The sequence below is a fragment of the Paenibacillus violae genome, from assembly GCF_032461945.1.
In the GTDB taxonomy this organism is placed as follows: Bacteria; Bacillota; Bacilli; order Paenibacillales; family NBRC-103111; genus Paenibacillus_E; species Paenibacillus_E violae.
The window spans coordinates 1,153,432-1,268,774 of record NZ_JAWCUD010000001.1; the positions used below are offsets into that span (position 1 = coordinate 1,153,432).

The 115,343-nt window shown below is 45.3% G+C and carries 104 protein-coding genes and 1 pseudogene (1 of these 105 running past the window's edge); 84 read left to right on the forward strand and 21 right to left on the reverse strand.

Annotation, left to right across the window (positions count from 1 at the left end; all coding sequences use genetic code 11):
* Nucleotides 1-119: 119 nt before the first annotated feature.
* Nucleotides 120-1,100, reverse strand: a complete 981-nt coding sequence (locus RQP52_RS05205; protein WP_315949882.1) for an aldo/keto reductase — start codon at nucleotides 1,098-1,100, stop codon at nucleotides 120-122.
* Between the two features lie 218 nt (nucleotides 1,101-1,318).
* Between RQP52_RS05205 and RQP52_RS05210 the strand changes: the two genes are divergently transcribed.
* The 12 genes from RQP52_RS05210 to RQP52_RS05265 all read left to right on the forward strand — a co-directional run bounded on the left by RQP52_RS05210 (nucleotide 1,319) and on the right by RQP52_RS05265 (nucleotide 15,627).
* Nucleotides 1,319-1,738, forward strand: a complete 420-nt coding sequence (locus RQP52_RS05210; RefSeq protein ID WP_315949883.1) for a GTP pyrophosphokinase — start codon at nucleotides 1,319-1,321, stop codon at nucleotides 1,736-1,738.
* Nucleotides 1,739-1,952: 214 nt separating this feature from the next.
* On the forward strand, nucleotides 1,953-4,130 hold the full coding sequence (locus RQP52_RS05215; RefSeq protein WP_315949884.1) for a helix-turn-helix domain-containing protein: 2,178 nt from the start codon (nucleotides 1,953-1,955) through the stop codon (nucleotides 4,128-4,130).
* 186 nt (nucleotides 4,131-4,316) lie between these two features.
* On the forward strand, nucleotides 4,317-5,237 hold the full coding sequence (locus RQP52_RS05220; RefSeq protein WP_315949886.1) for an ABC transporter permease: 921 nt from the start codon (nucleotides 4,317-4,319) through the stop codon (nucleotides 5,235-5,237).
* 13 nt (nucleotides 5,238-5,250) lie between these two features.
* Nucleotides 5,251-6,111, forward strand: coding sequence for a carbohydrate ABC transporter permease (locus RQP52_RS05225; protein WP_315949888.1), 861 nt, complete (start codon nucleotides 5,251-5,253; stop codon nucleotides 6,109-6,111).
* Nucleotides 6,112-6,189: 78 nt separating this feature from the next.
* Nucleotides 6,190-7,755: an extracellular solute-binding protein gene (locus RQP52_RS05230; protein WP_315949889.1), complete on the forward strand. Its 1,566-nt coding sequence runs from the start codon at nucleotides 6,190-6,192 to the stop codon at nucleotides 7,753-7,755.
* A gap of 64 nt (nucleotides 7,756-7,819) precedes the next feature.
* Nucleotides 7,820-8,875, forward strand: a complete 1,056-nt coding sequence (locus RQP52_RS05235) for an amidohydrolase family protein (protein WP_315949891.1) — start codon at nucleotides 7,820-7,822, stop codon at nucleotides 8,873-8,875.
* A gap of 15 nt (nucleotides 8,876-8,890) precedes the next feature.
* A complete protein-coding gene (locus RQP52_RS05240) occupies nucleotides 8,891-9,250 on the forward strand; it encodes a Rieske (2Fe-2S) protein (RefSeq protein WP_315949892.1) in 360 nt (119 codons plus the stop codon).
* A 140-nt stretch (nucleotides 9,251-9,390) separates the two neighbouring features.
* A complete protein-coding gene (locus RQP52_RS05245) occupies nucleotides 9,391-10,989 on the forward strand; it encodes a response regulator transcription factor (protein ID WP_315949893.1) in 1,599 nt (532 codons plus the stop codon).
* Between the two features lie 218 nt (nucleotides 10,990-11,207).
* Nucleotides 11,208-12,146, forward strand: coding sequence for an ABC transporter permease (locus RQP52_RS05250; protein WP_315950389.1), 939 nt, complete (start codon nucleotides 11,208-11,210; stop codon nucleotides 12,144-12,146).
* Between the two features lie 27 nt (nucleotides 12,147-12,173).
* Entirely contained in the window at nucleotides 12,174-13,088 is a 915-nt protein-coding gene (locus tag RQP52_RS05255; RefSeq protein ID WP_315950390.1) for a carbohydrate ABC transporter permease, read from the forward strand.
* A 116-nt stretch (nucleotides 13,089-13,204) separates the two neighbouring features.
* Complete coding sequence (locus RQP52_RS05260) at nucleotides 13,205-14,731, forward strand: type 2 periplasmic-binding domain-containing protein (RefSeq protein WP_315949895.1); 1,527 nt, start codon at nucleotides 13,205-13,207, stop codon at nucleotides 14,729-14,731.
* A gap of 59 nt (nucleotides 14,732-14,790) precedes the next feature.
* Nucleotides 14,791-15,627 carry a Gfo/Idh/MocA family oxidoreductase gene (locus tag RQP52_RS05265; RefSeq protein ID WP_315949897.1) on the forward strand — a complete coding sequence of 279 codons (837 nt, stop codon included), beginning with the start codon at nucleotides 14,791-14,793 and terminating at the stop codon, nucleotides 15,625-15,627.
* 118 nt (nucleotides 15,628-15,745) lie between these two features.
* On the opposite strand, the gene RQP52_RS05270 is transcribed toward RQP52_RS05265, so the two are convergent.
* The 3 genes from RQP52_RS05270 to RQP52_RS05280 form a co-directional block, all read right to left on the reverse strand.
* Nucleotides 15,746-15,907, reverse strand: a complete 162-nt coding sequence (locus RQP52_RS05270; protein ID WP_315949899.1) for a hypothetical protein — start codon at nucleotides 15,905-15,907, stop codon at nucleotides 15,746-15,748.
* Nucleotides 15,908-16,001: 94 nt separating this feature from the next.
* Entirely contained in the window at nucleotides 16,002-17,060 is a 1,059-nt protein-coding gene (locus RQP52_RS05275; RefSeq protein ID WP_315949900.1) for a Gfo/Idh/MocA family protein, read from the reverse strand.
* Nucleotides 17,061-17,098: 38 nt separating this feature from the next.
* Nucleotides 17,099-18,673: an FAD-dependent oxidoreductase gene (locus RQP52_RS05280; RefSeq protein ID WP_379172252.1), complete on the reverse strand. Its 1,575-nt coding sequence runs from the start codon at nucleotides 18,671-18,673 to the stop codon at nucleotides 17,099-17,101.
* A gap of 163 nt (nucleotides 18,674-18,836) precedes the next feature.
* Between RQP52_RS05280 and RQP52_RS05285 the strand changes: the two genes are divergently transcribed.
* The 11 genes from RQP52_RS05285 to RQP52_RS05335 all read left to right on the forward strand — a co-directional run bounded on the left by RQP52_RS05285 (nucleotide 18,837) and on the right by RQP52_RS05335 (nucleotide 31,909).
* Nucleotides 18,837-19,988, forward strand: coding sequence for an SGNH/GDSL hydrolase family protein (locus tag RQP52_RS05285; RefSeq protein ID WP_315949904.1), 1,152 nt, complete (start codon nucleotides 18,837-18,839; stop codon nucleotides 19,986-19,988).
* Nucleotides 19,989-20,011: 23 nt separating this feature from the next.
* Nucleotides 20,012-21,541, forward strand: a complete 1,530-nt coding sequence (locus RQP52_RS05290) for an extracellular solute-binding protein (protein ID WP_315949905.1) — start codon at nucleotides 20,012-20,014, stop codon at nucleotides 21,539-21,541.
* 27 nt (nucleotides 21,542-21,568) lie between these two features.
* Nucleotides 21,569-23,398, forward strand: coding sequence for a cache domain-containing sensor histidine kinase (locus RQP52_RS05295; RefSeq protein WP_315949907.1), 1,830 nt, complete (start codon nucleotides 21,569-21,571; stop codon nucleotides 23,396-23,398).
* Nucleotides 23,399-23,431: 33 nt separating this feature from the next.
* A complete protein-coding gene (locus RQP52_RS05300; protein ID WP_315949909.1) occupies nucleotides 23,432-23,716 on the forward strand; it encodes a hypothetical protein in 285 nt (94 codons plus the stop codon).
* A gap of 198 nt (nucleotides 23,717-23,914) precedes the next feature.
* A complete protein-coding gene (locus RQP52_RS05305) occupies nucleotides 23,915-25,750 on the forward strand; it encodes an assimilatory sulfite reductase (NADPH) flavoprotein subunit (RefSeq protein ID WP_315949911.1) in 1,836 nt (611 codons plus the stop codon).
* 35 nt (nucleotides 25,751-25,785) lie between these two features.
* The gene (gene cysI / locus RQP52_RS05310; RefSeq protein WP_315949912.1) at nucleotides 25,786-27,504 is read left to right on the forward strand and encodes an assimilatory sulfite reductase (NADPH) hemoprotein subunit; all 1,719 of its coding nucleotides are present in this window, start codon (nucleotides 25,786-25,788) and stop codon (nucleotides 27,502-27,504) included.
* Between the two features lie 123 nt (nucleotides 27,505-27,627).
* Nucleotides 27,628-28,311: a DUF7002 family protein gene (locus tag RQP52_RS05315; protein WP_315949913.1), complete on the forward strand. Its 684-nt coding sequence runs from the start codon at nucleotides 27,628-27,630 to the stop codon at nucleotides 28,309-28,311.
* A gap of 98 nt (nucleotides 28,312-28,409) precedes the next feature.
* Complete coding sequence (locus tag RQP52_RS05320) at nucleotides 28,410-28,913, forward strand: hypothetical protein (protein WP_315949915.1); 504 nt, start codon at nucleotides 28,410-28,412, stop codon at nucleotides 28,911-28,913.
* Nucleotides 28,914-29,039: 126 nt separating this feature from the next.
* The gene (locus RQP52_RS05325) at nucleotides 29,040-29,858 is read left to right on the forward strand and encodes a class I SAM-dependent methyltransferase (protein WP_315949916.1); all 819 of its coding nucleotides are present in this window, start codon (nucleotides 29,040-29,042) and stop codon (nucleotides 29,856-29,858) included.
* A gap of 185 nt (nucleotides 29,859-30,043) precedes the next feature.
* Nucleotides 30,044-31,234, forward strand: a complete 1,191-nt coding sequence (locus RQP52_RS05330; protein WP_315949918.1) for an oxalate decarboxylase family bicupin — start codon at nucleotides 30,044-30,046, stop codon at nucleotides 31,232-31,234.
* Between the two features lie 102 nt (nucleotides 31,235-31,336).
* Nucleotides 31,337-31,909 carry a dihydrofolate reductase family protein gene (locus tag RQP52_RS05335; protein WP_315949920.1) on the forward strand — a complete coding sequence of 191 codons (573 nt, stop codon included), beginning with the start codon at nucleotides 31,337-31,339 and terminating at the stop codon, nucleotides 31,907-31,909.
* A gap of 62 nt (nucleotides 31,910-31,971) precedes the next feature.
* Here RQP52_RS05335 and RQP52_RS05340 read toward each other — a convergent pair whose 3' ends face one another.
* Nucleotides 31,972-32,409 (reverse strand): DUF6376 family protein, encoded by a 438-nt coding sequence (locus RQP52_RS05340; RefSeq protein WP_315949922.1) that lies wholly within the window; start codon nucleotides 32,407-32,409, stop codon nucleotides 31,972-31,974.
* Nucleotides 32,410-32,515: 106 nt separating this feature from the next.
* Here RQP52_RS05340 and RQP52_RS05345 point away from each other — a divergent pair, with 106 nt between their 5' ends.
* From RQP52_RS05345 to RQP52_RS05355, 3 genes are all read left to right on the forward strand, one after another.
* On the forward strand, nucleotides 32,516-32,917 hold the full coding sequence (locus RQP52_RS05345; protein WP_315949924.1) for an NUDIX hydrolase: 402 nt from the start codon (nucleotides 32,516-32,518) through the stop codon (nucleotides 32,915-32,917).
* Between the two features lie 76 nt (nucleotides 32,918-32,993).
* A complete protein-coding gene (locus RQP52_RS05350; protein WP_315950391.1) occupies nucleotides 32,994-34,610 on the forward strand; it encodes a glycosyl hydrolase family 18 protein in 1,617 nt (538 codons plus the stop codon).
* A 281-nt stretch (nucleotides 34,611-34,891) separates the two neighbouring features.
* A complete protein-coding gene (locus RQP52_RS05355; RefSeq protein ID WP_315949925.1) occupies nucleotides 34,892-36,472 on the forward strand; it encodes an extracellular solute-binding protein in 1,581 nt (526 codons plus the stop codon).
* A 63-nt stretch (nucleotides 36,473-36,535) separates the two neighbouring features.
* Here RQP52_RS05355 and RQP52_RS05360 read toward each other — a convergent pair whose 3' ends face one another.
* Complete coding sequence (locus RQP52_RS05360) at nucleotides 36,536-37,402, reverse strand: pentapeptide repeat-containing protein (protein ID WP_315949927.1); 867 nt, start codon at nucleotides 37,400-37,402, stop codon at nucleotides 36,536-36,538.
* Between the two features lie 193 nt (nucleotides 37,403-37,595).
* Here RQP52_RS05360 and RQP52_RS05365 point away from each other — a divergent pair, with 193 nt between their 5' ends.
* Nucleotides 37,596-38,216, forward strand: coding sequence for a hypothetical protein (locus tag RQP52_RS05365; RefSeq protein WP_315949929.1), 621 nt, complete (start codon nucleotides 37,596-37,598; stop codon nucleotides 38,214-38,216).
* Nucleotides 38,217-38,246: 30 nt separating this feature from the next.
* Nucleotides 38,247-38,807, forward strand: a complete 561-nt coding sequence (locus RQP52_RS05370; RefSeq protein WP_315949931.1) for a dihydrofolate reductase family protein — start codon at nucleotides 38,247-38,249, stop codon at nucleotides 38,805-38,807.
* 29 nt (nucleotides 38,808-38,836) lie between these two features.
* On the opposite strand, the gene RQP52_RS05375 is transcribed toward RQP52_RS05370, so the two are convergent.
* Nucleotides 38,837-39,478 carry a GNAT family N-acetyltransferase gene (locus RQP52_RS05375; protein ID WP_315949933.1) on the reverse strand — a complete coding sequence of 214 codons (642 nt, stop codon included), beginning with the start codon at nucleotides 39,476-39,478 and terminating at the stop codon, nucleotides 38,837-38,839.
* Nucleotides 39,479-39,554: 76 nt separating this feature from the next.
* Between RQP52_RS05375 and RQP52_RS05380 the strand changes: the two genes are divergently transcribed.
* The 7 genes from RQP52_RS05380 to RQP52_RS05410 all read left to right on the forward strand — a co-directional run bounded on the left by RQP52_RS05380 (nucleotide 39,555) and on the right by RQP52_RS05410 (nucleotide 46,240).
* Entirely contained in the window at nucleotides 39,555-40,361 is an 807-nt protein-coding gene (locus tag RQP52_RS05380; protein WP_315949934.1) for a methyltransferase domain-containing protein, read from the forward strand.
* 143 nt (nucleotides 40,362-40,504) lie between these two features.
* On the forward strand, nucleotides 40,505-42,019 hold the full coding sequence (locus tag RQP52_RS05385; RefSeq protein ID WP_315949936.1) for a spore germination protein: 1,515 nt from the start codon (nucleotides 40,505-40,507) through the stop codon (nucleotides 42,017-42,019).
* A gap of 2 nt (nucleotides 42,020-42,021) precedes the next feature.
* Nucleotides 42,022-43,221 carry a Ger(x)C family spore germination protein gene (locus RQP52_RS05390; protein WP_315950392.1) on the forward strand — a complete coding sequence of 400 codons (1,200 nt, stop codon included), beginning with the start codon at nucleotides 42,022-42,024 and terminating at the stop codon, nucleotides 43,219-43,221.
* Entirely contained in the window at nucleotides 43,214-44,323 is a 1,110-nt protein-coding gene (locus RQP52_RS05395) for a GerAB/ArcD/ProY family transporter (RefSeq protein ID WP_315949938.1), read from the forward strand. Before RQP52_RS05390 ends, RQP52_RS05395 begins: the two co-directional genes overlap by 8 nt.
* Before the next feature lie 169 nt (nucleotides 44,324-44,492).
* Nucleotides 44,493-44,831, forward strand: coding sequence for a PadR family transcriptional regulator (locus tag RQP52_RS05400; RefSeq protein ID WP_315949940.1), 339 nt, complete (start codon nucleotides 44,493-44,495; stop codon nucleotides 44,829-44,831).
* A gap of 19 nt (nucleotides 44,832-44,850) precedes the next feature.
* Nucleotides 44,851-45,414: a DUF2812 domain-containing protein gene (locus tag RQP52_RS05405; RefSeq protein ID WP_315950394.1), complete on the forward strand. Its 564-nt coding sequence runs from the start codon at nucleotides 44,851-44,853 to the stop codon at nucleotides 45,412-45,414.
* A gap of 19 nt (nucleotides 45,415-45,433) precedes the next feature.
* Nucleotides 45,434-46,240 carry a serine/threonine protein kinase gene (locus tag RQP52_RS05410; RefSeq protein WP_315949941.1) on the forward strand — a complete coding sequence of 269 codons (807 nt, stop codon included), beginning with the start codon at nucleotides 45,434-45,436 and terminating at the stop codon, nucleotides 46,238-46,240.
* 310 nt (nucleotides 46,241-46,550) lie between these two features.
* On the opposite strand, the gene RQP52_RS05415 is transcribed toward RQP52_RS05410, so the two are convergent.
* Nucleotides 46,551-47,393: an EcsC family protein gene (locus RQP52_RS05415; RefSeq protein ID WP_315950396.1), complete on the reverse strand. Its 843-nt coding sequence runs from the start codon at nucleotides 47,391-47,393 to the stop codon at nucleotides 46,551-46,553.
* A gap of 6 nt (nucleotides 47,394-47,399) precedes the next feature.
* On the reverse strand, nucleotides 47,400-48,407 hold the full coding sequence (locus RQP52_RS05420; protein WP_315949942.1) for an AraC family transcriptional regulator: 1,008 nt from the start codon (nucleotides 48,405-48,407) through the stop codon (nucleotides 47,400-47,402).
* Between the two features lie 139 nt (nucleotides 48,408-48,546).
* On the opposite strand from RQP52_RS05420, the gene kdgD reads away from it, so the two are divergent.
* From kdgD to RQP52_RS05505, 17 genes are all read left to right on the forward strand, one after another.
* Entirely contained in the window at nucleotides 48,547-49,473 is a 927-nt protein-coding gene (gene kdgD, locus RQP52_RS05425) for a 5-dehydro-4-deoxyglucarate dehydratase (protein ID WP_315949943.1), read from the forward strand.
* Between the two features lie 13 nt (nucleotides 49,474-49,486).
* Nucleotides 49,487-50,488 (forward strand): mannonate dehydratase, encoded by a 1,002-nt coding sequence (locus RQP52_RS05430; RefSeq protein ID WP_315949944.1) that lies wholly within the window; start codon nucleotides 49,487-49,489, stop codon nucleotides 50,486-50,488.
* 3 nt (nucleotides 50,489-50,491) lie between these two features.
* Nucleotides 50,492-51,949 carry an alpha-ketoglutaric semialdehyde dehydrogenase GucD gene (gene gucD, locus RQP52_RS05435; protein WP_315949945.1) on the forward strand — a complete coding sequence of 486 codons (1,458 nt, stop codon included), beginning with the start codon at nucleotides 50,492-50,494 and terminating at the stop codon, nucleotides 51,947-51,949.
* A 197-nt stretch (nucleotides 51,950-52,146) separates the two neighbouring features.
* Nucleotides 52,147-52,821, forward strand: a complete 675-nt coding sequence (locus RQP52_RS05440) for a hypothetical protein (RefSeq protein ID WP_315949946.1) — start codon at nucleotides 52,147-52,149, stop codon at nucleotides 52,819-52,821.
* Between the two features lie 14 nt (nucleotides 52,822-52,835).
* A complete protein-coding gene (locus tag RQP52_RS05445) occupies nucleotides 52,836-53,924 on the forward strand; it encodes a toxic anion resistance protein (protein ID WP_315949947.1) in 1,089 nt (362 codons plus the stop codon).
* Between the two features lie 116 nt (nucleotides 53,925-54,040).
* Nucleotides 54,041-54,235 (forward strand): hypothetical protein, encoded by a 195-nt coding sequence (locus tag RQP52_RS05450; protein ID WP_315949948.1) that lies wholly within the window; start codon nucleotides 54,041-54,043, stop codon nucleotides 54,233-54,235.
* A gap of 176 nt (nucleotides 54,236-54,411) precedes the next feature.
* Nucleotides 54,412-56,013: a response regulator gene (locus RQP52_RS05455; protein ID WP_315949949.1), complete on the forward strand. Its 1,602-nt coding sequence runs from the start codon at nucleotides 54,412-54,414 to the stop codon at nucleotides 56,011-56,013.
* Nucleotides 56,014-56,038: 25 nt separating this feature from the next.
* Entirely contained in the window at nucleotides 56,039-57,820 is a 1,782-nt protein-coding gene (locus tag RQP52_RS05460; RefSeq protein WP_315949950.1) for a cache domain-containing sensor histidine kinase, read from the forward strand.
* A 126-nt stretch (nucleotides 57,821-57,946) separates the two neighbouring features.
* A complete protein-coding gene (locus RQP52_RS05465) occupies nucleotides 57,947-59,353 on the forward strand; it encodes an ABC transporter substrate-binding protein (RefSeq protein WP_315949951.1) in 1,407 nt (468 codons plus the stop codon).
* 70 nt (nucleotides 59,354-59,423) lie between these two features.
* Entirely contained in the window at nucleotides 59,424-60,383 is a 960-nt protein-coding gene (locus RQP52_RS05470; RefSeq protein WP_315949952.1) for a carbohydrate ABC transporter permease, read from the forward strand.
* Between the two features lie 15 nt (nucleotides 60,384-60,398).
* Nucleotides 60,399-61,232, forward strand: coding sequence for a carbohydrate ABC transporter permease (locus tag RQP52_RS05475; protein ID WP_315949953.1), 834 nt, complete (start codon nucleotides 60,399-60,401; stop codon nucleotides 61,230-61,232).
* A 14-nt stretch (nucleotides 61,233-61,246) separates the two neighbouring features.
* The gene (locus tag RQP52_RS05480; RefSeq protein WP_315949954.1) at nucleotides 61,247-62,209 is read left to right on the forward strand and encodes a Gfo/Idh/MocA family protein; all 963 of its coding nucleotides are present in this window, start codon (nucleotides 61,247-61,249) and stop codon (nucleotides 62,207-62,209) included.
* Nucleotides 62,210-62,238: 29 nt separating this feature from the next.
* Nucleotides 62,239-63,108 (forward strand): sugar phosphate isomerase/epimerase family protein, encoded by an 870-nt coding sequence (locus RQP52_RS05485; protein ID WP_315949955.1) that lies wholly within the window; start codon nucleotides 62,239-62,241, stop codon nucleotides 63,106-63,108.
* A 145-nt stretch (nucleotides 63,109-63,253) separates the two neighbouring features.
* The gene (locus RQP52_RS05490) at nucleotides 63,254-64,420 is read left to right on the forward strand and encodes a hypothetical protein (protein ID WP_315949956.1); all 1,167 of its coding nucleotides are present in this window, start codon (nucleotides 63,254-63,256) and stop codon (nucleotides 64,418-64,420) included.
* Nucleotides 64,421-64,572: 152 nt separating this feature from the next.
* Complete coding sequence (locus tag RQP52_RS05495) at nucleotides 64,573-65,901, forward strand: MFS transporter (protein WP_315949957.1); 1,329 nt, start codon at nucleotides 64,573-64,575, stop codon at nucleotides 65,899-65,901.
* 111 nt (nucleotides 65,902-66,012) lie between these two features.
* Complete coding sequence (locus RQP52_RS05500) at nucleotides 66,013-66,492, forward strand: RrF2 family transcriptional regulator (protein WP_315949958.1); 480 nt, start codon at nucleotides 66,013-66,015, stop codon at nucleotides 66,490-66,492.
* A 69-nt stretch (nucleotides 66,493-66,561) separates the two neighbouring features.
* Nucleotides 66,562-67,476 (forward strand): NAD(P)/FAD-dependent oxidoreductase, encoded by a 915-nt coding sequence (locus RQP52_RS05505; protein ID WP_315949959.1) that lies wholly within the window; start codon nucleotides 66,562-66,564, stop codon nucleotides 67,474-67,476.
* Nucleotides 67,477-67,612: 136 nt separating this feature from the next.
* Here the strand turns inward: RQP52_RS05505 and RQP52_RS05510 are convergent, their stop codons facing one another.
* Nucleotides 67,613-68,254 (reverse strand): FMN-dependent NADH-azoreductase, encoded by a 642-nt coding sequence (locus tag RQP52_RS05510; RefSeq protein WP_315949960.1) that lies wholly within the window; start codon nucleotides 68,252-68,254, stop codon nucleotides 67,613-67,615.
* Between the two features lie 195 nt (nucleotides 68,255-68,449).
* Nucleotides 68,450-68,881, reverse strand: a complete 432-nt coding sequence (locus tag RQP52_RS05515; RefSeq protein ID WP_315949961.1) for a MarR family winged helix-turn-helix transcriptional regulator — start codon at nucleotides 68,879-68,881, stop codon at nucleotides 68,450-68,452.
* A gap of 191 nt (nucleotides 68,882-69,072) precedes the next feature.
* On the opposite strand from RQP52_RS05515, the gene RQP52_RS05520 reads away from it, so the two are divergent.
* Nucleotides 69,073-69,528, forward strand: a complete 456-nt coding sequence (locus RQP52_RS05520) for a CBS domain-containing protein (protein WP_315949962.1) — start codon at nucleotides 69,073-69,075, stop codon at nucleotides 69,526-69,528.
* A gap of 80 nt (nucleotides 69,529-69,608) precedes the next feature.
* Here RQP52_RS05520 and RQP52_RS05525 read toward each other — a convergent pair whose 3' ends face one another.
* Entirely contained in the window at nucleotides 69,609-70,790 is a 1,182-nt protein-coding gene (locus RQP52_RS05525) for an NAD(P)/FAD-dependent oxidoreductase (RefSeq protein ID WP_315949963.1), read from the reverse strand.
* A gap of 21 nt (nucleotides 70,791-70,811) precedes the next feature.
* Entirely contained in the window at nucleotides 70,812-71,243 is a 432-nt protein-coding gene (locus RQP52_RS05530) for a DUF1641 domain-containing protein (protein WP_127454156.1), read from the reverse strand.
* 440 nt (nucleotides 71,244-71,683) lie between these two features.
* Here RQP52_RS05530 and RQP52_RS05535 point away from each other — a divergent pair, with 440 nt between their 5' ends.
* The 3 genes from RQP52_RS05535 to RQP52_RS05545 all read left to right on the forward strand — a co-directional run bounded on the left by RQP52_RS05535 (nucleotide 71,684) and on the right by RQP52_RS05545 (nucleotide 76,645).
* Nucleotides 71,684-73,717, forward strand: a complete 2,034-nt coding sequence (locus RQP52_RS05535; RefSeq protein ID WP_315950398.1) for a Na+/H+ antiporter — start codon at nucleotides 71,684-71,686, stop codon at nucleotides 73,715-73,717.
* An 81-nt stretch (nucleotides 73,718-73,798) separates the two neighbouring features.
* Complete coding sequence (locus RQP52_RS05540) at nucleotides 73,799-74,509, forward strand: YebC/PmpR family DNA-binding transcriptional regulator (RefSeq protein WP_315949964.1); 711 nt, start codon at nucleotides 73,799-73,801, stop codon at nucleotides 74,507-74,509.
* A 213-nt stretch (nucleotides 74,510-74,722) separates the two neighbouring features.
* Nucleotides 74,723-76,645: a glucosidase family protein gene (locus RQP52_RS05545; protein WP_315949965.1), complete on the forward strand. Its 1,923-nt coding sequence runs from the start codon at nucleotides 74,723-74,725 to the stop codon at nucleotides 76,643-76,645.
* A gap of 274 nt (nucleotides 76,646-76,919) precedes the next feature.
* On the opposite strand, the gene RQP52_RS05550 is transcribed toward RQP52_RS05545, so the two are convergent.
* Nucleotides 76,920-77,345 (reverse strand): hypothetical protein, encoded by a 426-nt coding sequence (locus RQP52_RS05550; RefSeq protein WP_315949966.1) that lies wholly within the window; start codon nucleotides 77,343-77,345, stop codon nucleotides 76,920-76,922.
* A 229-nt stretch (nucleotides 77,346-77,574) separates the two neighbouring features.
* Between RQP52_RS05550 and RQP52_RS05555 the strand changes: the two genes are divergently transcribed.
* Nucleotides 77,575-79,443 carry an alpha-L-fucosidase gene (locus RQP52_RS05555; protein WP_315949967.1) on the forward strand — a complete coding sequence of 623 codons (1,869 nt, stop codon included), beginning with the start codon at nucleotides 77,575-77,577 and terminating at the stop codon, nucleotides 79,441-79,443.
* Between the two features lie 17 nt (nucleotides 79,444-79,460).
* On the opposite strand, the gene RQP52_RS05560 is transcribed toward RQP52_RS05555, so the two are convergent.
* Nucleotides 79,461-80,351, reverse strand: coding sequence for an AraC family transcriptional regulator (locus tag RQP52_RS05560; RefSeq protein WP_315949968.1), 891 nt, complete (start codon nucleotides 80,349-80,351; stop codon nucleotides 79,461-79,463).
* 125 nt (nucleotides 80,352-80,476) lie between these two features.
* Here RQP52_RS05560 and RQP52_RS05565 point away from each other — a divergent pair, with 125 nt between their 5' ends.
* The 12 genes from RQP52_RS05565 (at nucleotide 80,477) to RQP52_RS05620 (ending at nucleotide 90,859) form a co-directional block, all read left to right on the forward strand.
* On the forward strand, nucleotides 80,477-81,514 hold the full coding sequence (locus RQP52_RS05565) for a glycoside hydrolase family protein (RefSeq protein ID WP_315949969.1): 1,038 nt from the start codon (nucleotides 80,477-80,479) through the stop codon (nucleotides 81,512-81,514).
* Nucleotides 81,515-81,652: 138 nt separating this feature from the next.
* On the forward strand, nucleotides 81,653-83,023 hold the full coding sequence (locus RQP52_RS05570; RefSeq protein ID WP_315949970.1) for an ABC transporter substrate-binding protein: 1,371 nt from the start codon (nucleotides 81,653-81,655) through the stop codon (nucleotides 83,021-83,023).
* 67 nt (nucleotides 83,024-83,090) lie between these two features.
* On the forward strand, nucleotides 83,091-83,972 hold the full coding sequence (locus tag RQP52_RS05575; protein WP_315949971.1) for a carbohydrate ABC transporter permease: 882 nt from the start codon (nucleotides 83,091-83,093) through the stop codon (nucleotides 83,970-83,972).
* A complete protein-coding gene (locus RQP52_RS05580) occupies nucleotides 83,972-84,802 on the forward strand; it encodes a carbohydrate ABC transporter permease (RefSeq protein ID WP_315949972.1) in 831 nt (276 codons plus the stop codon). Before RQP52_RS05575 ends, RQP52_RS05580 begins: the two co-directional genes overlap by 1 nt.
* On the forward strand, nucleotides 84,802-86,019 hold the full coding sequence (locus RQP52_RS05585) for a trans-sulfuration enzyme family protein (protein ID WP_315949973.1): 1,218 nt from the start codon (nucleotides 84,802-84,804) through the stop codon (nucleotides 86,017-86,019). Before RQP52_RS05580 ends, RQP52_RS05585 begins: the two co-directional genes overlap by 1 nt.
* Nucleotides 85,985-87,187 (forward strand): GntR family transcriptional regulator, encoded by a 1,203-nt coding sequence (locus RQP52_RS05590; protein ID WP_315949974.1) that lies wholly within the window; start codon nucleotides 85,985-85,987, stop codon nucleotides 87,185-87,187. The genes RQP52_RS05585 and RQP52_RS05590 overlap by 35 nt, the downstream gene beginning before the upstream one ends.
* A 30-nt stretch (nucleotides 87,188-87,217) precedes the next feature.
* Nucleotides 87,218-88,000, forward strand: coding sequence for a phytanoyl-CoA dioxygenase family protein (locus tag RQP52_RS05595; protein WP_315949975.1), 783 nt, complete (start codon nucleotides 87,218-87,220; stop codon nucleotides 87,998-88,000).
* A gap of 279 nt (nucleotides 88,001-88,279) precedes the next feature.
* Nucleotides 88,280-88,513: a hypothetical protein gene (locus RQP52_RS05600; protein ID WP_315949976.1), complete on the forward strand. Its 234-nt coding sequence runs from the start codon at nucleotides 88,280-88,282 to the stop codon at nucleotides 88,511-88,513.
* A 234-nt stretch (nucleotides 88,514-88,747) separates the two neighbouring features.
* Nucleotides 88,748-89,668: a hypothetical protein gene (locus tag RQP52_RS05605; protein ID WP_315949977.1), complete on the forward strand. Its 921-nt coding sequence runs from the start codon at nucleotides 88,748-88,750 to the stop codon at nucleotides 89,666-89,668.
* A 185-nt stretch (nucleotides 89,669-89,853) separates the two neighbouring features.
* Complete coding sequence (locus RQP52_RS05610) at nucleotides 89,854-90,114, forward strand: cyclic-phosphate processing receiver domain-containing protein (RefSeq protein ID WP_315949978.1); 261 nt, start codon at nucleotides 89,854-89,856, stop codon at nucleotides 90,112-90,114.
* Nucleotides 90,115-90,329: 215 nt separating this feature from the next.
* Nucleotides 90,330-90,668 carry a NucA/NucB deoxyribonuclease domain-containing protein gene (locus RQP52_RS05615; protein ID WP_315950400.1) on the forward strand — a complete coding sequence of 113 codons (339 nt, stop codon included), beginning with the start codon at nucleotides 90,330-90,332 and terminating at the stop codon, nucleotides 90,666-90,668.
* Nucleotides 90,669-90,700: 32 nt separating this feature from the next.
* A complete protein-coding gene (locus RQP52_RS05620; RefSeq protein WP_315949979.1) occupies nucleotides 90,701-90,859 on the forward strand; it encodes a YggL 50S ribosome-binding family protein in 159 nt (52 codons plus the stop codon).
* A 593-nt stretch (nucleotides 90,860-91,452) separates the two neighbouring features.
* Here RQP52_RS05620 and RQP52_RS05625 read toward each other — a convergent pair.
* Nucleotides 91,453-91,647: a hypothetical protein gene (locus RQP52_RS05625; RefSeq protein WP_315949980.1), complete on the reverse strand. Its 195-nt coding sequence runs from the start codon at nucleotides 91,645-91,647 to the stop codon at nucleotides 91,453-91,455.
* A gap of 197 nt (nucleotides 91,648-91,844) precedes the next feature.
* Between RQP52_RS05625 and RQP52_RS05630 the strand changes: the two genes are divergently transcribed.
* From RQP52_RS05630 to RQP52_RS05650, 5 genes and pseudogenes are all read left to right on the forward strand, one after another.
* Nucleotides 91,845-93,017: an FAD-dependent oxidoreductase gene (locus RQP52_RS05630; RefSeq protein WP_315949981.1), complete on the forward strand. Its 1,173-nt coding sequence runs from the start codon at nucleotides 91,845-91,847 to the stop codon at nucleotides 93,015-93,017.
* A gap of 48 nt (nucleotides 93,018-93,065) precedes the next feature.
* Entirely contained in the window at nucleotides 93,066-93,761 is a 696-nt protein-coding gene (locus RQP52_RS05635) for a response regulator transcription factor (protein WP_315949982.1), read from the forward strand.
* A complete protein-coding gene (locus RQP52_RS05640) occupies nucleotides 93,754-94,839 on the forward strand; it encodes a sensor histidine kinase (protein WP_315949983.1) in 1,086 nt (361 codons plus the stop codon). Before RQP52_RS05635 ends, RQP52_RS05640 begins: the two co-directional genes overlap by 8 nt.
* A 97-nt stretch (nucleotides 94,840-94,936) precedes the next feature.
* Nucleotides 94,937-95,800, forward strand: coding sequence for a M15 family metallopeptidase (locus tag RQP52_RS05645; RefSeq protein WP_315949984.1), 864 nt, complete (start codon nucleotides 94,937-94,939; stop codon nucleotides 95,798-95,800).
* 69 nt (nucleotides 95,801-95,869) lie between these two features.
* Nucleotides 95,870-96,244: pseudogene (locus RQP52_RS05650) on the forward strand (VanZ family protein); the annotation flags it as partial.
* A gap of 60 nt (nucleotides 96,245-96,304) precedes the next feature.
* On the opposite strand, the gene RQP52_RS05655 reads toward RQP52_RS05650, so the two are convergent.
* Nucleotides 96,305-97,531 carry an MFS transporter gene (locus RQP52_RS05655; protein WP_315949985.1) on the reverse strand — a complete coding sequence of 409 codons (1,227 nt, stop codon included), beginning with the start codon at nucleotides 97,529-97,531 and terminating at the stop codon, nucleotides 96,305-96,307.
* 225 nt (nucleotides 97,532-97,756) lie between these two features.
* On the opposite strand from RQP52_RS05655, the gene RQP52_RS05660 reads away from it, so the two are divergent.
* The 3 genes from RQP52_RS05660 to RQP52_RS05670 all read left to right on the forward strand — a co-directional run bounded on the left by RQP52_RS05660 (nucleotide 97,757) and on the right by RQP52_RS05670 (nucleotide 102,711).
* Nucleotides 97,757-100,213 carry a S9 family peptidase gene (locus RQP52_RS05660; RefSeq protein WP_315949986.1) on the forward strand — a complete coding sequence of 819 codons (2,457 nt, stop codon included), beginning with the start codon at nucleotides 97,757-97,759 and terminating at the stop codon, nucleotides 100,211-100,213.
* Nucleotides 100,214-100,366: 153 nt separating this feature from the next.
* The gene (locus tag RQP52_RS05665) at nucleotides 100,367-102,160 is read left to right on the forward strand and encodes a protein adenylyltransferase SelO family protein (RefSeq protein WP_315949987.1); all 1,794 of its coding nucleotides are present in this window, start codon (nucleotides 100,367-100,369) and stop codon (nucleotides 102,158-102,160) included.
* 41 nt (nucleotides 102,161-102,201) lie between these two features.
* Complete coding sequence (locus tag RQP52_RS05670; protein ID WP_315949988.1) at nucleotides 102,202-102,711, forward strand: DUF402 domain-containing protein; 510 nt, start codon at nucleotides 102,202-102,204, stop codon at nucleotides 102,709-102,711.
* A 95-nt stretch (nucleotides 102,712-102,806) separates the two neighbouring features.
* Here RQP52_RS05670 and RQP52_RS05675 read toward each other — a convergent pair whose 3' ends face one another.
* A complete protein-coding gene (locus RQP52_RS05675; RefSeq protein ID WP_315949989.1) occupies nucleotides 102,807-104,294 on the reverse strand; it encodes an MFS transporter in 1,488 nt (495 codons plus the stop codon).
* Nucleotides 104,295-104,530: 236 nt separating this feature from the next.
* Here RQP52_RS05675 and RQP52_RS05680 point away from each other — a divergent pair, with 236 nt between their 5' ends.
* The 3 genes from RQP52_RS05680 (at nucleotide 104,531) to RQP52_RS05690 (ending at nucleotide 107,224) form a co-directional block, all read left to right on the forward strand.
* On the forward strand, nucleotides 104,531-105,094 hold the full coding sequence (locus RQP52_RS05680) for a TetR/AcrR family transcriptional regulator (protein WP_127454207.1): 564 nt from the start codon (nucleotides 104,531-104,533) through the stop codon (nucleotides 105,092-105,094).
* Between the two features lie 109 nt (nucleotides 105,095-105,203).
* Complete coding sequence (locus RQP52_RS05685; RefSeq protein ID WP_315949990.1) at nucleotides 105,204-106,121, forward strand: phosphotransferase; 918 nt, start codon at nucleotides 105,204-105,206, stop codon at nucleotides 106,119-106,121.
* 26 nt (nucleotides 106,122-106,147) lie between these two features.
* Complete coding sequence (locus RQP52_RS05690) at nucleotides 106,148-107,224, forward strand: NAD(P)H-dependent flavin oxidoreductase (protein ID WP_315949991.1); 1,077 nt, start codon at nucleotides 106,148-106,150, stop codon at nucleotides 107,222-107,224.
* 53 nt (nucleotides 107,225-107,277) lie between these two features.
* Here RQP52_RS05690 and RQP52_RS05695 read toward each other — a convergent pair whose 3' ends face one another.
* Nucleotides 107,278-108,723 (reverse strand): response regulator, encoded by a 1,446-nt coding sequence (locus RQP52_RS05695; RefSeq protein WP_315949992.1) that lies wholly within the window; start codon nucleotides 108,721-108,723, stop codon nucleotides 107,278-107,280.
* Nucleotides 108,720-110,465 (reverse strand): sensor histidine kinase, encoded by a 1,746-nt coding sequence (locus RQP52_RS05700; RefSeq protein WP_315949993.1) that lies wholly within the window; start codon nucleotides 110,463-110,465, stop codon nucleotides 108,720-108,722. The genes RQP52_RS05695 and RQP52_RS05700 overlap by 4 nt, the downstream gene beginning before the upstream one ends.
* Nucleotides 110,466-110,634: 169 nt before the next feature.
* On the opposite strand from RQP52_RS05700, the gene RQP52_RS05705 reads away from it, so the two are divergent.
* From RQP52_RS05705 to RQP52_RS05715, 3 genes are all read left to right on the forward strand, one after another.
* On the forward strand, nucleotides 110,635-111,540 hold the full coding sequence (locus RQP52_RS05705) for an ABC transporter permease (protein WP_157326415.1): 906 nt from the start codon (nucleotides 110,635-110,637) through the stop codon (nucleotides 111,538-111,540).
* A 12-nt stretch (nucleotides 111,541-111,552) separates the two neighbouring features.
* The gene (locus RQP52_RS05710) at nucleotides 111,553-112,488 is read left to right on the forward strand and encodes a carbohydrate ABC transporter permease (protein WP_315949994.1); all 936 of its coding nucleotides are present in this window, start codon (nucleotides 111,553-111,555) and stop codon (nucleotides 112,486-112,488) included.
* A gap of 99 nt (nucleotides 112,489-112,587) precedes the next feature.
* On the forward strand, nucleotides 112,588-114,291 hold the full coding sequence (locus tag RQP52_RS05715; RefSeq protein WP_315949995.1) for an ABC transporter substrate-binding protein: 1,704 nt from the start codon (nucleotides 112,588-112,590) through the stop codon (nucleotides 114,289-114,291).
* Nucleotides 114,292-114,354: 63 nt separating this feature from the next.
* Here RQP52_RS05715 and RQP52_RS05720 read toward each other — a convergent pair whose 3' ends face one another.
* Nucleotides 114,355-115,008, reverse strand: coding sequence for a DUF1796 family putative cysteine peptidase (locus RQP52_RS05720; protein ID WP_315949996.1), 654 nt, complete (start codon nucleotides 115,006-115,008; stop codon nucleotides 114,355-114,357).
* 290 nt (nucleotides 115,009-115,298) lie between these two features.
* Between RQP52_RS05720 and RQP52_RS05725 the strand changes: the two genes are divergently transcribed.
* Nucleotides 115,299-115,343: the 5' portion of a multicopper oxidase domain-containing protein gene (locus RQP52_RS05725; protein ID WP_315949997.1), read on the forward strand. 999 nt of this gene lie beyond the right edge of the window; only the first 45 of its 1,044 coding nucleotides appear in the window; it begins with the start codon at nucleotides 115,299-115,301; its stop codon lies beyond the right edge, outside the window.

The following is a 115,343-nucleotide window of genomic DNA, read 5'->3' on the forward strand; positions in this document are numbered from 1 at the left end:
CTGAGGAATTCCACAAATTAGCGGTAATATGTACCGTTAACTTAAAGATTCAGTCGCATAGTTTCAAAAAAAAAGGCTATCCCTCAGTCAGTGGTGACTTTGGGACAGCCCTTATTTTATTACCAGGCGTAAGCCCGTGGAGCATCTCCGCCGGGTCCCGGGAAGATTTCATCCAACTTGCTTAATGTGGATTCATCGAGTTGGATGTCAACCACACGTAACGTATTTTCGAATTGTTCCAACGTACGAGGTCCGATAATCGGTGCCGTCATGGCCGGATGAACGAGGGTCCAAGCCAAGGCTACATTCGCTTCGCTCTCGCCGAGTTCCTTGCATAATGCGGAGAAGGCTTCCAGTTTGGCGCGATGTTTTTCAACACGCTCAGGGTTGCTCGCGCGCTTCGAGCCCGTGACTGGATTTAATGCGTTACCACCGAGCAGACCGCCATCGAGCGGACTCCAAGCGATAACGCCAATACCCAGCTCTTCAGCGGCTGGAAGGACTTCCAGCTCAGGCAATCTGCAAAGTAAGCTGTATTTATGCTGCTCCGACACAAGGCCAAGGAGATGACGGGATTTGGCTTCATATTGCGATTTCACCAGATCGCGCCCGGCGAAGTTGCTGGAGCCCACGTAGCCGATTTTGCCTTGGTACACAGGAACTTGAAAAGCTTCCCAGAGCTCATCCCAAGATACATTACGATCTACGTGATGCATCTGGTACAACTCGATATGATCGGTTTGAAGACGGCGTAAGGAAGCGTCCAGGTGACGACGTAGCTTATAAGCGGATAACCCGCCTTCACGGTTCGGTCCATCGTTAGCGTCATGCATATCACCGTAGAATTTGGTGGCGATAACGGTCTTCTCACGGCGATTGCCGCCTTGAGCGAACCATCGGCCAATAATCTCCTCGGTGCGGCCTGAATTTTCGCCCCATCCATAAATGTTGGCTGTATCAAAAAAGTTGATTCCGGCATCTAGAGCAGCATCCATGATGCGAAAAGCTTCTTGTTCATCGGTATCTACACCGAAGTTCATCGTTCCCAAGCACAATTGGCTTACTTTTAAGCCTGAACGTCCCAAATAACTATATTTCATCGTAATCTCCTCCACAAAAGTTAAGGTTGGGCAAAGCTTGTTCTTATCCACCACTCCCATCATACTAGATTCTCAGAGGGGGCAGAAGTACGCACTTTTCTTTTATTTAGTAGACATTGTGATACCTACTCACTTAAAGGTAAGCGCTTATTTGTAGCCGTAATTTAGCAATAATGCTATGATGGGAAAGTTACCTATTACGGAATGAAGGTGTAGAAATGAGTACATTAACAAAAGCAATTCTACTAGCAGCCAAAGCGCACGACGGTCAAACTGATAAGGGCGGAAATCCTTACATTTTGCATCCCATTCGATTAGCAAGTAAAGCCAAAACGACGGAAGAATCCATTGTAGCTGTCTTACACGATGTCGTTGAGGATTCAAATATGACCTTATTTGATCTGAAAAACGAAGGATTTAGTTCAAACGTCATTGCAGCTCTGGATTGCCTGACTAGGAGAGCGGATGAAAGCTATGAAGGATTTATTAAACGAATTAAACTAAACCCGCTTGCCTCGAAGGTGAAGCTTCTGGATCTGGAAGATAACTGCGATATGAGCCGAATTCCGCAGCCCTCAGAAGCTGATTATGCAAGAATTGATAGGTACAAAAAAGCGATAGCTGAGCTCAAGTTTTAGATGCGCAGAGCACTCCATTCCATTGGGAATGCGAGTGTTTTTTTTGTCTTTTTTTGTCGTAAAAAGAAATAAAAATTCACTATGTTATTTGTGCAATAAAATAAAGTTTCAAAATCTATTGACCCTCCAATTCTTTTTCAATAGTATAAAAACAAATAGTCATTCTAATGATTGGAAAGAAGGATGACAACTTAACAGGGGAGGGGCGATCGAGATGGCCATTTCTAAGGTGCATAAGTTCCGATTAGCCCTTTTTTGGCGGCTTTTCACCAACTATTTCATTGTGATTTTGATTCCTGTTATTGTCGCCAGTATCCTTGCTCATGTGCTTGCCGTCCGCACGATTGAGAAAGATGCCGAAAAGCTCAATGATGTCGTGATCAGCCATTTTTCCAAGCAAACCGATACAGCCTTAGATTCACTCAAAACCAATATGATCAACATGCTCAGTTCATCTAATGTAACAGGTCTGCTAAGGGTTGTTGACGATTCAAGGGAAAATCAGCAGCGCTCGGATCAGTTTCATGCCCTCAGAGAGCAGTTAATGAAGCTTCAGTCGGATAAATTGGTGTCTAAGGTTTTTTTATATTTTGCCAATCATGACCTGGTAGCGGATGTCGACATTTATACGGACAAATCGTACTACTTTACGATGACTTATCCGCTTGATGAGCAGCAGAAGGCTGAATATCTCGCCCATTTTACAGGTAAAAAAATGATGGATATCATAGACTCGAGTACGCTCGGCATGTCAGCCGTTATGAGTTATCCGTTTAATACGGAAACTCCGGAAGTTTATTTGGTCGTGCATTTTGATCAGGACAAATTGAAAGAACAAATTTCAATCCCTGAGAAGTGGGTCACAGGTACGGCGATTGCTACTAGCCAGGGCGAAATTTTGAATCAGACCAGCCTGACGGATAAAGAGGTTAAAGCGGTGCTGGAGCATACGCGCTCGAAGGTTATTGAATCTCAATTCCTTGTCACAGATGAAATCGCCATGTCACTTGTGAAATCCCGGTTCAACGATGCTTGGTATTACGTGACCATCGCCGATCTTCGTACCTTGATGAAACCCGCTTATATGACAAGGTTGATTAGCTGGGGATTTCTAGTCTTTTTTCTCGTTGTGGGCAGCGTTGTGTCGTATTATTTAAGCCGTCGGTTGTATCGGCCGATTCAAGAAATATCCAATGAAAATAAAGAGCTGTCACAGCGAATGAACGGCATGTTCCCCTTGATGCAGGAGCTTTTTATCACCAAAATTTTGCAAGGGGAATATCAAGACGAGCTGTCCATCGCTTATTATGCGAAGGAAATTGATTTTACCTATGACAAGCAGGCTATGCGCACGGTGCTGTGCATTGCTTTTCACTACAACTCGGAGGTGTATGACCGGCTGTCGGAGACGACGAAGTCTTTCATGTTCGTGGAGATCAAAGAATTGATTCGCAAATCCACCCCATCCATGGTCTGGCTATGTCAAACGAAACCGGATGTGTTAGCCTGCGTGGTTACCCATGATTCGTTCCTGCATTTAGGTGCGGAAGAGGCTGCGGACATTACGAAATTGGTGCTGGAGTCATACAGCCAATATTTCAAAGCAACGATCGGCATCGGGAAAACCGTGAACGCCGCAGAAGAGCTGCATGAATCGTATGAGCAAGCGTTAGCTGTCCTGCAGAATCGTGGATTGGATGCCGATGTGGAAATATGCCGCGGACCGCTTGTAGGGGAACGTACGCAGTGGGAAAGCTTTTTATCCGTCCAGGAAGTGAACCGAATTTTCAATCAGCACAAAACCAAGGAATATGAGCGATTGTTGGAGTCAGTGCGTGAGAAGCTAGAGGAGGGGAAACTTAAACAAGCAACCGCTATGCAGGTCAAATATTTAAGTACGGACGTGCTGAATACATGGATTCGTGCGGTAGAAACCGAGCACAACGATTTTAATGTGCCATTTTTTTCCGGCTTGTACGATCGGCTGCATAGTTGTATGACGTGGGATGAATTGGATCAATGTTTCTCTGACATTCATGGCGTTTTATTCCGAACGGAAGAACCCGATCAGCGCACACAGCAGTTTTCGGAGATTCTGGATTATATTCATGAGCATTATAACGAGGAGCTTTCGATTGAATATTTTGCAGGGCTGCTCAACATGTCGAACGGGCATTTCAGCCGAACGTTTAAAGAGGCGGTGGGCGAGAAGTATGTGGAGTACATTGCCAAATACAGGCTTATGAAAGCGAAGCAATTATTGCTGGAGACTGATATGAAAATCGATGACATCGCGGAGAAAGTGGGTTACTGGGGCCGTAATTCGTTTATTCGAACTTTTCGCAAATACGAAGGCATCACACCGGCGAAATATCGCACGATGCATCATTAAGGATGGAGACTTCATTTTTTCCGAAGTCTCTATTTTTTCTTCCAGCACCGAGAAACCGCCGAGAAACCGCATAAAATCGGGCTTGTAAAAAAAGAGACACAAGGTAATTATGCGATCTTTACGCGAATGCCCCGCTCTCTGTATAGTAAGGCCATCAACTTCCGAAAGGAGGAGGGGGGAGGCAGTATGCAGCAGCGTAATGGAATGTGGTACGTTTTGAAGAAACATAAAGCGCTATATTTGTTAATGCTGCCGGGGATTTTATACTACATCATTTTCAAGTATGTGCCTATGTACGGGGTCGTCATTGCCTTTCAGGATTATTCGATCGGCAGAGGAATTTTGGGCAGTAAATTTGTAGGGTTTAAACACTTTATTGAATTTTTTTATGTCAATCCGGATTCATGGAAACTGATTCGCAACACCATTATGTTAAATGTGTATGACTTGCTGTTTCATTTCCCGGCGCCGATCATTCTGGCCATCTTGTTTCACGAATTAAAGAATAAAATGTTTAAACGCATCGCACAAAGCATCAGCTATATGCCGCACTTTTTATCAACGGTCGTTATAGCGGGAATTCTTGTCACGTTTCTGTCGCCGCAAACCGGCATCGTTAATTTCTTGCTGGTGAAGGTATTTGGCATGGAGCCGATTCTATTCCTCGGGCTGCCTGAATGGTTCAGAGCGATCTATGTCTCCTCGGAAATCTGGCAAAAAATCGGGTGGGGAACGATTCTTTATTTGGCGGCGATCGCCGGGATCGATCCGACATTGTATGAGGCGGCGAAAATGGATGGAGCGAACCGTTATCACCAGATGCGCCATATCACCTTCATCGGTATGGTTCCCGTGATGATTATTTTGTTCGTTCTGACATTAGGTCATTTTATGGAAACGGGGTTTCAGAAAATCTTGCTGTTATACAACTCCATGAACTACGAAACCTCCGATGTGATTAACACTTTCGTCTATCGGCGCGGGATACTGGATGCGGACTTCAGCTTCGCAACAGCAGTAGGGTTATTCCAGTCTGTCATCGGTCTCATCCTAGTTATCGGCGCAAACCGCATCGCTAGAAAACACTCAGAGACAAGCTTGTGGTAAAGGAGGAACGCTATTGAAAATTAAACAGTCAACAGCCTCCGTCATTTTTGACACATTGAATTACGCCGTTATGATCCTTCTTATGATTGTAATGATTTATCCGCTTGTCTATGTGTTTAGTGCTTCGATAAGCGACAATGCGCTGGTTTCAAGCGGTGATGTCCTGCTTTTACCCAAAAAAGTAACGCTGGTCGCCTACAAACAGTTGGCAGCAAATTCAGATCTATGGATCAGCTACTGGAATACGATCCGTTACACAGTCGTTCATGTCATTCTGACGTTGATTACAACGGCAGCTATGGCTTACCCGTTAGCGAAGAAATGGCTGCCCGGACGCAAATTGATCTTGATGTTGGCGGCATTCACGCTGCTGTTCAGCGGAGGCATGATCCCCACGTTTCTCGTTGTGCAAAAGCTGGGCATGTTGAATTCCATCTGGGCCATCGTTCTGCCTTCGATGATCAGCACATGGTATTTATTCATCATGCGGACGTTTTTTGAAGCTTTGCCGGAAGAGTTGGAAGATGCCGCAACGATTGACGGCTGTTCCTCTCTGCAGGTGCTTTTGCGAGTTGTTATGCCGCTATCGATGCCAGTGATGGCAACAATCGGACTATTCACAGCTGTAAACCAGTGGAACGCTTTCTTCGATGCCCTCATTTACTTGAACGACCGCTCTATGTATCCACTGCAAATTATGCTGCGCAACATCCTAGTAGCAGGAACGACGATTCAGGGAGAAGGCGATATGAGTCTGCTGCAAACTATGAAGTACGCCATCATTATGATGGCTACGCTCCCGATCCTGTGTGTGTATCCGTTCATCCAGAAATATTTCGTTCAGGGTACGATGATCGGCGGTATTAAAGGGTAAGATCGGAATGCGAATGCGACTATAGCTAGTAATGACGTTTTTCAAACAGCCTTTTAAACACATTGGGGAGGTTTTTTCATGAAAAAAAGAACAGTTGCAGCAGCAGTATCAGCCGTTATGCTTTCCAGCTTGGTCGCAGGTTGTACGAGTGGGTCAAAAGATATGCCCGTATCCGGGGATGGCAAAAAAGCAGAAGAGTCCAAGAAGCCGATCACCTTTTCCTGGCTGGCTTATGACCGTCCCGAAGGGAAAGTACGTCAAGATTGGGAAATATTCAAAGAAATCGAAGCAAAAACCGGCGTGAAAGTGGAGTTTCAAGTGGTCAGTCAGGAAGGTCTGAAAGAGAAGAAACAGATTATGATCGCGACCAATGCGGTTACTGACTTCATTCAGGTAGATACATTGGAAGGCAGACAGCATGGGCCGGATAAAGTGTTTCTGAATCTGAAGGATTACATGGATAAAGCCCCGAATATGAAGGCGTTTTTCGATAAATATCCGGAAGCTAAGGCTGTTGCAACGGGAGCCGACGGAGGAATTTACACCGTGCCGGTTATCGAGGGCGATGCCGAAGGCAAAGGGTTCAACTTTATTTGGTATACGCGTAAGGACATTATGGATAAATACGGTTTGAAAGCGCCGACCTCGGTGGAAGAATTTTACCAGTTCCTGAAAACTTTGAAAGAAAAACAGCCGGATACATACCCATTGATCAATAACGCAATTACAGGCGATACAGGGTTATTCACGACATTCGGCAGAGCCTTCACAGGCATTCACGGCTTCTATAACGTTGATCCGGCTACGGATAAATATGCTTTTGCACCTTACCACAAAGGGTATAAGGACTCTTTGATTTTCCTCAACAAACTGTATAACGAAAAATTGCTGGATCCTGAATTCTCGATGATCACGCAAGCGCAGTGGGAGGAACGGATTCTTAAGGGCAAATCGTTGGTTACCTTCTTCTGGAAGGCCGATCTAGAGACGCTTATGGATAAAGGACGTAAAGCAGGAATTGCCGATTACACGCTGGATGCGATTCCGCAGTTCGCTGCCAACGGAATTAAGAACTATCAGTTCTCGCGTTCTGTTGTAGGTGCCACGGGTCGCGCGATTTCCGCCAAGGTCAAAGATAAAGACAGAGCCGTTCAATTCCTTGATTACCTGCTCAGTGAAGAAGGTTCGAATTATCTATCCCTGGGAATCGAGGGCAAAACCTATACGAAGTCAAACGGCGTGCCTGTGTATAACAAGGATTTCGGTGCGTCGCCATTTACAACACTGCGGAAAGATTGGGGCGTCTGGTATGACATGATTACGCTGGACAATGCCAAATCCCGCGCGGTATGGGAAAGCGGTTTAAGCGATAAGAGCAAAGCGATTAACAAACTATATGAACCGGTTATTATCCCAGCACCGAAACAGATTGTTAAAACCAGTGAAGAGTTGGAGCTGGAAAAATCGAAGCTGAACAATTTGAACAAGTATTTGGAACAAAAGCTGACTGAATTCGTGTCCGGTAAAACACCGATCAACGATAAAACGTGGCAAGAATTTATTGATCAAACGAAAAAGCTGGGCGCCGACGAACTGCTGAATATGTACAATGCTTCTTACACGCGCACATACGGCAAAAAATAATAGCACTGTTACTGCAAGGAGGCTCATTCACCCAGAACGGGCCTCCGAAATGGAGGGATGATGGATGGCCGAAAAGATGAAGGTCATTGATGTGGATGTCCACAACGAGCAGAACGATTCCGATTTGCTGCCGTACTTGGCTGAGCCTTGGCGCTCACGCGTTGCAGCTACCGGAATCGGATATTCCGGTTCCGGTTACTACTCGCCGGTTGGCGTCATGAAGAAAGACGCCATTCCGCCGGGCGGGGGTAAAGCGGGCTCTGACCCGGATCTGATGATCAAACAGCTGCTGGAAGGCTATAACGTCGAATACTGCATATTAACAGGCGTTGTGTATAACATTTCAACGACGCATGATGCGGATTATGCAGCGGTAATCTGCTCAGCCTATAATGATTATTTGGCCGCTGAGTGGCTTGGCAAGCATAAGGCGTTTAAGGGCGCTTTGGCTGTCGCTACGCAGGATCCATATCTCGCTGCAAGAGAGATAGACCGTATGGGAGGACATCCCGACTTCGTCGAAGTGATGATTTCCAGTGCGGCGCGCGCGCCACTCGGCCAACGGCAGTTTCATCCGATTTATGAGGCGGCTGAACGCAATGGTCTACCTATCGCGCTGCATCCCGGAGCGGAGGGCGGTGGTGGTTCAACAGCGCCTACGGCGGCTGGATATCCTTCCCGTTACATTGAGTGGCATACGTGTCTATCTCAAATGTTCATGGCTCATCTCGTGTCGATGGTCTGCGAAGGGGTATTCGAGAAATTCCCTCGACTGAAAGTCGTGTTGACCGAGGGTGGCATTGCCTGGCTGCCGCATCTGATGTGGAGGCTGGATAAGAACTATAAAGCGCTGCGCTCCACAGTCCCATGGCTTAAGAAGATGCCGAGTCAATACATCCGTGAGCATTGCTATTTGACGACGCAGCCCATCGAGGAGCCGGACAATCCGCAGCACTTGATTGATTTATTCAATATGATCGATGCAGAGAATATGATCCTCTATTCAAGCGATTATCCGCATTGGGATTTCGATTCACCCGATATGATACTGCGAAGATTAAAGCCCGAAGCCAAGAGGAAAATTTTTTATGAAAACGCCAAAAGCTTATATAACCTGTAATGGATGGAGGAGCTTATGACGGTACATTATGTGCTTGATGTAGACGAAGTTCCCGAAGGAGGGCACGCCGTCGTCACCATCGAGGGAAAAAGTATCGGTGTTTACCGGATTAAAGGTGCCTTTTACGCGATCAATAATTATTGTCCGCACCAAGGTGCGCCCATGTGTGCCGGACTCGTCTCTGGAACGACGCTCCCTTCAGACGTCTACGAATATGAGTATGGTAAAAAAGGGGAGATCTTGCGCTGCCCTTGGCATGGCTGGGAATTCGATATCCGAACCGGCAAGTCGCTGTTCAGCGAGAAGATTTGGTTGAAGACGTTCGAAGTCAGCGTACTTGACGGCAGAATCGGCGTTCAATTGCAAAGAACGTAATAATCGTGAAGATAAGGGATCGGAGAGGGCTGAAGCAGCCTTTTCGGTCCTTTTTTTTATCCAAAGATTTTCGCAGGAAAAGCAAGCACATGAAGCGAATGAAGTTCCATACAAATCGTATCCATAAAGGAGTCCATCTCATGAATTTATTAATTGTGGAAGACGAAGTTCGCCTCAGAAATGCGCTGGCCAATAACATTCCATGGGACAAACATGGGATTGAAGTCGTTGGGCAAGCAGGGAACGGAGTGGAAGCGCTGCGGTTCATCGACCGTAAAAAGCCGGAAATCATTCTGCTCGATCTGCAGATGCCGGAGATGGATGGGTTAACTTTGGCGAAACAGCTTCGTCAGAGCGATCCTTTGTTGAAGATCATCGTGCTAAGCGGGCATGATGATTTCGCTTATGCGCAGGAGGCGCTTTCCATAGGAGTCATGAAATACTTGCTGAAACCGGCTGGCGACGAAGAAATTTTGGAGACGGTACTCGAAGCGGCCGAGAAGCTGAGATCAGAACTGGAACAGCGCCATAACGAGGATGAGCTGAAACAGAGATGGGAGCAGCATCTTCCTTATTTGGTGAACGACTTTTTGCAAGGATGGCTGAAAGGTAAATTCGAGTTGTGGGAGATTGAACAGCGAAGCAAGTATCTTCAAATGAATATGCTGAAGGGCGCGCAATTTGCAGTGGCTGTTGTCGATATGGACCCGCTGCCGGACACGGAAACCCGATTCAGCAGAAAAGATATGTCCTTGCTCCAATTTTCACTGGGAAGCATTGTGCAGGAATATTTGCAGTCTACTCCTTGCTGGGTTGTGTCGGATTATGCGGGTTATACGGTTGTCGTGTATAAGCTATCAGGGGATGAAGCCCCGAAGGAAGCCCTGCAAAGGATAAATGTGTTGACGGAGAAGCTGCTTTTTACCGTCCTAAGCTGCCTCAGACTTACGGCGAGCGCGGGAATTAGCGGGACGATAGGCGGTTGCGAGGATCTGAATAAGCTGTACGTACAAGCTGTACGGGCGCTGCAGAATCGGATTATGCTGGGTCACGATCTCGCTATCCCCTATCAGGAAGTACAAGGAAGAGAGCCGGAGTTCGTGCTGCAGCCGAATTTGGAGAAAGCGCTGGAGATCGCTCTTGAAACGGGAGAGGAGAATAAGGCGGCTGATATGCTCTCTGCACTATGGGAGGGAGGCATGGCCAAAGCGGAAACCATCGAGGAAATTCATGAGCATATTTTATATTTCGAAAGCCTTTTTGTACGTATGATTCAAAAGCAGGGATGGTCCGTACGGGAGGTCGCAGGAGAAGATTATGTTTATTTCCACAATCACCGGGAGCTGATGGTCAAAGAGCAAATTTTAATTTGGCTGCAAAGAATGATCAAAGCTTATTTAACCTATGCCAGAGAACGTCGAAAATCAACAAGCCATGATATGATCAAAACGATTTTAAGCCTCGTGGAAAATGAAATCGATCAGGAGATGACGCTGCATGCCGTAGCTGATCGGCTGTATGTCAATTCCTCTTATTTAAGCCGTTTGTTCAAGCAGGAAACCGGGAAGGCCTTTTCGACCTATGTGATGGAAAGAAAAATGGAACGGGCAAAGGCTACGCTGCAAGAAGGCGTTCGCGTTTATGATGCAGCTGCGGCCGTAGGGTACCGGGATGTGAGTTATTTTACAAGAGTATTCCGTAAATATTGGGGGGTAACCCCTGGGGAAATTCGTTCATGATTCCTCTTCATTTCTGAATAGAACCTTCTCCTTTATCGGAGGAGGTTTTTTTGTTCCACTTGTGAAGCCGTGACTCGATCGAGAAGTACTGAAAGTACCAAAACAAGTAATATTACTCTAATTCGCAATAAATCGGCGGATGATACACTAAATCTATAACTGACAGACAAGAAGGAGCGGGCAGCTTGAGAGAAACTACCGCAACGGAGGATACCGTCATGCTTACATCAAATAACGCAAAAAAGAGCTATGCACGGCAATTGTGGATCGATATCCGAAAGGATTGGGATCTATATCTGGCTCTAATTCCAGGTATCGCATTTCTGCTGATTTTTAAATACACGCCGATGTACGGGATTATCATTGCTTTCAAGGATTTCAATATTTTTGAAGGCATGGCCGCAAGTCCTTGGGTGGGATGGAAGCATTTCGAGAAATTGTTGTCCTCCGATAGCTTCTTGCAGGTATTTCAGAATACGTTAGCCATCTCGATTTATAAAATCGTCTTTCTTTTTCCGCTTCCGATCGTTATCGCCATCCTTCTCAATGAATTAAAGAATATGGCGTTCAAGCGAAGTGTCCAAACGGTTATTTATTTGCCGCATTTCCTCTCATGGGTTATTGTTAGCGGCTTGTTCATCGATTTACTTTCCACCAATGGCGGAATCGTCAATAAAATGATCGTCGCTATGGGCGGCGAACCCGTTCGTTTTTTTCTGGACAGCCATATCTTCCGTTCTGTTCTGGTGTCCTCCGCAGGTTGGAAGGAGACGGGCTGGAATACGATTATCTACTTGGCTGCTCTTGCCAGCATCGACCCGGGACTCTATGAATCAGCGAAAATCGATGGCGCCAACAGGTGGAAGCAAATCCTCCATATTACACTTCCCGGTTTGCTGCCTATCATCTTGCTGATGTTTATCCTCCGCCTTAGTTATGTTTTGGAAGCAGGGACGGAACAAGTTCTCGTTTTGTACAACCCGAGCGTATACAACGTAGCTGATGTGATAGGCACCTATGTATACCGGGTCGGTTTGGGTGAGCAGGATTACAGTTTTTCAACTGCTGTCGGCGTGTTTGAATCAGTGGTTGCCTTTATTTTAATACTTACCGGAAATCATTTGGCTCGAAAGTTTTTTGGACGTGGGATTTGGTAAACGGAAGAAAGGAGGCAAGTCATGCAAATGAATCATTCTTTGAAATCACCGGTCACCAAAGCTACAAGCGCAATCCGCACTTCTCTAAGCGAAAAAGTGTTTACCGTACTCAACTATGTGTTCTTTATCTTATTAGGACTTTCGACGATATTTCCATTTGTTAATCTGATCGCGAAATCGCTCAGCAGTGAGGCAGCCGTTGTTTCGGGCATGGTATCTCTATATCCCATCGATTTTCAAATAGGGACCTACCGGTATGTTGCCAGCAACGCGATGTTTCTTAACGCATTCACGATTTCAATCACGGTGACGTTGATAGGATCTCTGCTTTCCTTATTCATGACAACGCTGGCCGCATATCCGCTCTCGAAGCCAAGGCTGAGGGGCCGTAAGTTTTTTATCCTCCTCTATTTATTCACGATGCTGTTCAGTGGCGGTTTGATCCCAACCTATTTGCTCATGCACACCCTACATTTAATCGATAAACTACCAGTGCTCTTTCTGCCATATATGATTAACGTGTATAACATGCTGATTATCAAAAATTATTTCGAGGGCTTGCCCGACAGCCTGGAGGAATCCGCGAAAATTGACGGTGCCAGCAATATGACGATTCTTTGGCGCATTATTTTGCCGTTATCGCTGCCCGTGCTTGCGACGATCGGTTTGTTCTATGCGGTTACTTACTGGAACGATTATTTTACTTCCTTGATTTATATCAATTCAGCCGATATGAAACCACTCCAGCTGTATTTAAAAGAACTTTTCGTCTCTTCCACGGATGCATTTCTGCGTACCAATGTGGATGCCTCGCTGAATGTATCACCGCAATCGATTCAAGCCGCATCGATTATTCTGGCTACGCTTCCCATCGTGATCGTTTATCCTTTTTTACAGAAATATTTTGTTAAAGGCGTGCTGGTTGGTTCAGTTAAAGGTTAAATGCCGCAAGGCTAGCTGGAACTACTCGAAGGGTGGTGGTGGGCAAGTCGAGGGGACCTTTCATTTTGCAGGGGAGAAGGCATTGTTTGAGATATGAATAAAAGGGAGGCACATGCATGTTAAAAAAATGTTTAACTGTACTGTCGATCACAACTTTGGCGGCGTCTTTGGCCGCATGTGGAGGAGGGGCTTCGTCCGGTACGGCGACACCATCTACTTCTGGGGCTCCTGCCACAACCGCAAGTGCCAATGCAGCCAAGCCAGAATTCAAAGCGCTTCTGCAATACGCGCGATTTGATCCAAACGCGGAAGTTGTGGCGAAGTTCCTGAATGAGAAAACAGGCTACAAAGTCACGTATGACATGCTGCCGGTTGAAAATCCAGACGACAAACTGAATTTGCTTATGGCGAATAAAGAGCAATATGCGTTCATGCTGCTCACGGGTCCACAGTATTCAAAACTGGCTTCCTCAGGCGCCTTGGAACCAATTGATGAGCTGGTCAACAAATACGGGACCAATATGAAAAATGTGATTTCCCAAAATTCGTGGAACGGGGCTAAGCTAAACGGCAAAATTTACGGTATCCCGCAAACGGGATCAGGAACGGTCGTTAATTCGGCGCTAATCATACGACAAGATTGGATGGATGAGCTGGGACTTAAGCCGCCAACGACGCGCGATGAACTGTACAATGTGATGAAAACGATTAAAGAAAAGAAAAATGTCATGGCCATGTCAGGTGGTAAAAGCCCGCTGCTTCCTGAAGTACTACCGACCTTCGGTCTAACCATGATACAATCAACGGTAACAACGGGTTGGCAGGATATAAATGGAAAGCTCGTGAATACCGTTGAAAATCCGAATATGAAAAAATATTTGGAGTTCATGAAAAAACTTTACTCCGAGAAATTGATCGACCAAGAATGGTCGCTTAACCAAGCGAATAAAGTCATCGAAAATTTTACAAGCGGTAAGACAGCGATCATTTCAAATGGTTATTTTAATGCGCCAACGGTTCAAAACGCTTTGCTTAAAAATTCGCCGAACGCCAAAATTGCCAGTCTGCCTTACCTCAAGGGGGACGACGGCAAAGTTCAAGTCATGGCTAGTGCAGGAATCAGCTTTTACGTAGGAATTCCGAAGTGGGCGGAGAAGAAAGATGAGATCATCAAATATTTGGATTTGAAGTTGGACAAAGATATTCATAAAGAAGCGAGTATTGGCAAAGAAGGCGTTCATTATAAAGTAGAAAATGGAAACTATTACCCGATTCTTCCGATTTTTAATGATCAATACAACAACGCTTCTTCGTTCCTGACTGGTGTAGATGAGAAAAACTATCCGATCTACTGGCAAGCACGCGTGCGCAAAGATCCCATTTTGACGGATGCGTTTAATAAAAATCAAGAAGCTGCAAAAGGGAATATGGTCGTTGATCCCCTTGCCTTTGCACCACCGCTTGAGGCTATCGGCAAAAATAGCCAGAAGCTGCAAAAGCTGATGGAAGACACCTTCCTGAAGTACATCACGGGTGCTGAACCGCTTGAAAACTATGATAAATTCTTGGCTCAGTGGAAAGCCGACGGCGGCGACGATATGACGAAAGCGGCCAATGAATGGTACGCAGCGAACAAGAAGTAAGAAGAGGCATCCCCTGTGGTTCTTCCACGGGGGTTTATTTCTGGAAGGAGTGACAAGAGATGAAAAAAATCGGATTTATTGATTATTATTTGGATGAATGGCATGCGGAGAAATATCCGGAGTGGATAGAAACCGCATCCGAAGGCAGAATGAAAGTCACCTATGCCTACGGTATGACAAATCTCGAAGGCAAACTGAGCAATGCGGCTTGGTGCGAGAAAAAAGGCATTCAGCTGCTCGATTCCATTGAAGCCGTCGTCGAGCAAAGTGATTATTTGATCGTGCTGTCACCGGATCATTCCGAGTTCCATGAGGAGCTTTCGCAGCTTCCTCTTCAATCAGGCAAGCCGACCTACGTCGACAAAACCTTTGCCCCGGACAGGGCTGCCGCCATCCGGATGTTTGAGCTCGCAGAGCAGCATGGGACGCCAATGTATTCGACTTCGGCGTTGCGGTTTGCTGCGGAGTATACGGAGCTTAACATGGAGGGAATTGAGTCCATTTGCGCTTTGGGTCCTGGGAGCTTTGAAACCTATGCGATTCACCAGGTTGAGCCAATCGTTGCGCTCATGGGAACGGATGTGCAACGTGTGATGTGGACGGGCACGCCGAACGCGCCGTCACTAGTCATTGGGTTCACAGATGGACGCCAGGCTACTATCAACCATTATGGGCCTAACTGTCCGTTCAGCATGGCCTTGCGATCCGAGCAGGGGGAGTCGCAATTTCTGAAAATTGATTCCAATTTTTTCGGGGCATTTATTGCGAATCTTGTCCGTTTTTTTGAAACGGGAGTTCCTGCCGTTCCACGTGAGGAAACGATTGCCATCGCTGTTATTTTGGAATATGGCAAAAAGGCTGCGGCATTACCGGTTCAGTGGGTGGATTTGCCGTAGTGAGCGGAAATACTCGTCCAGTGGGAACTACAGGGCACTATTTCGGTGAAAACGAACATTTTCCACGAGTAGGAGGAACTACGATCCGCTATTTCCACGGTTTTACTGAAAAAGCATGCTAGGGAGCCGAGATAAGACCCTGTAGTTCCGCTCCGAGAGGAAAAAGCTCGTTTTCCTCGAAATAGAGACCGCCAGTTCCCTTCACAAATTCCTGGCGGCGTTCCCCGTCAAAAAAAGCATCCAACTCCCTCCCGGCAGGAGGATACGGATGCTTTTTCACGTTTATTCAACCTTTATTCAGGCTCTCCGGATGGAATTTCATCCAATTCTCTCTCTAATTCCAGGTTGACCTTCTCATCACTTCTTTCCTTTGCCTAGAAGCTTATTTCTTTTCCTAATCTGCTGGATTCATAGATGCCGCAAAGAATTTTCATCATCTCAACGCCGTCCTGCACAGGCGAAAGAGTTTCCTTTTTACCTTGGCATACTTCAACGAAGTAATTAATTTCTTGCTGGAAACCGGCGACAAAATCGAAGGAGAGATTATTGATCTGCGGTGTCAGGTTTAAAATCGTATCGTATTTCTCAGTCACGATAGACAGCTCAGGCTCCAATTCTGCGCCTCCTTTCTCGCCGTAAAGTTTAACCGTAAGCTCATCTTCCTTGGCGTGAAGCGTGAAGCTGACATCAACAAGAATGGAAGCTCCATTTTCGAAACGAATTAACGCATTTGCCATATCCTCAACGGTATTGTGGGTGGAGTCATAATCGGCCGCTTTATAGAAAGCGAGGTTTTTCACGTTGGCACGATTGCCAAGCTTGTTATACGTGTTACCGGAAACGGATTTGACCTTCGGCCGTCCCATAAGATACCAACAAAGATCAATCACATGAACGCCGACATCAATAAGCGGCCCGCCGCCTGAACGTTCCACGTCGGAGAACCAACCGCCCGGGTTGCCCAGACGGCGGATACAGGAAGCTTTGGCATAATAAATCTCACCTAATTCTCCATGATCCAGAAAAGATTTGACGATACCGGTATTCGAAGCATATCTGCGGACAAAACCAACCTGCAGCGTTTTTCCGGAACGATGAACCGCTTTTTCAACAGCTAACGCTTCTTCCACAGTTTTGCAGAGCGGTTTCTCCGTGAGCACATGTTTGCCTGCCTCAAGCGCAGCGATGGAAATAGGAGCATGGCTGTTGTTCCACGTGCAAATGCTTACCGCATCTATAGCCGAGTCAGCAAGTAGCTCTTTATAATCCGTGAACACACGGTTAATGCCATATTTCTCGGCTTTCGCTTTTGCGCGCTCTTCATTCAAATCGCAGATGGCGTATAGCTCAACATCCGGATTGCCCTGATAAGATCTTAAATGCATTTCAGAAATGGAGCCAGCTCCGATTACAGCGACTTGTAATTTGCTCATCGTAAAAAGCACCTCATCTTTGGATATATTTGGTAAGTCTATACAGCATGCATAGTCGGCCACTCCAGCTCAATTCCGAAGCTTACCAACATGCGTTGAAATTCCCGAAGCTCGGATTCTTGGTTCCGAATGTCCCGTGGCTTCAGCTTGCGATCGATACAACGACTAGCTAAAAAACCCGCGGCTTCCCCAATATTCCATTCGACGGGATGGAGACGATAGCAGCCGTTGGTGATATGGGTAACGCCAAGATTTTTGCAGGCGGGCAGCAGATTATTCATCCGAATAGGGATCAGACTGCCCAGTGGAATCTGGAACGGAAGGGAGGAAATATCGATATAATGCCGATTGCCTGTGCTTGGATGCAAGTCGATGCGATAACAGCCAATTCCGACGGAGTCGTGGAACTGCTCTGCTTGGCCATCTGCGCGGCAATCCGTACTTACATGCTGCTCCAGCACGGTAAATTCGGCTTTAATCCGGCGGGATTCCCGCATATAGGGATACATCGCTAGCCCGTCATCCGTACCGACGACGTCTTTACGCAGCCGCAGCCCCGGATAACCTGTGCCGCCGTCAGGGCGGGGAGCTTCCGTCTGCAGCCAATAGAGAAGGGAGAGGCTGAGCTGCTTGGCATCCCACAGGTGGCGCTGCCGTTCACTTTCGCTCACATCAATGACGGAGCCCAGCCAGTAATCGTTTTGTGGCCAGTTTACCAGCGTGATGCTCCCGGGATAAGTCCCTTCCTCAAACTGAGCAGCGTCGATGATTCGACGATAGTAGAAGAGGGAGTAACGCTCCGTACCCTCGAATAGTTCGTAGTCGACAGCTTCAAGCGTATGTGGCCGGACGCCCGTCCAACTGAGCAAGCGATCTGGCCAGAAGTCGGCTTTGTACGTACGCCAAAAATCGTAGCGTTCAGGTCGCTCAATCGTATGATCTTCACCTTCGATATAGTCCATGGCAAAACAGTAGGTGAAGCCCTGCATATCCTGAGGGAGCGCATCGCCCTTAACGGCATGGGGCTCGCCCGTTTGGTTGAATGATTCCGCTCCTGTCACATACTCCGCTCCGGCAAGCGGCAGAACATCTCCACATTCTGTCGCATCCAGATAGTAAGCGGCAGTTAGTTCACTAACTTCATCTGTCTGCAAATTCTTCATCCTAACGAATTGAATGTCATCTCCGTCAACGGAAACAGCCTGTACTTGATATCGGTATAGGATCTGCAACCTGCCGCTGTGAACATAAGGAGCTAACATCGCTTGCAGGACGGCTAATGCGGTTCGCGGCTCGTGGCACAGCCGGGAAACGCCGCCGTTACCCGGGTTCAAATGAATGCGGGATCGTGCCTCTTCGGTAAGCGGGAAATGGCGTCGATAATAGTCGCGAACTTCATTGCGAAACTCGCGGTATGTACGCGTACAGCCAAATTGCTCAATCCATCGATGTTCATCGGGGGGGACGGCTTGGCTTGTCAATTGCCCCCCGATCCAATCGGTCTCTTCGGTTAAAATCACCGATTTCCCGGATTTGGCAGCAGCAAGCGCAGCGGCACATCCGCCGGTACCGCCACCGATTATGACAATATCGGCGGTGTATGATGTATTGATCTTGTTAGTCAACAAAGATCCCTCCTTTTCTCCTGTTTGCGCAGCGGCTGCACAGGCTATTCTCATTGTATTACAGCGGGAAAATAGCCACAGCAGAGGACCATGACTTCTTTTGGTACTTTAATAACCTTTGATGTATTGAAAAAAAGGATTCAACGTCTAGATGACGAAAATTTTTACAGAAGCATTTATCAGTGGACGAAAAGGGGTCGTTATCCGGATGAGCGATAAAAAAACCGTTAACGCTGTACAACTTGATACGAATATGCAGATTGAGACTAGTGACAATAGACTTCAATGGCACTCTCCGATGGAGAAACCTTTTCAAGTAGCTGGCTTCGGCTGGTTGGAAGAAGAGCGGCGGTATCGCCGACTTCCATCAGCACCAGCGTGGAAGCTGCCGCTAGCGGTTGATTTGCTGGCCAACTGCACGACCGGCGGCCAAATTCGCTTTACAACAGACGCGGTCTCACTTTCCGTCAAGGTAAAGCTGACCGGGGCTGCGGATATGTATCATATGCCGGCTACTGGACAATGCGGATTTGATTGCTATATCGGCGGTCCTGGCGAGCAAATTTATTACGGGACGACAAAATACAATCATCAGCTGACGGAATATGAAAGCGTATTATTTACAGATATGAGTCGGGAACAACGGGTTATTACACTGAATTTTCCATTGTACCAAGGAGTAGATGAGGTCTGGATCGGTTTGGATCCGGAAGCACTGATTACACAGCCTCCTGCGTATGAGAATAATCAAAAAATCATCGTGTACGGAACCTCCATCACCCAAGGAGCCTGCGCCTCGCGCCCGGGGATGTCCTACACGAACATTTTATCGCGCCGTTTCAATATGGAATTCCTCAATCTAGGGTTTTCTGGAAACGGGAAAGGCGAGCCCGAGTTAGCCCATCTATTGGCGGAAATCCTAGATCCGGCTTGTCTGATCTTGGACTACGAGGCTAACTGTGTATCCACGGAGCTGCTGCAGCAAACGCTGCCGAATTTTATATCGATTTATCGTGAGAAGCACCCTTTAACACCCATCTTGGTGATATCCCGGATTACGCATGGGAAAGAGTATTTTGATGTTCAGATGGCGAAGGATCGGGCGGACCGCAAACAGATTTCCAGACAGGCCGTGGAGGAGCGGCGTGAGAGAAATGACGCCAACATTTATTTCTGCGACGGTTCTCTGCTTTTAGGGGAGCACGCACAAGAATGTACAGTAGATGGTTCTCATCCGACTGATCTTGGCTTTCTTCGGATGGCCGACGGGTTGACGCCGATTCTAAGGCAGATTCTAGGATAACGTTTGCTTGAAGGGGTGGTTGAATGAAACTAAGATCGAAATCGTCCGGTCTCGTTGCTCTCGCGATAGTCACTTGTTTCACCGCCTCTGGCTGCAGCGTTCAAGCAGATAATAAGGAAGGTGCGGAAGCTGGTCAAAAGGATACAACTTCCGCCATCCGAATTGTGGTAAACAGTCTGGGTGTGATTTTCCCGGAAGGCATGGATGAAAACAACAATCCGTACCTATCCTACATCGAGAAAAATACGGGAGTTCAAGTGGGTGTCACATTGCCCCCGTTGAATGGGTATGATGAGAAGTTGAACGTCATGATGACGTCCGGGGAGCCGCCAGATTTGCTTAATACAAGCAGTCCCTCTTGGTTTATTAATTTTGTCAATCAAAAAGCGCTGACACCTCTGAACGACTACATTGATAAGTACGGCGCGAACCTGAAAGCGAAAATCCCCAAAGAAGCCTGGGATAACGTAACCGTGGACGGCAAAATTTATGCAATTCCGAGCCTGAATGAGGTGAAAGGGACGGAGCTTATTTACACCAGGAAGGATTGGCTGGACAAGCTTGGTCTTCGTCCCCCGCGGACCCTGCAGGAGTATACGACTGTGATGAAAGCTTTTGCAGAAATGGATCCGGACGGCAATGGTCAGAAGGACACGTACGGACTTTCCATCTTGGAGCGATTAGGGAGAACCTCACCCTTTCTGGGGGCCTTCGGGGTTCAAATGAACGCTTGGTACGAAAGAGACGGCAAACTGGTTTACTCGGGCATTATGCCCGAAATGAAAGAAGCGCTCGCCTACCTGCACAGTTTGTATGAACAGGATATTCTAGACCCGGAATTTCCTTTGAACAAAATCGATGTCCTTGGCGAAAAGATCGCTTCCGGAAAGGTCGGCCTCTACTCAGCGGCTTGGTCAGATACCCGTTCGCTTATTGCGGCAAACCGTAAGAATGATCCGAAAGCGGAATGGATTCCGCTTGATTTTCCCATTGGACGCAGCGGTAAACACGGGGTATACAGCACTTCTAACGTCCGTTCCTACAATGTTGTGCCTCTTAAGAGCAAACAGGCAGAATCCGTGGTCAAATTTCTTGATTTCATTGCAGGTCCAGGTCAGCAAAATTTGAAGCTTGGGTTTGAAAATGAGGTTTGGACAAAAGCAGGCGGCAAGCTGTCCATTCGATTTGATGAGCATATCAAGCAAGGTTATAGGGGGATTTATGGAGCTCTGGCGGATACGGTCGAACCGGAGATGACCCGGGATCGGTTGAAAGCGCTGGGCGAACCGTTCAAGCTGTATGAAAATTTGCAGCAGATTGAAGGCAATCTCATGGAAAATCGCTTTAATGGGCCGCCTACCCCCGCAATGGGCAAGCATCAAGTGAAGCTTTCCAAGCTGCAGGAAGAAACATTCACGCGCATGATCGCGGGCATGAGTCCCATAGAGGAATTCGATAATTTTGTGAAAAAATGGAAGGAAGCCGGCGGTGATGAGATTACCGGGGAAGTGAACGAATGGTGGCGGGATACCGGGAAGCAGCCGGGAAAATGACCTGGTACCAATGGAGGGATCACCAACATGCCCATAGACATCGCGCCTAAATTGCGAAAAGTGCTAACCGGGTTCATTCAGGTTAGATTAACGTGGTATTTTTTACTGATTCTACTCCCGCTTTCCGGATTCAGTCTTTTTGCTATTGCCAAATCACAAATGATCGTGGAAGTGCAGACGGGAGAGAGAACCCAAGGGGCCTTGCACACGATGGCGGATTACATTGACCTCTCGCTTCAAAACATCGAGCAGCTTTCTTCTTTAATTGCATTTGATATGAATATCAATTCGACCCTGCAGTCTGTTGGTCAAGAGCCGAAGAAGCAATCATTCGTTCAATTCGCTCAGGTGATGGACCAAATCACGAGTATGACGAATGTTAATCTCATGGTAGATCAAATTACGATTATCCATATGCCGTCGCGTACTGTGATTTCTACGAAACTGGGGGGCAGCAAGCTGCCTGAAGGCGCTGAGAAGCAGGAGTGGTATGAGCGGCTAATGGAAGCGGGAGGCGGGACGTATTTTTATACCCCCCAAGATGGGGAGTCGTATTTCGATGCGGACAGCGTTCATTTGATCCGGACTATGGATCCTTATAATCGAACGTTGATTAACCCCAATTTACTAATCATATCTATAAAAAAGAGCGCTTTGATTGAGCAGGCCAAACCGCTCCTGCCATCAAAGAATGCGAATATTTCCTTATTTGGCAGCAACGGCAAGCTGATTACCGGAACGGGTGCAGGCGTCAATGCGCAAGTTTGGGAAAAAAAAGAAGAAGTGAGATCGATTCGCAAATCTCCTCAGACCGGGCAAGAAATGGTCAGCATTAGCGTCAAGTCGAAGTTGTCCGGTTGGTCGCTTAGAATGGAACAGCCGCTGTGGGAAATTCGAAGTCATACCGATTCCTTAAAAGTGTTTACTTATGGCATTGTAGTCGTCAGTTTGGTTCTTGCGATTATTATTTCCTGGATCGTTTATCGCGGCATTTCAGCTCCTCTGCGGAAACTGGCATATGGGATGAAGCAGCTGCGTACCGGCAATTTTACCATTCAATTAGAAGATAAACGCGTTGACGAGTTGGGATACGTAATTGAGTCCTTTAACCGAATGGCAGAAAATCAGAAGACGTTAATTCGCGACCATTACGAAAAGCAATTATTACTGTCCAAAATGGAACTGAAATTTTTGCAGTCGCAGATTAATCCGCATTTTCTATATAATACGCTGGACTCGATCTATTGGACGGCCAAAAATTATGAGGCAGATGAAATCAGCGAGATGGTCTTGAATCTGTCGAAGTTTTTCCGGTTAAGCTTGAATAAAGGAAACGAGACTTTTTCAGTTGCAGAGACAATCATTCATTTGACATATTATATTAAAGTCCAGCAGTTGCGGTTTTTGGACCATTTTACCGTCAGGTACGAAATTGCGGAGGAAAGCAAACCTTATCCTGTGCTGAAGCTCCTTTTGCAGCCGTTAGTGGAAAACGCCGTTATTCACGGATTGGAGAAACAAAGTGAAGGCGGAGAACTCGTCATTTCCTCCTATTTACAGGAACCTAATCTCGTGTTGGAGGTTAGTGATAATGGGGTAGGCGTAAATCGGGAAAGACTTGCTTACATCTGTGGTAAACTGGAGGAAGCATCCAAACAAGCAGTTGAAGGCAATGCTACGGATCGAAAAAAAGAGAAAGATCTGTTTGGCCTGCGCAATGTAGTCGCCCGTATGAAAATGTACTATGGCGATGATGCTCATTTTCGCTTCGAGAGCAGCGTCGGTCGTGGCACCCGAATGACGTTGTTCCTTCCGCTTGATAAGTGTGTAACAACTTTGGAGGATCAAGTGGGCTGAAAAGGTTTTTATATGAAATAGGGAGGGTGAGCTATGCTCTATGTAATTGTTCTAATTCCCGTACTCGCACTGATGATTTATGGCGTGGTTAAAATGACTCTAAAAGCCAGGGTTAAGGTCGAGACTTCGAAAGTCATTCAAATGTCCTCGTATCAATCCAAAAAGAAAACTCCTACGAATACGAATACGCAGGCATGTTCCTTCTGCCGAAAGAAGCAAAAAAAGCTGGCGTTCTACTCGGATGAAGAGGGGCGGGTCGTTGGGGTTTGCTCCGATTGCAGGCCGCAGGCAGAACGCCGGGCGTTGATGCGGCTGTGATTGGGGGAGTTACATAGAGCCTTAGCGGGAATGCCGCTAAGGTTTTTTATGCGCCATATCAGATAATCTGATAGAACTTATAAATTCATTATAATTGACCTGCAACTAAACCTATGATAGGTTCAAGAGAGTGAAATTTTATGTGACAAATTAATTGGGGAATTTCTTATTACTGCAGCATATGAGAGGTGGATTTTGTTGGAACTTCAAGTAACAAACAGTCCTTTTAATCAGGAACAAGTAGAACTGCTTAATCGTCTACTGCCTACTTTAACAGATTCACAAAGAGTCTGGTTAAGCGGTTATTTCGCAGCAATGAATGGTGTGGCGGGATCAGTTAGCACTGGCGCAGTTCCTGCAGTACCAACAGCTAATGCAGCACCAAGCGTAGCGGCTATTTCCAAAGAAGTAACAGTTCTCTTCGGATCACAGTCCGGGAAAGCGCAAGGTTTGGCCAAAAAGTTTTCCAAAAAGCTTGAAGAACAAGGATTTCAGGTAACGCTTTCTTCGATGTCCGATTTCAAGCCGAATGCTTTGAAAAAGGTGCAAACTTTGTTGGTTCTTGTCAGCACGCATGGCGAAGGGGTTCCACCGGATAATGCGATTTCCTTCCACGATTTCCTTCATAGTAAAAGAGCTCCTCAATTAGACGGACTACAGTATTCCGTGCTTTCGCTCGGCGATACGTCCTATGAGTTCTTCTGTCAGACGGGGAAAGATTTCGACAAGCGTTTGGGTGAACTTGGCGGCAAGCAGCTTGCTCCGCGTGTAGATTGCGATGTTGATTTCGACGAACCTGCAGCAGAATGGATGAGCAGCGTATTAAGCTCGCTGAGCGCATCTTCAGGCTCATCATCCGCGGCAGCAGCAGGCGCCGCTGTAAGCACTGCAAGCGCACCTGAATCCGAGTTTTCCAGAACGAATCCATTCCAGGCTGAAGTTCTTGAGAACTTGAATCTGAATGGACGCGGATCGGACCGCGAAACGCGGCATGTGGAGATTTCCTTGGAAGGATCGAACCTTCAGTATGAGCCAGGCGACTGCTTAGGCATTTATCCGGAAAATCATCCTCAACTTGTCGAGGAATTAATTCAAGCCATGGGCTGGAATGCGGAAGAGCTCGTTACGATTAATAAAAACGGCGACAAACGCTCTGTGCGTGAAGCATTAACACATAATTTTGAAATTACAGTTCTGACAAAACCACTAGTAGAACAAGTTGCAAAATTGACTGTAAATACAGACCTGAACGGGCTTGTAGCTGCAGGCAATGAACAAGAGCTTAAAGCCTACATCAACGGCAAAGATCTGCTTGATCTGGTTCAGGATTATTCGCTAAAAGGCATTGCAGCAGCTGAATTCATCTCGGTTCTTCGCAAAATGCCTGCTCGCTTATACTCTATTGCAAGCAGCTCAAAAGCATATCCGGATGAAGTGCATGTAACGGTTCGTACGGTACGCTATGAAGCGCGTGGTCGTGAACGTTACGGCGTGTGCTCTGTGCAATTGGCGGAAAGAGTGAAGGCAGGCGATTCGCTGCCGGTGTACATTCAGAACAATCCGAATTTCAAATTGCCGGAAAGTTCAGATACACCAATCATTATGATCGGACCTGGAACTGGGGTTGCTCCTTTCCGTGCATTCCTTGGCGAACGCGAAGAAACAGGTGCGGAAGGCAAATCATGGTTGTTCTACGGCGATCAGCACTTCTCAACAGACTTCTTGTATCAAATCGAATGGCAGCGTTGGTTGAAAGATGGCGTTCTAACGCGCATGGATGTCGCCTTCTCCCGTGATACGGATCAAAAAGTGTATGTTCAGCATCGCATGCTTGAGAAAAGCAAAGAATTGTATCAATGGCTGCAAGAAGGGGCTAGCGTGTATGTCTGCGGGGACGAAAAACGCATGGCTCATGATGTTCATGAAACATTGGCAAAAATTATTGAACAAGAGGGCGGTTTCAGCTCGGAAGAAGCGGCTGAATACTTGTCCCGGATGCAACAGCAGAAACGCTATCAGCGGGACGTCTACTAAGACGAAGCCGTTGATTGCTAGAGGAGAGAGCCGATATGTCAGAAAACAATTTATTGTCGAAGAACAGCGCACCGCATAGCGACGTTGAACACATTAAACTTAGAACGAATTATTTGCGGGGAAGTCTCGCTGATACGCTTCTAGATACGATCACAGGATCGATTCCTGAAGATGATAACCGCCTGATGAAGTTTCACGGCAGCTATATGCAGGATGACAGAGATCTGCGTAATGAGCGCCAAAAGCAAAAACTGGAGCCGGCCTATCAGTTCATGCTGCGCGTACGTGCAGCCGGCGGTGTCGTGACGGCGGACCAATGGCTTATGATGGACCGTGTAGCACAGAAATACGCGAATGGAACCATTCGCTTAACGACTCGACAATCTTTCCAACTTCATGGTGTTCTGAAATGGAACATGAAGAAAACGATTCAAGAAGTTAATGCCTCGCTGCTCAGCACGCTCGCAGCTTGCGGTGACGTTAACCGTAACGTAATGTGCAATCCTAATCCTTACCTTTCGGATGTGCATGGTGAAGTTTACGAATGGGCTTGCCGCATTAGTAACCACCTGGATCCACAAACTCGCGCCTACCACGAAATTTGGTTGGACGGAGAGAAAGTCATCGACAGCCAAGACGTTGAGCAAGAACCGATTTACGGAAAAGTGTACTTGCCGCGTAAGTTCAAAATCGGTATTGCCGTTCCACCATCTAACGATGTAGACGTATTCTCACAAGATCTTGGTTTCATTGCCATTGTGGAAGACGGGAAGCTGAAAGGCTTTAACGTATCCGTTGGCGGCGGCATGGGGATGACGCATGGCGATACGCTGACGTACCCGCAGGTTGCTCAAGTGATTGGATTCGTTACACCGGATCAAGTTGTGGATTTGGCAGAAAAGACCGTCACGATTCAACGTGATTATGGTGATCGTTCCGTGCGTAAACATGCACGTTTTAAATATACAATTGATGACCGCGGCATCGAATGGTTCGTTGAAGAACTGACTGCTCGTCTGGGCTGGAAACTTGAAGCTCCTCGTCCATATCAGTTTGACGATAACGGAGATCGTTATGGTTGGGTAAAAGGAAGCAATGGCAAATGGCATTTCACCTTATTTATCCAAAATGGACGCGTCAAAGATGAAGGTAGCTATCAGCTGTTGACTGGGCTTCGTGAAATTGCCAAAGTACATTCCGGCGATTTCCGACTTACTGCGAACCAGAACCTGATTATCGGGAATGTTAGCGCTCAGAAGAAGAAAAAAATCGAGGAATTAATCAAGGAATACGGCTTGACAGATGGTCTTCATTACTCCGCACTGCGCAGAAGCTCCATGGCTTGTGTGGCACTTCCGACCTGCGGCATGGCGATGGCGGAAGCCGAGCGTTACTTGCCAGAGCTGATGGATAAAATCGAGCCGATGCTGGAAGAAGCAGGCCTTAGCGAGAAAGAAATTACGATTCGTATGACAGGCTGCCCGAACGGCTGTGCACGTCCGATGTTGGCTGAACTTGCGTTTATCGGTAAAGCTCCTGGAAAATACAACATGTATTTGGGAGGAGGCCACGCGGGTAACCGACTGAATAAGCTTTACAAAGAAAATATTGGCGAAGCTGAGATTTTACAATCGCTTGGTCCGATTTTTAATCAATATGCCAAAGAGCGCTGGGATGGCGAGCACTTCGGTGACTTCGTTATTCGTGCGGGTTATGTCAAAGAAGTTCGTTCCGGCCAAGATTTTCACGCATAACATTTAATTTTGTGGGGCTGTCCTGAAGATCTGTCATAGATCTGCCAGGATGGTCCCTTTTTGAATGTTCATGCGGATCTTGTGGTAAAATATGGCGAGGTTTGACTTATAAGGAGCAAAATGATGAATGACACGAACATCTCAGCGATCACTAAAACACCAAATAGAAAAAGGCTATACCATTTTACACGCGCTAAAAATTTACCGGCAATTGCGCATTTTGACACCCTGTTTTCAAGTTATCAAATCGATCCTTCACAGGATGGCCCACGTCGGTTAGCGCCAAGGCATTTGAACTATCAAGATCAACAGGTTACGATCAATTCTCATTTGAGAATCGCTGATAGCATGATTGACGCCTCTACGACACAAGAGGAATTTCGGGCGTTTTTGGACCGGCATGTTTTTTTATGGCCAACGCTGAAAGATTGTCAAAAAATGATGGCAACGTATGCTAGAAGAGAGCCGGAGGAAGCTTTTTCCATTCTCGAATTTGATGCTTCTGCTTTGTTAATGAAACATGGAACTGAAATTACACTATCCAAATATGACTCGGGCAGTTCGCCGCGTTTCCCCAATCATTGTTCTTATAAGAAAAGCTTGGCTATGTTTCTGCCATTGGAACAGTTTGGCCTTGTCAAAAATGACTTAGTGCCAAGTACCCCTTCGCAGATCAAAGAGATATTAATCGATGGCCAGATGAATGGTGTGACTGAGCTGCTAACAGCGGTTTATGTCAGCAATGGGGGTGAAATTCCTGTTAGTTGGAGGGATTTGGCGCGTCCCTGGACGTTGTTAACCGACTAATTTCGAGCAAACAAGCATCTACCTGACACTATCCCACATACACTGTTACATCAAGGAAATCATGTCATGAAACAGCGGTCTGACGAGGAGGGGTACAGGTGAGATATACCGTGCAATATATATCTCTGAGTAAAATTAAGCCGGAAAGTACCACAACCAAAACCTCACAGCGGAAAAAAGAATTAAAAAAAGTAGCGCAAGATCTAATGCATTTATTGGTTGTGCAAAAAAGCAAGAAAGACAAAGGATACGTCGTTGTAGACGGACATCAGCATTTGAATTTCCTCAAAAAACATACGCATAAACAATCAGCGGTGTGCCTTGTCGATGAAAGCAAACTATCTGCGAGTGTTGGGAAATTTGTTGATCGTTTTCGCAAGCGGCCGCTGCCTTACGATCTTCCAGCCATCAAATCGGATCGGGTAACAGTCAGCAGTTGGTCGATCATCCGTACATTTCTGAAACGTGAACCGCGGTTTCGTAAACTTTCGCGCAGGCAGCAGTTGAAGGTGCTTCGGCTAGGAATGCAATATAAGAAAACAACGGTTCGCAGTATGCAGGATAAGGTCGATGAATTGTTTAAAAAAATAGTCACGTATTAACATACCATGGTTATTCAGGGGCTGCTGCGGCAGCTCTTTCGTTTTTCTATAAAACAATTTCATCTTTTGTAAATGTGGGATGAGGTATAATTAGGGATGTAGATGAATGAAGGAGTGATTGTGCCCATGATAGAGAACGTACGCACGAGTAATGTACAGCGTTTTGCCGGATTCGGCGCGTTGTACGATCAGAATCGTCCCACGGCTCCGCAGGAGGTCGTTAAGCTGATAACAACGTACTTGCAGCATAAACCGCAAACCGTTGTTGACGTAGGCTGCGGCACAGGTCTTTCAACGTTTATATGGCTTGATGAAGCCGATCAAATCATTGGCGTTGAGCCCAATGACGATATGCGCGCTGTTGCCGTTAGCAAGTGGGAAGCGATACATAAACCTGAGAATATGCAGTTTGTCAAAAGGCTTTCGCATGAACTGGAACTGCCTTCTGCGTCCGCTGACGTTATTACTTGCTCGCAATCTTTCCATTGGATGGAGCCGCAAAGCACACTGCGTGAGTTCGCTCGCGTACTCTGTCCCGGAGGGATTTTCGCTGCTTACGACTGTGATTGGCCGCCGGCGCTTGACTGGAGGATTGAAGATGAGTACAAGCGGCTCCTCGCTTTAGGCGATGCTAGAGCGTTAGAACTGGCTCCGAGTGAGCAACAAGCCCACAAATGGGACAAAGAGGGGCATTTGCAGCAAATTCGCGACTCCGGCTTATTTCGATATGCGAGGGAGATCGTCTTTCATAACTGGGAAACGTGCGATGCCGAGCGTTATGCGAATCTGGCTTTCAGCCAGGGAGGTTTGCAAACCGCGCTGAAGCTAGGTGCAGAGGAATTGCGCGAGGAGTTCTCAGCTTTCCGCGAGCTGGTAGCTGAGGTTTTTGGTGGCGTGGAACGGGAAATTTTGTTCGGTTACCGGTTTCGTATGGGTGTGGTTTAGGTTTCAAAAGGTTGGCTATGATGAAGAAGTTCATCATAGCCTTTTTGTATTTCTTCGAGTTGTTGCTAGAAAATTGCAACTTAGTAGGACTTTTATTGATTGAGGTGCAAGCATGTACAGCCAGCACGATACATATATTTTTTAGAATGAGATATCATAATCGCCACTGAAGAAAGGAGTGTACCATGGATTCTCCCAAACGGAATCAAGGCATGAACGGCATAGTACCACAGCCCATCCGTTATGACGGCGCCGGTGGAATCGACACAGGTCCAAGGGATATCATGCGGGATAAGGAAAACCCCAATATGCTGGTTCCACCTATAACCGATGCCGGATTAGTGCCTAACTTGAAGTTTTCATTCTCTGACACTCTCTTGACGTTAAACCACGGTGGGTGGTCGCGGAAAATTACAGCGAGAGAATTACCGATCGCGACGACGTTGGCCGGTGTAAATATGAGTCTAACACCTGGCGGTGTCCGGGAGCTGCATTGGCACCAACAAGCGGAGTGGTCCTACATGCTGCTCGGACGTGCGCGTATTACGGCAATAGATCAAGAAGGGCGGAATTTTATTGCCGATGTCGGTCCAGGTGATCTTTGGTATTTCCCACCAGGGCTTCCACATTCGATTCAAGGGTTGGAGCATTGCGAATTCCTGCTTGTTTTCGATGATGGCAACTTCTCTGACCTTCATACGTTATCGATTTCCGATTGGTTTGCTCATACGCCCAAAGATGTATTGTCTGCGAATTTCGGTGTTCCCATAAGTGCATTTGACCATATTCCAAATCATCAGGTCTACATTTATCAAGACAAAGTTCCCGGCTCGCTCGAAAGTGAGAAAGTGCAATCCCCTTACGGTACAATTCCCTTAAGTTTCAAACACCAACTGTTAGCTCAAACACCGATCAAAACACCCGGCGGAAGCGTACGAATCGTAGACTCAAGAAATTTTCCCATCTCACAAAAAATTGCGGCAGCCCTCGTCGAAGTAGAACCAGGTGCTATGCGTGAACTGCATTGGCATCCTAATAACGATGAGTGGCAGTACTACCTCGCAGGTCAGGGACGCATGACGGTGGTTCTTGGCAGTGGCAACGCCAGGACGTTTGACTACCGGGCAGGTGACGTCGGTTATGTGCCATTTGCTTCGGGGCATTATATTCAAAATACAGGAACAGAATCCCTATGGTTTCTTGAAATATTTAAAAGCAACCTGTTTGAAGATGTTTCACTAAACCAGTTGATGGCACTCACGCCGCAGGAGCTTGTGAAAGGCAATTTGCATGTTGGACCTGAGCTTATCCATATGCTGCGCAAAGAAAAATGGCCGGTCGTCAAATATCCGGGATCTTCTAACTATCCGCGATAAAAAATTTTTTTTGAAAATGTGATAGAAATTCATGAGATGTTGTGTCTTTTAGTTTGAATCCACTAAAATGAAGTGAGACTATCAAACTAAAGGAGAATGACAATGAGAAAAGTGGTTTTATTCGTGCACGTATCGCTAGATGGTTTTGTAGCTGGACCGAATGGGGAATTGAATTGGATCTCTTATGACCAAGATTTGATGGACGCTGCGGATGAGATCGTTAAGACTGTGGGATCTCCCATCTATGGACGCGTAACGTATCAGATGATGGAGAGCTATTGGCCTACTGTACTGAACGATCCTGAAAGCACGCAGCATGATATTGATCATGCGAATTGGATTGAGGACGTTGAGAAAATTGTGATTTCTAAAAGCCTAAGGGAAGTTCAATGGAACCGCACAACGCTCATTAACGAGAATATTGCAGAGGAAATCGGAAAGCTCAAGCAGCAACCGGGAAAAGACCTTGTCATCTTCGGCAGCCCAAGCATCGCACACACGTTTATGGATTTGGATTTAATCGATGAGTACCGATTAACCGTTAGTCCCATTGTGCTAGGGAGCGGTACGCGATTATTTCAAGAAGATAAGGCGACCAAACGCTTGAATCTCCTATCTTCCAAGATACTTCCTTCGGGCGTGCTGGTACTTCATTACGAAGCTAAAAAGGAGTAATACGTTCGATAATAAAAAGTTAAAAAGAGTTAAGCGAAAATAAATCGCTTAACTCTTTTTTGTTAACTGCCTAAATTGGAAATACGATTGATTAACCCCGTGATGTCCGTAATTGTAGCAAGGATTTGAGAGTTTTGCAGTTTGTCGAGCACCAAGTGTCCATTTACTACCACTTGATTAATTTCATCTAACAAAACTTTATTTTTCTCAACTAGTTGCTGGTGAATATCTTTAGCGAAAGCAGGAACACTTTTCAAATTAAATTGTTCGATTTCCGTTTTTAACGCGAGTAGTTGATCTTCAAGTTTTTGCTTAGTTTCAGGATTCGTAGCAGCGTCTTTGATTAGTTGTGGTGCTTCTTCAGCGAATGTACTTAGTTTGTTAATATGCGCCGTGGCTTGCTTCACATAATCCACTGATTGATTCGCCCCGTCCAGGAACGAACACGCTCCTATCATCATGGATGAAAGTACTACGAAAAGCAGCATGGATTTTCTCATTAATCATCACTTCCTTTTCCGTGTAATTTGAGAAATCTGTTTTGGTTTGGTATTGTTTTAATACGCATCAATAGAAAATAGAGTTTCAAGATAAGGAGAAAATGAGATGACGACATTTATTGATAAGATTGCGCTGATCCGTATCATGGATGGACAAATATTGGGGACACGTTCGAAGGGGAAAGAACTCTATTATTTGCCTGGAGGCAAAAGAGACCCTGGGGAGACGGATACCGAGACGTTGATCCGGGAAATTGAGGAGGAGCTTTCGGTACATATTAAGCCGGAGACAGTGGCGCATTTCGGGAATTTCGAAGCGCAAGCAGACGGTAAGGCAGAGGGTATTGTCGTGAAAATGGCTTGTTATACGGCAGATTATGACGGCGAACTCCGTCCTGCTTCCGAAATTGATGAATTGGAATGGCTGTCTTATAAAGACAGGGATCGAGTCTCACGCGTGGTTCAAATTATTTTTGATCATTTACACGAAAAGAATCTGCTGCCGTAAGGTTTTAGACATTTTGTGCAACTAATTCTCTCTCTTAACGTCAAATTAGGACAGAGGGGAGAGAATGCTATTGTCTATGTTAAAAAAAGCGGTTGTTCAAACTGCTGCGCTGTTCGTACTGGCCTCGGCAGGGACCGCCTATGCGTATGACGTTTCCTTAAAACCGTTTACGGATGTTACCAATGAGGATTGGTTTCAAAATGAAGTTTATTCGTTATCGGCGCTCGGTATTATTGACGGCTATTCGGATTTGACATACAAACCGGAAGCAACTCTAACGCGTGAGGCGTTCATTAAATTGCTGATGAATGCTAACCAGGTGGAAGTTGCTTCCGCTTCTGTCTCTGGAGTGGCGGGAGCTCCTGTCGATGTTGAACGGGGCCGATGGTCATACCCATTCGTATCCGCGGCATATGAGCGGAAATGGCTTGATTTTATGCTGGATTCGCAGGGCAAGTTTCACCCGGAACATGCGATAACCCGAGAAGAAGTGGCCAGCATTGTCGGTAAAGCGCTGCTCGATGCTCAGACTGCCGAGTCTCGTAACCATTGGACGCTTCAAGGCTGGCACGACGAGAAGGAGAAGAGAAATTTTGCCGATAGCGACGCCTTGAATCAGAATCTGCTTTCATTTGCCTACTTTGCGGTCAATCAAGGGATTATGGAAGGCGATCAGACGGGTTTTCACCCGAAGCAATCCCTGACACGCAAAGAAGCGGCTGCCATCATTTATCGTGTGATTCAGACAGAAGTAGACACTCGTGAATTAGATACGGTAGGTTTTTATGCGATTAATTCTTATCCTGCCATCAACCACATGCCGCTGCTCGATCAAGTTACGTTCGGATGGTCGCATTTGAAATACGAAGCGCCTGGCAATGCCCAATTGGAGACAGCAACGACCGAATACCGTATTCCTACCGGCTGGGAGGAGGTTGTTCAGACAGCGAATGCAGCCAACATTCAGAAAAATTTAATGGTTTATTACGGTGAGAAAAATCTGAAGGATTTCTTGAAGGACGAGCCCGCGCAAAAAGCGTTTATCCAATCTTTAAAAGGGGTTCTTACTGATGCCAGATATGGATTTACTGGAGTAACCATCGACTTTGAAGGGCTAATGGACGCAACTAGTGCACCTGACTATAGTCAATTTCTGAAAGCATTGAAGGCGGCAATTCCAACCTACCCACTAACGGTGACGGTTCAACCTGATTATTACTATAAAGGTTATGATCTAAAAGAAATTAGCGCTTTAGCAGATACTGTCGTTCTAATGGCTTATGATTTTACGCATAATGACAGTAAACTTCCTTCTGCTCCATTGCCGTTGGTGAACGATGCGGTGAAACGCACATTAGCGATTGTTCCCAAAGAAAAACTGGTGCTAGGGATATCTAAGCAGGCTAATCAATGGATCACAGCAAACGGAGTTGCTGAACTGTACAATCCGGAGATAGAAGCTGTTGAAAAAAGACTTGCAACACCAGGAGTTAATCAATCGATGAGCCTGCCTTATTTTCTGAGGGAGATCTCTTTCCAAGATGATCGTGGCAGCCACGATATTTATTATGAAGATACGGCCAGTGTGGATAAAAAGGTATGGCTTGCGAAGTATTATGGGTTAAAAGGTATTTCTTTATGGTACATGGGCAATTATACCGAGTCGGATTGGGCATTATTTAATCCAAAATAAGCATATGGGCTGTCTGGAAAGGTCAGAAATGATCTTCTCAGACAGCCCTTTTCATTTTCGTGTGGGAGACAAGTAAAACCTAAAAAAAAACCGACTTCCCCTAAAGGAACCCTATATGAGGTTCGCGCGGATTCGTATACGATGAAAATAGAAACCGCTGGAAGCGGTTACAACAGGGTGCATGCCAACATTTATGAGCCGGATGATCTACGATTCTGGATTGAACTGAAAGCGCTTGGCGCTTTCGTTTTATCATAACATGTAAAGGAATGAGGGGTACGATGAGAAGGTCAAAATGGATGGCATGTACGATGGCTTTTGTACTAACAACCGGATTGGTTGGCTGCAGCTCCAATACAGATAAGCCGGCGCCTGCGGCATCTGCGATTTCACCTGCAACGGCGAGCGCAGCACCTGTTGTGCCGCAAGGACCAACGAAATTCAGCATTTCCTTGCGAACTTTGAATTTTGATTATGTAGAAAAAGCAGCGAATTTGAACGAGGACAAATGGGTGAAAGAGCTGGAGAAGAAAACGAATACAGACCTGGATATTCGTTTAGTGCCGCATGCCGATTTTGAGAAGAAGATGGTTCAAATGTTTGCAACAGGCGACATTCCAGACGTCGTGCAGGCGGGAGCCAGTACGAGTGGTAAAGAGCTTGCAGGTTCCGTTCAAGCAGGCGTTTTTCTTGAATTGAATGACCTTATTAAACAGTACGCGCCAAATTTGGTGAAGACAATTCCGCAAGCGGCATGGGACGAAGTTACGCTGAACGGTAAAATATATGCGATTCCGGAATATATTTCCCAGCCTTCCCGAAGAGCGACTTGGGTGCGCGAAGATTTGATGCAGAAAGCCGGGATCACGAAGGATCCGAAAACAGTTGATGAGTACCTGGACATGCTGCGCGCTTTTAAGAAAATAGGTGTAGAGCATCCGTTCATGGGACGTCAAGATTTTAAATATGCGGATATATTCTTTGGCGCTTACGATGTTTACCCGTACCTCAGCCAATTTGAGGTCGTTGACGGGAAAGTACAGCCGAAATTTTTTGATTCAGAAAACATGCAGAAGGCATTGCAAACGTACAAAACGATGTTTGACGAAGGGTTGATTCATAAAGAATTTGCAACCATTAATCCAACCAATTTCAAAAACATCATTTTATCAGGGAAAGCCGGCATGTGGGAAATGAACGCGCAGGAGCTGCTGCAGTGGCAAACGCAATTAAAGCAAGCCGTGCCTGATGCGAAAATCAAAATTATTCCTTCTCCGATTGGTCCAGACGGCAAGGGCGGTGGATATTTATATTCATCCGGTGCACGTTCCTATTTAATCAATGCGAAAACAGCGAAGGATAAAATTCCAGGCATTCTTAAGTTCTTCGAATGGCAAACATCGGAAGAGGCTGACAAGTGGTTCGACCTGACGCTGCCGACAGAGCCGAAAACGGATGCGGAGGTATCCGAACAGCGTTATCTGAGCGGTTTCCTTCATATGGTCAAGGACGATGCGTTCCGCAAGCAAATTTTGAACACAACGCAGGATGGGAAGGATCTACTCAAAACGTTTGAGACCGTTTTACCGATTGAAGGACGTGGCGGCTTGGAGTTTGATCCGATTTTGGAAGCTATGCAGAAAAATCCGGACATAGCACCTTTATCCGATACAGCGCCTGCCGTACTACTCACACATATGGTTAAAATGGTGTATGGCAAAGAGCCGATCAGCGATTGGCCGAAGGTTATCGAAGAGTGGAAGTCCAAAGGCGGGAACGATGCGCTGAAGGCTGCGAATGAGCTCTACCAGAAGAGAAGCGGCATCAAACTCAGAGGTCCAGAAGCTCAGAAATGGAAGTAAGTTGACCGAATAAAGGCTGGGCTAGAGTCTGAAAAGACATTCTAGCCCAGCCTTTCGTTGTGTCTAGGCGCTCCAGTGAGGCGGCCGGCTGAGCGATTTCGGCAGCTTGGTCTGCGAATCACCCTTTGCGGCATTGATTTGGAACTGCGTGAGGAAGAGGCTTCCTGTAAAGTCAGCGCCACTCAAGTTGGCGTCCCGGAAATCAGCCCCAATGAGATCCGCTGATCGAAAATCTGCCTCTATCAGGTCCGCAGCGATCAGATAGGCGCCACGCAAATGCGCGCCTCTTAGATCAGCGCCTCGGAGGTTGGCGCCAATGAGATCCGCACCACGTCCGTAGCTCTTATGACGCCCACGGGAAGTTTTCAGCTGACGCTGCACAGTTGATCTTACGAGCTCGCTCGTCTGCAGGAGCAAGACATTCACATTCGCACGATGTGCCGCAATGTCAAGTTTCAAGAGCGCTTCAGAACTTAGGGCTGTGAGTCGTTCCGTCTCATCCCTTACTGAACGAAGCGCTTCATGTATAGACTGCGTCTGCTCGAGCTCGAGCGCTTCGGTTAAATACCAGAGCAGCTCATGCAGCTGCCTCATGATAGGGAACACCTCAAACATTTGTTTCGCCGTTTCGGGGGCTTTCACCCAGTCTTTACCGCTGTAAGTCACTTGAGCGACTTGTTGACCAGCGCCAAAACAATCATATACGGTGCATCCGCGATAACCGATTTCTCTTAGATCCTGGTGTACACCACAGCGAAAGTTATGACCTAGATTATGGCAGCGCTGGCCGGCATGTTTGTCAACCGCGAAGTCGACAGAGGCGGAGAAGGGCAGCGCTACACAGCATAGACCAAAGCAGTTTTCGCAATCCGCCCTAAGTTGGCGATAATCATCGTTGGAAACAGCTGTAGATTCATGAGGTTCCGGCAAAGGTTGTCCTCCTTTTGCTAGTTTTCTATGTCATTCAGATATTTCCAATATAAATTTCAGGATTTAGTTCGTCAACGGTATAAGTTGGTTATAACTAAACTTGCTACTACTCGTATGACTACCTTCAATCTGGGAATAATATACTTTTTACAGAGTAGATAGTAATTATTTCTATATGAAATGGGAGATGGCGATGCATAAGCTTATGCGAAAAGACAGAGGAAACGATCTTTTTGAACTGGCGTTGTATGTGCTTGCGGCCGTATGTTTTGTATATTTTCTGATTAAAGGGATATCGCCGAAAATGTGGCAGGCCGTCTTGATTGCAGTGGTACTGCTGTTGATCAGAGGGGTTGTCAAGCTGACCAAGAGCACGATGTTTCCGGCGCTTAGGTTCTGTGTGCTGCTGTTCATTTTCATAACGATGTTTTTGGCAAATGAATTCGGATTTTATAGTGTCGTACCCTATTTGGATAAAGTTGAGCATCTCTTTTCAGGTGTCATCCTTTGTTTTGTGGGCTTACTTATTTATGGGAAAGCAAGCGATCTAGAGAACAAATCCGTCACGCCAAGCGCAAAGGTCGCGATATGGCTAAGCCTCTTTTTTTCTGTAGCGATGGCAGGAGTTTGGGAAATATATGAGTTCACGACGGATCATTGGTTCGGATTGAATTCGCAAAACGGCAGCTTGGTGGATACGATGACAGATATTATTTGTGGAACGATAGGCGCGGTGCTGACCAGCCTTTATTTAGTCATTCAGGCAAAACGGAGGAAAATGCCCTTAATTGACGAAGTTACTATACAACGATAAAGGTGACAGGTCAGGAATAGGGAGGCACGCATGAGAAAAGTAATTATGTTTAACAGAGTATCTATAGACGGCTTTTATAAGGGGATAAATGGGGAAATCGATTGGTTTATCCATGATCCTGAAGTCGACAAAGCCGCGCATGAGATGATGAATCCGGATACGATTTTTTTCGGAAGAGCGACCTACCGGATGTTTGAAGGTTATTGGCCCCAAGTGGCCAATAATCCGAATGCACCAGCAGGGGCTCGGGCGATGGCGAATGAATTAAACGAGATGACCAAAATCGTCTTTTCTTCGACGATGGAACGTGCTAGCTGGGAGAATTCCAGGTTAGTGAATGGGGATATCGCCAAATTCGTTCAAGAGATCAGGCAAGAAGATGGAGCGGACATTGTCATTTTTGGCAGCGGATCGATTGTGCAGCAGCTATTTAATGCGGAACTCATCGATGAATATTTATTTGTGGTCACTCCGGTCGTTCTGGGTTCGGGAAAACCTTTATTTCATGATGCGAGTGGAAGACAAAACCTGAAATTGAAGGAAACGAGGAGCTTTCGCTCAGGAAACGTTTTACTCCATTACGAGAAGTAGAAGAAGACAACATAGAAAGAGGAGACTGCTTAAAGGCAGCTCCTCTTTTTTTCGATCGGCAGAACCAGGATATGCTGAAGACCGTTTCGGCCCATTTTTGTGCGGCCATCATCTCTAAAACCTGCTTTTAAATAAGCTTGTCGTGCGGGAAGATTGTTCAAATTTACAGCTAGTACAATTTCTTCTACTTCCGGGAAATGCTGCTGGGTAAATTCTTTCAGCTGCAGGAGCGCTGCTTTGGCATGACCATTCCCCTGATCTGCATGATTAATTGAAAAAGCGCGAAACACAAGGGAATTCGAATGATCCGAATAGTCAAATCGTTCTTCTCCGTCATATAGAATAAAAAATCCAACGGGCTTATCATTCGAAACAATAACAACAGGAAAACGGTGTTTATCCTCCAAGGCGATTTGAAGCATCTCTTTAGGCATGCCAGTGAACTGTTTTTGGTCTTCTGGCAAGTAGAACGATTCCAAAGCGGCTTTATGTTCAGGTTTATAAAAAATAATTTCAGTATGTTGGCTTGTATGCATATGTCTACTCATCTTGCCCCCCAATAAGATACGGAAATCTACACGTTTAACCACTATTATACTAGATATTACCCATGGAAAAAGCGAAAAATGTAGCCGTAAAAAGTCCCCTTTTTCATCCAAAAATAAATTCACGCCCTCCCCTGGTTTCTGTACTTTTCACTAGAATAGTCAGATATGTATTATCAGTAGGTAAAAAGGAGGGGGATCCATGCTAGAGGAATACGAGTTTATTTTAAGTTTGAAATTGCTGGAGTTTGAAATTAGGCAAATAACATCTTATACCAGCGCCTTTCCGAAGTGTTACACGATGTTGAAAAATAAATTAGATGACCTAAGTGATTTTATATATAAAGAGGAGAATATTCAAAACTGGCCTTTATGGCAGTCGAATATTGAAGTGCAGGAACTTTCGCGAAATGTGAGGGAAGCGTCCATTCGTGCTTTGCGTGTATTGGAGAAATATCAAGCAGGACATGGGGAAAAGGATGAAATTCAGCAAAGCAAGTATATGGATTTATTATCAGATTCCGTTCGTTCCGAAGTAGCATGTTTACAGATTGTTCAACAAAGCAAAGTGTTGTTTATTGGCTCAGGAGCGTTCCCTGTCTCTGCGCTAATCATTGCCCAAGTGACCGGTGCAGAAGTGGTAGGACAAGATTTAGACCAGGAAGCGGTAGAACTCGCTGAGCAAGCAGCGGCAATGAGCGACAGGATAAATCGTGTGAGTTTCACCCACCAACCATTGAAAGAGTTGGCCTTTGTCCAAGAGGCAACGCATATTATTGTGGCTTCACATGTGGCCAATAAGCAGGAGGTTCTTGAGGATTTGAGACAATTAGCAAGCAGTCGTGTGAAAATTTCGATCCGATACGGCAATGGGCTAAAATCGCTGTTTAATTATACGTGGCCGGAGGGGAATCACTTGCCAGGGTGGACACAAAGTCGTGCAAGTACGGTATCACAGCTGTATGACACGGTCATTTTGGAGAAAGCGATGCAAATGAAAGAAGTTTGAGAGCGGAACCTTCCTAATCAATTAGGGAGGTTTTTTATATTGCCATTTGAGAACTCAATGTTCCTTCCACATCAACCTGAATATTCCAATAACTTTAAGCGCATAACAATATGTAAAAAGTGCGTGATTAAGGAGAGTTTGGCATGAAGATGGAGATTCCGAGGGAGCTAAGTGTCGAGAAAGAAGCCTATCAGACCGCTGTCTCGGCCGAACTTTCCGGTAACTTGCAAATATTGCGAACCTACTTTACAGATTGTGCAGATGTATTATTCACTCAGTTTCACACTCACAACGGGTTGAACGCCTGTATGCTGTATCTCCGCGGCGCTGTGGATGTGGAACTTCTTGATGGAAATGTGCTTACCCCGCTAAAGAACTCGAAAGCAGACTCAGCAAGTTCGATCGAAACTTATAAAGATTATGTCAATGTGTCTGATGTCTATGGGCTCCAAACCATTGGTGAAGTCCTCCACGACGTCCTGGGAGGCAGATCCGTTGTCTTCATTGATACCGTACCAGGCGCTCTAACGATTGGACTTATGAAGTACGATACACGTGCTGTTGAAGAGCCGCTAGCCGAATCTGTTGTCCGTGGTTCAAGAGAAGGTTTTATCGAATCGACAACGGTCAATACCTCATTAATTCGAAAAAGATTAAAGACGCCGGCGTTAAAGTTCATCACCTTCACGGTGGGGACTTATTCTAAAACGGAAGTCACAATAGCTTATATTCATGGTATCGCGAAGCCTGATATTATCAGCAAGGTTTCAGAGCGAATAGAGCAGATCGACATTGACGGTGTGCTTGAGAGCGGATACATCGAGGAATTGATCGAGGGCAATACGTATTCGCCTTTTCCACAAATACAAGCAACAGAACGCCCCGATGTGGCTGCAGCAAGCTTACTGGAGGGACGTATTCTTATTCTGACCGAAAATACGCCTATCGTGCTGATCGTCCCGGCTACGTTCTGGTCCATGATGCAATCACCTGAGGATTATTATCAGCGATATTTAATCGGAACGTTGATTCGTTGGCTCCGTTACACGTTTTTCCTCATTGCGATGCTCGCACCTGCTGTATATGTAGCGGTTCTAACCTTCCATCAGGAGATGGTGCCGACAACTTTGCTCCTGCGCGTGGCCAAATCGAGGGAAGAAATTCCGTTCCCGGCCTTGGTGGAAGCACTCATTATGGAAATTACGTTTGAAGCGCTGCGTGAAGCAGGTATTCGACTTCCAAGGCAAGTCGGCTCTGCAGTCAGTATCGTTGGCGCGCTTGTCATTGGCCAGGCGGCTATACAAGCCGGCCTTGTCTCGGCGCCAATGGTCATGGTTGTTGCCATTACCGGGATATCATCCTTTATGATGCCTCAGTACTCAGCAAGCATTGCGCTCCGAATCCTGCGATTTCCCATTATGATTTTGTCAGGAATTATGGGGTTATTTGGTCTAATTCTGGGGCTGTTGTTAGTCATAAGCCATCTTTGTATACTTCGTTCATTTGGAGTTCCCTACATGGCTCCTTTAGCTCCAATTTCCCTAAGCGGTATTAAGGATGTGCTTTTCAGGGCTCCTATCAATAAACTGAAAACGCGACCGTTGTTTTATAGTGAGGGCAATATCAAAAGACAGGGCGATAAACCGGATACAAAGTAATGATGCAGGATGGAAGGAGGGGTAAAGAATTGAGGCATCGGATTGGCTTCCCAGTACTTGTATTAGTACTGCTTATGACTACAGGCTGCTGGGATCGTGTGGAGGTCAATGACATGGCCTTGATTATCTCCGCAGGAGTAGACATGAAAGATGAAGATGAAATCGAAATGACCGTTCAAGTCTTTATTCCGAATCCAGCCTCGGCAAGTAATGAGGGCAATGGCGGGGGGCAAGGTAATGTATACACCATGTCATCGGTGGGCAAATCCATGGCAGATGCTTTAAGTGAATTGCAAAAAAAATTGCCTCGTTTTTTTTCTTGGGGGCATGCGAAAGCCTTCTTTTTTGGGGAGGAATTGGCAAGAGAAGGCTTGAGTGATGAGTTTGATTTCTTATTCAGAGATATCCAGACGCGGGAGCAGTCCAACTTCTTTATCTGCAAAGGGACCGCCAGGCAGCTGTTGGAGTCGCAAGTGGATCCTAATACCTATGAAACCTTAATTAAACTTTCTCAGAAGCCAGTAAACCATTCTTCAACCATGCACGAAGTGGAGGAACTGTTAAGCGCTGAATCGCAATCTTTTCTTTTACCGGTGGTCGCACCTGCCACCCTAATTACAAATAAGGCTAAAAAGCAGATTCTAACTGTCGAAGGAATGTCCGTCATCCAAAAGCAGAAACTGAAAGGCTTTCTAAGTCCTGAAGACATCATGGGAGTTCGCTTACTAAGACCAAAAGATCTTGGACGCAATATAACCATGACTCAAAAATTAGACGGCGGTAACATTGTCATCAAGATCATGCATACCAAAATTCGACTGTACCCTTCGATTGAAAACGGCGTTTGGAAAATGAGAGTGAAATTAACGTTGGATGGAAATGTCATTCAGAACTCAAGCACAATTAATATAGCAAAAGGCAACGATGCCATGAGACGCATTGAGGAACCTTTTAATCAAGCAATGAAGGAAATTATGTTACATACCCTGCATCGTTTGCAAACGGAGCAAAAAGCTGATGTTGTAGGATTTGCAAGGGCATTTCACAAAAAATATCCACTAATATGGAGAGACAAGAAGGGCGAGTGGACTTCCATATTCCAAAGTATGGAGATGCAAGTGGAAGTTGATAGCACTATACAGGGGCCAGGAGTTGCCAATATTCCTGTATATCAGAGAAGAGGTGAGGTTAGCGATGAGTGACATGGTTTTAACGACTCGCCAAATATTCTGGATGATGGTAAGCACGCAAGTCATTATGACCATTTTATTGACAACGGCGCCAGCTATTCAATTGGCCAATCAGGATGCCTGGATATCCTTGATTGTTTCTACCGCGGTGGCGATAGGAATCGCCTATATTTGCGGGAAGCTGGCTTCCATTTTTCCGGATAAAACACTCATTGAATTTAACCGGATTTTGCTTGGAAAATGGTTTGGCGGTGTGATTTCGGTGATGTATTTGCTGGTTTGGATCGTCATTCTTACCGTCATATTAAAACAATTTAGTTTGTTTATTACAGGGACAATCATGCCCCGAACGCCGGTTTTTTTAATCCAAATCCCCATGTTTCTTGTTGTGATCTATCCGACTGTGCATGGTGTTGGTGTGATTGCACGAATTTGTGAACTAACGGGCCCGATCATATTAATTGGCGTTATAGGGCCTATGTTTTTGGCCATTAATCAACTGGACAGGGATCGGCTGCTGCCGATTTATATCGATAATGGTTTGCTGGCATTGATGAAAGGTTCGCTGCCAGCGGCTGCTTTTTTAGGCGATTGCATCATGCTGCTTATGCTGATTGCCTTTGTCGTGCAGAAGAAGCAGATTGTCCGCCATGCGGTAGGAGGCGTAATGCTTTCCGGTATCGTAACATTGATATCCGTTATCTTTAGCATCTTAATGTTTGGACACAACGTGGCCGCGAATTACACGTATCCAATGCTCATGATCGTTCGATCGATTTCCATCGGCGGTATCATTGAAAACCTGGATGCGATCGTTGTAACGATTTGGATTATGAGTGTTTTTACTAAATTATCGCTATATCTATTTGTTTCAAGCTACGGCACATCACAGCTTTTGGGTTTGAAAGACTGGAGAAAAATGACATGGGTGATATCGGCGATCGTCTTGTTAGCCACATTAATACCCTTTAACTATGAGGAGATTTCCGTCATTTTTCCTGTAAAAGTAGCTGCTCCTTACATTTTCCCGATTTTCATGGTAGCAGGTCCGCTTATCCTGTTTTTACTGGCACTTATGAAACGGAAAAAGCTCCGCATGCAGCCGAACTCTTAACTGAACATCAAAGGACCGTCAGAAGGATCGGTGCCTCTCTGACGGTTTTTTTATCGCTAACTATATTGACATGCGATATATCATGATTTATTATATCGATATACGATACATTGAAATTCGATATAACTGAAGGCGATATAAATATGGATTGGATGGAGGTGGGAGCCATATGGAGGTTTCCAAAGATCTGCTGCCATTGACGGAAGCATTTTACTATATTTTAGTGACTTTATATCCCCGTGCGGCACATGGTTACGCGATGATGCAGGATGTAGAAAAGATGAGCGCCGGCAGGGTACGCATAGGTGCAGGCACTTTGTACACAGCATTAAACACGCTGCAGAAAAAAGGGTTAATCGAGCACGCGTTAGAGACGGAAGCGAGTGTTGATTCGCGTCGCAAGCTGTACGCGATAACGGAGCTGGGCAGGCATGTATTAAAAGCTGAGATGGATCGAATGGAAGAACTGCTGTCGAATGCAAGATCAGCCATCGCAAATGTAGAGTAGGAGAGAGGGCGTGCTAATGATGACCAATACGCTAAGTAACCAATTCGAATATCGGACTAGATTTTCATTTGTATGGAATTATGAGAAGGATGAGTCGTGGTTCACTTCTTTGTCTGCACAAGGCCTACACCTAGTCAAACCGGGGGTATTCCGCAATCGTTTTGAGAAAAATAGCGCGGTTCGCTATGTTTACCGAATGGATTACCAAAAAATCAGCGGCAAAAATAACCTCGATGAATATAAGGCTCTTTTTGAGGATTCAGGTTGGGAGCACGTAGATTCTCTGTTTGGCTGGCATTATTTCAGAAAGCCGTTTCGTGAAGGCGAATCGTATGATATTTATACGGACCGCTTATCGTTAAAGCTGTTATTCAAAAGAGTACAACTCACTTTAAGCGTTGTAGCACTAGCCAACTTGGCGCTGTTACTCATAAATGCACCTAAACTGTTCTCCGAACCACACTCACAACTCATCGGAAACACATTTACTTTCTTGGTTCCCCTTGAATTCATATGTGTTTTATTGCTAGTCTACGGCTGTTTGCGATTTCAACAAAAAATCAAGAAACTTGATGAAAACTAATGGATAATAAGGAGCGATTATGGCATTGCTTGCCTATGTGAAAAAAGTGTATGCCGCTTGGATCGATTATCCGTTGCAAGATGGGACATTGCTTCAAGCTCAGTATCGTATCCTGCGATTTCTTGGTATGGGAAGTTACGGGTTAACCTACTTGTGCCAGGACATCAGGACTGGTGCAGAACTCGTAATTAAGCAAGCGAAGCCGAGCAAAGGGAAGTTGGGACGCGACTTGTTGCAAAAGGAGATCGAAATCATGCAGCAGCTGCAACATCCATCCATACCAAGATGTCTAGCCTTTTTTAAGGAAAATAAACAGATGTTCATGCTCATGGATTATGTGAAAGGGCAAACGGTTGAAGATTTGATTTTTGAAAGAGGCGCGAAGTTTTCAGAAAAAGAAGCCATAAGCCTGATTCGCAAGCTAATGCCAGTGGTGTCCTATCTGCACACACAAGGTTTTGTCCATCGTGATATACGGATTCCTAATGTCATTCTGCAGGGGGATTGCATCTATTTAATTGATTTTGGCTTAGCTTCACGAATCGGGGAACCAATTGAGTATGTAGAAGGGGAAGCGCTGCAACGGCGACGGGCTACTGAGGTGACGTCCGATCAGTATGCAATCGGTCACTTTTTGCTCTTCATGCTGTATTCAACCTTTGAGACGACAGATGTACTTGAGGAAAGCGCCAAAGGCTGGGAGGAGGAGCTTGATCTCTCACCGGCGACGAAACGAATGATTCGCAAGCTGCTTCAGATAGATCCTGCTTATACGAGTACGCAAGCATTCATCGATGAGGTGAATACAATCCTGGAGCAGCTATAAATCGTTCTTCATGAAAGCAAACAAAAAAGCCACTTTCGCGGCTTAGTGTTAACTTGAACTATGTTGTCTGTTTCGGTAATAACCATGACCTTGCTGGCTGTGTCCGTTACCGTAGTACCGATCGGATGAAGAATGACGACGACCGTAATGGACTCGATGACTGCTATTGTGACGATAACCTCGGTGTTTGGAGTGGAAAATGGAGCCTAATAGCTTTTTTAGCAAATATTTTATCATTTGTCAGGAAGCCTCCAATCGTTTTAATTTTTAATACGAAGGGAGACTCCATTAGTTTCAATAGGGTTGGGTGCTACTCAATGTTTTGATTGTCTAAATCGCGTAAGCGTTCAAGAATTCTACGCTTCCGGTACAGCATTTTTGTAGATTCGCCTACGTCTTTAAGCGTGCCACGGTTAATCCAAGCGCCGAAGAGGATACCGGCAATAGGAATCAACTGGAACAGTTTCTTCCAACCCCAATTGTCGCGATAAGTAGCAAAAACTTCCCGCCAACCTTGCAGCTGTGAAATCATCTGCACATCTGCTTGATCATTTGCCGCATAGTCGCTGAGCTCATCAAGAATCGCTTTCTTGCCGACGATATCCGCTGAAGAGAATTGCATGCATTTGATCGTGAAGATGCGTTCCTGCTTGATTTTGGGATCATAGCCATAACAGATAGCCAGTTCTTGAATGGTTTTCAAAGACAGGCCGAGAATGGCTGGAACATCGATGGCCAGAGTCAGAATGCCGCCAATTCCTGTCGTTGCTCCTTGGAGCGTGGCTAACTTCGTCCGATTGTGAATAATCTCATCTGCTGCTTGATCCAGGATCCGTAGTGGAAGTGTCTCCACGTCTTGAATATCAGCAATCTGTGTATGGGCCTGATGATTACCTTCGCTTCGGTGACGCACTTCTTCAATATGGCGCAATGTCCCGGTTTCAGAGATGAGATACCGGCCACCCGCTTGCAAATAATTCCCTAGTTCATTCAAAGCCTCGCTAATCTTCTTATTCAATACTTTAGGTGTAAGCCGATCCAATATTTGAAATGGCAGACGCCCGATTTTCTCCCAAAACCACAAATCTTTCTGCTCAGACTCCCACGTTTTAACAATGTTCAGCTCTTGCAGCAATTGTTCCCTTGATTCCATCATGATTTACAACTCCTTTGCATCTTGTATACGTTTGAGAGCTGTATTTGGATGCAAAGGCAGGATTTTTTGATATCGGGTTGCTACTTGTTCTAAATATTTGTGAATCCAGGCGTCGACAGTTTCGGCGTTAAGACTATTTTTGCGGAAGGAGCTTGGCGGAGTGCCCATTTCCTTGGTGAACACTTGCGTGAAATAGTGGATGCTTTCAAAGCCGGTATCTTCGGCAATTTGTTTAAGCGGAATGTCTGTGTAACCTAGCAGATAGGCGGCCCTTTTGACCCTTTCGGTTTTGACGACGGAAGGGAAGGATTGCCCTAATTCTTCCGCCATGAGGCGAGAGAGCTGCCGCTCGGACACATGCAGGCATTGGGCAACATCTGAAAGTGCTATTTTTTTCGTAAGGTGAGTTTGGATATATTCTTTTGCACGCTTGAGAGTGCCTTGAAGCTCTGTTCGTGTTGTGGATGAAGCCGTATCACCAGAAAGGCAGTGCTGCAGAAATAAGCTGATACAACTCATGACCAGTGTATAGGCTAGATGTTCAATTGATTCTTTATAACGAATTTCGGACTCAGCTGCATGCAGGAGCAGCGCTTGCCAGATGAGTGCTGGCGAGGTTTGCTCGGCATTCGGGATGAATAAATGCGGATAAGCACTTAATTGGTGAAAATCGTGAATAAAAGCTTCGCTCGATTCGGACGCTATGGGCTCAATTGCAAAAAACAACAGCAGCATGCCCTCATCACTTTGTATATAGTGTCTGCTCTCAGGCTTGGAACAGTAAAGCGTTCCAGCACGCAGCGGATAGGTTACACCATCTGAAAAGTAAACACCTTCACCTTGGACGACATAACAAATTTCAAAAAAGGAATGCGCATGAGGGCTATTTCCCTTGTGCTGCGGCTTTGCCCCCCAGTAGTGAACAAAGATGGATGCGGAGGCACCATGCAGCTGATCCACATGTTGGTTGAGGTATAGGTTACTTCGAGAATAAACAGTATGGTTCAGCATGAAAGCGCTTCTCCCCTCTAGTAAGCTGACATCTATTATATCACGGATTTTTTAAAAAAAGCGGCGTGTTTTTACAAAGACTGACTTCGTGTTCGTTTTCTATAATGAGGTGGAAGATTACGAAAAGGGGTTGTTCGATATGGGAAGCGACAAGCATGTATCGTTGGCAGGGATCATGGGTTTTCCGGTAACACCGTTTGATCATAACGAGAATGTGAATGAAAAAGCGTTTGAGGCGAATGTGCAATTTTTATTGGCGGGTGGCTTGGATTCGGTATTTGTTTGTGCCGGTTCTGGAGAGTTTCAATCTTTGGATATCAAAGAATATGAGCAGCTAGTTACGATTGGAGTCTCGGTTTCGGCTAGAAAAGTGCCTGTCTTTGCAGGCGCAGGGGGCAACCTGAAGGAAGCGGTCCAACGCGTCCAACTGGCGGAAAAAATTGGAGCAAATGGTTTATTGCTGCTGCCGCCTTACTTGATCATCCCTGAGCAGGAAGGGTTGTACAACTATTACCGGACAATCGCTCAGAGCACGGTATTGCCAGTCATTATTTATCAGCGTGATAATGCGGTGTTTACATTAAATACGCTAGAAAGATTGGCAGATCTGCCAAATGTCATTGGATTCAAGGACGGGTTAGGCAACTTCGAGCTTAATATCGAATTTGTGCAATCTCTTGGAAATAAGCTGCAATGGATGAACGGGATGCCGCTGGCGGAACTAACGATGCCTGCCTATCATGCACTTGGCTTCCATTCCTATTCATCGGCCATATCCAATTATATCCCTCAAGTATCAAGGAAATTTCATGAGAGCCTAATCGGAGGTAATCAGGAATTGCTGCAAGCGATCTATCGCGAAGTGATTTTGCCGATTCACCGGATCCGGCAGCTTCGCAAAGGTTATGCAGTTTCCTTGATCAAAGCGGGGATGGATATCGTCGGTCTGCCCGTTGGTTTGCAAGTTCGGTCACCACTAGTGCAAGTTGAACGAGAGCATTATGCGCAGTTGGAATCGATTATCAAAAAGAGCGTGGACTTGATCGCTGCTGCCAATAACTTATAGGAGGTAATGAACAATGATGAAGGTATCGATTCAAGTTCCAACTTGTGATCTCTCCGATAGCGATTTAAGACAAATGTGCCAGCTTGGCGTCGATTGTATTGATTTTACGCGAGGATCTTCCTTTCCCGGCGTGAAGGAGCTTGGTTATCCGGATCTCGACCAACTGATTAAGTTAAGACGAAGAATCCGATCACATGGGATGGACATTAACCGTGTGACGCTTCCAGATATATCAAACAGTTTTATGTTGGAGGAACCTGGATCTGAGATCCAGTTGGATCATGGCAGCAATGCCATCAAAGCTTTTGGCGAAGCGGGGATCACGCTCGTTCGTCAGCGGTTTGCGGGCGATGTCTTTCCTTATCTTTCAGAGGAATACACGGCTGTGCACCGAGGAGGGGCGCTGGTACGCGGGGAATCTATTCATCGGAATCCAGACAAACAGCCGCCTACCGTGGAACAATTGAACGCTTGGTGGAAGCGCTTCGATCTCGTCTTTGGCAAGCTGGTTCCGTTGGCAGAAGAGTACAATGTCAATCTGGCTGTTCATCCCTCTGATACACCGCATCATAATACGCCATTCGGCGGGCTTGGTTTTCATCGCGTTATTGATGCGTATCCCAGCAGAAATGTTGGCTTGGTGTACTGCGTCGGTACTCGCGGAGAAGCAGGCGGCACACCGTTAGTTCTTGATGAAATTTATCAATACGGGCGCAAAGATCGAATTTTTCTGGTTCACTTCCGTAACATTCGGGGCAGCCTGGCGACGGCAGGAGCATTTGAAGAGGCGCTTTTAGACGATGGGCACATGAATATGGCGAAAATTTTATTAGCCTTGCATCAGGTTGGCTATAACGGATGTATTAACCCGGATCACATTACTTCACTTGAAATGGACCGTGCTCCTCATAATCCTTCAAAATCCGGCATGGGCTGGGTCGGTTGGGCATATTCCATCGGTTATGTGAAAGCGCTGCTCGCGGCATTAACCGAATTTAGAGGCGGGAGGGATTAAACCATGTTTGAACCTCAAACGTTTCTCAATTATATAGGCGGAGAGTGGAAATCCGCTTCCAGCAACCTAGTTGAAGCCAGCATGAACCCGGCTAACCGTCATGAAACAGTGGGCTACATCCAGAAATCAACGTTGGATGATCTGGAGGAAGCTGTTGGCGCGGCCAAAGAGGCCAAGATGGGATGGCGCAAATTATCGGGCCCGGCACGCGGTGAGTTCTTGTTCAAGGCAGCTAATCAAGTAGAGCAGCGCCTGGATGAAATTGTGGAAATGATGACCCGCGAAATGGGAAAAACGCTCCCGGAGGCGAAAGGGGAAACCGCGCGCGGTGTTGCGATTTTGCGATATTACGCCGGTGAAGGCATGCGAAGTATCGGTAACGTGATCCCTTCTACGGATGACGCCGCGTTAATGTTCACGTCCCGTGCGCCGCTTGGCGTCGTTGGCGTGATCACGCCTTGGAATTTCCCAGTTGCAATTCCTATCTGGAAAATGGCCCCTGCTTTGATCTACGGTAACACCGTTGTGTTCAAGCCTGCACAAGAGACATCGGTAACCGCTGCTTTGATCATGGAATGTTTCCATGCAGCAGGGCTTCCTGCCGGTGTCATTAATATGGTGACGGGCGATGGTGGCCTCATCGGACAAGCAATGGCGGACCATCCGGACATTCAAGGCATCACATTTACAGGCTCGAACGCAGTGGGGAAAAGAGTCGGGCAAAGCGCTCTGGCAAGAGGAGCCAAGTATCAGCTCGAAATGGGCGGAAAAAACCCCGTCATCGTAGCACGGGATGCGGATCTAGACCTAGCCGTTGATGCCACTATAAGCGGAGGCTTAAAATCAACGGGGCAGAAATGCACAGCGACGAGCCGAGTAATCGTGCATAGCGAGATTTACGAAGCTTTTAAGATGAAGCTGCTGGAGAAAGTTCAGAATATCCGTCTAGGCTCCGGCTTTGAAGCTGCAACGTGGATGGGTCCTCTTGCGAGTGAAAATCAGTTCCGCACGGTCCTTTCCTATATCACAAAAGGTGTAGAAGAAGGAGGCACATTACTATGCGGAGGCGGAAAAGGCCTGGGGCGGGATTTGGAAGCCGGTTACTTTGTTGAACCAACCATTTTTGAAAACATATCCAGCTCGATGACCATCGCGCAGGAAGAGATTTTCGGCCCTGTGCTTGCTCTTATTAAGGTGGATTCGCTGGAAGAGGCGATCCAAATCGCGAATGACGTGAAGTTTGGACTGAGCGCTTCGATTTTTACGCGGGATATTTCGACTATGTTGACGTTCATGCAGGATATCGATGCCGGTATGGTCCGGATTAATGCGGAGAGCGCAGGTGTAGAATTACAAGCACCTTTCGGTGGAGTGAAGCAGTCCAGTTCGGGATCTCGGGAGCAGGGGCAAGCGGCGATTGAATTTTATACGGATATTAAAACGATATTTGTTAAAGCTTAAATAAGGGAATTAAAAGTGAATAGTTGGGCGGGATTAGCTTCCTGCTCAACTATTTTTTTCTGCTAAATGAGCGCTTCATATCGAAAAAGGAGAGAAGGCGACAAGATATGTCAGCAATCTTTGTGTGAATTTAGTGTTTGAATGTATAATAGTTCTATAGATGAATTAACAACTAGGTGAAAAAAGGGGGATGTACGGTGCAATCGAAGTTTAAAGTTGCTATAGGCATATCCGTTTTGGGGTATGTTGTAAGTCTCATAACTGCCCGCTTTCTGCCTGGGGCAATTAACTTATTAGTGCCAACTACTTTTTCATTAGGCAGTCTTATCCTGCTTAGTCGCAATCATTCAATGGAAGTGAAAAAGCTGCAAGTTCCCAATGCTGCCAGTGATGCTTTGCCAAATGCGAGGAGTACAAGCAGCACGAATCTGGGCAGTGAAACGGAGCTGCAGGGCAAAAGTGAGAGTGAAATTGATCCATTTTGGGGTCCAATAGCCGAGTACATTCATGTCATCGAAGAGACGATGATATCCGAAGGCCAGAAGAACACACTGGATAATGAAATCGTAGAGAAGACGCTTAGTTTACTTTCAAGAGTTGGCCGGTTAATTCCACAGCTGAAAGAACTAAATGATGCAAACATGAATCATAACATACAACGTTTGATCTTCAAGGACCTGAATGGCGCGATTAACCCCTTTCTGAAGCTGGGTGGAGAAGCGAAACGGCTAAATCGTCGACTCCTGCTTACGGGGATCAAGGATATTAACTCCAAACTCTCTACGTATGTTGAGACAATTGAACAAAAAGATCTGATTGAACTGCAAACGCGAATGGAACTCATCCAACAACGCTATCGTTCTGATGACTAAAGGAGGAACTAACGATGACAACCCAATTAGTGCAATTAAAGTCTGCAGATTTGCAGAGAGTGGAGCAGGAAGCGAAACAAATGCTCCAGAAAGTATCTACCACTGATGATATGGAATTAGAAGTCTTGATGGACTCCATTGGTCGTATGGGTGCCAAAACCATGGAGCAAGCCGGTCAATCCTTAGCCATGTTAGAGCGCCCCGTGAATGAATTGATGTCCGGCAAACGATCGGAAGTACAAAACAACATTTTGAAACTTCGTCATGAAATCGATTCTTTGAGCAAAAGTAAGCAGTTGGGATTTTTCGAAAAAATCATGAAAAAGACGCCGCTGAAAAATTATATTTACAAATATCAGTCTGTAAAAACGAACGTGAATGCGATCGTCCAATCGCTTCGCAATGGTAAAGAAACACTGGAAGAAAATATGGCTTACATGAAAACATTGAAGAAAAACTCTTTAGAATCGGTCTACAATCTTCAAATGCGGATTGCCATGGGCGAAAACTTAAAGCAGTTGTTTGAAACGGAGATTAGCAAGCCGGAAAATGAAGGCCGTAAGGTTCATCTCGAAAGAGGCCTTCGTAAAGTAGTGACGCGTATACAGTCATTTCAGGAAATGGTCATCCTCTATCAGCAAGCGATTGCGGGTACCGATATCATCAATGACAATAATGATAAACTCATCGATGCGGTCGATGCGACAATCGACAAAACGCAGAATCTACTTACGGTATCAGCGATGATTTCAATGGCTATTGAGGATCAAGTACAAACCATTGATGCTGTCAATTCGGCGAACGCGACGCTAAATAAAATGTTTGAGGACAACTCACGGTTGTTGAAGGAAACGACGCAGAAAACGAACGAGCTGCTTGGGAATTCAGGATTACAGATGGATTCCATTGAGCGCGGAATGAATGATCTCTTTAGTGCGCTGGATCTGTTCGAACAGTCTAATCGGACAATCATTCAATCGGCTACGGAGCACACGAAACGGCTCGGGAACATTAGCCAGCAGATGACCCAGAGACTTGGCTTAATGCCTGGCAATAAAACAAATGCAGAGAAAGACGCTGAGCTTAGCGGACTTTTAGAATAAAATAAAGCGAGGCTGCCCTACGTACTGGGCAGCCTTGCTTTTTTTATGAATAAGATTTGTCCATAATTGGGAAATTAGACCGAATGTCAAACCAATTGAAAGGGGAGGTAAGTATTATGCCTGATTCGACGAAAGGCCAGAAGAATATCGTTGAAAACAAAACGAGTATGTTTAATAACATGGGCCAATCAGCGACAAATTATGTCCAAAACGCCATTGAGAATGTGTTTGATTCCACACAAGACGCAACCCAAAACTTAGTGAACAACGTCATGAAGCGGCGGAAATCCGGGAATAAAAATGAGGTTTAAAGTACTAACGAAGAAATAGCTGGAGTTTCTCCAGTTATTTCCTTTCTCTGGACCTGGACATCTTTTTAGTACCCACTTTTCAGATCTATCAAATTCATGTAAAGTATGGAAAAGACATCTAAGAAATAAGCGTTTTTGAAGGGTAGCTGACCTTTTATAAGAGAGGAGAATGAATAATGTACTCTTTATTAATCGTGGATGATGAAAGGTGGGTTCGTCAAGGATTAGTTACAACGATTGATTGGGAAGCAGAAGGCATAGAAGTCATAGGAGATGTAGAGGATGGAGAAGAGGCTTTAACCTTTATTCAAAACCAGATGCCGGATATCATCATCACAGATATCAAAATGCCGCGTATGGATGGCCTTGCTTTCATTGAAGCCGTCAAAAACGCCAATATGCCCTCAAAAATCATTATTATTAGCGGGTACAGCGAGTTTAGCTATGCGCAAAAAGCGATGCGTCTCGGAGCCGTTGATTATGTGCTGAAGCCAATTGAGGAAACACTCATGCTGGAGGTTGTGCGGAAGTGCATTGAACAAATAAAACGTGAAAGAGAAGATCATAACGAATTCGTGCAGATGTCAGAACGCGTTCGAGAAAGTTTACCGCTGGCGCGGCAGCGGTATGTTGAAACGCTTCTCACAAATGGAAGCGCTTCACAACAATTCTCGCGCACTGTGTGGGATCGTCTCAATATTCCACTAAACCCCGATCAGATCAAAGTCATCATGATCAAGATTTATGACTGGGGCGTGCATGAGCACAACCCGAAGGAGCATCACTTGCTGCGCCATGCCATTGGCAATCTAGCCAAAGAAACCGGGAAAAATGCAATGAAGATGATCGCTTGTCCATTGCATGACGACCCCGATACAGATTTAGCCATTCTAGTTTCCCCCAACAAGGAAGCTGATCTTGCCCATGAGCAGGGGATTTGGGAGACACTCATCTCCGCTTGCTGGCGGTACTTGGGAATCGGCATTAACATTGGAATAAGTAAAAATAGTCATATCACAGACATCCATGCCTCGTTCCAAGAAGCCGTGCAGATTTCCGCTTATGCGTTCTACGAAGGATACGGTAAGGTTTATGATGCGGATCGGATGGACGTGCCTCCATCTCATTCACTTCCTAAATATACGCCGCCTAATGGTTGGTTAACCCGATTTGTACATGCTGTGAAGCTTAGCGATGATGCTGCCCTTCGTGTATTGATTGATGAATTGTTCGGACATTTGCAAATACATAAACAGAAATGTTCGCCGCATGTGCTGAGAAAGGGCTTAACCGCACTCTTCACAGAAGTGGAGATGAAATTAGAAATCAATTATGCTTCGGATTTGAAAGAGGGAAATAAGAGCTTTGTCCTTCCCTACTTTGCTTTATCGGATTTAAAGGATGTGCTCCTCACGATCCTGCTCCAATTCCAGCCTGGTGATAACGCCTCGGGAAATCGAAAAAGATTTATTGAGCTCGCTGTCGACTATATGGAAAAACATTATACAGAACCGCTAACGATGAACCGGGTTGCCGAGCATTTGTTTTTGAACCCCTCTTATTTTAGCAAAATATTTCATGAAAAAACGGGGGAGACGTTCAGTAAATACTTAATTCGTCTTCGGGTCAACAGGGCTAAGGAGCTGCTCAAGGTTTCCACGCTTAAAATTTATGAGGTGGCGGAGCAGGTGGGTTACCAGGACTTCAGGCATTTTGCAAAACTGTTTAAAGAGCAGGAGGGAATGACGCCAGCTCAGTATCGCGATATTGGCGTCTAATGCCTAATATGGAGGGGACAATCGCTTGAAGCTTCTTGCGCATCTTAAATGGCGTTCCGTAGGCTATAAATTATTCATCTTATTTTTTGCAAGCATAACGATCTCCATCATGCTCATGGGGTATTTATCCTATCATAAAGCAAATGAAATTATCAGCTCCAAAGTCTCGCAAGTAGCTTGGCAAACGATTCAGCAAGCGAACAGGCGGCTTGAGCTTATTATGAACGAATATGATAACAGGTCTTTATTAATTTTTGGCAATAAGGAAATTCAGAAGGGTATTCTCGGGGAATACCGAGATAGCTACGATCAAAGCTATAACAACCAACAGATCGGCAAGTTTTTATCCAACTTGGTGAATGTCAAAAATGATACGTTGAACATTTATATTTTGGGAGAGCGTAGTGCTTCCTATCGGTTCACAAACACGGGTTTTACGGAACTGCCGATGGTGAGCAAAGTGGAAGAAGAGCAGGATTGGTACAAGCAGATTAAAGCTGCTAACGGTCAGGTGGTATGGTATGGCATCCGATCCCCACTTGTGCAAACAACACTGGATCAAGACAATAAACCTGTTTTTGTGATGGGCCGTTCGCTCAAAAACTTCGACAATCTGAATCAAACGCTCGGGGTGCTCATCATGGAGTTTAATCCGGAGTTGATCCAGCAATTTTTGTCCGAGGTTGATTTCCAAGCTCATGGTACGACGTATATTGTAAATCAGAATGATACGGTTGTTGCCGATTCGGACGGTTCACTGAGCATGCGACCAGCCGGCTTGAATCTTCCGCCGAATCCCAGCGGGTATTTAACAGACAGGGTCGATGGCAAAGATCTCATGGTCGTTTATGATCAATTGAAAATTAATGATTGGAAGCTTGTCGGTATGGCCCCGATTCAAAACTTGGTCAGTGATTCAAGAAAAATTGCCTATTACACAGTCTATCTCGTCATTGGTTTTAGCGTTGTGGCAATTGCCTTAGCGTTTTTATTTGCTAAGCAAATGCATAAGCCCGTCAGGATGCTTCTCTGGTCTATGCGCAGGGCAAGAGAAGGTGATTTCGATGTGCAAATTACGGATGAACGCAAGGATGAATTCGGCATGCTGTATCACGGTTTTAACACGATGGTGACGCGCATTAAGGATTTAATTGATGAAGTGTACATTCAAAAACTGCTTAAAAAAGAAACGCAATTGAAAATGATGGCTTCTCAAATAAATGCTCACTTTTTGTATAACACATTGGATTCCATTCATTGGATCTCCCGCATTTATAAGGTCGATGAGATCAGTACGATGATTTTCGGTTTATCGAAATATCTCCGGATCAGCTTAAGTGAAGGAAATGATTTTGTAACGGTCAAAGAAAGCGTTGAGCTGCTCGAGAGTTATTTATCGATTCAAAAAGTAAGGTATCAAGACAAATTTACCGTAAATATGTACATAGATTCCGCCATGCTGAACCATAAAGTTCTGAAATTCGTTTTTCAGCCACTTGTTGAGAATGCGATTTATCATGGGCTTGAGAATAAGCGAGGCAAAGGCCGGTTGGATATCCGTTGGAAACTGGACGGTCAGATTCTACACTTCGAGGTCGAGGACGACGGAATCGGGATTCAACCGGATAAAATGGCGGAGCTAACCGCTATGATGGCAAGTGATGAGTGGGAGGGGGAGCATAATTTTGCTCTAAGAAACATTCATTCACAAATTCAGCTAACTTATGGCAAAGAATATGGCCTTTCGATTGCGAGTACGCCGGGGTCAGGAACAACAGTGAAGCTAGTGCTGCCACTTCGAGTATGACGAAATCCGTGAACGAACAAAAATAATACACTAAAAACAAAAATCCCCACGTTTAAAGGAGGCATTGAAAGCGCCTACAATAAAGGTAAGCTCATAAGCGATTGAGAAACTTAAAGGAGGATCAATATGAACAATAGAAAAAAACGTATCGATTGGCAAAGCAAAAAGTTGATTGCACTCCCACTCTCAGCAGCACTGGCAATTACTCTGACAGCGGCCGGCTGCAGTTCCACGAACACCGCATCGAGCAGTCCAAGTACCAAAGGAACAGAAACAAAGAGCACAGACGCTAGCACGCCTAAAGCGGCTACAAGTTCAGGCGGACCGGTTACGATTGATTTTTGGTTTCCGTGGGGCGGAGACTATCAGAAGGATTTTAAAGCTACTGTAGTAGACGTTTTTGAGAAGCAGCATCCTAACATAAAAGTGAAAATGACCTTCGTGGAGACAACAGGCCAAACACAAGCCTCCGATAAATTGCTGACGGCTATTGCCGGCGGAAATCCGCCAGACGTCGCTTTGTTCGACCGATTCTTGATCGGTTCTTGGGCGGCCAAAGGCTCACTGACAGACTTATCGGGCTATGTGAAGAGCAGCGGAATATCTCCAGATGACTATTATAAAGGGCTTTGGGCCGAAACGGTTTATAAAGACAAAGTATACGCGTTACCATGGGGTACTGATAATCGCGGGATGTTCTACAACAAAACGCTGATGAAAGAAGCGGGACTTGATCCGAATAAGCCGCCTACAACGATCGCAGAGTTAGATCAAATGGCGGAGAAGATTTTCAAAAAGGGCAGCAACGGCAAATATTCGCAAATTGGTTTTATCCCATGGATGAATCAAGGATACTTATTCACGCATGCTTGGAACTTTGGCGGGAAGTGGGAGGATAGCAGCCATAACTTGACGCCGAACGATCCGCAGAACGTTAAAGCGCTTGCATGGATGGCTGACTATGCGAAAAAGTATGACATCGGAAACTTGACCAGTTTTTCCGATGCCATGGGGCAAACCGGTATGAATCCATTTTGGACGGGTAAGGTTGGTTTCGAATTTGATGGCAACTGGATTTTGAATGACTTGGCGAAATACAAACTGAACTTCGATTGGGGCGTTGCCCCAATGCCTGTAGCAGATGGCGCTAAACCGACGACTTGGGCAGGCGGTTGGTCCTACGTTATTCCGAAGGGCTCTAAGCATGAGAAGGAAGCATGGGAATTCGTCAAGTTCGTCGCGCATAAGGAAGGTACGCTGCTCTACGCCAAACGTCCGAAAGCCGGAAATGATATTACGGCAATGCCGCAAGTTAATGAAGAGTTGAAATTGTCCGAAAATCCGAACTTAAAGGTATTTTTGGACTTAATGCCAGGGGCATACACAAGACCGGTATCCCCTGTAGGGGCCTTCTTGTGGAATGAATCCATCAGGGTGCAAGACTTGGCGATTCATGGCAAAGGTGATGCCAAAACGCTGCTCGATGAAGTGAAGAAGAATGTGGACACCGAATTAGCTAAAGTAGGTAATTAGTTTCTAGAAAATAGAAGGCAGGGCATTCTGCATGGCCCTGCCTCTTATACTTGAAAAGGAGGGGAACGGATTGAAATTGGCTGAGACTGAAACTTCCATCAATAAATTATCAGCTTCCGCTAGTGTTGTTAAGACGAAGAAAACGCGCTTCGAAAGAAAGATTTCCTTATTCGGATTGATCTTCGCCATGCCTTGGATTATCGGTTTGCTTCTCTTTCACGCCTATCCGCTTATTATGTCAGCTTACTACAGCCTAACCACCTACAGCATTCTTGAACCCGGAGAATTCGTAGGTTTCGATAATTATGCAAATCTTTTTAAAGACCAGGTATTCTGGATTAGTATTTATAATACCTTGTACTATACGGTGATTTTCGTTCCGCTCAGTATTGCGTTTGGCGTGTGTCTGGCACTGCTGCTAAATTTAAAAATACGTGGGCAAGGCTTTTACCGTACCCTGTTTTTTATTCCTAGCTTAGTGCCTCCAGTCGCGACTACAATCATCTGGTTGTGGCTGCTCAACCCGCAATTCGGTCTTGTGAATTTTTGGTTGGAAAAGATCGGGATATCCGGCCCGCCATGGATTGGAAGTGAGGCATGGTCTAAGCCGTCCCTAATTCTAATGAGCTTGTGGGGCACAGGGCAAGCCGTTGTTATTTATTTGGCAGGCTTGCAGGATATTCCCCAAGATTACTACGATGCCGCCAGCGTGGATGGAGCCAGTGCTTGGCAGCGAACGAAAACAATTACATTACCGCTTTTGACACCTGTTATCTTTTTCAATTTAATTATGGGCACCATCGGCGCTTTACAAAATTTCGTTCTGCCTTATACCCTCACGAATGGTCAGGGAACACCGGCTAATTCCATGATGTTCTATGTCATGTATCTGTATACGAACGGATTCGGTTACTTGAAAATGGGGTATGCTTCCGCAATGGCCTGGATTCTGTTCTTGATTGTGGTCGGTTTAACGGCGTTGATCTTCGTGTCGCAGAAGCGCTGGGTCCATTATCAAGGAAAAGAATAGGGAGGAGAGATCATTATGGGAAGCACAGAACTTGGAACTACTCGAAAAATATTTTCACACCTCTTGTTAATTCTAGTTGGCGCCTTTTTCCTTTCACCATTTCTATGGATGGTATCTACTTCACTCAAAGCAAACGACGAATTGTTCACATGGCCTCCAGTCTGGATCCCTCATGTTATGGAGTGGAGCAACTATCCTGCAGCGTTAGATTACATTCCTTTTTTCAAATACTTGAAGAATACGCTTACAATTGCAGGCCTGGCAACATTCGCGGTGCTGTTATCCTGCCCGCTTGTTGCTTATAGCTTGGCTAGAATTCCTTGGAGGGGGGCGAAGCCGCTTTTTGCAGTGACACTCATCGTCATGATGCTGCCTTATCAGGTCACGATGATTCCCATTTTTATCGCCTTCAAAAATTTCGGCTGGGTCGGGACCAGCATCCCGCTTTGGCTTCCCGCTTTTTTCGGCGCACCGTTCTTCATTTTCTTGCTACGCCAATTCTTTATGGGCTTGCCCAAAGAACTGGAAGATGCAGCACGCATTGACGGCGCCTCAGAACTCCGCATTTATTGGCAAATTATTCTTCCTCTGTGCCGACCTGCTTTGCTGACGATCGCGTTGTTTCAGTTCATGAACAGCTGGACGGATTATCAGGGGCCGCTCATTTATTTGTCAGACGATAACCAGTACACGTTGATGCTTGGCATGCAGTCGTTCAAATCGCAGCACGGCGCCGAGTGGCAGATGATGATGGCTACGCTGGTTATGATCACATTGCCTATTATTTTGCTCTACTTTTTTGTACAAAGGGCTTTTATTCGAGGAATTACTTTCTCAGGTATTAAATAGGAGGCTGCAGTTCAATGAGCAAAATTCGTATTGGTATGATTGGAACGGGAGGAATCTCCCAAGTACATGGCCGTCAACTGCTGGAATTAGAGGAAGCGGACATTGTAGCGTTGTGTGATACAAGCACAGAGAACAGAGAAAAGTTTGCAACCAAGTTTGAGCTTGAAGGTGTAAAGCATTTTACAGACTATAAAGTTATGCTGGATGAAATTGAGTTAGATGCTGTAGTGATCTGCTCTCCGCATACGCTGCACTTCCAGCAAGCGACCGATGCGCTGAGCAGAGGGCTGCATGTTCTCATTGAGAAGCCCATGACTTGTTCATCAGAAGAAGCGGCGCTCTTGATTGCAACAGCAGAGAAGGCTGGGAAAGTCATGCAGGTCTCCTACCAGCGCCATTTCCAGCCGGAATTCCTTTTCATTCGCGATGCGATTGCACGTGGTGAGATCGGGAAGCTGACGTCGATTACGGCATCGTTGTATCAGGAATGGAAACAGTTCACTACCGGCTTGTGGAGACAAGTGCCGGAGCTGTCTGGAGGCGGTATGCTTATGGATTCCGGAAGTCACATCGTCGATGTGCTCCTATGGACGACGGGGCTTACACCGGCTGAAGTGAAGACGAACCTGCATACCCAAGGAGCACCTGTGGAGATCGATTCATTTACCTCCATCCGTTTCGAGGAAGGCGCTGTGGCTGGGCTAAACATTATCGGTTTTGCGCCATGCTGGCATGAAACCTATGTGTTTTGCGGCGAAGACGGAGGTATTTTTTACGATAATGGTAAAATTACGATCCGGCGCATTGGAGAAAAGCCGGTTGTTCCTGAACTGCCTAAACAAACGACGAATCAAGATAAAAGCTTTATCGACGCCATTCTAGGACGCCATGAGGTCAAGGTGCCAGGTACATTTGCGCTGAAAGTTGTTAAGTTCACGGAAATGATATATCAAGCTGCTGGGTATAAACCTTATTAAGGCTAAGTTGCCATGAGGAGAGAAATACGATGAAATTACAAATAGGAATGCGCATACCGCCTAGAATCGGCGCTGAAGGACTTGAATTAACCGCTGCATGGGCTGTCCAAGCAGGTTTGGATGTCCTTGATGTTCCGCATTTGAATCCTGAAGTCAAACAAATATGTGAGGCAGCGGGGATCGGCATTGGTTCCGTGGATGCCTTGCAAATGGGTGGAACACTTCTAAGCAAAGAGGATGCTCGTAGAGAGAATGCGGCCGAAGCCGTCAAGAAGCAGATTACGGAAGTGGCTGCTCTAGGAGCGAAGGTCATGTTCATGTGTCTCGTGCCGGAAGATCATACGCAATCACGGCAGGAGAGCTTTGCCATATGGAAGGATACATTTCCGGAGATTGTGGGCCATGCGGAACGCGAAGGCGTCTACATAGCCATAGAGGGTTGGCCTGGGCCAGCCCCTCATTACCCGACGATCGGTTGTACGCCGGAAATGTGGCGTGCCATGTTTGATGCACTGCCTTCCAACCATTTTGGCTTAAATTATGATCCGTCTCATATGGTGCGGCTAGGTATCGATTATTTACGCGCATTGACAGAGTTCGGTGAAAGAATCAATCATTGCCATGGCAAAGATACCGAGATTCTGCATGATGAGTTGTATGAATGCGGCATCTTACCGGCAACTTTTGGTGCAAAATATGGCTTCTCGGAAGGCTCTTGGCGGTATACAATACCAGGTCAAGGGGATGTTGAGTGGAGTAAGGTCGCTGTACGTTTAGATCGTCTGGGTTACAAAGGTGCGATTTCCATTGAACTGGAAGATCACCGTTTCTGGGGCACATTGGAGAAGGAACGGGAAGGTATCGTGAAAGCGGCGGCGCATTTAAGAAATTATTTTTAATGTAGGCTTCAAAAACCTTATCTATTCAGCATGCTGCTGTTTAGATAAGGTTTTTTTGAGTAAGGAAAATATATCCAAGGTGTGGCGAATATGATAAGATAATGTCGAATTCGTATCCTGATGTAGACTTGCAAGGGGGAGCCCAATGCACGCACGTATTTCGAGTCAAGCAGCTAAACAGCCGTCACAAGGAGGGAATTTAAGAAGGCCAAGTACCCAGCAGAATGTGTCGAATCATCCCTATTCATCCCTCTTACAATTACAACGAACAATCGGAAATAAAGCTGTCCAGCAGATGATAGTCGGGACGCCAATGATTCAAGCTATGAGATGGCCTGCCCCTAAGCAGCAAACAAAATTAATGGCCCAAATCGATGAACATTGGAGCGACTTGGACAAAGAGGATGTTAAGGTATTCTATGAGTGGTGTACTTCGGATAAACAATTTGAGATTATTCCCAAAGAACTTAGTCACTCGGAATGGAAAACGCTTAGGGATAAATGCACGGGAGCACAGATGGATGATCAAGGTTTCTCTGGTGATCCGAGTGAGAAGAATGTACGGAATATTTTTACCTTCCTTACAGCGAAGAAAGTGATTCCCTTCAAAAGTTTCGATATGGGAACTTATGTAGAATCAAATGAACTGTTAGCTGCTGATATCGCAAGTAAGCAAACCCAGGGAGTCTTCAACCTCGACCGAATTATTGAGCTGGATAAATCATTCGCGTTTGATCTCGTTGAGGCGGATAAGGAACGGCATGCTGCTTTATGGGAGAAAGATAACAATACCGACCTCGAAAGAGAAAAGATATTGTCACTTAATCAAAGAATCAAAGCGGCAAAAGAAAAAATACAGATTGCCCTGACATCTTTGGTACATGCCCATGAGACCAGAATCGCTGAGGAGAAAGAAGCGGCCAAAAAGAAAGCCAAGATCGACGATGCGATTCTAGCCGCTGAGCAGTCTTATGCGATTACCGGCTGCAGCCCATTGACACAAGCGATATGGAACAGCACGAAAGCAAATGCCGGGGCAACGGGTTATTTGGAGATCGGCGGATCGTACTCGGCTCAGGAATTGCAGACCGCTCATGATGAATGGCGATCTTTTGGCATCGCATATGACAGTTCGGACGGTAAAGTCGATTTTCTGGATAATATCCATAGTCCAGGGACTGGGAAGGCACAGGATAAAACAGGCCATGCCAATTACGAGAGCCGCTCCTGCTCCAGTCAAGTGGATTTCATCTCAACGTGGGGTGGAAGTCGTACGGTTATGCACGTGGGTTTACAGGGAACGGAGAAATAAGCTTGTGTTGAAAATAAACATTCTCGAACCGCGCTTAGCGCGGTTTTTTCGATAAATGGTTACTTCACTACTACTTGTATGATACAATGAGTTTAGAAATTGACAGAAGATGGCATGCTACATACAACAAACATGTGTTGAGGTGAAAGGATTTGAATGACAAAGTTGTGCTGCCGGTTTGGACGGTCGGCTTATTTATCGTTATCATGAATACGACGATGTTTAATGTTTCTATCCCTAGTATTATTGGTGATCTCCAAATATCTGCGGATCTCGGGGCGTGGGTCATCTCTAGCTATTCCATTGGATATGCGTTATCTACGGTTATTTACAGCAGGTTAACGGACATTGTGCCGTTAAGAAAGCTGCTGACAGTAGGGCTGCTTGTGCTTGGCCTCTCTTCCGTATACGGGATTTTTGCGCACAGTTTCGGCGCTTTGCTTGCCGCTCGTATCCTGCAATCCGCGGGTGCCGGTGTCATGGCCGGGCTAGGTTTGGTGCTGGCGAGCCGATACGTGCCCTTAGAGAGACGCGGCTCTGCCATCGCCATGATCTCAGCTGGAAGTGCCATGGCATTTGGATTAGGCCCGATTGTAGGAGGGCTTATCAGTGAATATTTTGGCTGGAACGGACTGTTTGCGATCACTTGCCTCGTCTTAGTCATCCTGCCAGTGCTGCTCCGCTTGCTTCCGAAGGAGGACTCTCAGCCTTTCCGTTTCGATCTCGTCGGGGCGATCTTAACCGTTGTCAATGCTGCTACCGTACTATTAGCGGTGACGCAATTATCTATGATTTGGATCGTAGTCAGCGTTGTATCCTTCTTGCTGCATGCTTGGCATTTGAGGCGGGGGAAAGAAACGTTCATCAACCCGGAATTATTGAGGAATCATGATTTTCGTAAATTGGTCGTCATTGGGTTTTGTGTGTTGGTTTTAAATCTTGGAAATCTATTTCTGATGCCGCTAGTACTGGCAAACTTGTTTCATCGCACAGCGATGGAAATCGGATTGACGATTGCTCCAGGTGCCATATTATCGGCATTTTTGACTCGCTTCGTCGGTCGCTGGATTGACACCTATGGGAATCTGCGGTTTCTGCTGATTGGACACATCGTGCTTTCTATAGTTATGCTGCTTTTTTACGCGGTCGTAGGTACTTCTTCCATCGTTGTGCTTGTCGGGTATATTTGCTTTTCGCCAGCATTTTCAGCAACGCTGTCCTCTTTAAACAACGAGACTTCGCGTATTCTTCCGAAAACGCTCATCGGTTCAGGCATGGGACTGATGCAGTTGATCCAGTTTTGTGGCGGATCGATCTCCGTCGCTGTGTGCGGCATTTTGCTCGAGGTTCAAACGCATACGAGCCTTGCTTTGTCCTATCAGCATGTGTATGGCTTATTGCTGCTAATTGGTTTGGTTTCAATCGGGATGTTATTGTGGTACAAGTCTTCGGGTAAAAAAGTGCAACAGGCTGGAAATTGATGTTCGCAAAAAGAAATCAATGACTTGTAAAATGAGTGAAGGTTAGCTATTATGGATATTGCAGGTCCATAAGGGTAAAGAGTATATTTTAATCGCTGGAAGGTGTTATTCATGCAATTCTCCAAAAGCACAGGCCATGCTCTGCATGCCATCATTCATTTAGCTCGCGCTGAAAGAGGTCAACATGTAGGCATTAAGGAATTGGCTGCGCTCCTAGGAGTCTCCGAGAGCTATCTGTCCAAAATCATGTCGAAGCTGCGGCAGGATGGCATCGTGCGTGCAATGACAGGTGCAAGTGGGGGCTACGAGTTGGCTAAATCAGCAAATCTGATTACGTTTCTTGATGTCATTCAGGTTGTGGAAGGCCGTCAGAAGATGTATGAATGTTTCAATCTGGATTCACAGCAGCATCAGTTATTTTTTGAATCAAACGTTCAGGATTCGCATCATTCCGACCATCATGCAGGCAATGGGTGTGAGTGTTTGGTTAAAAAAGTGATGGATGGTGCTGAACAGCAGATGGTTCATTATTTACAGCGGCACACGATTCAAGGGGCACTTGATTCAGCAGCATCAAAAAGTAATAAATAAGTAGTAACAAGGAGCTATTAGCTTCTTCTAGCTATATTATGGATATTAGAGATCCAGGAGAGTGATTAGATGAAACAACTTATGGATGTAGGGATTATTGGCGGTGGGCCGGCAGGATTGAATGCAGCGCTTGTGTTAGGGAGGGCCAGAAAAAACGTCCTGGTCATCGACGAAGGAAGGCCTCGTAATCGAGTAACACGGCACACGCATGGTTTTCTCACACGGGACGGCATAACTCCGGGAGAATTTCGGCGGATTGCGAGAGAACAGATTCAAGCGTATCCATCCGTACAGTTTGCTGATGAGACTGCGGTAACGATAACAGGCGCAGATGGTGACTTTCAAATAACGACCGCACAAGGCAGTACGTATCGAGCGAAAAAACTGCTGTTCGCCGGAGGCATGAAAGACCTTCCGGTCGATATTGAGGGCTTAGCTGAAGTGTATGGCACAAGCGCGTTCGTTTGTCCATATTGCGACGGATGGGAGCTGCGAGACCAATCGCTTGTCGTTATTACAAAAGGCGCGAAGGCGATGCATATGGCCAAATTGTTGGCAGGGTGGACCTCGGACTATGTCATTTGCACGAATGGACCCGATGAATTAACCGATGAACAACGCGCAGAACTCAAGCAGCATCATGTATCTGTGTTTGATTCACCGATTTTACGCATTGAGTCAGACAAGGGCATGGTGCAGCAGGTGATCTTGGAAGATGGCAGGATTGTTCCCTGCACGGGCATTTTCTTCGCACCAAAGCTGGCTGCCGGATCTGATATCCCGCCAACGCTTGGTTGCCACATGACGGAAGCCGGGGCCATTGTCGTTGATGCTTTTGGGAAAACGAATGTTCCGGGTATTTATGGTGCAGGTGACGCCTCTTCAGAAATGTATCAAGCGATTGCAGCCGCCTCATTAGGTGCTTTAGCTGGTGCCGGGATTAATAATGAGCTGCTTATAGAGGCATGGGATCGCCAGGGTTAGATAAATGCTGGACGCCGCATCAGCAATTTCGTTTTCTTATTATCATGAGCTAATTAATAATCCAGTATTCGGATGTAAAAAAACCAGCTTCTCGTCAAATTCACGAGGGCTGGTTTTGATGTTTGTAAGATAGAAATCAGAAAGTTAATGCTAGGGTACGAGCTTCTTGAACGGCTTTATCTTTAATTGCTTGAGCTTGATCGGAAGCAGCAGCCATGCCTTCTACAAAAATAGCATCAAAGCTTGGTACACCTAAGAATTTCATGATCGTATCCAAATGGCGATGGCTCATTTCGAAATCAGCGTAAGCCGATCCAGGAGACAAGACGCTGCCGCTAGCTTGAATGTGAAGGGCTTTTTTATCAGTCAACTGTCCAACAGGACCCACACCAGCTACGTATTTGAAGGTTTTGCCTGCGACACAGATCGCGTCGATATAATCTTTGAGTACAGGCGGATAGGAGAAGTTCCACACCGGATTGACGAATACATACTTGTCTGCTGCAACGAATTGATCAACAAGCTCGGATAGACGGCTAACTTTCTTTTGCTCAGTGGCAGTTAATTGATCAAATGCTGTGCCAGAACCTAGTTTCCCCCAAGCGGTGAGTACATCGGCGTCAATGCGCGGAATGTCCATTTGAAAGAGATCAAGGTAAATCACTTCATCATTCGGGTTAGCTTCGCGGTAAGATTGAATAAATTGGTTCCCAACGCTAGTACTATAAGATGCTTCACCTTGCATAGGGTGAGCAGAGATATAAAGAACAGTTGACATTGTAAATTCCTTCTTTCTACGAATATCGGAATGAGATTCCGGTTTATGATCACCCGACAATGAGTCAGGAGTAACTAATCCTCAATCACTAACATTTAGTATGTTACTATAAAAACATGCTCCTGTCTATTGACACATAGTGGTAGATAAGGATAACACAAAAAAGGCTGCCCAGTAGGGCAAGCCTTTTTTGTGTTAAGCAAAGATCCTGTTAAATTTACTTAGGAGCTCACCGAATTTTTGCTGATCTTCTGCGGGCCAATCTCGCAGTAGCTCCGCAACACGTTCATAGCGAGCCTGCTTGTTGGAGGCCAGCTCCGCGGCGCCGCTTTCCGTGATCTGCAGCGAGTAGGCACGTCCATCTTGAGGATCAGGAATCCGATAGACGTAACCTTTTTGCTCCAGTGAAGCGGTCTGTCGGCTGATTGTCGAGATATCCAACTGGAACTCCTCCGCCAAAGCTTTCACACCAGACGAGCCGTTCGAAGAAATCTGATGGAGTAATAGATAGGCGGAACGGTCCAACGTGCCGATTTTTCTATTGGTCGTTGCTGCTAGAAACCGGCGCATGAGGATGGCGAGTTCGAGCTCAATCGTTTCAGCGGGATGATCGATCTTTTCGGACATGGAGTACCTCGTTTATAATTTAGTAGAAATGACTATGAATTTATCGTAACATACTAGGTTCATTTTGAATATGTTTCAGAATAGGGTACGAATTACAATTGAAGTTCCCTGTATATAGTTGTATAATACAAATATATAGTTGCATTATACATCTAGATTCATCAGAAGGCAAATGATATGGGGGGATCGTCATGAAAGCAAAAGAGATCATGGTTCGCCAAGTTTACAAAGTAAAAGAAAACGACCCTGTTCGCGATGTGATTGAGAAATTTATTAAATACAGAATCAGCGGGCTTCCAGTTGTCAATGAGCGGAATGAAGTGGTTGCGTATATTAGTGACGGAGATATTATGCGCTACATCGGCAAGCATGATGATCATGTATTCGGATCTTATATGTACACGGCTGTGATCAAAGGGGACGACGAAGAGTTTGATGAGAGAGTTCGCAGTCTGCTTCCCATGTGTGTCATGAGAATCGCTCAAAAGAAAGTGATTGCGGTAGATGCGGAAGAAGATATCGAGCAAATCGCGGCCATTTTGGGTAAAAAACGAATAAAAAAACTGCCGGTGGTCCATCGCGGCGTATTAGTTGGCATCATTAGCAGGGGAGACGTCATCCGGCATTCATTTCAAACTTTATTGTAAGCGGATACGAAAGTTAGAAAAAGGAAAAAAAGGATGTCCGGGCAGCCTCGAGAGGTTGGGGGCATCCTTTTTTTGCGACATTAATAAGCTAAAGCGGACAGACCGTTGATATGCGACAAGTAACGAATATTACTTGCTTCTTTCATCAAGGAAGCCGGTAAGCCTTTCAGCTGTGTGTTGTTACCGCCAATTGTTCCGATACCGTCTTTGCGGCCTAAGCTGCCAAGTGTTCCGGAGAATACAGGAACGAATTTGTCCATTGCTCCACCTTTGACTTGAACGGATAGGTTGTATCCAACGGTTTCACCCATTTGCCATGCAAGCTGTGCAGTAGGAGGGTATGGTCTTTCGCCACCTTCAGGGAATACAACCGCGCAGTCACCTGCAAGGAAGATATCCGAGTGGGAAGTGGATTGAAGCGTTGAAGTGACAGTCGCACGACCGCGATCTTCTGCGATTCCGCAGCTGCCGACAACCGGGTTACCTTTCACACCACCAGTCCAAATAATCGTATTCGATTCGATGGTTTGTCCACTTTTCAGTGATACCGTGTTTTTAGTAGCTTCGGTAATGGCAACGCCAGTCAAGAAAGTGACGCCACGTTTCTCAAGGCTTTCCACCGCTCGCTCGATCAGCACTTTAGGGAATACTGGCAGAATAGCAGGACCTGCTTCTACGCAATAGATGGAGACATCGCTGAAATCGATGCCTTTGCTGCGGCAAACTTCAGGCAGTTTATCCGCGAATTCGCCAACAAGCTCAACGCCTGTTAGACCGCCGCCACCAACAACGATTGTTGCGTCAGCTTTGTTGCCGGATGCTTTGTAAGCATCCAGACGCGCTTCAACGTGCTCGCGAATACGGTTCGCATCGGAAGCTGATTTGAGAACCATGCTGTTCTCTTCCAGTCCGGGAATGCCGAAGTAGTTCGTTTCGCTGCCAAGAGCAACGACCAGCGCATCGTAAGTATGTACTGCGCCACTAGTAGTAATGACTTTTTTATCATCCGGTTTAATTTCTTTGATCGTATCAACCACGATATTTACTTGTTTGTTGCCAAGTAATCTTTGCAAAGGAAGAGCAACGGCTTGCTCTTTAATCGTTCCGCCAGCAAGACGGTGTAATTCCGTAATAATTTGATGCGTAGGAAAACGGTTGATGATTGTTATGTTTGCTTCTGAAGCTGTCAGATGTTTGCGCGCTGTTAGTGCGGTCAAAAGGCCGCCATAACCGCCGCCAAGAATAAGTATTTGTTTAGCCATCGTTATCATCCCTAGTCCGTATTAGTTTTTACGTTCAGCAAGTACGTTCAAGAATGCTTGTGCAAAACGAAGTGTTTTCTGCACTTCTGGGTCTTTCAGCATTTTTAGTATTCCGAATAGACCGATTGTTGCTCCTGCATCAGCCTGCGAGCGTTCGCCAGCTTCAATAGCCGCGGATGCAATGTCTTTTGCCTTTTCTTGTACCGGTTTAACAAACTCGCCAATACCATGGGCAAAATCGTTGATCAATACTTTGTCTGTAGCTACACTTTGCGCAAAATCATAAGCTTTGGTTAACACAGTCACCATTTCTGCCAGTTTAGGCAGATTATCGACCAGAACAGTCAGAGATTGTTGCACCTCAGGCTTAAGCAATTGGTCGAGTACGTCTAACGATTTTGGTTCCGCAGCAGCCGTTGCTGCCACTTCTTGAACAGCAGATGTCTGTGACATATGAAAATCCTCCTTTGCGATGAAAAAAATCGGGTACTGTCGCAATGTGTACGGGTGAAACAATCGTTTCCCACATGGTTGTAACATTTTTCACATAAGAAAATGTCAAGCAACATCGCACAATTGGATATAAACCGTATTTAGGTATTGTACACCTAATGGACACAAAATTATAATTGAAAATATTTCAAATTTGTGAACATTAGCTGAAAATGGGGTACAAAACCTGTTAAAAGCCGTACAGGAAAACCAGGTGCATCCCGTCGAATACGACTTATGGTTCCTAGGCTTTGGTCCTATGGATCGGATGTCGTTTTTTGCTGATCTCGGAAGGATTCTTTAAGAAAAATATTGAAATACTACACAAGAACGCCACAAAAGCAGCAGTGGTAATCGTTTGTACATAGCACTTATCGGGGAAGGAGACATAAAACTTGAATGTGTTTATTATTATTCTGATCTTATTGGTTCTAATTGGAGTATCCAATGTCGTGAACCGCTTTGTACCGTTTATCCCCATACCATTGATTCAAATTGCCTTGGGGGCCGTTCTGGTGATTGTACCGTTAGGTATTCACCTGGAACTGGAACCGGGATTGTTCTTTCTGCTGTTCATTGCTCCGTTGTTATATCACGATGGCAAGCATACACCGAGAGACGAGCTGTGGAAATTGCGCGCGCCGATCCTGCTTCTCGCCGTGGGTCTCGTTTTCATAACGGTATGTGTTGTGGGCTATGTTGTCCACTGGTTGATTCCTTCCATCCCTTTGGCCGCGGCATTCGGATTAGCCGCGATTCTCTCGCCTACGGATGCCGTAGCCGTCAGTGCCTTAGCCGGTCGTATTCATTTGCCTAAAAGCTTGATGCGGCTCCTTGAAGGAGAAGCCTTAATGAACGATGCGTCCGGCCTCGTCGCCTTCAAGTTCGCTATTGCCGCGGCGGTCACCGGTGTGTTTTCGTTCCCCAAAGCAAGTCTAAGCTTTATCGTCATCTCCATTGGAGGCCTGGTGATTGGAGCGCTAGTCGCCTTTTTAATTATTGGCATTCGCCAGCTGCTGCGCCGTGCAGGACTTGAGGATGAGACGATGCATATGCTGCTGCAAATATTGACGCCTTTTATGCTCTATTTAATCGCCGAGGAGTTAGGCGTATCGGGTATTTTGGCGGCGGTAGCAGGTGGACTCGTACATGCGATCGAGAATGAGCGATTGGCCTTTACGATGCCGAATCTTCGAAATGTTTCTAATTCAACATGGTCAGTCATTTTGTTTGTTCTGAATGGATTGGTTTTTGTTCTTCTGGGCTTGCAAATCCCGGGTGTATCCAGGACGATTCTCAAAGATCCTCATTTCGATAATTTCAAAGTGATCGGTTATGCCCTTCTCATCTTTGTTTTACTCTTGGTCCTGCGTTTTGTTTGGACGTTTATTTTTGCAAGAGGGGGGCGCTGGTTCGGAAATACGAATCAAGAGGTACCTAGCTTGCGTATGTTATCGTTAACGGCGATTTCGGGAGTACGTGGAGCGATCACACTGGCAGGTGCTTTCTCCATACCGCTTATTTTGCAAAATGGCGCTCCGTTTCCGCAAAGGGACCTTATCATCTTTCTTGCCTCTTCCATTATTTTGTTCTCTCTTCTGACCGCAAGCATTGTGCTCCCGCTGATCGCTAAGAAGAAAAATACGGACGGCGATGCGGAACAGGAAAGAATGGAGCGTGAGTGGCAGCTGGAGGTTATGGCTGCAGCCGTTCGAGCTCTTCAGAACACTAGCAACGAGAAGAATGAGGTTGTTGTAGGTACGGTAATTGGCGATTACAAATTAATGATGCAGCAGCTTGGTCAAAAGGACGGTAACTTGAAACGTCTGCCGCGATTCCAACAAGAAGAAGCCGAGATGCGGCTGCTGGCTCTGGATATTGAACGCAAGGTTGTGCATGAGCGTCTGGAAAACGGACAAGTGAGCCGTGAGCAGGCTAATTATTATTTAAACATGCTGGAACAAGTAGAAATAATTTTGGCCAATAAACTCGACTTAGGTAAAGTGCTAGTCAAGAACATCTGGCGCCGCTTGAAACTTCTATTTACGTTCTTGACGCGGCCGCGCCTTGCTTCTAATATTGTAGAGCCTGATTTGGCAGAGATTCGGACATTGAAAATGCAATGCAGCCAAGCTGTCGTTGAAGAATTCTCCAAACGCTGCGCCTACCAAAGCGATGATGCAACAGAGGGCGTGCTGGACTACTACCAGCAAATGGTGGACAGACTGCGCAGGTTCGCGTTCGGCTCAAGGCGCAAAGATTCTTCCTTCATCGACAGCCGGCGTGAGCTGCATTGGATCGCTATACAGGCGGAGCGCGATGCCGTGCAATGGTTCTATGAGCGGGGCGACATCACACGCGATATGGCCTCCTTGCTTCGACGAATCATTCGGAACAGAGAAGCATCGCTCTATGAGCTTGAAGGAATTGGCTAATTTCAGTGATTTTATTTTTACTTTTTGAATGAAAATAGGTTATTATGTTAAATGAGATAAAAACAGAAAGTGGGAACAAACGTGGGCCGTAAGTGGAATAACATTAAAGAAAAGAAAGCCTCAAAAGACGCTAACACAAGTAGAATTTATGCGAAATTCGGACTTGAAATTTATGTAGCTGCACGCAAGGGCGAACCGGATCCTGAAGCGAATCGTGCATTGAAAGTTGTTCTAGAACGGGCCAAAACGTACAATGTACCGAAAGCGATTATCGATCGCGCTATTGATAAAGCAAAAGGCAGCTCAGATGAAATTTATGAAGAGCTTCGTTATGAAGGCTTTGGGCCAAATGGGTCGATGATCATTGTCGACGCACTCACAAATAACGTGAACCGCACGGCGCCAGCGGTTCGTTCGGCTTTTAATAAAAATGGCGGGAATATGGGTGTAAGCGGCTCTGTCGCCTATATGTTTGATGCGACAGCGGTTATCGGCTTAGAAGGCAAAAGCATGGATGAAGTCATGGAAGTTTTGCTTGAGGCGGATGTTGACGTTCGCGACATCGTGGAAGAAGATGAAATGGTTATGGTCTATGCAGACCCAGAGCAGTTCCACGCTGTTCAAGAAGCTTTCAAACAAGCTGGCATTAGCGAGTTCGCGATTGCTGAGTTGACGATGCTGGCTCAAAATAACGTCACTTTGTCGGATGAAGGACAAGTCCAATTCGATAAATTGATCGAAGCTTTAGAAGATTTGGAAGATGTACAGCAGGTTTATCATAACGTGGAATAATTCATATAGGATTAGTTTAAAAGACCCGCGCGACGCGCGCGGGTCTTTTTTTGCACCCCAATTTCATAATATTGCGATGTTCTCCCAATATGGGTGCATGGTGCAAACATGGATGACGTATACATGACTCGCAAACTAGACATATGCTTAACCCGAAAGAATACGCATAGAATATGGACATCCATATCAACGGTTCTACCAGGAGGGGAAAAAGTGTCTAAACATCCGGAAAGATGGAGTTTGCTAGATCATGGTATCCAATGGAACATACCTCAAGACCACGTAGACGCTCACGAAGATCATCTTGAAATGAGCGGCAAGAAAGTGTCCGTTATTGTCAGCTACGGTGTCAACCAAGAAGGAAAGCTGATTCTGTCCCGCAAAGTCGTCTGGCCTACCCTTAGGACGATTCCAAATGATACGCACGGCAGCTTGATCCATGATTTTGAGCTGGCCTCGATGCCGACTCTATGGATAAATGGAAATCCGAATGTGAATGAAAAGCCGATATGCTTTCAATTCAATGGTTTGCTGTATATCCGAAGTAAAGCGGATGAAGGGATAAGGATAGAGAGAACCCTTTTTCCTTCAACGAGTTCGAAAAGTGTTTATGAGAAATTCGTGGTGACGAATACATCAGATCAAGCTGTTTCTATTAAAATCAATTCTTCCTTGTCGCGAAAAACCGTAAAAGGAGTATCCGGCATTTATTTCATTGAAGTTTCGCATGATGCTGCCAGCGAGTATAGGCTCGGCCCGCAGGAGGCATGCCATTTCAGTCTTCGCATTAGTGCAAGGCATATGCAAGAAAAAGATGTAAGGACGGATGTTCGTCAGGAAAAGGAACAGAGGTCTAATTTGATTAAGCAATTGAATCAAAATTTACGCTTAGAAACGCCGGATCCGGTTCTCAATCAAATGTTTGCATTTGCGAAAGTAAGAGCCGCGGAAAGTATTTTTGAGACGAAAAATGGACCCACGCATGGACCTGGGGGTGGACGTTATTATGCGGCTATCTGGACCAATGACCAAGTGGAATACGCCGGCCCCTTTTTCCCTTATCTGGGATATGCGCTTGGAAATGAAGCAACACGTAATGCGCTGCGGTTATATACGGCTTTCATGGGACCGGACTATCAACCGATTCCAAGCTCTATCATTGCAGAAGGCAGTGATATCTGGGAAGGAGCGGGAGACCGGGGCGATGCGGCGATGTATGCTTACGGAGCGGCGCTTTTTGCGCTTAGCTCAGGTGATCGGGCTGTTGCGTCTGAACTATGGCCAGCTATAATGTGGTGTTTAACCTTCTGTGAAAAGCAAAAGAATAAGGACGGCGTAATCGCATCGGATTCCGACGAGTTGGAGGGGCGCTTTCCAAGCGGTTCTGCGAATCTATCCACCTCTTGTTTGGCTTATGCCGCGTATGTTTATGGTTCGCGTTTAGCACGAGAACTTGGCGATGAGGCAATTGCCAAACAATATGTTTCCTCCGCTCAGGAACTGTATGAGGCTATTGAACAATATTTCGGTGCCGTAGTGGAAGGCTATGACACGTATCGATATTACGACGGGAATGATCTCTTGCGATCATGGATTTGTTCGCCGTTAGTTATGGGCATCGAGGAGCGCAAATCCGGAACGATACAAGCTTTGCTATCTCCACGGCTATGGTCAGAAGACGGTTTAGTTACACAAGCTGGAGACACTACTTTTTGGGACCGTTCTACGCTTTATGCCTTACGGGGGTTATTTGTCGTAGGGGCAACGGAGGAGGCGATCTCCTATTTACTTTCGTATTCGCGGCGGAGACTCTTAGGAAATCATGTCCCATATGCTGTTGAGGCGTATCCGGAAGGCAATCAGAGGCATCTATCCGCGGAAAGCGCGTTATATGGCCGCGTTATGACCGAGGGCATTTTCGGGCTTCAGCCTACAGGGCTAAGCAGCTTTATTTGTAAGCCCAGATTGCCGGATGCTTGGGATCATATGGCGCTTCGATCTGTTCATCTATGTGGGCGAGAGCTGGATTTGATTGTAACTCGACAGGGTGGAAGATTAGAGCTGATTGTCTCGGATAAGGATGGCTTCGTTAAATTTGAAGGGGCGGTAGGGACAGCGTTTGAAATTAAGAAATAGGATGTATGTGCTCGATGTGCATGCATGATAGAGGTACGATGGGCCGCTATTTCTACAAAATAAGCAGATTTGAGGTCGATGCGGAACTACAGGGCTCTATTTGTGCCATTATCCCTACTTTGAGGGTAAAATTGATGAAATAGTGGCTCGTAGTTCCCATTCACTTGTAAAATCAGTTTATTCTTTAGAAAAAGAGGATCACAGTTCCGCTCCTTGAGATCAAGGCTTAAAAAGCCGTCTCCAAAGTCGTACAGGCTACTTTGGAGACGGCTTTTTAGTGTCTTAAAGGATGGAATCTGCGGCGTCGAATGAACAATTTGGTTAAAGCTTTTAAGAATAAAAGCGATATCGACTTTTTCTTTGGAGAGGGATGCCGCATAGAACGCGGTGTTAAATCATTAGAGGAGAGCAATAAGCTAAGCTCATGCTTTACTTCTGTTGATCGTGCCGGTTCGATTAGGACGGTCATCTCCGCGCTGCTTGCGACTTGGGCTTTGCTTTCCATCAGGATATCCAATCTGCGCTCATATTCAGCAATCCGATTTGAGAGGATCACATTTTCTTGTTTTAGCTTTTTAATAAGTTCATACAGTAGTTTCATAGATAGTTTCGGCTTCTCAGACACGTTCGTTTCTTGATTATCGCAAATAGGAGACAGCAGCAACAATAGTTCTTCATCACTGATCACTTTATGTGCCACGACAGGTCCTCCTTTTTAATCATAGTATTAATAATAGATTAATAGATTGTATATAAAATGTCGCTCGAAACGCGTTGTCGGATTGTAGGCATTAATGATGAACAATGTTCCCCGAAAGTATGAGCCTAAAACACTGGAAATTTATCTAAATAAACGGAAATTCATCTAAATACAAATCTGCTATCGGACGGCATAATGTAGGAAAACTACTTGGAGGACCTACATCAAGATGACGAAATCTAGTAAAACGATCCTTGATCCAGAAGAGCGAGATCGATTGGCAGTTGAACAGGCAGTTGCAAGTTGGTGGCCTGCTTCGTTAGTGAACAAAGAAGAGCGGATTTCTTGGTGGCGCGAAGCACGCTACGGCTGTTTCATTCATTGGGGGGCATATTCGGTAACCGGGGGGAGATGGAAAGGCCAGCCGTCGCGAGGTTATGCCGAACACGTAATGAGAGCTCACAAAATCAGTCTTGATGAATACAAAAGGGAATGCATCGAGAAGTTTAATCCGCAACAATTTGATGCGGATGCTTGGGTACAGCTATTTAAAGCGGCAGGCATGCGGTATGTCGTCATAACGGCCAAGCATCATGACGGCTTTGCGATCTATCCGTCGGATGCCTATCCGTTCGATATACGGATGACCCCATTCCAGCGGGACCCGCTGCAAGAGCTGAAAGATGCCTGCAAACGGCATGGCCTGCGGTTTGGTTTTTATTATTCACACGCCTTCGACTGGGAGCACCCGGACGCTCCGGGCAACGATTGGGAATATGCGAATCCGGGAGGCGACCTCCGCTTATACGAAGGTAAGGGCAAGCTGTGGTTCAACGAACATCCGGAGCTAGTACCCAGGGTCGCGGACTATTACGTGGATCAGAAATCAATCCCGCAAATTGTCGAGTTAATTAACAAATATGAGCCGGATCTTTTGTGGTTTGATACACCTCATAAATTGCCGCTTTCAGAAAATTTAAGAATTCTGAAAGCGATTCGTGAGGCTGATGATCGCATTGTCGTCAATGGGCGTCTTGCTCATGGATACGGTTTTGACACTTTCTCCGATTATGTGAATACGGCAGATCGTGCGTTAGAGATTTTTCCGTGCGAAGGTGACTGGGAAACAATTCCAACGACCAATGAATCGTATGGCTATTCCGCTGATGATCATACGCACAAGCCGGCAGAGGTCTTCGTTCAATTGTTGGCGAAGTCAGCAGCGCGAGGAGGTAATGTTCTCATGAATCTGGGGCCAAAGGGCGACGGACTCATCGATGAGAAGGATCGTACGATCCTGCAAGGAATCGGTTCTTGGTTAGCTGTGAACGGGGCGAGCATCTACGGTACCCAGAAAACGCCGCTTGCCGTCCAGAGTTGGGGAGAGTCTACGAGGCGAGGCAATCTGCTGTATCTTCACGTCTTTGATTGGCCACAAGAAGGGAAATTGGTGCTAGGCGGCTTGAAAAGCCATATCAAGAAAGCTTGGTTGCTGGATGATGAATCGGCTGAACATCTGGCTATCAGCAGACTGAATTACTACGATTGGGAGATCCTTGTGCCTGAGCAGGCAAGCAGCAAGTATCATCGAGTTGTGGTCATTGAAGTAGATGGGGAGCCTGCCGTACACCCCGGACGGTTAATCAGCGGCAGTCAGACGACTACGTTAAGAGCTTTTGATGCAGAAGTGAGCAAAGGCATTGGTTACGGGGACGGCAAGAAGGGCAACGATTATGTATGGAAATGGACAAGTATCCACCAATTCGTCAAGTGGCGTGTGAGATTAAATCATCAGGGTGTCTATAAATTGCTGATCCGCATGAGCGCACCTGGACCTGCGTACGGAGGGAGCTATGCGATATGCCTGGGTGAGCAGCGGATTCCGGGTCAGATTGCACCGTTGGAGACAGCTGCTCCCATGCAGATTGAGCACAAAGTAACGCTTGCCGCAGGAGAGCATGACCTCCTGATGATGCCTGTCTCCATCGAAGGGAGCGAGCTCATGAGGCTTCATGCCATTACGTTCATTCCGTTGTCGACAAGTCAAGAACAGAAAGAATCCTATGTTGAAGTTGATACAACGGATGTTGGGAATTAACGCTGCATCGCCTTATGTCAGGATTCTTTCTTGGAATAGGACACTGTTGCAACCTTCGTCTGCTTCCTAAGCTCAGAGGGAGGAAGGCCGAAGTATTTGGAAAATTGCAGTGAAAAATAATGAACCGAGGAGAATCCCAGATCTTCCGCAATCGATGTGATCGAGCGTTTACTTTCATGGATAGTCGCATAGGCTCGCTGCATTTTAATTCGAAAGAAGCACTCTTTTGGCGTCAATCCGGTCATTTTCTTGAACATGCTATAGAACTGGGATTTCTTTAATTGGCACATTTCAAGCCACTGCTCATAGGGCGGGTTCATCCCGGGATACTGTTCCATGAGATCGATAATCTTTTGAATGCGGTAATCAGGGATGTTGTCTGACAGATTTAAATTGACTAGCTGTAAAATCCAACTGTAAAGCAGGCTGTTTACAATCTCCGCTTTATATTGAATGTCCAATCGATTCATGCGAACGATCTGAATAAAGGTTTGAATAAGTTCAGGATACCGGGTTAGCTGCGTGATCCCTGTTAGTTGCTCCAACTCTTTGCATGGTCTGCTTTCTGTCAAAAGACCGGGTTCGAAATCGAGCTGAGGATCGAAGTACAGATGCTGAATCGTCTTTTTTTTCGTGAAAATATCGCAATACATATCATAAGAAGAAATCGGCTGCGACTCATTCATGTGAAAAGTATGTTTAAGGCCGGGAGGAATAAATACGAGTGTGCCCTTTTTTAAAGGATAACTTCTGCCGTTCATCTGCACAGAGCCAGACCCTTTATAAATCAAATGAAAAGCAAAGCTGTAGCCAAATCGGTTTTTCTCTTTTACTCTGCCCGAATAGGCATGATAATGAGCTGCCCGAATGGATGGCTCGATCGAGACGATAGAAGTTAATTCCGTCATTGGTTAACACCTCAGTCTGCGAAAAACGCAAGAACGCTGCCATTTTACGCATTTTTCTTAGGATAAACCGCTTGCTAACGGCTGTCAATTGAGACGATCACTTTTAAAAATAAAGGAGGATTTATATGTCTATTCAAACTAAAAACTTGTACGACAGATTGCAACCTGCACCAAAGAACGGGGGATTTCGGATGGAAGGATACTGGGTGTGGTGCGGCTCTGTGATAAAAGGTGAGGATGGACGCTTTCACATGTTTGCATCCCGGTGGCCCAAACATCTGCCGATGCATCCAGGCTGGCTTGTTCACTCAGAGGTTGTTCGAGCGGTCTCCGATACACCGGAAGGGCCCTATGCGTTCGAGGAGATTGTGCTTCCTGCACGCGGAGCTGAATATTGGGACGGCCGCAGCACGCATAATCCGCATATAACGAAACACGGGGATACTTATGTGCTTTATTATATGGGATCAACGAATCCTCTGGCTGATGTACAGCCGGGAGAAGAATTCGGACTTACAGATCCGCGATGTATTGTTGCTCGCGCAAATAAGCGTATAGGCATCGCTACTTCTACGAGTGTGTTCGGTCCTTGGGAGCGGAGGGATGCTCCGATTTTACCGACAAGACCAGGGCATTTTGACAGCTTCCTGACTTCCAATCCTGCGCCTGTTATTCACGAGGACGGTTCCGTCATGCTCATCTATAAAGCACGTCAATACGAAGGAAATGTACACGGGAACATGATGATCGGTGCAGCGCGCGCCGACCATTTCGAAGGTCCCTATCGCGTAGTCAGTGAAGATCCTGTATTTCCACCTGCTAAATTTCATCTGGAAGATCCATTTATTTGGCATACGGGTGAGCGATATGAGCTTATCGCCAAAGATATGGACGGTCGCATATGCGGAGAGCTGCATGCAGGTATTCAGGCTCACTCCATAGATGGATTAACCTGGCATTTATCTGACAATCCTAAAGCTTACTCCAGGAAAGTTCGTTGGGATGACGGTACGGAGACGGTAATGGGCAGTTTCGAGCGACCTTTCATTCTTTTCCAAGATGGAAAACCAACGCATTTGTTTGCAGCAACAGCCGATGGAGCAGGAGGATTCAGCAAAGCATCTCATACATGGAACATGGTGGTGCCGATTGCCTCGGAATAACGATCAAGCTATTGTGAATGAACTAGCCGGTCTCTGATGATCAGAGGCTGGCTTCTTTATTTTCATGAAGAGGTAAGACATATCTATTGAATTAAGACAATATAGTTGAATATAACAAATTTGGGGAGGCCGTGAGATATGGGGGCAGCTGCAATAAAAGGATGGACAACTATGCTAGCCGGAGTCATGTTATTGGGGAGCTTGGCAGGGTGCAGCGGAAGCGGAAGTACGAGTACTACGCCCGCGCCTGGCGGAAGTACGCCGGCTTCTTCTGACGCTCCGAAAAGTACGGAGCCCGCTGCTAAACAAGTGACGCTTCAGATGATCGAAAGTCTAACAAGCCCGGAGCGCACGAAGCTGCTTCAAGATGCGATTGGACGGTTTCAGAAGGACAATCCGAACATCAAGGTTGAGCTTATTTCGCCGCCTTTCGACCAAGCAGATAATAAGATCAGGACGATGCTGGCCGCTAAGCAAGACCTTGATATTCTAGAGGTTAGGGATTTGAACATAGCCGAATATGTCAATAATGGCTATCTTGAGCCGTTGGATTCCTATGCATCAAGCTGGGCGGATAGTAAAACACTTTCCGGTACATCCAAAGTTGTAGGATCTACGGGTGGCAAACTTTACTTTGTAGCTAATGCGCTGTATCAAAGACAAATGTTTTATCGGAAAGACTGGTTTGAAGCCAAGGGATTAACCGTGCCGAAAACGTGGGATGAGCTGGTGGATGCAGCTAAAAAATTGACCGATCCGAAGCAAAATCGGTACGGCTTCTCCTTCCGGGGTGGCCCGGGAGCGAATGGCAATTTTGATCATATGATCTATGATTACAATGATAAAGTCATGAATCTTGACAATGCGCCATTTACGAAGGATGGCAAGACGATCTATGGGACTCCCGAAGCCAAACAAGCGCTAGAATTGTATAAAAGGCTTTATAAAGAAGCCTCGCCGCCGGACTCCATCAACTGGGGTTTCCAAGACCAGGTTCAAGCCTTTACGTCAGGCGTAACCGGGATTTTGCTGCAGGATCCTGACGTTATTAAAGTTCTTCAGGACAAAATGGATCCCAAAACGTTAGAGACGGCAGCCATGCCTCTAGGACCTAATGGCAAATCATTAGTTAGTACTGGAGCTGCAGGTTGGGGGATCACCGCAAATTCCAAAAATAAGAATGAAGCATGGAAATTGATCTCCTACCTCTCAAGTCCGAAAGAAAATACGGAATTCTCTAAACAAATCGGCACGATTCCGATCCATACGTCGGCGACGGCGGATACGTTCTTTCAAACAGGGCCGTATAAAACGCTCCTGGATATGACCGCAAAAGCGGATACTTTTATTAGCTATACGCCGCCATTTAAATATCCAGGTAATGGAAGCTGGGGAGAGCTGAGCATGAAAGGGCAGCAATCCTATTTGCTGGATAAAAAATCCGCTGATGACCTTCTGAAGGAATGGGATAAATTTTGGCTGGAGCAGCAGGCAGGTATGAAAAAATAAGGAATGAAGCAGCAAGCGGCGGGCGCTCATCGCCTGCCGCTGCTGTCTTACCGGGGAGGTGTTCGACGTGAGTGCTCGGCAAAAATTCATACTCTCCAGCTTGCTGCCCGCACTGCTGCTAGTCGCTATTTTTACTTATTACCCCTTTCTGAAGGGGGTTGTAATGGCTTTTCAAGATTACAAGCTATTCAATCTGAAGCAGGTGCATTTTGTCGGTATACAAAATTTTGTGGATGCGTTCCGCGATCATCAATTTCTTGCAGCGTTGAAAAACAGCTTGTACTGGGTGTTCTTTTCGTTAATTTTACAATTTCTTTTGGGGTTCATCCTGGCGCTGTTTTTAAATAAGAAATTTTGGGGACGAGGGGTATATCAGGGGTTTATTTTTTATCCATGGGCATTATCCGGTTTTCTCATTGGTCTTATTTGGAAATGGCTATTTAACTCACAAATCGGTGTCGTTAATGACCTCTTGCTGCGGCTAGGCCTTATTGAAGACCGAATTGGTTTCTTGTCGGATCCTAAGTGGGCGATGTCCTCTGTGATTATCGCAAATGTATGGTACGGCATCGCTTTCTTCACGATCATGCTGCTAGCTGCGCTGCAATCTATCCCTTCTGAGCTCTATGAGGCGGCGAGCATTGATGGTGCTAACAGCTATCGCAAGCTCCTAGATGTAACAATTCCGTATATTATGCCAACCATTATTGCTACGACGTTGCTGCGGGTTATCTGGATATTCAACGATCCAACGCTCATTTATGGCATGACGAATGGAGGGCCGGGAGGCGCCACACACATTCTGTCTTCCTTAATGCTTAACAAAATCATCTATGACGGGGATTATGGCGCAGCTTCGGCTGTTGGCGTCATCATGATTGTGATGCTGTTCTTGTACACCGTATTTTACTTGATGGTAACGAAGTCTGAGAAGGTAGGTGACTTTTGATGAAACGGAAATTCTGGTATCGGCTCACGAAGGTTGTCTTTCTCTCTTTTTACTTCGTCCTGATGGTTTTTCCCTTATACTGGATCGTCATTACCTCATTGAAACCACAGAAGGAAATTTTCAGTTATCCGATTCATTATTGGCCTGAGCAATTCACCTTCCAAAATTACATTAACATTTTCAAAGTGTCCAAATTCAACGTGTATATCGCCAATAGCCTGCTTGTCTCCATTACTTCTGCGCTGATTGTTATCGTGATTGCGATATGCAGTGCTTATGTGCTGGCTCGATTCCGGTTTCGGGGGCATAGGCAAATTATGCTCGGTTTCTTCATTACGCAAATGCTGCCAGGTTTTATTTCATTGGCTCCACTTTATATGATGATGTCAAATATGCATTTGCTGAATCAACGCATCTCATTAGTTTTAATGTACACGGTCATTCTGATTCCTTTTTCCACGATTATGCTGCGGGGCTTCTTCCAACGCATTCCGTCCAATTTGGAGGAAGCGGCGATGATTGACGGTTGTTCCCAGTTGTCTGCGTTAATGCGAGTCATCATTCCGATTATGATGCCGGGAATCTCCTCCATGTTCATCTTCGCTTTCGTGCAGAACTGGAATGAGCTTTTCTTGGCCGTTATGTTCATTGATAATGAATCGCTGAAAACACTGCCGGTAGCGATGAATTCGTTTATTCTCAAATTTAATGTCGATTGGGGTTCCATGTCCGCTGGAACCGTGTTATCTGTACTTCCGACTATTTTGTTGTTCGCTCTCGCACAGCGATTTATCGTGGAGGGACTAACCCAAGGGGCGGTGAAAGGCTGATGACGATTAATGAAAAAAAATTCTCGATCGTGGCGCATGATGAACATGATGACCACCATCACGGCTCCATCAATGTTCCGATTTACCAGACAAGTTTATTTTCGTTCGATACGTATGAACAATTTAATATGGCAAGAGTGAATGAACAAGAAAATTTCGTGTATTCAAGAGGCAATAATCCAACTGTGCGATTCCTGGAAGACAAGCTTGTCCAGTTAGAGCAGGGAGAAAGGGCAAAATGCTTTGCATCCGGAATGGCGGCCATTTCGGCAGCGATTATGTCGATCGTAGGGTCGGGAGATCACGTGATTTGTTCGCATCAAGCATATGGCCCAACAAGAGAATTTCTAGGCAATTATCTGCAAAAATTCGGTGTTGAAACCACTTTTGTCGATGGCAGCACCCTAGATCATTGGAAAAACGCCGTAAGGTCAAATACAAGGTTGCTGTATTTGGAGAGTCCGACGAGTATGTTTTTTCAGCTGCAGGACATCCGCGGTTGTACGGATTTGGCGGCCTCTATTGGAGCGGAAACGATTCTCGACAATTCTTGGGCGACGCCTTGTTTCCAAAATCCGCTCACACTGGGGGTCGGTCTCGTCGTTCATTCCATAACGAAGTATATTTCCGGTCATAGTGATTGCTTAGGAGGTGTCGTCGTTGGTTCCAAGCGGTTGATGGACCCGCTAATGTCTAACGAATACATGTTATTCGGCGGCGTCATGACCCCACAAACAGCGGGGTTGGTAACACGTGGGCTCCGAACACTGCCATTACGGATGCAGCGTCATGAATCAAGTGGGCTTAAAGTTGCGGAATACGTGAGCAGACAGCGTTATGTCGCGAAAATAAATCATCCCGGATTGCCGAATCATCCTCAGTATGAACTGGCAAAAACGCAGATGTCGGGCACCGGCAGCTTATTTTCCTTCGAATCTCGGGAATCCGTCGACAAGCTCAGAGCCTGGGCGGATCACATGCACTTTTTCAGGATTGGAGCCAGCTGGGGTGGATTCGAAAGTTTGATCAATGTGAACGCCTTTCATGCATTGAATGCTAAGGATCCGCAAATAGGTACGCTTGTTCGACTGTACATCGGTGCAGAAGACCCTGAAGATTTAATTCAAGATTTGGATCAAGCCTGGCGATGTGTCGAACAGAGCCCTTCTGAGGAGGAGCTATATGAGCAGAATCCGGGAATCAATCAAAAGGGATGAGCGACAGCCGCTTTATTTGCAAATTCAAGAGCATTTTAAACAAATGATCCTCTCCGGAGAGCTGGAAGTAAATAGCAAATTCCCGACGGAAAAGCAGTTGATGGAGCAATTCAAGGTTAGCCGAATGACGGTGTCTAATGCGCTAACGCAGCTCGCGAAAGATGGATGGATCTACCGCATACCAGGGAGAGGCAGCTTTGTCAGCTCGGAGTATGGAGGGAATTCGGATAAGAATTTGGACAACGATTCCAAGAACCATCCATCAGCTTCTGGCAAGCAAACAACGGAATCAGGCCGACCTTCATCTACGCGCAAAATGATCGGATTAGTTCTTCCTTTTTTGGAAGATTTTTTTGCCATCCGACTAATCAGGGGAATTCAGACCGCTCTGGAAGACACCGGTTACTACTTATCCATTATCCTTTCGCACAATAATCAGGAGCGGGAGAAGGAAGCCATTCAGGAATTGATTCATAACGGGGCGGCAGGGCTTATCATTTTTCCGATTGATGCAGAAACGTACAATGAAGAAATTTTGATTTTGAAAATGAACAAATTCCCGTTCGTGCTGGTGGACCGTTTCCTGCCAGGGTTTGAAACGCATTGTGTCTGCTCGGATAATATGGTGAGCGCGCAGTTGGCCGTCAATCATCTATGGGAGCTGGGGCATCGAGATATTGCCATATGCTCTGATATTTCGCTTGGCACTATGACCGTTGACGAACGGATTCGGGGGTATATGGAAGCGTTGAAACAAAAAGGCTCGATGATTAATCCGGCGCTGATTGTTACTGATTTTCAGGTAAACGATACTAATTTGATTGAAAAGCATCCGCTATATCTGTTCATGAAAAATCGCACGGCAACCGCATACATTACATTGAACATGAAGTTGGGCTTATTTATGGCTGGACTTGTTAAACATCTCGGGATGAAAGTCCCGAATGATTTATCTCTTATTACCTATGACAATCCATATTCTGAGCTAACGGATGACCGTACGTTCACTCATATTGACCAGCATGAGCAGGAAATAGGTTCGAAATCGGTTGAATTGCTGCTTCAACAGCTAGATAACAAAGAAAAGATGAATGAGCCCATCAAATGGATCGTAAAATCAGCTTTAGTAGAAGGGGAATCCACAGGCCGGTTAACAGCGAAAGTCTAAGTGTGGAAAAGGATAAGGAGGAGTTATCGTATGAATCCCATTTCGAGTCCAGGAGAGTTTACGGAATTAGATCGGTTCACATTTGAATCTTGGGGCTATCTCTTGATTCCAAATGTTCTCTCGCAAGAGGAAGTCAATGAATGTCTGGAAGCTTCCATTCGTTTACATCAATCAACCGGCACGACCGGCTGGGCACAGGTGGGAAGAGGATATGAAACTGAAATATCCTTAGAGCGACTGATCGATCATCCGGCTATACTGCCCAAAGTCAGAGCGCTTTATGGTGATCGGTTTATTATGCAGTCCGGCTGGTGTACGAAACAGCCAGCTTTCGGTGGCGTAGGCGGATGGCATCAAGACGGATCGGGCGCTTACGACTTTCGTAAGCTTGGCTATCCGATTCCCCTGCTTCAGCTGCGCGCTTCCTTTTTACTGACGGATCAGATGGTACCGCGAACCGGAAATATGGAGCTTATCCCGGGAAGCCATCGAAGCCAGGTTCAGCTGCCGGACTCGATTCGATCGAACAGGGAAGACGTGCCAATCGGCCATGTTATCTGTGCGCCAGCAGGGTCAGTCTTATTTTTTCACAATGCAGTTTGGCATCGCACATATGCGCACGACGGTGATTATGACCGTTACACGATGCACTATATTTATAGCCCGCCGTGGGTACGGTGCTCCGATCGATTTGGGAACAATCAGGAGTTTCTAGCGCGCACAACACCGACGCGGCGTTATCTCATGGGAGAATTCGAAAGACCGGACGCGCCTTTTGGAGCCAACTATCCTGTGCAATTTGAGAATGAATGATGTCTGTAACGCACATAATGAAAAGAGCCCAAGATGGACGTTCATCTTGGGCTTTTTACGATCGGTAATTGGTTGTGTTATATTTGAGGTAAGGAAAATAAAGGGAATAGTATAAGTGAATTGTAGCATAGAGTTGATAAAATTGGGGATAAAAGCATTCTTTCTATGGAAAATGAGGTGTGAAAACGTGAGTATTCGGGTGATTGATGGAGATATAATGAGTTGCTCTGAAGACGCATCAGGTTAATTGTAGAGGCGTTATGGGAGCAATGTGACGCAATGAATCCAGAAAGGTTACTAGGTGAATGTCAGATGGTGTGGCAATCAAATAGCAAACAGATAGCTGATATATACTCACAATTGAATTATGGAAGATCAAATGTGAGATATACTGATTATGAAGCATTTCAGAAGGCCATAGTTGAATTAATGCATATTGCAATGACAAATCGTTTACCTGTTGCTCTTCCTCATAATATTGGCTGGGCCTTGCTTATGGTGAGTGGTCTGTAGTAGAGAAGATCATAGAGTCAACGTTTGAAGATTACGAAGTTAAATTATATAGACTGTTATAAAACTAGATGCTTCAATACTAGTGGATTCTTTAAATAATCATTTGATAAAATACGCACCTGAATCTATTCCAGATGATTTAAGTTGGTTGAGGTTTTTCAAATGGATAGCGATGCTTGGCGGTTTTACGATTAAACAGTTATTTTATAATTGTACTTTGAATGGAGAGTTGGCATGATACGAGATGGTAATAATCATAAACCTAATCAAGAAGCAAACGCTCACCGATCTAACAACAATAACAACGACATCAAGAAAGAAACAAAGAGTAACAATGCGCCTCTTGGGAATCTCTCAGGCAATATAATTACACAGCTTCAACGGACTATTGGAAATAAAATGGTGGGACAATTACTTGGAAATAACAATGTTATTCAAGCTAAAAGATTATACAGTGAGGTTCCACATAACAAACAAGGTACAGATAGCAGAGTGCAAGAACTTACTCCAAGAGTTCATGCAACAGTATTCCCTGATTCACCAGATTTTGCTGGTCCATTGAAGTACAACTACATTAGTCCTAGATGGGTTTCTTCCTTTCACATTACAGAAGATGAAGGCCGAAATCGTGCATATTATACTGATGAAGGTGTTCTAATTGATACCCCTTTAAATAGGGGTGATGAAAGAAGACTTAGCGGATATGCTGATCAATACCAAGATATGTTAGATGGTATTGAACACTATTCTGAAATAAAAGCTGCGAATGAAGATGTTGTTTTGCAAAACCAAGAGAATGCCGCTAGAATCGCAGCGGCGGCTGAGGAGGAAGTGAGAAAGAAGAGACGAAATGCTACCACCAATAACATAATTATTGACCTAGTCAAAGATTCAGGAAGATATGATTTATCAGCGGAAGAAATTGCTGCTAAGTGGTTTCCATTCTTTAGGGCAAATAAAGCAAAGGATGGGCGTTTAGATGTTGATCAAGATATGTTTGCTAATAGATATGCACGATTCCAAGAAAAACTAAAAGGATTAAAGTCAAAAAGAGAAGCTCCTGTTAACGAAAGTGAAAATGACAATAAAGATGACGAAGAAAATACTAAAAAGCGAAAAGTGGATGATGAAAAAGAGGAAGAGAAAAAGAAATAGAACAGTTATAAAATAGATATTTTAACTAAAAGCGGAGCATGAGATGACGAGAAAGAGGGACTAGTGTTTGAGCTAGAGAAATTAGTTACAGATCTTTTGCTTACTTTAGTCGAAAGCTTTTTATGCCAAACAACAATAGTTTAAAGAAATGATTAAAACGTGCCTTTCATGGGTGAGGTGAAAACATGAATAATTTATACGTAGATGACCTTCGAGATTGTCCAGACGGTTTTACAGTTGCAAGAACATATGTTGAAGCTGTAGAGCTTATTGAAAATAACGAGATTAATATTCTAACATTAGATCACGACCTTGGAGAAGATACAGAAGGTAAAGAAATGCGCAATGGTTATGATTTTGTTAAATACATTTGCGAACAAGGGCTACGAGCTAATAAGATATATCTTCATACCGATAATCCTGTTGGACGTAAAAACATGTATTGAACACTTCTAGCTGCTCAACGTCGAGGCTTCATTGATCCAGATATAGAAATTTATCACTATCCTATTACAGTTAATAAATACTCTGGAAGCGAATGAAATGAATCTTTAATTGGAAGGGTGGATCCAGCATTAAGAAGAATTATCTCACTTTTTTAGGATTGATTATTGTAATTGGAATTTCATACTATAGCTTACAAACATCTAATAGTAACGTAATGCAAACCGACAGTGTTGCATTAACAATTGTTGTTCCCAATGAACGCTACCCTGAAACAGCAGCACACATCAAATCAGCAGAAGAGCATGGTAAGAGTAATATTTGTACCATTGATCGAAAAAGTGCAGAGGAGAATCGTAAGGAGTCTTTGAAAGGTGTACCTATAAAGAAGGGATTTGACCGCGACGAATTTCCAATGGCTATGTGTGCGGAAGGTGGAAAAGGGGCAGATATCATGTATGTCACTCCTGAAGATAATAGGGGTGCTGGATCTTGGATTTCAAATCAACTAGAAAAATATTCAGATGGAACAAAGGTTAAGATTGTTGTGAAGTAATTCTAATCGAAATAGGAAGGTGACTATTAAAAATGCAAAAAGGTGTTGAAATTAATGGTTCGATTTTTGCAGATGAAGGTGATTTAGGACACAATGAATTCTTAGATGCATTTATTGAGTTTATTGAGTCAAAAGGTTGGCAATTTGGTGGTGGCACAAAGCAAGTAAATGAGTTTTTTGTGGCAACTTGAATTAATAAAATTGAGGAATCATGGGAGCGTGTCAAGACAGTGCAAAGGTTACTATATGCAATAGCTCTCGTTCTTTTTTTTGTCTTTCTATTTATAGCTCTTATTTATGGTTTCGCAATTCTATTTAACATCATATTGTAATGCCCACAATGCGTGGGAAGTGCTTAGAATTCATCGAAGGTTTTCATTCTCGTGAAACTTCGGAACTGAGGACTCCCAATAAAACGGATATATAAAAAAGCCCCCAAATTGGAGGCATGAATTACTTAATTGGGTTAGTCTTTGTAGAAAGAGTCTTATTGTCTTCTGTACTAATTATAACTTTCTGAGCCTTAAATGATTTTTGAGTTTGATCATTTACAAAACCAAGTACAGTTGAAATAATATTTGGGACTTTGTTCGGTTCTGTTGATTAGGGAAAACCGTTTTGATTCTCCCAATACAACACTACGCCAAAGGTTATGGAGTACGTCCATGGGCCAATGACCCTGAATATGCAACTAAACTTTGGAAGCTCAGCGAGAAGCTGACGGATACCCAATTTGAAAGTCTTTGAACACAGAATGCAGTAGGGAGGTCAAAGTTAATGTTCCCTACTTTTGATATGAAATGTAAGAGGCAGGTTCCTCATAAAATATAAATCCATAAAGTTTTTTGTTCGGCAAATCATTGGTTTGCGTCTTGACGATCGGTTCTGTTTCGTTATTATCTTCCATTAAACCCAATCCAACAATAGCTCCTGCAAAGAAAAGACATGTAATTGCGATGACAATATGATTCTTTTTCATGAGAGCTCTCCCTGGTACATTCTACATCGGCTGCAGGATTTGCTTGATGGTGGTTATTTTATTGTAAACTATGATGTATGTGAAAGTTGTAGAAACGTGACACCCATTGAAACTTCCTCGTTTATTTTCAGTTTAAAAAGCAGTCGTATACTCGGGTCAGTTGATAATTAAAATCTAACGACGAGGGGTCGATTCGTATGAACACAACAAAAGACCAGCAACGCATTGCTATCGTAGGAGCAGGTCCTGGAGGACTGACGTTGTCCCGGATTTTACAGCAGCATGGTATCAAAACTACCGTTTATGAACGTGAAACATCACCTTCAAGCCGCAAACAAGGCGGTTCTTTAGATATCCATTCCGATTCTGGACAGAAAGCACTCAGAGAAGCTGGCTTAATCGAACAATTTGAGACGCTCGCCCGATATGAAGGAGAAGATTTCAAACTTCTCGATAAATTCGGCAATCTGTATATGGATGAAGTGGCGGAGTCCCATGAGGGGGATAGACCCGAAATCGATCGCGGGACGCTGCGGGATCTGTTGTTAAACGCTATCGACCCTGGCACCATTCAGTGGGGTCACGATTTAGTTCAGGCTATTCCTACGGATGATGGGATGCACGAACTGCATTTTCAAAATGGGCATGTGGACACTGTTCACCTTGTCGTAGCCGCAGACGGGGCATTTTCCCGTATTCGTCCGCTGCTTACAGAATCAGTTCCTGCCTACAGCGGACTAAGCATGGTTGAACTATATGTTGAAAATGCCGCTGTCGCACATCCGAAACTGGCTGCTTTTAATCGACGCGGCAAAATGTTCGCCCTTGCGGATCATAAAGGCATATTGAGTCAGTTGAATGGAGATGGCCGAATTTGTGTATATGCGGCATTTGAAGCTGAACGCGAATGGCTGGATACTTGCGGTATCCCGTTTGATCAGCCTGAAGAAGCGAAAAAGCAGCTGCTGGAGTATTTTAGCGATTGGGATGCTTCACTGACCGATTATATCCGTTCCGCAGATGGGCCAATAGTGCCTAGACGTATCTATAGTCTGCCGGTTGGACTCCAATGGACGCATAAACCTGGTGTCACCCTGATTGGAGATGCCGCGCATCTGATGTCCCCTTTTGCTGGCGAAGGCGTAAATTTAGCGATGTTAGATGCCGCTGAGCTGGCGTTGTCCATCGTTCAGCACGATGACTTGAACACGGCTGTTCAAGCCTACGAGGAGAAGATGTATGCCTACTCGTCCATTTCAGCAGAGGTATCCGATGCGAATCTGAAGCTTTGCTTTTCGGACGATGCTGCGCGCAAGTTGGCGGATCTGATGAATCAATACCATGAGAGGGAGAATGGGCAAATGCGCTGAATTCGGATAGAATAGGAATGAAGCATTTTAAATAGAAGAGGGATATCGATGAAACGAATTACAATATTAGTCGCAGATGATGAGGCTGAGATTGCCGACCTGATTGCGCTGCATTTAGAAAGAGAAGGGTACCAAATTATCAAAGCGGCGGATGGCAAAGAAGCTATTCATGCGATTCAATCTCATTCGATAGATTTGGCTATTCTGGATATCATGATGCCGAAGTTGGACGGACATGAAGTGACTCGGCAAATACGTGAAAAGCATCAAATGCCGATCATTTTTCTTAGCGCCAAATCATCGGACTTGGATAAGATAACGGGATTGGTGATTGGAGCCGACGATTACATGACCAAGCCGTTCAATCCGATGGAACTGGTCGCTCGAGTGAACGCTCATTTGCGACGGTCCATGCAGTTAAGTCAACCCAAAGTCGACCATAACCTGCTGGAAGCAGGCGGACTGACGATTGACCCTGATAAGCGGACAGTGAATCTATATGGTGAAAACATTGAGTTAACACCGAAAGAATTTGATATCCTCTACCTTTTGGCGGCTCATTCCAAAAAAGTTTTCAGTGTGGAAAATATTTTCCAACACGTATGGGGCGAAGCCTTTTATGAAAGTGGCAACACCGTCATGGTGCACATCCGTACCCTACGCAAAAAACTAGGTGAAGATGAGAACAATAAAAACAAATGGATCAAAACCGTTTGGGGTGTGGGATATACATTCAATGGCTAAAATGATACGAAGTTTCCGCTTCCAAATGATCGTTCTATTAGGAATGAGCATGCTTTTGTCCGGCGCTTTCACCTTCATCCTTTATAAAGTCCTTCAGCTTTACTACAGCGGTGTTCGGGCCGAAGATCCTTTGGCGAAATTACGCCATTTTATCTCGAATATTGGGGATTTTAATTTCTTTCTCATCTTTTTTATCCCTCTAGCGATTGTTTGTTTCTTTTTCCTTACCAAACCTTATGCTACCTATTTTCATGAGATTTCCACAGGGATTCATCGTCTCGCTAACGGGGATTTTCAAAGCCGAGTTCACATTTCATCGAATGATGAGTTCAGAGAAATTGCGGAAGATATCAATATGGCAAGTGAGAAGCTGCAAAAAGCGGTGGAGCGGGGCGATTTCGCGGAAAGCAGCAAAGATCAGCTGGTCTTAAATCTAGCTCATGATTTGCGGACACCACTAACCTCGGTCTTAGGTTATTTAGATTTTCTGCTTCAGGACAATCAATTGACGGCGGAACAAATCAGGCATTATACAACGATTGCTTTTACGAAGTCCAAACGGCTGGAGAAGCTTATCGACGAACTGTTTGAACTCACAAGGATGAATTACGGCATGCTTTCCATTGAGAAAAAGCAAATCGATCTGAGTGATCTTCTCATTCAGCTTAATGAGGAATTGTATCCTGTTTTCGAGAAAAGTCACCTCTTGGTTAGACTAAATATTGAACCGCATTTGCAAATTCGGGGTGATGGCGAGCTGCTCGCACGTGTTTTTGAAAATTTATTAACGAATGCGAATCGGTACGGAAAAGACGGCCAATTCGTGGATTTCAACTGTTATCTTGATGCAGGGGAAGCTGTCGTCCAAGTTGTTAATTATGGCGATAGTATTCCTTCGGAAGAGCTGCCGCATATTTTTGATATGTTCTACACCGGTGACCGGGCCCGCACGCATCAAGGGGGAAGTACGGGACTCGGTCTCTTCATAGCCAAAAATATCGTGGAACAGCATCAAGGAACGATAACTGCCCAGAGCAGCTTGGTTCGCACGCTCTTTGAGGTGCGTTTACCGCTTTAATGAGAGAAATTTAAGAAAAACTTTAATTTTAACCCACTTCTTTCTTAAAAAGTTTGCCCTATTCTTATGTCTAGTAAGAAGAAGGAGGAAACGAAGAATGAAGAAGTGGGTTTTTTGGCTTGTCATACTTGCACTGCTTGGTTATGAAGCCATTCACCAGAAAACGGAGCGTGTAAATGAAGAACAAGGGGGAGAAAAAGTTGACATTCAAGAGTCGATTCCCCAAAAAAGCGAACAAACGATTAAGATTATGAAAGATCAAATATACCAAGGGAATTTAGTCTTAATTAATAAGGATTACCCGATCCACCAGGTAGGGATTCTCACGGATGTGGTTAATCTTTTTCAGCATAAAGAATTGGTCGATGGCTATGGTTTATTGGATAACACGATTCGCTTATCACAAAGCATCGTGAAAAATTTTACCACCATGATCCAAGCGGCTGATAAAGAGGGAATTCATCATTTTATCATTAACAGCGGCTACCGGGATAATAAAGAACAAAGTAAGTTGTATAAAGATATGGGCCCGGATTATGCTTTGCCGGCAGGGAATAGCGAGCACAATTTAGGTATCGCTCTTGATATTGGTTCGAGGCAATCGGAAATGAGTCAAGCTCCTGAAGGGAATTGGCTGAAGAAGAATGCTGCGACCTACGGGTTTATTTTGCGTTATCCCAAGGATAAAACCGCGATTACCGGCATCCAGTATGAACCTTGGCATTTCCGATATGTTGGAGTGCCCCATAGCCTGATTATGCAGCAAAAAAATTTAACGCTGGAACAGTATTTAGATTTCCTGAAACAACAGCAGACTTTAACAACGACTGTTCTCGGTGTCAAATATGAAATTTCTTATCATCCGATTTCAAAAAATACAACCATTCAAGTACCAAGCAAGCTTAAATACGAGCTCTCCGGCAACAACATGGATGGCGTTATTGTTACTGTATTTTTATAAATGGCATTAAAAACTCAGGAAAGGTGAGGATACAGGTTGAAACAATTGAAATTCATGTATGACACTGTGATGTCCGGGATATTTGCCATTTATATCTACGTGGTGGTTAAAATTATCTTATTTAAGTTTGCTTCGGTTGATATCCCTTTCCTCTGGCATCAACTTCAGAGAAATCTAGGGAATCCGATCTATATCCGGCATCGCTTGCAAACGGCTAACTTCCGTCCATTCGAGTCCATCTCGCACAACATTCAAAGTTTATCCAGCCATGACATTATCAATTTGTACGGAAATATCTTGATATTCATTCCTTATGGCGTTTTCTTGATGATTTTGTCCAAAAAATCAAAGATGTCAATGATAGGCGTAGGGTTTCGATCCTTTGCTTTAAGTTTGAGCTTGGAATGCTCACAAGTTCTATTTTCTATCGGCAGCTTTGATGTGGATGATCTTATCTTAAATACGTCCGGCGGGTTGTTGGGCTTCTGCGTATTCAAATTCATGTTAGCTGCTAGCGGCTTGATCCGGATCGGTTCCTTTCGTTTCTTTGCCGAAGAACAGAAGAACCAGCGCTCCGAATACGATGGCAATGAAGAAAATAGTAAATATCGAGGTAATGCTGTGATGTCGAGACACCAATAATCCTACAAGATAAGGACCTATGATGCCTCCGACACGTCCAAAGGATGCTGCAAAACCAACGCCTGTCGAGCGGACACGAGTAGGGTATAGCTCGGGGGTATACGCATACATGGCTCCCCAAGCGCCAAGATTGAAAAAGGATAGGCTAATCCCTGCGGCAATCAGCATGGCTTCTGTAGCGGCCGTACTGAACCAAATCGCGCAAAAAGCTGTTAACAGCAAGTAAGTGACGAGAACGAACTTACGACCGAATTTCTCGATAAAATAAGCCGCAGTGAAATAGCCCGGAAGCTGTGCTAGCGTCATGATCAGCACATATTGAAAACTTTTTACAAGACTAAAGCCCTTCAACACCATGACAGATGGAAGCCACAGAAATATGCCGTAATAGGAGAAAACAACGACAAACCAGAGAATCCAGAGCGTAATCGTTGATTTCCGGAAATTTGCCGACCAGACGGAGGAGGCACGTTCTTTGAGCGTTAAACGGCGACTTCGTTGCTCATTAAAGCGCGGCGAATCTTGAATCGCTCTTCTTAGGTATAAGGCATATAAGGCCGGCAGCGCACCTATGAGAAATGCCGCTCTCCAGCCATATGCAGGAATAACAAAATAGGAAATTAAAGCCGCGATAATCCATCCGCATGCCCAAAAGCTTTCGAGCAGCACCACAGCCCGTCCTCTTTCTGTAGCGGAAAATGACTCAGAAACAAGTGTAGAAGCTACGGGCAGCTCCCCGCCAAGACCGAATCCAGTGATGAAACGCAGGATACATAACATGATGAAACCGGTTGCTATTGCAGAAAGTCCGCTTGCGACAGAAAAAATCAGCAGGGTTACCAAAAGCACGGATCTACGGCCATAGCGATCTGCACTTGCTCCGGCAACGGCTGCACCAACAGCCATTCCTATTGAATTGATGGCTGCCAATAGGCCAATTTGCTGTGCTCCCAATTTCCAATCAACAGCCAAAGCGGCGACGATAAAGGAAATAATCCCTACATCCATGGCATCAAATAACCAGCTTATCCCCGCGCTGAAAAGTAATTTGCGTTTTGCTGATTCCTGCAGCAATGTTGATTTACTCATGTTCGTATACGGCTCCCATCCTCAGACTGTTACCTCTATCTTCCACCTATATTCCGATTTCATACATGTGAAAGCCTAAAGGAATATCATGCAATTGTTATGGGTAATTTTACCTATTACTTTTCTACTCTACAAGTCTATCAACTTCTCAATTGTTGGGATATAATGGGACTCGTTCCGTATTTTTGTTGTCGCATGTATTTTACAGGAGGATGATGGGTCAGGATGGTTTCATTTCGAAAAGGGGTAGCTTCCTTGTTGGCGGCAGTATGGATAGCGGCCATTTCGCTACCAATCGGGGCACAGGCAAACAGCGATGCAGTGGCATATCCGGATGTGCCGGCAGATTATTATGCAAGTCAAGAGATAACTCATCTCAAAGAGAAAGGTATCGTGGATGCCGAAGATGACGGAGGCTTTCATCCGGACGATGCCGTTACTCGCGGAGATGCCGCTAAATGGCTGAGCAAAGCGCTCAAGCTCAAAAAGCCGACAACGTTGAATGGTTTTACGGACGTTGCAGCAAATAGCCCTTATGCAGAAGCAGTCAATGCATTGAAAGAACAAAACATTGTGCAAGGCAGCGATGGCATGTACCAACCCGATGCGCTCTTGACACGCGAACAGATGTCAAGCTTGCTGGTGCGTGCTTTCCAACTGAAGGATAACGGCATCCAAACATGGCTTAAGGATGAAGCAACGATCGGCAAAGCGCATCATGACGATGTCTTGAAGTTAAAGCAAAATTTTATTACTGAGCAATTAACGTTTATGCCGCAGGATCAGGTAACTCGCGCTCAGTTAGTCTTATTTTTATTCCGAACGATTTCTCAAAAAGAAGAAACAGGGCAGGGTCCTGGTTCACTGGATGACTTTTTGCAACTACCGAATAAAGCCCAAATGCGGCTATCCCCTGATAGTAAGTCGTTAGCTTATTTACAACCATGGGAAAACCGCATGAACCTATATATCCAAAAGGTTGGAGAGTCGGAAAGTACGAGAATCACGAGCTCCAAAGACGAGAATATTGATAGCATATATTGGATTACCGATAAAGTGTTGATTTACAAGATGGATAAAGGCGGTACGGAAAACACACATATTTATGTAGTGAACGTTGACGGGTCAGGTGAAAAAGACTTAACGCCATATACGAATGTAAAAGCTGATCTTCTGGATGTGTTGCCTTCCAAGACTGAAAGCGATATTGAGTTATTGCTAACTATGAATAAGCGTGATCCCAAAGTGATGGACGTTTATAGGGTTAAGCTCAGTACAGGTGATACAAATTTGCAGGTGCAGAATCCTGGAAACGTCAAATTTTGGGTAACGGATAACTGGGGAGAGGTTCGTGCCGCAATAGCTGTAGACGGTGAAACCACTAACCTTCTATATCGTGAAAATGAAAGCAAAGATTTTGATAAAATTGATACGTTTGATCGCAAAGATACCTTTATTCCGGCTATGTTTACGTTCAATGACGAGCAAATCTACGCTGTTTCCAATGTAGGGCGCGATAAGCAGGCTCTCGTGAAATATGACCCGCTTACCAAGAAAGAGACGGAAGTCATTTATGTCAATGATGAGGTGGATCTCACTAATTTTATCGTGTCCTATAAGAACAAATCCATTGCGGCCGTCACCTATGAGACGGAAGAGATGAAGTTACAGGCCTTGGATCATGAATTTGAAACGTTGTTCCACAAAATCGAGGACAAACTTCAAACTGCTCATTGGAATTTGATCGGATCGCCGGACAGGGATGTCTTGCTGCTATACACATATAGCGATACATCTTATGGCAGCTATTATCTCTACGACCGTAAAACGGATAAGATTGACAAAGTTGCAGACGTACAACCAAAGTTAGATGAAAAGAAGATGGCGAAAATGCAGCCGATATCTTTTAAAAGTAGAGATGGACTAACGATTCACGGGTACTTAACGCTCCCCCAAGGCGCAGCTCCTAACAAATTGCCCGTTGTTATCAACCCGCATGGTGGACCGTGGGCTCGCGATTCCTGGGATTTCAATATGGAAGCTCAACTACTGGCGAGTCAAGGGTATGCGGTGTTGCAGATGAATTTCCGTGGGTCATCAGGTTACGGGAAAGCCTTCATGAACGCGGGAGATAAGCAGTGGGGGAAAACCATGCAAAACGATATCACGGACGGTGTGAATTGGTTGATTAAAAGGGGAACTGCTGATCCTGAGCGCATTGCCATCTATGGAGCATCCTATGGTGGATATGCGACATTGGCAGGGATGACGTTTACGCCTGATTTGTATGCTGCGGGTGTGGATTTCGTAGGACCTTCCAATCTGATTACCTTCTTGAACACGATTCCGCCATACTGGTCCATGGACCGTTCGATGATGTATCAGCAGGTCGGTGACCCTGTCAAAGATAAGAAACTGCTTGAAGCGGCATCGCCGGTCCTGCATGTCGACCAAATAAAAGCGCCGCTAATGATCGCACAAGGTGTAAATGATCCTAGAGTGAATAGAGCAGAATCGGATCAAATGGTGGCCGCGCTGCGCAAATTGGATGTAGATGTCCCTTACATGCTGAAGAAGAATGAGGGTCATGGGTATCAAAAACAGGAAAACGTACGCGACTTTTATGAAGCACTTATTCATTTCTTAAATAAAAATGTGAAAAACAAGAAAAAATCCACATAATCGCGTATTACATATCTTAGTGCCAAGAACCTCGATTTTGTGAGGTTGTTTGGCACTTTTTTTGTTTACTAAGCGCTGATTTGCTGGAGAAGTAAGCGGGTGATATGATTAATGAATGAATTCAATCTCGTTTATTTGTTATAGGAGGCTACCGTGGACAAAATATCAATCCCTGAATTGTTTAAAAAACTAGAAACAGAAGAAGTCCTGTTGCTCGATGTCCGTAGCAATGAAACCGCTTCTGAATATACACCAGAGCATAATAATCTTCATCGCGTACACATTGAAAAAGGTAAAATTAACAACTGGTCAGAAAGTACCGCAGCCGAACTTCAAAAAATCGCAGGAGGCAAAACGGTGTACGTCACTTGTTCAGGTGGTAACTCTGGGACGAATTGTGCCATTATACTGCGTGAGAAGGGGTTTGACGCGATCACCGTCGATGGCGGAATGCGTGCTTGGCAGGCCGAATTGTCAAAACAGGAGGACGAAAAAGAGCGCGGCTGGAATTTTGACAACAGTTATGCTCGTCTGCCTAAACTATTTTATAGCCGGATCAATCCGACTCCTGTTCCTTCACCAGAAATCGTGATTTTCAACGATAGGTTGGCTGTATCACTAGGTTTAGATATCCAGGAGCTTCAAGGAGCTGATGGCGCGGAGATTTTCGGAGGCAACCAAATCCCTGAAGGTGCTTCGCCACTTGCTCAAGCTTATGCAGGGCATCAATTTGGATATTTTAATATGTTAGGGGACGGCCGGACTAATTTGCTCGGCGAACATATTACTCCTCAAGGCGACCGAGTTGATATTCAGCTAAAAGGGGCAGGACCTACCATTTACTCCCGCGGTGGGGATGGTAGAGCGGCGCTTGGTCCGATGCTGCGTGAATATATTATAAGTGAAGCGATGAGCGCATTAGGTATCCCAACAACCCGCAGTTTAGCGGTGGTTGCGACAGGTGAAACCGTGTATCGTGAAACCGAGCAACAAGGAGCAATTGTTACCCGTATAGCTGCTAGTCATATACGTGTTGGTACTTTTCAATTTGCGGCAAAATTTGGCACTCCTCAGGATCTTCAAGCCATGGCTGATTACACGTTGCAGAGGCATTTTCCAGAAGTTGAGGCGGATGAGAACCGGTACCTGTCCCTGTTAAATGAAGTGATTAAACGTCAGGCTAATCTTATTGCCAAATGGCAGCTTGTTGGGTTTATTCATGGCGTGATGAACACAGACAACATGGCGCTTAGCGGTGAAACGATCGATTATGGTCCTTGCGCTTTCATGGATGTGTATGACCCGGCTACCGTGTTCAGTTCCATTGATTCGCAGGGGCGCTATGCCTATGGCAATCAGCCGCGCATTGCGGCTTGGAACCTTGCAAGATTTGCTGAAACCTTATTGCCTTTATTGAGTGAGAATGAAGAAGAAGCGATACAAATAGCTGAAAGTGCGCTTGCTAATTTTTCGGAACGGTATCATCGGAATTGGCTGTCAGGAATGAGAGCGAAATTGGGGATTTTTAACGAAGAGGTTCAAGACGTCACGTTAATCGAAGAGCTGCTCAGTATGATGCATAAATACGGGGAAGATTTCACGAATACGTTCCGTGCGTTAACCTTGGATAAACCCGAGGAGACGTTCCTTTTCGGGACCGCGGAATTCGCTCAGTGGTATGAGCAATGGCAGGCGAGATTAGGCAGACAGCAGGAGACGAAAGACTTGTCACAGCAATTAATGCGCACCAGCAATCCGGCCATTATTCCACGTAATCATCGGGTAGAAGAAGCATTAGAAGCAGCAGTAAAACATGGAGACTATCGTGTGATGGAGCGGCTTCTTCAAGTTCTTTCAAACCCTTTCGCGCATACAGCCGAACAATCGGAATATTCCGTACTGCCAGCACAAACTGCTCGTCCTTACCGGACCTATTGCGGAACCTAAGAATGAATCGTACAACGACGGAGAACGATGAGGATACCACCATGGATAAGCAGATAACGATTCAAGCGCTGAAATACGGAAATGTTCCTCATTACGAATGGAACACAACGCTTTTGGAAAAGACGGATTCTTACATTTTTGTTTTGGGCCAAAAGGGAAGACAGTTGCAACATTATACGAAGCAAAAAGTGTTTACGATGGAGACGTGGACGATTGAATTTTTTTCATTTGATTCGTGGTTTACGGTAAGTGCTGACATCGTCGGTGGCAAGATCCGGCAGTATTATTGCAATATTAACCAACCTGCCAAATTGGATGGGAATACAGTTTCCTTTGTAGATTTAGATCTGGATTATATTCAATTAGGCGGCGAATGGATGGTTGTTGATGAAGACGAATTTGCGAGCAATGCCATCAAGTTTGCTTATCCAACCGATTTGATTCATCAAGCTCGACTGGAATTAGAAGGGTTAAAGGAGCGGGTTCGTCATAACCTGTTCCCTTTTGACGGCTCGCTAGCGAAGCATATTGCACGTGTCCCGATCGAATAAAATAGAAAAGAGGCTGTCCGTAAGGTCATGACATGACCGCGGGATAGCCTCTTTTCTATTAACGCCGATTCCTCAAGTTATTCTCCACAAATGGATTAATGCACACTGACTTCACTAATTTCGACTTGAGAAGACTGTAATTTTTGGGGTGTGCGTTTCTTTTGAATGAGCACAATAATGGCTATAAGCGACAGCGCCATAAAGACGACAGATCCTGTGATGGAAGCTGCAGAGGCGTGAGCGAGTACATACCTTGCTTGGTCTTGTTGCACTGCTCCTGCAAGCGGATGATTAACGGCTTCGCGGCTCGCTGAACCAAACACGGTAATCAAGATAGCAAGCCCCAAGGAAGCGCCCGTTTGATGAGCGACATTCACAAGACCGGAAGCTGCACCTGCGTCGCTGCGTTCAACACCGGCGATCCCGGATGATGTGAGGGGGATAAAGACGACCCCAGCGCCAACACCCAAAATCACTAACGGAATCGCGATATTTGGAAAATAGGAAGTATTTACGGTGATACGGCTTAACCAGAACATTCCGATAAGAGCAAGGAATACGCCGCCGATCATTAATCTTGTGCTTCCAAAGCGTGACAGCAAACGAGGAACGGCATATACCATACTGAACATTACGCCCGTCATGGGTAGAAAAGCAATACCGGCAACGAGCGCATTAAAGTTCGTTACACCTTGCAGGAATTGCGTTAGAAAAAAGAACATGGCAGACATACCGCCTACAAATAGAAGTCTTGCCAAATAGGCGCCAGTGCGTTCACGGCTTGCAAACAAGCGGAGCGGTGTAATTGGCTGTTCGGCTTTCTTTTCGATACGGATAAAGACGGCTAACAATACGATCCCGATAAGGAATGATGCGATCGTCCCAACATTGCTCCAGCCGTCAGAGGCTGCGCGGACAAAGCCGTACACGATGGACGTCATTCCGACTGTTGAAGTGACGGCGCCTGTGATATCGAACCGACCGTTAAGCCGCGGCGTTTCTTTTAGATAACGAGGAGCTAAGATGATAAGTGCGATACCAATAGGTACATTGATGAACATGCCTAAGCGCCAAGAAATCAAATCTGTCAGGACGCCGCCGAGCACAAGCCCCACGCTCCCGCCGGCACCGGACACGGCGCTGTAAAGGGAGATTGCGCGCGTCCGCTCTTTGCCTTCCGGAAAGCTAACCATAAGCAGCGCAAGGGTAGATGGTGCGGCAAAAGCGGCGGCTAAGCCTTGAATCGATCGAGCGATTAGCAAGCTCTCAGCGGAGTTGGCGAAGCCGGCAATTAACGAAGCCAGCGTGAATACGGCGATGCCGGCCATGAAGACACGTCTGCGTCCTAAGAGATCGCCCGCTCTTGCTCCGAGTAGGAGAAGCCCACCGAAGGTTAACGAGTAAGCATTTTGCACCCAGGATAAATCTGTTGCAGACAGGTGCAGGTTGCGTCCAATCTCCGGCAGTGAAGTAATCACAATCGAGCCGTCCAAAATAATCATTAGTTGGCATGCAAGTATAATGGCGAGAACGATCGGTGAGGTGCTTAATCGTCCATTTAAAGCTGGCGTGGTTGAAGACATCTGTGTGATCTTCCTTTCATCTTTGGAGTGTTTGTTCCAACACATCATAAAGCCTGAGAAAGAAGAAGTCAACATATTTTTGGAGTGAACATTCCAATAAAATGAAGAGTTTAGCGAAAACACGGCCACATCGCTGCATTTTTCGTGAAAAAACCATGAAATTACAGAATATGCATTCCGAATACTTGACGATCCCAGTTGTACATACTAAAGTTGAGGTTAACGAGGTGTGTATAATGAGTAAACGAGAAGATATCTTGAATGCTACGTTGGATTTAATAGATGAAGAAGGACTGCAGGCCGTTACTTTTGCGAAAATTATGAAAAGAGCGAATGTAGGCTCGGGTACTGTTTTTAATTATTTCAGCAATAAGGAAGAGCTTATCAATGAGCTGTATCGGGAGTGTCGAATCCTTCTCGGAGATCACTTGATGATGGGTTACGATGCTGAGTTAAGCTTGTATGAGCGTTTTAAATGCCTTCATACGAACAGGATTCGTTTCGCGGTGGAATTCCCTAAGCATTTCCGATTCATCGATGCGTATTCCTATTCGCCTTGCATCAAACCTGAATTGCGTAAACTGGAAGATGACAGTGTTTCTCGTGAAGCGATTCTAGCTCTGATAAGAGAAGGGCAGCGAAACGGCGTCATTCGGGAATTAGATGTGAATTTTTGCAATTCCATCACGTATGGAATTGTTTCGTCCATTGTCAAAGGCTACTATGTGAAGAAATTTGAGTTAACGGATATCAAAATTCAACAGACGATAGAGGCTTCTTGGAAAGCCATTTTAGTCTAAAATGGATCGTATATTCCAAATAATCAGAGAATAAGAAATCTTTCATCACCCGCGCATTGCGCGGTTTTCTTTTTTTGAGATGAAACTGAAGAAGAGGCGGTAGAGGCATTTGGGAGGTTCGAATCTGTGGGATCCAGAGTGGGAGGTTTCAGAGGGTTTAGCCAGGAAATTCATCTCTAGCCAGTTTCCTCAGCTAGCGCATTTAACGATACATAAACTTGGTTACGGCTGGGATAATACCGTTTACCGCGTTGGTGATGAATTCGTTTTCCGTTTTCCAAGAAGAAAAGTGGCCATTGCCCCATTGCAAATGGAAGGCAAAATTTTACCGATGCTTGAGGCGTACATACCTATTCCCTATTCTAAACCGCTATTTTTTGGTGAAGGCGATTATGAATATCCGGCACCTTTTCTTGGATATCCTTATTTAATAGGCAAATTCCCTATTGGATTGACGGATGAGCAACGAACTTTATCAGCACCTATTCTTGCACGATTTTTAAAAAGACTTCATACTTTTCCCGTTCAACTTGCCGTAGAGAGCGGAATCCAATTTGACCATAGAAATCTGACCGATATAGCGTTACGAAAAGAGAAAATGCTAATTTTCCTGGCTGATCTTAGAGCTCATATCAGCGATGAAGATTATCAGGCAATGGCCGATTATTTGCATGAACTAAACACAGAACCAGTAGAACCAAGTCATATCTTTCTGCATGGTGATTTGCATTTTAAAAATATGCTTGTCGATGAGCAGGGGTTAATCTCTGGTATTATTGACTGGGGTGATATGAATATTGGCCACCCTGCCTGTGATCTGAATGTTGTTTATAGCTTTTTGCCTCCTGGTGCTCGTGCGAGTTTTTTTGCTGAGTATGGGGAAGTGGATGAAGAGACGAAGCGTTTAGCTCGTTTAATTGCTGTGTACATACCCATGTTGATCTGGATGCAGGCCATTGACGACCATGAGGCTGCAGTTGCCGAAGAGGCAAAAACAATAATTGCGCGTGCGCTCGCTGATGCTTAGCGCGTTTTCAAAGGAGAAATAATAACATGAGCCTTCAACTTACAACGGATATTTGCCGTCTATTTAAAATCAAATACCCCCTATTTTTGGCCGGAATGGCAGGGGTTCCAGGCACTGTGAATCTGGCAGCGGCCGTTTCCAATGCAGGGGGTCTCGGCACGATAGGAGCCGCGTATATGACACCGGACGCGATTCGAGTGGCCATCCGGGAGTTAAAGCAGTTGACGGACGCCCCCTTCGGAGTCAATCTGTTTGCTCTTCGAGTGCCTGACAACAACACGAGAACACAAGTTGTTCAACAGGAGCTTAACAAGGTGCGCGGCCAACTTGGCATTGCGGAAGCCACTGGGGAGAACGTCAGCACGCCTGATTATTTCGAAGAGCAAATCGCTGTATTGCTGGAAGAGCAGGTGCCTGTCATTAGCACAGCTTTCGGCGTTCTTTCAGAGTCTCTTAGGCAGAAGGCCAAATCGGCTGGCTTACGTATCGTGACGATGGTCACGACCGTGCAAGAAGCTATCTTGGCTGAACAGGCGGGTTGCGATGCGATTGTAGCTCAAGGCAGCGAAGCAGGGGGCCATCGTGGAACCTTTGACATAACGAGCCATCCGATGGGAGCCAATATTGGCACCATGGCATTGGTACCGCAGATCGTGGATCAAGTTCGGATTCCTGTTATTGCCGCTGGGGGCATCATGGACGGACGTGGTCTCGTTGCCGCGCTTGCCCTTGGTGCCCAAGGTGTTCAGATGGGAACACGGTTCCTGACCGCTTATGAATCAGGTGCGAATGTGGCGTACAAGGAAGCGCTCTTGAAAAGTACGGAGGAAAGCACCGTTATCACCAAGGCATTCTCAGGCCGCCCTGCGAGAGGCATTGTAAATTCATTTATTCGGCAATGGGACGAGACTGGCGTTGAACCGTTGCCGTTTCCTACACAGAATACGATAACAAGAGATATTCGAAATGCTTCGGCTGACCAGAAGAATGCGGAATATATGTCTTTATGGGCAGGACAAGGGACAAGAATGTTGACGGACGGGGAGAAAGCCGGGGATCTCATCGCGGAGATCATGCAGCAGGCGAGTTCGATTCTCAAGTAAAATGAAACTAAGAAGCAATTGGCGGGGAAGCTGCCGATTGCTTCTTTTTGCTTTTAGATCGATGAACTTCCGAGCCGGTATTGTCCGGGCGTGGTGTTCTCAAATTTTTTAAACACTTTGAAAAAATGCCGCGGATTTTCATAGCCAACGAGTTCAGCGATAGTATTGATCGGCCAGTCAGGATGATCCTGCATGAACTGCTTGGCTTTGGTAAGCCGAAACGTATGTAAGTAGTGAAGGAAGGTGAGGTCCATCTCTTTGCGAAACAGCATGCTGATGTAATTCGGATGCATTTGCACATGGTCGGCAACCACATCGAGAGATAAATCCAACTTATAGTTTTGTTCGACAAAGGAAACGATTTTATCGATAGCCTGCGTATGTGGCTGACTGTGTTCAGGACGCCGCTCAAAGGGGAGGAGTTGTCCTGTAAGTTTCGAGTGATTTGCGACATCGAACATGGTGCCGACTTTTTGGTTGTGATCGCTAACAAGACTGAGAACCAACTCGCGAAGTCTGATGTGCTGGTGATCACAGTCAGACAAATGAAGGTGCAGGGCCTGCATTTCCTTTGCGATTTGTTCGAGAGCAATCATGCGATCGCTCTCTTGGGCAAGAGCCAATTCATGCCCCATACGTTCAGCATCTCTTCGATAGAAGCTGATGCTGCAGTTGGCGAAGTGCCGGTTAAACAGCATGGAAGCCACCGCTTCCATGTACAGTTCCCGCAAGTTATCTATATCCATTTTTCTACCGCTACCGCCAATGGCAAGTCCGATGTATGGCGTGCTTTTGCTCTCTAACAGATCACCACAGGCAACCTGCAGCTCTGCCTCTGTTGGCACATGCATCCCGTTAAGGATAACCACAGTTTGCCGTAAAAATCGGGATTGAAAAGAATAAGCCTTGAACGGCATCTCGGAAAGTTGGTTACACAGCTGCTTCAGGCGTTCAGCTGTCAACATCGGCGTATTTTCATCGGGTTGAAAGACAAGCATTGTCACAAACGGATCAGGAAGAAGGGTGTGCAGCTGCTCCGGCTTGAGCGGCATGTCCTCATAGGGCATATCATAAAGGAGATGTTCCTTCAGCATCAGCAGGTCATGTTCTCTCATTTGGCGCTGTTCGATCCGAATCGTCTGTTCAACTTTTTCGAGTACGCCGACCAGTTCGACTTTATTAATTGGTTTTAATAAATAGTCAACGACTTGGTAACGCAGCGCTTGTCTAGCATACGCAAAGTCATCATAACCGGTAATAATAACGAAGCGGTTGCCAAAATGTTGCGCTTGCACTTCTTTAATAAGCGCGAGCCCGTCCATTTCAGGCATATGAATATCCGTTAGGATCAAATCGGGCTGAAAGGTTGCCAGCTTGTGCAGCGCGTCAATGCCATCGCTTGCTCCGACAATCTCGGTAAAAGAGGTGTTCGCTTTCTCAATCATACGGATAATGCCATTCAATAGGATCGGTTCGTCATCGACAACCATTAGCTTCATTGTGCTGCCCCCTTGCCTAATTTGAGTAAACAAGTCGTTCCCTCGTTAAGTTTACTCTTGATCTGGGTACCTGAACCTTCGCCAAAAAACATTTTGATGCGTTCACTGACATTTACGATGCCGAGTCCGCCTCCGCCACTCTGCAGGTGAGAAGCATCCATTTTACCATTTAAAACCCCTTGAACCCGTGCCAATCGATCCTCCACAATACCCGCACCCGTATCGCTTACAGAAATGAACATGAACGCAGCATCTTCCCAAATGCGAATGGTGAGCGCAACTTGTTTTCTTACGGTAGCAATCCCATGGACGATACTATTTTCAATAATTGGCTGCAAAATATAGTGGGGACAGATAAAATGATCAATTGCTGCGTCAATCATGAAACTTACTTGCAGCCGGTCACCGAGCCTGATCTGCTGGATTTTGATATAGTCTTTGACATTTTCAACCTCTTCTTTCAAGGTTGTTTCACTTTTCGATCCCGATAAACTGTAGCGGAACAACTTGCCTAACGTATAGGACATTTCGGCCGCTTCCGGATCATCATTAGCTTCTGCGATCATACGTATGGATTCAAGCGTATTGTAGAGGAAATGAGGTTTGATTTGCGCTTGCATCATTTGATAGGCGGATTCTTTCCTCAGCATTTCAGAGCGGTGCACGGTATTGACCAGTTCGTCCATTCGCCGGATCATCGCATTGTAAGAGGAGGTCAGATGCCCAACTTCATCTTTATTAATTTCTCCTACGTACAGGGGGAAGTGGTTTTCATCGACACGCCGCATATGCTTGGAAAGCTTCAAAATCCGTTTCGTAATCGAACTTGCGATCAGGTAGTACATTCCGGATAGTGTCAATAATAGGATCGTTACAATCATCACAAGTACATATTTGTTTTTCTTGATCCCGCTAAAGACATCATCTACTTGCTCCATCATAACAAAATGCAGCTTCAAACTGTCAGCATAAAAGGATTCAATCAACATTTTATTTCCGCCTACAGTTTGATAAAAGTACTTCATGTTCGTTTGGAAGGCGTCGTCCAATATCGCTTTTTCTGAAACTTTATTTAGTGGAATTTTCTCAATGCGCGAGATGACTTGGTGATCCTGATCAAGCACATAAAGATTGCTTTTGCTATTCAAATTTAACGATTCAAACAGTGGTTTAATTAGCTTGGAGGTAACTTTAATATCGAGAAGACCGATGTCCTGCTCAAAATTCCGATTCCCTATTTTGTGAACATAATGGAGGTCGATGTTTGGATCCGATACGTTGCTGAACGTTACCCATTTCCCTACACCTAGCGGAAGCTTTCGGATGCCTTCTCCTAATTTGAATTCATCCATTCTGGCCATTTCCGGTCGGAAAATCATCCCATTTTGCTGTTCCATGTAAATCGTCATCCCATCAATCATTCGATTGGATGACAGGATATAGGAAAATAAAGGGCGAATATAGGTCAAGAAGTTGGAAACTTGCTCAAAATCTGTGCGATAATTCCCACTTAAATAGGCGATCGTATTGGAATTGTTTTGGAATAGTTGATAAGCGGACTCGATCTGCACTGTGCTGATACTTATATTATTTAACACTTGATTCACGATTTTTTGTCTGCCTTGTGCGTATTCTTCCAGGAAACTATTATAGTTCTGATTATAAAGGAATAGGCCGAACGAGATGATCGGAACAAAGATGATCACGATGTAGCCTATCGCCATTTTTTTTACAATAGACAAATTCTGATAGTTGAAAGCAAGCTTCTTTGGAATGAGACACACCACCTTATGAATGGACAGTTCATCTTAAAAATGATCCCTATAAATTTGTTCGACAGTCCATTATGATAGTCCTTGTAAGCGCTTAAACAAATGAGACATTTAAATGCATCTTGGAGGGAGAGTTACCATGAGTATAGCATTGAGAATGGTAAGGAAAAACTGGCAGCTCTATCTAATTATTCTGCCGTCACTTCTATATTTGCTTATTTTTAAATATGTACCGATGGCTGGCGTGCAAATTGCTTTTAAAAATTATGTCGTAACCAAAGGGATTTGGGGAAGCGATTGGATTGGCTTCAAACATTTCATTGAATTTTTCCGGCTGCCGATTTTCTGGCGAATCATTAAAAACACAGCTCTCTTAAGCCTATACTCGCTAATTGTAGGTTTTCCTGCGCCTATCATTCTTGCATTAGCTTTAAACGAGTTAAGAAATGGCGTGTTTAAACGGGCCGTACAGCTAGTCACATTCGCGCCTTATTTCATTTCCACCGTTATCATGGTGTCGATTATCATGCTGTTCCTTTCGCCACAACTTGGATTTGTCCATCTATTGGCCGATAAATTCGGTTTTCCAGCCGAAAATATAATGTCAAAGCCGGAGTATTTCAAAACGGTCTATGTGCTCTCCGATGTCTGGCAGTTTACCGGTTATGCTTCGGTTATCTATATTGCGGCTTTGGCCGGGGTAGATCCACACTTATATGAGGCGGCGAAAGTGGACGGCGCATCACGCTTCCAGCGGATGATCCATATCGATTTGCCGAGTCTTATGCCGACGGCTGTGATCTTGCTTATTTTGAATGCAGGGCAAATCATGAACGTAGGGTTTGAGAAAGTGTATCTGATGCAAAATGCGATCAACGTTGGGGCTTCCGAAGTCATTTCGACCTATGTATACAAAATGGGGTTAGTCGGAGCGAACTTTAGTTTCTCCGCAGCGGTCGGACTATTTAATGCCGTCGTGAACTTGCTGCTGCTCATCGTTGTTAATTATGTGGCAAGGAAAAATTCCGAGACAAGTTTGTGGTAGGAGGCAGTGTAGATGATGAATTCCGAACAAGCCTTAGCGTTAAAATCAAGAAAATCAACGACTCGCATCGTTGAAAGCAGTATAGATCGTGTTTATCTGTTCTTCGTCTATCTGTTTTTGATCATTTGCTTAGTCATTGTAGCGTATCCCTTAATTTACATCGTTAGCTCATCTTTCAGCTCATCATCCGCTGTTATTTCTGGCAAGGTGTGGCTTCTCCCTGTTGAGCCGACACTACGAGGTTATCAAGCCGTATTTCAGAACCCGCAAATTTTGAAAGGCTACGGCAACTCTTTGTTCTATCTGGTCGTAGGGACCCTAATTAGCGTATCGTTGACAATTACCGCTGCTTATCCGCTTTCTCGTAAAAACTTTTATGGACGCAACGTGATTACGGCTTTGTTTGTTTTCACCATGCTTTTCAGCGGAGGTTTAATCCCTTATTATTTGACAGTAAAAGGACTGGGGATGCTTGATACGAGATGGGCCATGATTATCCCAGGTGCGATTTCCGTCTGGCAGGTTATTCTGGCGAGGACGTTTTTCCAAACGTCGATTCCTTCCGAGCTAACGGAGGCCGCACATTTGGATGGATGCAGCGACTTCAAATTTTTAACGCGAATCGTCATACCGTTATCTAAACCGATCATTGCCGTTCTAGTGCTTATGTATGCAATTGGCTACTGGAATTCTTATTTCGAAGCTTTAATCTTCTTGAAGAGCGCTAACTTATATCCGCTGCAGCTTATTTTACGTAACATCCTAATCCTGAACTCAATTGATCCTACAATGATTAAAGACGTCAGGGAACTAGCGGAGAGACAGGGCTTGAAGGAACTGCTTAAATATTCACTTATTGTCGTTGCAAGTGCGCCTGTTCTTATTCTTTATCCTTTTGTGCAAAAGCATTTTGTGAAGGGTCTACTGATTGGTTCTTTAAAAGGCTGATTCCTGGTGAAGGATGAAAGGCGGGATGCGAGGCAGCGGATAACTCCGGTTTGCCCCCACGAAGATGGATTGGCGAAGACAAACAAGGAGGGTTTGAGTATGGGGATGAAAAGAACCAATAGAACATGGAAATCGATAGCCCTAATCGTATTCATTACTACGTTTGTGGTCGGCTGCACATCGGGCAGCGGCGAGCCGAACAGCGCTACTCCGAATGGAGGCGGAAGTTCAGATGGAGGAAGCAACGTAAATTCAACGGGCTTTCCGATCGCCAAAAATAAAATCAACATGAGTGCTTTCGCGCCGCAATCGGCGAATATTGCTGATTTGAATACAAATTGGTTTACCAAATATTTGGAAGATAAGACGAATATTCATTTGAACTGGCAGCTTGTACCTGGCGAAGCAGCAGCCTTGAAAGAGAAAAAGCAGTTACTGCTGGCAAGTGGAGACTATCCTGATATTTTCATGTCAGGGGATCTTACGAAGGAAGAGCAGTTGTTATATGGTCAACAAGGTGTTTTGCTACCGCTGAATAAGCTGATCGATCAATATGCGCCAAATATTAAAAAAGCATTCAAAGATATTTCTTATCTTGAAAAAGCAATTACTGCGCCGGATGGCAACATCTATGCGATACCTTCAGTCAATGAATGCTATCACTGCCAATTCTCCGCCAAAATGTGGGTAAACTCGAAATGGCTGCAAAAGCTTGGGCTGAGTGCACCGAAGACAACGGACGATTTCTACAACATGTTGAAAGCTTTCAAGGAGAAAGATCCGAATGGCAACGGCAAAGCCGATGAAATCGCGTTCACCGGTTCGCCAACGGGCTGGCATACGGATATTGAAACCTTCGTCATGAACGCGTTTGTTTATTTTAATGCTGATAATAACTATTTCGTATTAAATGGCGGTAAGCTGGGAACAGCTGTTGACCAGCCAGGTTTCAAAAAAGGATTGCAATATTTGAATAAATTGTATTCGGAAGGCTTGATTGATAAGGAAGCATTTACGCAGAAATCAGATGCGCTATCACAGAAAGGGAACAGCCCTGACACAGCCATTGCAGGCGCAATTCCGGCAGGTTGGTTCGGTGAGTTCACCGATGCATCGCCGGCGGCAACTCGCCATAAGGACTATGATCCGATTGCTCCGCTAACGGGACCAGATGGAGCCTCGTTCACCGCGCACTATATCGGGATTGGAAATTCCGTATTTGCCATTACGAACAAAAACAAAAATCCGGAAGCAGCCATTCGTTTGGCGGATTATCTCTATTCGGATGAAGGTACGACGTTGTCCAACTTCGGAGAGGAAAACCGCAACTGGGTGAAAGCGGATGCGAATGATAAAAACACGCGTGGAACTGCCGCTAAGTTCAAGGTGAAAGAAACTTCTTACGGCGTTGGCCAAGTGCAGAACGACCACTGGAACCAAATGGGACCGAACCTTCGTTCAGCTGAATATCGTGAAACATCGTATGCTGCGAGCCAAGATATCTATACGATGGATGGATTGGAAACACGTTTGTACAAGGCCACGAAGGAATTGTACGAAGGGCATCAGCCGAAGGAAGAGTTCCCGACGGATATTTTCTTGACGAATGAACAAGCGAATCAGGTTAAGCAATTAAAGCCGATTATTACGGATTATGTGAAACAATCCATGCTGCAGTTCATTATGGGCGCCAAAAGCATCGATAAGGATTGGGACGCCTACTTGAAAGGTCTTAAAGATTCCGGTATGGATCAATTCATCCAAATTTACCAAGATGCTTACAATAAGGTGTATAAAAAATAACGGTAAACATTAGTGCAGATGTGAAAAAGGAGTTAAGCAGCTTACTATGCTTAACTCCTTTTTCTAGTTGATATTTACCCCTTGGAAGACATAATCCCATGTTGCATTCCGATTAGGGTCGGAAGGAACCTCCACGGCACAAACTCTTTCCATGCCCCAATCCAATAGCGAAACCACATTGGCGCCATCAACTGGACAGAGGATTAGGACGGTAAACTGGCCCTTTACCATTTCGGATAAAACCGTTTGCAACTCAACGGCTTGTTCATAATTGGCGGCCCATCTAACAAATAACATGGTTCGGCTAGTTTGCATCTTATCCAGCAATCTGTTTATTCGACGATTCATTTTTTCCAGATAAGAGGGGTATGTCATCGTCCAGTGTTGATTAGGGTCTATCGGAAAATCATGAACGGAAAGGATATTGTATAAAGTATCTTTTACAAAATGCGACTTTACGGACTGAATGGGGACTCCGTCATCTAATAAATGAGCAACGCCATCTATTAATTTCATATTGCTCAAATCCATGAAGTTATGGAATTTATTCTTCAACAAACGGTTTACATCAGAAAGGGAAAGAGATACATGCCAATCCAGCGGACCTGAAAACGTTCTCAACTGGTGACGTTTTAATTGAAGCGACGGATTGCAAGCACTGCCTAAACTAACGATTGCGTCATAGGAACCTTTTATTTCATACAATTTCAATGCCATTCCCTCCCTTGGAGTGCTCCTAATATACTAGATGATCTATGGTTTAACTTTGATTGGACATCTTAGTAGATAGGGCAATATAGGGGCGCACAGATTGCAGTGGCGATATAAATATATTTTTATACTTAACAAAAAAATGGTTTACAAAAACCAGGTTAAAGCATATATTTAAGTCAAAGTGTTTCCTTGGGCAAACTTTTTGTCCCAATGGAAACAAAATTTTTACTTAAAATGTTTCCTTAGTGCAAAATAATTGTAAACAAGCAATATTAATAGGGGAGGGTACAACAATGCTGCGTGACTCGAGTGATAAGATCTCAAGACGTAAACTTTTA

What these genes read in the sequence shown, in the direction of transcription:
- RQP52_RS05205 (WP_315949882.1), bottom strand. Translation starts at nt 1,100, where the DNA reads ATGAAATATAGTTATTTGGGACGTTCAGGCTTAAAAGTAAGCCAATTG.
- RQP52_RS05210 (WP_315949883.1), top strand. Translation starts at nt 1,319, where the DNA reads ATGAGTACATTAACAAAAGCAATTCTACTAGCAGCCAAAGCGCACGAC.
- RQP52_RS05215 (WP_315949884.1), top strand. Translation starts at nt 1,953, where the DNA reads ATGGCCATTTCTAAGGTGCATAAGTTCCGATTAGCCCTTTTTTGGCGG.
- RQP52_RS05220 (WP_315949886.1), top strand. Translation starts at nt 4,317, where the DNA reads ATGCAGCAGCGTAATGGAATGTGGTACGTTTTGAAGAAACATAAAGCG.
- RQP52_RS05230 (WP_315949889.1), top strand. Translation starts at nt 6,190, where the DNA reads ATGAAAAAAAGAACAGTTGCAGCAGCAGTATCAGCCGTTATGCTTTCC.
- RQP52_RS05235 (WP_315949891.1), top strand. Translation starts at nt 7,820, where the DNA reads ATGGCCGAAAAGATGAAGGTCATTGATGTGGATGTCCACAACGAGCAG.
- RQP52_RS05240 (WP_315949892.1), top strand. Translation starts at nt 8,891, where the DNA reads ATGACGGTACATTATGTGCTTGATGTAGACGAAGTTCCCGAAGGAGGG.
- RQP52_RS05245 (WP_315949893.1), top strand. Translation starts at nt 9,391, where the DNA reads ATGAATTTATTAATTGTGGAAGACGAAGTTCGCCTCAGAAATGCGCTG.
- RQP52_RS05250 (WP_315950389.1), top strand. Translation starts at nt 11,208, where the DNA reads ATGCTTACATCAAATAACGCAAAAAAGAGCTATGCACGGCAATTGTGG.
- RQP52_RS05255 (WP_315950390.1), top strand. Translation starts at nt 12,174, where the DNA reads ATGAATCATTCTTTGAAATCACCGGTCACCAAAGCTACAAGCGCAATC.
- RQP52_RS05260 (WP_315949895.1), top strand. Translation starts at nt 13,205, where the DNA reads ATGTTAAAAAAATGTTTAACTGTACTGTCGATCACAACTTTGGCGGCG.
- RQP52_RS05265 (WP_315949897.1), top strand. Translation starts at nt 14,791, where the DNA reads ATGAAAAAAATCGGATTTATTGATTATTATTTGGATGAATGGCATGCG.
- RQP52_RS05275 (WP_315949900.1), bottom strand. Translation starts at nt 17,060, where the DNA reads ATGAGCAAATTACAAGTCGCTGTAATCGGAGCTGGCTCCATTTCTGAA.
- RQP52_RS05285 (WP_315949904.1), top strand. Translation starts at nt 18,837, where the DNA reads ATGACGAAAATTTTTACAGAAGCATTTATCAGTGGACGAAAAGGGGTC.
- RQP52_RS05290 (WP_315949905.1), top strand. Translation starts at nt 20,012, where the DNA reads ATGAAACTAAGATCGAAATCGTCCGGTCTCGTTGCTCTCGCGATAGTC.
- RQP52_RS05295 (WP_315949907.1), top strand. Translation starts at nt 21,569, where the DNA reads ATGCCCATAGACATCGCGCCTAAATTGCGAAAAGTGCTAACCGGGTTC.
- RQP52_RS05300 (WP_315949909.1), top strand. Translation starts at nt 23,432, where the DNA reads ATGCTCTATGTAATTGTTCTAATTCCCGTACTCGCACTGATGATTTAT.
- cysI (WP_315949912.1), top strand. Translation starts at nt 25,786, where the DNA reads ATGTCAGAAAACAATTTATTGTCGAAGAACAGCGCACCGCATAGCGAC.
- RQP52_RS05315 (WP_315949913.1), top strand. Translation starts at nt 27,628, where the DNA reads ATGAATGACACGAACATCTCAGCGATCACTAAAACACCAAATAGAAAA.
- RQP52_RS05325 (WP_315949916.1), top strand. Translation starts at nt 29,040, where the DNA reads ATGATAGAGAACGTACGCACGAGTAATGTACAGCGTTTTGCCGGATTC.
- RQP52_RS05330 (WP_315949918.1), top strand. Translation starts at nt 30,044, where the DNA reads ATGGATTCTCCCAAACGGAATCAAGGCATGAACGGCATAGTACCACAG.
- RQP52_RS05335 (WP_315949920.1), top strand. Translation starts at nt 31,337, where the DNA reads ATGAGAAAAGTGGTTTTATTCGTGCACGTATCGCTAGATGGTTTTGTA.
- RQP52_RS05340 (WP_315949922.1), bottom strand. Translation starts at nt 32,409, where the DNA reads ATGAGAAAATCCATGCTGCTTTTCGTAGTACTTTCATCCATGATGATA.
- RQP52_RS05345 (WP_315949924.1), top strand. Translation starts at nt 32,516, where the DNA reads ATGACGACATTTATTGATAAGATTGCGCTGATCCGTATCATGGATGGA.
- RQP52_RS05350 (WP_315950391.1), top strand. Translation starts at nt 32,994, where the DNA reads ATGTTAAAAAAAGCGGTTGTTCAAACTGCTGCGCTGTTCGTACTGGCC.
- RQP52_RS05355 (WP_315949925.1), top strand. Translation starts at nt 34,892, where the DNA reads ATGAGAAGGTCAAAATGGATGGCATGTACGATGGCTTTTGTACTAACA.
- RQP52_RS05365 (WP_315949929.1), top strand. Translation starts at nt 37,596, where the DNA reads ATGCATAAGCTTATGCGAAAAGACAGAGGAAACGATCTTTTTGAACTG.
- RQP52_RS05370 (WP_315949931.1), top strand. Translation starts at nt 38,247, where the DNA reads ATGAGAAAAGTAATTATGTTTAACAGAGTATCTATAGACGGCTTTTAT.
- RQP52_RS05380 (WP_315949934.1), top strand. Translation starts at nt 39,555, where the DNA reads ATGCTAGAGGAATACGAGTTTATTTTAAGTTTGAAATTGCTGGAGTTT.
- RQP52_RS05385 (WP_315949936.1), top strand. Translation starts at nt 40,505, where the DNA reads ATGAAGATGGAGATTCCGAGGGAGCTAAGTGTCGAGAAAGAAGCCTAT.
- RQP52_RS05390 (WP_315950392.1), top strand. Translation starts at nt 42,022, where the DNA reads ATGCAGGATGGAAGGAGGGGTAAAGAATTGAGGCATCGGATTGGCTTC.
- RQP52_RS05395 (WP_315949938.1), top strand. Translation starts at nt 43,214, where the DNA reads ATGAGTGACATGGTTTTAACGACTCGCCAAATATTCTGGATGATGGTA.
- RQP52_RS05400 (WP_315949940.1), top strand. Translation starts at nt 44,493, where the DNA reads ATGGAGGTTTCCAAAGATCTGCTGCCATTGACGGAAGCATTTTACTAT.
- RQP52_RS05405 (WP_315950394.1), top strand. Translation starts at nt 44,851, where the DNA reads ATGACCAATACGCTAAGTAACCAATTCGAATATCGGACTAGATTTTCA.
- RQP52_RS05410 (WP_315949941.1), top strand. Translation starts at nt 45,434, where the DNA reads ATGGCATTGCTTGCCTATGTGAAAAAAGTGTATGCCGCTTGGATCGAT.
- RQP52_RS05415 (WP_315950396.1), bottom strand. Translation starts at nt 47,393, where the DNA reads ATGGAATCAAGGGAACAATTGCTGCAAGAGCTGAACATTGTTAAAACG.
- RQP52_RS05420 (WP_315949942.1), bottom strand. Translation starts at nt 48,407, where the DNA reads ATGCTGAACCATACTGTTTATTCTCGAAGTAACCTATACCTCAACCAA.
- kdgD (WP_315949943.1), top strand. Translation starts at nt 48,547, where the DNA reads ATGGGAAGCGACAAGCATGTATCGTTGGCAGGGATCATGGGTTTTCCG.
- RQP52_RS05430 (WP_315949944.1), top strand. Translation starts at nt 49,487, where the DNA reads ATGATGAAGGTATCGATTCAAGTTCCAACTTGTGATCTCTCCGATAGC.
- gucD (WP_315949945.1), top strand. Translation starts at nt 50,492, where the DNA reads ATGTTTGAACCTCAAACGTTTCTCAATTATATAGGCGGAGAGTGGAAA.
- RQP52_RS05445 (WP_315949947.1), top strand. Translation starts at nt 52,836, where the DNA reads ATGACAACCCAATTAGTGCAATTAAAGTCTGCAGATTTGCAGAGAGTG.
- RQP52_RS05450 (WP_315949948.1), top strand. Translation starts at nt 54,041, where the DNA reads ATGCCTGATTCGACGAAAGGCCAGAAGAATATCGTTGAAAACAAAACG.
- RQP52_RS05455 (WP_315949949.1), top strand. Translation starts at nt 54,412, where the DNA reads ATGTACTCTTTATTAATCGTGGATGATGAAAGGTGGGTTCGTCAAGGA.
- RQP52_RS05465 (WP_315949951.1), top strand. Translation starts at nt 57,947, where the DNA reads ATGAACAATAGAAAAAAACGTATCGATTGGCAAAGCAAAAAGTTGATT.
- RQP52_RS05475 (WP_315949953.1), top strand. Translation starts at nt 60,399, where the DNA reads ATGGGAAGCACAGAACTTGGAACTACTCGAAAAATATTTTCACACCTC.
- RQP52_RS05480 (WP_315949954.1), top strand. Translation starts at nt 61,247, where the DNA reads ATGAGCAAAATTCGTATTGGTATGATTGGAACGGGAGGAATCTCCCAA.
- RQP52_RS05485 (WP_315949955.1), top strand. Translation starts at nt 62,239, where the DNA reads ATGAAATTACAAATAGGAATGCGCATACCGCCTAGAATCGGCGCTGAA.
- RQP52_RS05490 (WP_315949956.1), top strand. Translation starts at nt 63,254, where the DNA reads ATGCACGCACGTATTTCGAGTCAAGCAGCTAAACAGCCGTCACAAGGA.
- RQP52_RS05500 (WP_315949958.1), top strand. Translation starts at nt 66,013, where the DNA reads ATGCAATTCTCCAAAAGCACAGGCCATGCTCTGCATGCCATCATTCAT.
- RQP52_RS05505 (WP_315949959.1), top strand. Translation starts at nt 66,562, where the DNA reads ATGAAACAACTTATGGATGTAGGGATTATTGGCGGTGGGCCGGCAGGA.
- RQP52_RS05510 (WP_315949960.1), bottom strand. Translation starts at nt 68,254, where the DNA reads ATGTCAACTGTTCTTTATATCTCTGCTCACCCTATGCAAGGTGAAGCA.
- RQP52_RS05515 (WP_315949961.1), bottom strand. Translation starts at nt 68,881, where the DNA reads ATGTCCGAAAAGATCGATCATCCCGCTGAAACGATTGAGCTCGAACTC.
- RQP52_RS05520 (WP_315949962.1), top strand. Translation starts at nt 69,073, where the DNA reads ATGAAAGCAAAAGAGATCATGGTTCGCCAAGTTTACAAAGTAAAAGAA.
- RQP52_RS05525 (WP_315949963.1), bottom strand. Translation starts at nt 70,790, where the DNA reads ATGGCTAAACAAATACTTATTCTTGGCGGCGGTTATGGCGGCCTTTTG.
- RQP52_RS05530 (WP_127454156.1), bottom strand. Translation starts at nt 71,243, where the DNA reads ATGTCACAGACATCTGCTGTTCAAGAAGTGGCAGCAACGGCTGCTGCG.
- RQP52_RS05555 (WP_315949967.1), top strand. Translation starts at nt 77,575, where the DNA reads ATGACGAAATCTAGTAAAACGATCCTTGATCCAGAAGAGCGAGATCGA.
- RQP52_RS05560 (WP_315949968.1), bottom strand. Translation starts at nt 80,351, where the DNA reads ATGACGGAATTAACTTCTATCGTCTCGATCGAGCCATCCATTCGGGCA.
- RQP52_RS05565 (WP_315949969.1), top strand. Translation starts at nt 80,477, where the DNA reads ATGTCTATTCAAACTAAAAACTTGTACGACAGATTGCAACCTGCACCA.
- RQP52_RS05570 (WP_315949970.1), top strand. Translation starts at nt 81,653, where the DNA reads ATGGGGGCAGCTGCAATAAAAGGATGGACAACTATGCTAGCCGGAGTC.
- RQP52_RS05580 (WP_315949972.1), top strand. Translation starts at nt 83,972, where the DNA reads ATGAAACGGAAATTCTGGTATCGGCTCACGAAGGTTGTCTTTCTCTCT.
- RQP52_RS05585 (WP_315949973.1), top strand. Translation starts at nt 84,802, where the DNA reads ATGACGATTAATGAAAAAAAATTCTCGATCGTGGCGCATGATGAACAT.
- RQP52_RS05590 (WP_315949974.1), top strand. Translation starts at nt 85,985, where the DNA reads ATGAGCAGAATCCGGGAATCAATCAAAAGGGATGAGCGACAGCCGCTT.
- RQP52_RS05595 (WP_315949975.1), top strand. Translation starts at nt 87,218, where the DNA reads ATGAATCCCATTTCGAGTCCAGGAGAGTTTACGGAATTAGATCGGTTC.
- RQP52_RS05600 (WP_315949976.1), top strand. Translation starts at nt 88,280, where the DNA reads ATGAATCCAGAAAGGTTACTAGGTGAATGTCAGATGGTGTGGCAATCA.
- RQP52_RS05605 (WP_315949977.1), top strand. Translation starts at nt 88,748, where the DNA reads ATGATACGAGATGGTAATAATCATAAACCTAATCAAGAAGCAAACGCT.
- RQP52_RS05610 (WP_315949978.1), top strand. Translation starts at nt 89,854, where the DNA reads ATGAATAATTTATACGTAGATGACCTTCGAGATTGTCCAGACGGTTTT.
- RQP52_RS05615 (WP_315950400.1), top strand. Translation starts at nt 90,330, where the DNA reads ATGCAAACCGACAGTGTTGCATTAACAATTGTTGTTCCCAATGAACGC.
- RQP52_RS05620 (WP_315949979.1), top strand. Translation starts at nt 90,701, where the DNA reads ATGCAAAAAGGTGTTGAAATTAATGGTTCGATTTTTGCAGATGAAGGT.
- RQP52_RS05625 (WP_315949980.1), bottom strand. Translation starts at nt 91,647, where the DNA reads ATGAAAAAGAATCATATTGTCATCGCAATTACATGTCTTTTCTTTGCA.
- RQP52_RS05630 (WP_315949981.1), top strand. Translation starts at nt 91,845, where the DNA reads ATGAACACAACAAAAGACCAGCAACGCATTGCTATCGTAGGAGCAGGT.
- RQP52_RS05635 (WP_315949982.1), top strand. Translation starts at nt 93,066, where the DNA reads ATGAAACGAATTACAATATTAGTCGCAGATGATGAGGCTGAGATTGCC.
- RQP52_RS05640 (WP_315949983.1), top strand. Translation starts at nt 93,754, where the DNA reads ATGGCTAAAATGATACGAAGTTTCCGCTTCCAAATGATCGTTCTATTA.
- RQP52_RS05645 (WP_315949984.1), top strand. Translation starts at nt 94,937, where the DNA reads ATGAAGAAGTGGGTTTTTTGGCTTGTCATACTTGCACTGCTTGGTTAT.
- RQP52_RS05655 (WP_315949985.1), bottom strand. Translation starts at nt 97,531, where the DNA reads ATGAGTAAATCAACATTGCTGCAGGAATCAGCAAAACGCAAATTACTT.
- RQP52_RS05660 (WP_315949986.1), top strand. Translation starts at nt 97,757, where the DNA reads ATGGTTTCATTTCGAAAAGGGGTAGCTTCCTTGTTGGCGGCAGTATGG.
- RQP52_RS05670 (WP_315949988.1), top strand. Translation starts at nt 102,202, where the DNA reads ATGGATAAGCAGATAACGATTCAAGCGCTGAAATACGGAAATGTTCCT.
- RQP52_RS05675 (WP_315949989.1), bottom strand. Translation starts at nt 104,294, where the DNA reads ATGTCTTCAACCACGCCAGCTTTAAATGGACGATTAAGCACCTCACCG.
- RQP52_RS05680 (WP_127454207.1), top strand. Translation starts at nt 104,531, where the DNA reads ATGAGTAAACGAGAAGATATCTTGAATGCTACGTTGGATTTAATAGAT.
- RQP52_RS05690 (WP_315949991.1), top strand. Translation starts at nt 106,148, where the DNA reads ATGAGCCTTCAACTTACAACGGATATTTGCCGTCTATTTAAAATCAAA.
- RQP52_RS05695 (WP_315949992.1), bottom strand. Translation starts at nt 108,723, where the DNA reads ATGAAGCTAATGGTTGTCGATGACGAACCGATCCTATTGAATGGCATT.
- RQP52_RS05705 (WP_157326415.1), top strand. Translation starts at nt 110,635, where the DNA reads ATGAGTATAGCATTGAGAATGGTAAGGAAAAACTGGCAGCTCTATCTA.
- RQP52_RS05710 (WP_315949994.1), top strand. Translation starts at nt 111,553, where the DNA reads ATGATGAATTCCGAACAAGCCTTAGCGTTAAAATCAAGAAAATCAACG.
- RQP52_RS05715 (WP_315949995.1), top strand. Translation starts at nt 112,588, where the DNA reads ATGGGGATGAAAAGAACCAATAGAACATGGAAATCGATAGCCCTAATC.
- RQP52_RS05720 (WP_315949996.1), bottom strand. Translation starts at nt 115,008, where the DNA reads ATGGCATTGAAATTGTATGAAATAAAAGGTTCCTATGACGCAATCGTT.